This window comes from Mycobacterium sp. SMC-13 (assembly GCF_045311035.1).
Classification (GTDB): domain Bacteria; phylum Actinomycetota; class Actinomycetes; order Mycobacteriales; family Mycobacteriaceae; genus Mycobacterium.
Genome location: NZ_JBJIAI010000002.1, coordinates 1 through 113,198, shown reverse-complemented (window position 1 = coordinate 113,198; position 113,198 = coordinate 1). Strand labels below are relative to the sequence as shown.

General features: G+C 65.7%; 108 protein-coding genes and 4 pseudogenes (1 of these 112 running past the window's edge). 64 read left to right on the top strand and 48 right to left on the bottom strand.

Translation table 11 applies throughout. From position 1 onward, the window contains the following. From ACJH6I_RS03550 to ACJH6I_RS03540, 3 genes are all read left to right on the top strand, one after another. Positions 1 to 1,411, top strand: the 3' portion of a protein-coding gene (locus ACJH6I_RS03550) for a hypothetical protein (RefSeq protein WP_406783745.1). Its footprint begins 314 nt before the window's first position; 1,411 of the gene's 1,725 nt are visible here — the last part of the coding sequence; its start codon lies off the left edge, out of view; it ends in the stop codon at positions 1,409 to 1,411. 56 nt (positions 1,412 to 1,467) lie between these two features. Further along, positions 1,468 to 3,135 (top strand): hypothetical protein, encoded by a 1,668-nt coding sequence (locus ACJH6I_RS03545; protein ID WP_406783744.1) that lies wholly within the window; start codon positions 1,468 to 1,470, stop codon positions 3,133 to 3,135. Between the two features lie 135 nt (positions 3,136 to 3,270). Beyond that, positions 3,271 to 4,131: a hypothetical protein gene (locus ACJH6I_RS03540; RefSeq protein WP_406783743.1), complete on the top strand. Its 861-nt coding sequence runs from the start codon at positions 3,271 to 3,273 to the stop codon at positions 4,129 to 4,131. A 97-nt stretch (positions 4,132 to 4,228) separates the two neighbouring features. Here ACJH6I_RS03540 and ACJH6I_RS03535 read toward each other — a convergent pair whose 3' ends face one another. Beyond that, a complete protein-coding gene (locus ACJH6I_RS03535) occupies positions 4,229 to 5,335 on the bottom strand; it encodes an RNA-guided endonuclease InsQ/TnpB family protein (protein ID WP_406783742.1) in 1,107 nt (368 codons plus the stop codon). A gap of 92 nt (positions 5,336 to 5,427) precedes the next feature. On the opposite strand from ACJH6I_RS03535, the gene ACJH6I_RS03530 reads away from it, so the two are divergent. From ACJH6I_RS03530 to ACJH6I_RS03465, 14 genes are all read left to right on the top strand, one after another. Continuing rightward, positions 5,428 to 7,068, top strand: a complete 1,641-nt coding sequence (locus ACJH6I_RS03530) for a hypothetical protein (RefSeq protein ID WP_406783741.1) — start codon at positions 5,428 to 5,430, stop codon at positions 7,066 to 7,068. Then, positions 7,065 to 7,253 (top strand): hypothetical protein, encoded by a 189-nt coding sequence (locus ACJH6I_RS03525; RefSeq protein WP_406783740.1) that lies wholly within the window; start codon positions 7,065 to 7,067, stop codon positions 7,251 to 7,253. Before ACJH6I_RS03530 ends, ACJH6I_RS03525 begins: the two co-directional genes overlap by 4 nt. A gap of 38 nt (positions 7,254 to 7,291) precedes the next feature. Next, on the top strand, positions 7,292 to 7,642 hold the full coding sequence (locus tag ACJH6I_RS03520; RefSeq protein ID WP_406783739.1) for a hypothetical protein: 351 nt from the start codon (positions 7,292 to 7,294) through the stop codon (positions 7,640 to 7,642). Between the two features lie 250 nt (positions 7,643 to 7,892). Further along, positions 7,893 to 8,789, top strand: a complete 897-nt coding sequence (locus tag ACJH6I_RS03515) for a hypothetical protein (RefSeq protein WP_406783738.1) — start codon at positions 7,893 to 7,895, stop codon at positions 8,787 to 8,789. Between the two features lie 9 nt (positions 8,790 to 8,798). Beyond that, positions 8,799 to 10,418: a hypothetical protein gene (locus ACJH6I_RS03510; RefSeq protein WP_406783737.1), complete on the top strand. Its 1,620-nt coding sequence runs from the start codon at positions 8,799 to 8,801 to the stop codon at positions 10,416 to 10,418. Next, positions 10,415 to 10,582, top strand: a complete 168-nt coding sequence (locus tag ACJH6I_RS03505; RefSeq protein WP_406783736.1) for a hypothetical protein — start codon at positions 10,415 to 10,417, stop codon at positions 10,580 to 10,582. Before ACJH6I_RS03510 ends, ACJH6I_RS03505 begins: the two co-directional genes overlap by 4 nt. Next, positions 10,583 to 11,983 (top strand): N-acetylmuramoyl-L-alanine amidase, encoded by a 1,401-nt coding sequence (locus ACJH6I_RS03500; protein ID WP_406783735.1) that lies wholly within the window; start codon positions 10,583 to 10,585, stop codon positions 11,981 to 11,983. A gap of 211 nt (positions 11,984 to 12,194) precedes the next feature. Then, positions 12,195 to 13,268, top strand: a complete 1,074-nt coding sequence (locus tag ACJH6I_RS03495) for a hypothetical protein (RefSeq protein WP_406783734.1) — start codon at positions 12,195 to 12,197, stop codon at positions 13,266 to 13,268. Positions 13,269 to 13,372: 104 nt separating this feature from the next. Further along, positions 13,373 to 13,891: an NUMOD4 motif-containing HNH endonuclease gene (locus tag ACJH6I_RS03490; RefSeq protein ID WP_406783733.1), complete on the top strand. Its 519-nt coding sequence runs from the start codon at positions 13,373 to 13,375 to the stop codon at positions 13,889 to 13,891. Continuing rightward, the gene (locus ACJH6I_RS03485; protein WP_406783732.1) at positions 13,888 to 14,097 is read left to right on the top strand and encodes a hypothetical protein; all 210 of its coding nucleotides are present in this window, start codon (positions 13,888 to 13,890) and stop codon (positions 14,095 to 14,097) included. The genes ACJH6I_RS03490 and ACJH6I_RS03485 overlap by 4 nt, the downstream gene beginning before the upstream one ends. After that, a complete protein-coding gene (locus ACJH6I_RS03480; protein ID WP_406783731.1) occupies positions 14,094 to 14,492 on the top strand; it encodes a DUF2746 domain-containing protein in 399 nt (132 codons plus the stop codon). The genes ACJH6I_RS03485 and ACJH6I_RS03480 overlap by 4 nt, the downstream gene beginning before the upstream one ends. Before the next feature lie 670 nt (positions 14,493 to 15,162). Further along, positions 15,163 to 15,618, top strand: coding sequence for a cyanase (gene cynS, locus ACJH6I_RS03475; protein ID WP_318986051.1), 456 nt, complete (start codon positions 15,163 to 15,165; stop codon positions 15,616 to 15,618). 82 nt (positions 15,619 to 15,700) lie between these two features. Next, positions 15,701 to 16,576 carry an alpha/beta hydrolase gene (locus ACJH6I_RS03470; protein WP_318986052.1) on the top strand — a complete coding sequence of 292 codons (876 nt, stop codon included), beginning with the start codon at positions 15,701 to 15,703 and terminating at the stop codon, positions 16,574 to 16,576. Positions 16,577 to 16,646: 70 nt separating this feature from the next. Further along, a complete protein-coding gene (locus tag ACJH6I_RS03465) occupies positions 16,647 to 18,332 on the top strand; it encodes a patatin-like phospholipase family protein (protein ID WP_406783730.1) in 1,686 nt (561 codons plus the stop codon). Here ACJH6I_RS03465 and ACJH6I_RS03460 read toward each other — a convergent pair. Both ACJH6I_RS03460 and ACJH6I_RS03455 read right to left on the bottom strand, forming a co-directional pair. Further along, positions 18,274 to 19,005, bottom strand: a complete 732-nt coding sequence (locus ACJH6I_RS03460; protein WP_318986054.1) for a DUF998 domain-containing protein — start codon at positions 19,003 to 19,005, stop codon at positions 18,274 to 18,276. The genes ACJH6I_RS03465 and ACJH6I_RS03460 overlap by 59 nt on opposite strands. Positions 19,006 to 19,071: 66 nt before the next feature. Then, positions 19,072 to 19,770 carry a lycopene cyclase domain-containing protein gene (locus tag ACJH6I_RS03455; RefSeq protein WP_318986055.1) on the bottom strand — a complete coding sequence of 233 codons (699 nt, stop codon included), beginning with the start codon at positions 19,768 to 19,770 and terminating at the stop codon, positions 19,072 to 19,074. Between the two features lie 131 nt (positions 19,771 to 19,901). On the opposite strand from ACJH6I_RS03455, the gene ACJH6I_RS03450 reads away from it, so the two are divergent. Next, positions 19,902 to 20,204, top strand: a complete 303-nt coding sequence (locus ACJH6I_RS03450) for a DUF4333 domain-containing protein (protein WP_318986056.1) — start codon at positions 19,902 to 19,904, stop codon at positions 20,202 to 20,204. A 58-nt stretch (positions 20,205 to 20,262) separates the two neighbouring features. On the opposite strand, the gene ACJH6I_RS03445 is transcribed toward ACJH6I_RS03450, so the two are convergent. Together ACJH6I_RS03445 and ACJH6I_RS03440 are read right to left on the bottom strand one after the other, a co-directional pair. After that, complete coding sequence (locus tag ACJH6I_RS03445) at positions 20,263 to 20,997, bottom strand: TetR/AcrR family transcriptional regulator C-terminal domain-containing protein (RefSeq protein WP_318986057.1); 735 nt, start codon at positions 20,995 to 20,997, stop codon at positions 20,263 to 20,265. 40 nt (positions 20,998 to 21,037) lie between these two features. After that, positions 21,038 to 21,691 carry a TetR/AcrR family transcriptional regulator gene (locus ACJH6I_RS03440; protein ID WP_318986179.1) on the bottom strand — a complete coding sequence of 218 codons (654 nt, stop codon included), beginning with the start codon at positions 21,689 to 21,691 and terminating at the stop codon, positions 21,038 to 21,040. Between the two features lie 164 nt (positions 21,692 to 21,855). On the opposite strand from ACJH6I_RS03440, the gene ACJH6I_RS03435 reads away from it, so the two are divergent. Continuing rightward, positions 21,856 to 22,446, top strand: coding sequence for a helix-turn-helix domain-containing protein (locus tag ACJH6I_RS03435; protein ID WP_318986058.1), 591 nt, complete (start codon positions 21,856 to 21,858; stop codon positions 22,444 to 22,446). A 13-nt stretch (positions 22,447 to 22,459) separates the two neighbouring features. Here ACJH6I_RS03435 and ACJH6I_RS03430 read toward each other — a convergent pair whose 3' ends face one another. From ACJH6I_RS03430 to ACJH6I_RS03420, 3 genes are all read right to left on the bottom strand, one after another. Next, positions 22,460 to 23,935 (bottom strand): mechanosensitive ion channel family protein, encoded by a 1,476-nt coding sequence (locus ACJH6I_RS03430; RefSeq protein WP_318986059.1) that lies wholly within the window; start codon positions 23,933 to 23,935, stop codon positions 22,460 to 22,462. A 3-nt stretch (positions 23,936 to 23,938) separates the two neighbouring features. After that, positions 23,939 to 26,137: an adenylate/guanylate cyclase domain-containing protein gene (locus ACJH6I_RS03425; protein ID WP_318986060.1), complete on the bottom strand. Its 2,199-nt coding sequence runs from the start codon at positions 26,135 to 26,137 to the stop codon at positions 23,939 to 23,941. A gap of 126 nt (positions 26,138 to 26,263) precedes the next feature. Further along, entirely contained in the window at positions 26,264 to 26,848 is a 585-nt protein-coding gene (locus ACJH6I_RS03420; RefSeq protein ID WP_318986061.1) for a TetR/AcrR family transcriptional regulator, read from the bottom strand. Positions 26,849 to 26,972: 124 nt separating this feature from the next. Between ACJH6I_RS03420 and ACJH6I_RS03415 the strand changes: the two genes are divergently transcribed. Continuing rightward, on the top strand, positions 26,973 to 28,736 hold the full coding sequence (locus tag ACJH6I_RS03415) for an acyl-CoA dehydrogenase (protein WP_406783841.1): 1,764 nt from the start codon (positions 26,973 to 26,975) through the stop codon (positions 28,734 to 28,736). Between the two features lie 67 nt (positions 28,737 to 28,803). On the opposite strand, the gene ACJH6I_RS03410 is transcribed toward ACJH6I_RS03415, so the two are convergent. From ACJH6I_RS03410 to ACJH6I_RS03390, 5 genes are all read right to left on the bottom strand, one after another. Further along, on the bottom strand, positions 28,804 to 31,104 hold the full coding sequence (locus ACJH6I_RS03410) for an alkaline phosphatase family protein (RefSeq protein WP_318986063.1): 2,301 nt from the start codon (positions 31,102 to 31,104) through the stop codon (positions 28,804 to 28,806). 199 nt (positions 31,105 to 31,303) lie between these two features. Beyond that, positions 31,304 to 31,717 carry a hypothetical protein gene (locus ACJH6I_RS03405; protein WP_318986064.1) on the bottom strand — a complete coding sequence of 138 codons (414 nt, stop codon included), beginning with the start codon at positions 31,715 to 31,717 and terminating at the stop codon, positions 31,304 to 31,306. A gap of 136 nt (positions 31,718 to 31,853) precedes the next feature. Next, the gene (locus ACJH6I_RS03400; RefSeq protein ID WP_318986065.1) at positions 31,854 to 32,216 is read right to left on the bottom strand and encodes a GerW family sporulation protein; all 363 of its coding nucleotides are present in this window, start codon (positions 32,214 to 32,216) and stop codon (positions 31,854 to 31,856) included. Positions 32,217 to 32,272: 56 nt separating this feature from the next. Then, a complete protein-coding gene (locus ACJH6I_RS03395; RefSeq protein WP_318986066.1) occupies positions 32,273 to 32,770 on the bottom strand; it encodes a TspO/MBR family protein in 498 nt (165 codons plus the stop codon). 89 nt (positions 32,771 to 32,859) lie between these two features. After that, positions 32,860 to 34,230, bottom strand: a complete 1,371-nt coding sequence (locus ACJH6I_RS03390; RefSeq protein WP_346416814.1) for a deoxyribodipyrimidine photo-lyase — start codon at positions 34,228 to 34,230, stop codon at positions 32,860 to 32,862. 82 nt (positions 34,231 to 34,312) lie between these two features. On the opposite strand from ACJH6I_RS03390, the gene ACJH6I_RS03385 reads away from it, so the two are divergent. Then, complete coding sequence (locus tag ACJH6I_RS03385) at positions 34,313 to 35,080, top strand: DUF2127 domain-containing protein (RefSeq protein ID WP_406783729.1); 768 nt, start codon at positions 34,313 to 34,315, stop codon at positions 35,078 to 35,080. 11 nt (positions 35,081 to 35,091) lie between these two features. On the opposite strand, the gene ACJH6I_RS03380 is transcribed toward ACJH6I_RS03385, so the two are convergent. Both ACJH6I_RS03380 and ACJH6I_RS03375 read right to left on the bottom strand, forming a co-directional pair. Beyond that, positions 35,092 to 36,564, bottom strand: a complete 1,473-nt coding sequence (locus ACJH6I_RS03380; protein WP_318986069.1) for an AMP-binding protein — start codon at positions 36,562 to 36,564, stop codon at positions 35,092 to 35,094. A gap of 93 nt (positions 36,565 to 36,657) precedes the next feature. Beyond that, positions 36,658 to 37,674: an NADP-dependent oxidoreductase gene (locus ACJH6I_RS03375; protein ID WP_318986070.1), complete on the bottom strand. Its 1,017-nt coding sequence runs from the start codon at positions 37,672 to 37,674 to the stop codon at positions 36,658 to 36,660. Positions 37,675 to 37,818: 144 nt separating this feature from the next. Between ACJH6I_RS03375 and ACJH6I_RS03370 the strand changes: the two genes are divergently transcribed. The 5 genes and pseudogenes from ACJH6I_RS03370 (at position 37,819) to ACJH6I_RS03350 (ending at position 42,799) form a co-directional block, all read left to right on the top strand. After that, a complete protein-coding gene (locus ACJH6I_RS03370; RefSeq protein WP_318986071.1) occupies positions 37,819 to 38,334 on the top strand; it encodes a WXG100 family type VII secretion target in 516 nt (171 codons plus the stop codon). Beyond that, positions 38,331 to 39,512 carry a type VII secretion target gene (locus ACJH6I_RS03365; RefSeq protein WP_318986072.1) on the top strand — a complete coding sequence of 394 codons (1,182 nt, stop codon included), beginning with the start codon at positions 38,331 to 38,333 and terminating at the stop codon, positions 39,510 to 39,512. Before ACJH6I_RS03370 ends, ACJH6I_RS03365 begins: the two co-directional genes overlap by 4 nt. Further along, positions 39,509 to 40,516, top strand: coding sequence for a hypothetical protein (locus ACJH6I_RS03360; protein WP_318986073.1), 1,008 nt, complete (start codon positions 39,509 to 39,511; stop codon positions 40,514 to 40,516). Before ACJH6I_RS03365 ends, ACJH6I_RS03360 begins: the two co-directional genes overlap by 4 nt. A gap of 64 nt (positions 40,517 to 40,580) precedes the next feature. Further along, positions 40,581 to 41,231 carry a nucleoside/nucleotide kinase family protein gene (locus ACJH6I_RS03355; RefSeq protein ID WP_318986074.1) on the top strand — a complete coding sequence of 217 codons (651 nt, stop codon included), beginning with the start codon at positions 40,581 to 40,583 and terminating at the stop codon, positions 41,229 to 41,231. A gap of 153 nt (positions 41,232 to 41,384) precedes the next feature. Continuing rightward, positions 41,385 to 42,799: pseudogene (locus ACJH6I_RS03350) on the top strand (DUF222 domain-containing protein). Positions 42,800 to 42,855: 56 nt separating this feature from the next. Here ACJH6I_RS03350 and ACJH6I_RS03345 read toward each other — a convergent pair. The 3 genes from ACJH6I_RS03345 to ACJH6I_RS03335 all read right to left on the bottom strand — a co-directional run bounded on the left by ACJH6I_RS03345 (position 42,856) and on the right by ACJH6I_RS03335 (position 45,953). Then, the gene (locus tag ACJH6I_RS03345) at positions 42,856 to 43,980 is read right to left on the bottom strand and encodes an acyl-CoA dehydrogenase family protein (RefSeq protein ID WP_318986076.1); all 1,125 of its coding nucleotides are present in this window, start codon (positions 43,978 to 43,980) and stop codon (positions 42,856 to 42,858) included. After that, positions 43,981 to 45,213 (bottom strand): acyl-CoA dehydrogenase family protein, encoded by a 1,233-nt coding sequence (locus ACJH6I_RS03340; RefSeq protein ID WP_406783728.1) that lies wholly within the window; start codon positions 45,211 to 45,213, stop codon positions 43,981 to 43,983. 71 nt (positions 45,214 to 45,284) lie between these two features. Then, complete coding sequence (locus ACJH6I_RS03335) at positions 45,285 to 45,953, bottom strand: ScbR family autoregulator-binding transcription factor (RefSeq protein WP_406783727.1); 669 nt, start codon at positions 45,951 to 45,953, stop codon at positions 45,285 to 45,287. A 185-nt stretch (positions 45,954 to 46,138) separates the two neighbouring features. Between ACJH6I_RS03335 and ACJH6I_RS03330 the strand changes: the two genes are divergently transcribed. Continuing rightward, a complete protein-coding gene (locus ACJH6I_RS03330; protein WP_406783726.1) occupies positions 46,139 to 47,044 on the top strand; it encodes a hypothetical protein in 906 nt (301 codons plus the stop codon). Positions 47,045 to 47,055: 11 nt separating this feature from the next. On the opposite strand, the gene ACJH6I_RS03325 is transcribed toward ACJH6I_RS03330, so the two are convergent. Together ACJH6I_RS03325 and ACJH6I_RS03320 are read right to left on the bottom strand one after the other, a co-directional pair. Next, positions 47,056 to 48,942 (bottom strand): putative bifunctional diguanylate cyclase/phosphodiesterase, encoded by a 1,887-nt coding sequence (locus tag ACJH6I_RS03325; RefSeq protein WP_406783725.1) that lies wholly within the window; start codon positions 48,940 to 48,942, stop codon positions 47,056 to 47,058. Between the two features lie 311 nt (positions 48,943 to 49,253). Next, positions 49,254 to 49,970: a hypothetical protein gene (locus ACJH6I_RS03320; protein WP_406783724.1), complete on the bottom strand. Its 717-nt coding sequence runs from the start codon at positions 49,968 to 49,970 to the stop codon at positions 49,254 to 49,256. A gap of 380 nt (positions 49,971 to 50,350) precedes the next feature. Between ACJH6I_RS03320 and ACJH6I_RS03315 the strand changes: the two genes are divergently transcribed. Then, a complete protein-coding gene (locus ACJH6I_RS03315) occupies positions 50,351 to 50,803 on the top strand; it encodes a MaoC family dehydratase (protein ID WP_226518844.1) in 453 nt (150 codons plus the stop codon). Between the two features lie 51 nt (positions 50,804 to 50,854). Here the strand turns inward: ACJH6I_RS03315 and ACJH6I_RS03310 are convergent, their stop codons facing one another. Next, positions 50,855 to 52,051, bottom strand: coding sequence for an acyl-CoA dehydrogenase family protein (locus ACJH6I_RS03310; RefSeq protein ID WP_226518843.1), 1,197 nt, complete (start codon positions 52,049 to 52,051; stop codon positions 50,855 to 50,857). Positions 52,052 to 52,181: 130 nt separating this feature from the next. On the opposite strand from ACJH6I_RS03310, the gene fabG reads away from it, so the two are divergent. The 5 genes from fabG to ACJH6I_RS03285 all read left to right on the top strand — a co-directional run bounded on the left by fabG (position 52,182) and on the right by ACJH6I_RS03285 (position 57,529). Beyond that, entirely contained in the window at positions 52,182 to 52,919 is a 738-nt protein-coding gene (fabG, locus tag ACJH6I_RS03305; protein WP_226518842.1) for a 3-oxoacyl-ACP reductase FabG, read from the top strand. Further along, a complete protein-coding gene (locus ACJH6I_RS03300; protein WP_226518841.1) occupies positions 52,920 to 54,140 on the top strand; it encodes an acetyl-CoA C-acetyltransferase in 1,221 nt (406 codons plus the stop codon). A 30-nt stretch (positions 54,141 to 54,170) separates the two neighbouring features. Next, a complete protein-coding gene (locus tag ACJH6I_RS03295) occupies positions 54,171 to 55,364 on the top strand; it encodes an acyl-CoA dehydrogenase family protein (protein ID WP_226518840.1) in 1,194 nt (397 codons plus the stop codon). Then, positions 55,348 to 56,031, top strand: a complete 684-nt coding sequence (locus ACJH6I_RS03290) for a GntR family transcriptional regulator (protein WP_226518839.1) — start codon at positions 55,348 to 55,350, stop codon at positions 56,029 to 56,031. Before ACJH6I_RS03295 ends, ACJH6I_RS03290 begins: the two co-directional genes overlap by 17 nt. Before the next feature lie 154 nt (positions 56,032 to 56,185). Further along, on the top strand, positions 56,186 to 57,529 hold the full coding sequence (locus ACJH6I_RS03285; protein WP_226518838.1) for an MFS transporter: 1,344 nt from the start codon (positions 56,186 to 56,188) through the stop codon (positions 57,527 to 57,529). A gap of 26 nt (positions 57,530 to 57,555) precedes the next feature. Here the strand turns inward: ACJH6I_RS03285 and ACJH6I_RS03280 are convergent, their stop codons facing one another. Both ACJH6I_RS03280 and ACJH6I_RS03275 read right to left on the bottom strand, forming a co-directional pair. Next, positions 57,556 to 58,014, bottom strand: a complete 459-nt coding sequence (locus tag ACJH6I_RS03280; RefSeq protein ID WP_226518837.1) for a nitroreductase/quinone reductase family protein — start codon at positions 58,012 to 58,014, stop codon at positions 57,556 to 57,558. Continuing rightward, complete coding sequence (locus tag ACJH6I_RS03275; RefSeq protein ID WP_293020701.1) at positions 58,007 to 58,870, bottom strand: NAD(P)H-binding protein; 864 nt, start codon at positions 58,868 to 58,870, stop codon at positions 58,007 to 58,009. Before ACJH6I_RS03275 ends, ACJH6I_RS03280 begins: the two co-directional genes overlap by 8 nt. A 91-nt stretch (positions 58,871 to 58,961) precedes the next feature. On the opposite strand from ACJH6I_RS03275, the gene sigI reads away from it, so the two are divergent. Beyond that, complete coding sequence (gene sigI / locus ACJH6I_RS03270; RefSeq protein WP_226518835.1) at positions 58,962 to 59,819, top strand: RNA polymerase sigma factor SigI; 858 nt, start codon at positions 58,962 to 58,964, stop codon at positions 59,817 to 59,819. A 27-nt stretch (positions 59,820 to 59,846) separates the two neighbouring features. Continuing rightward, entirely contained in the window at positions 59,847 to 60,215 is a 369-nt protein-coding gene (locus ACJH6I_RS03265; protein ID WP_293020704.1) for an STAS/SEC14 domain-containing protein, read from the top strand. Between the two features lie 95 nt (positions 60,216 to 60,310). Here the strand turns inward: ACJH6I_RS03265 and ACJH6I_RS03260 are convergent, their stop codons facing one another. The 6 genes from ACJH6I_RS03260 to ACJH6I_RS03235 all read right to left on the bottom strand — a co-directional run bounded on the left by ACJH6I_RS03260 (position 60,311) and on the right by ACJH6I_RS03235 (position 68,118). Beyond that, entirely contained in the window at positions 60,311 to 61,993 is a 1,683-nt protein-coding gene (locus ACJH6I_RS03260) for an acyl-CoA synthetase (protein WP_406783723.1), read from the bottom strand. 154 nt (positions 61,994 to 62,147) lie between these two features. Beyond that, positions 62,148 to 62,285 carry a YbdD/YjiX family protein gene (locus ACJH6I_RS03255; RefSeq protein WP_406783722.1) on the bottom strand — a complete coding sequence of 46 codons (138 nt, stop codon included), beginning with the start codon at positions 62,283 to 62,285 and terminating at the stop codon, positions 62,148 to 62,150. Next, positions 62,285 to 64,567 carry a carbon starvation CstA family protein gene (locus ACJH6I_RS03250; RefSeq protein WP_293020710.1) on the bottom strand — a complete coding sequence of 761 codons (2,283 nt, stop codon included), beginning with the start codon at positions 64,565 to 64,567 and terminating at the stop codon, positions 62,285 to 62,287. The genes ACJH6I_RS03255 and ACJH6I_RS03250 overlap by 1 nt, the downstream gene beginning before the upstream one ends. A 44-nt stretch (positions 64,568 to 64,611) precedes the next feature. Beyond that, positions 64,612 to 66,138 (bottom strand): ATP-dependent DNA ligase, encoded by a 1,527-nt coding sequence (locus ACJH6I_RS03245; RefSeq protein WP_293020712.1) that lies wholly within the window; start codon positions 66,136 to 66,138, stop codon positions 64,612 to 64,614. Positions 66,139 to 66,173: 35 nt separating this feature from the next. Then, complete coding sequence (locus tag ACJH6I_RS03240; RefSeq protein WP_406783721.1) at positions 66,174 to 66,536, bottom strand: GatB/YqeY; 363 nt, start codon at positions 66,534 to 66,536, stop codon at positions 66,174 to 66,176. 55 nt (positions 66,537 to 66,591) lie between these two features. After that, complete coding sequence (locus ACJH6I_RS03235) at positions 66,592 to 68,118, bottom strand: molybdopterin-dependent oxidoreductase (protein ID WP_406783720.1); 1,527 nt, start codon at positions 68,116 to 68,118, stop codon at positions 66,592 to 66,594. A gap of 101 nt (positions 68,119 to 68,219) precedes the next feature. On the opposite strand from ACJH6I_RS03235, the gene ACJH6I_RS03230 reads away from it, so the two are divergent. Further along, complete coding sequence (locus ACJH6I_RS03230; protein WP_406783719.1) at positions 68,220 to 69,272, top strand: phosphotransferase family protein; 1,053 nt, start codon at positions 68,220 to 68,222, stop codon at positions 69,270 to 69,272. Here the strand turns inward: ACJH6I_RS03230 and ACJH6I_RS03225 are convergent. Further along, entirely contained in the window at positions 69,263 to 70,012 is a 750-nt protein-coding gene (locus ACJH6I_RS03225) for a sulfite exporter TauE/SafE family protein (protein ID WP_061001664.1), read from the bottom strand. The two genes, ACJH6I_RS03230 and ACJH6I_RS03225, sit on opposite strands and share 10 nt — an antisense overlap. A gap of 106 nt (positions 70,013 to 70,118) precedes the next feature. On the opposite strand from ACJH6I_RS03225, the gene ACJH6I_RS03220 reads away from it, so the two are divergent. From ACJH6I_RS03220 to ACJH6I_RS03210, 3 genes are all read left to right on the top strand, one after another. After that, positions 70,119 to 71,123, top strand: a complete 1,005-nt coding sequence (locus ACJH6I_RS03220) for a putative nucleotidyltransferase substrate binding domain-containing protein (protein WP_267323512.1) — start codon at positions 70,119 to 70,121, stop codon at positions 71,121 to 71,123. 17 nt (positions 71,124 to 71,140) lie between these two features. Then, the gene (locus ACJH6I_RS03215) at positions 71,141 to 71,926 is read left to right on the top strand and encodes a Fic family protein (protein ID WP_406783718.1); all 786 of its coding nucleotides are present in this window, start codon (positions 71,141 to 71,143) and stop codon (positions 71,924 to 71,926) included. Between the two features lie 154 nt (positions 71,927 to 72,080). Continuing rightward, entirely contained in the window at positions 72,081 to 72,560 is a 480-nt protein-coding gene (locus ACJH6I_RS03210) for a homocitrate synthase (protein WP_267323510.1), read from the top strand. A gap of 18 nt (positions 72,561 to 72,578) precedes the next feature. On the opposite strand, the gene ACJH6I_RS03205 is transcribed toward ACJH6I_RS03210, so the two are convergent. Next, entirely contained in the window at positions 72,579 to 74,060 is a 1,482-nt protein-coding gene (locus ACJH6I_RS03205; RefSeq protein ID WP_267323509.1) for a cytochrome P450, read from the bottom strand. A gap of 126 nt (positions 74,061 to 74,186) precedes the next feature. Between ACJH6I_RS03205 and ACJH6I_RS03200 the strand changes: the two genes are divergently transcribed. Further along, positions 74,187 to 74,819 carry a TetR/AcrR family transcriptional regulator gene (locus ACJH6I_RS03200; RefSeq protein ID WP_267323508.1) on the top strand — a complete coding sequence of 211 codons (633 nt, stop codon included), beginning with the start codon at positions 74,187 to 74,189 and terminating at the stop codon, positions 74,817 to 74,819. 27 nt (positions 74,820 to 74,846) lie between these two features. Further along, positions 74,847 to 75,704 carry an SDR family oxidoreductase gene (locus ACJH6I_RS03195; RefSeq protein ID WP_267323507.1) on the top strand — a complete coding sequence of 286 codons (858 nt, stop codon included), beginning with the start codon at positions 74,847 to 74,849 and terminating at the stop codon, positions 75,702 to 75,704. Positions 75,705 to 75,723: 19 nt separating this feature from the next. Here ACJH6I_RS03195 and ACJH6I_RS03190 read toward each other — a convergent pair. Continuing rightward, positions 75,724 to 76,713, bottom strand: a pseudogene (locus ACJH6I_RS03190) (AAA family ATPase); the annotation flags it as partial. Positions 76,714 to 76,904: 191 nt separating this feature from the next. Between ACJH6I_RS03190 and xerC the strand changes: the two are divergent. From xerC to ACJH6I_RS03155, 7 genes are all read left to right on the top strand, one after another. Further along, positions 76,905 to 78,236 carry a tyrosine recombinase XerC gene (gene xerC, locus ACJH6I_RS03185; RefSeq protein WP_406774234.1) on the top strand — a complete coding sequence of 444 codons (1,332 nt, stop codon included), beginning with the start codon at positions 76,905 to 76,907 and terminating at the stop codon, positions 78,234 to 78,236. Positions 78,237 to 78,449: 213 nt separating this feature from the next. Beyond that, on the top strand, positions 78,450 to 80,060 hold the full coding sequence (locus tag ACJH6I_RS03180; RefSeq protein WP_406783717.1) for a hypothetical protein: 1,611 nt from the start codon (positions 78,450 to 78,452) through the stop codon (positions 80,058 to 80,060). Then, positions 80,057 to 82,195: a hypothetical protein gene (locus ACJH6I_RS03175; protein ID WP_406774236.1), complete on the top strand. Its 2,139-nt coding sequence runs from the start codon at positions 80,057 to 80,059 to the stop codon at positions 82,193 to 82,195. Before ACJH6I_RS03180 ends, ACJH6I_RS03175 begins: the two co-directional genes overlap by 4 nt. Then, positions 82,192 to 82,608, top strand: coding sequence for a hypothetical protein (locus ACJH6I_RS03170; protein ID WP_406783716.1), 417 nt, complete (start codon positions 82,192 to 82,194; stop codon positions 82,606 to 82,608). The genes ACJH6I_RS03175 and ACJH6I_RS03170 overlap by 4 nt, the downstream gene beginning before the upstream one ends. Positions 82,609 to 82,724: 116 nt before the next feature. Continuing rightward, complete coding sequence (locus tag ACJH6I_RS03165) at positions 82,725 to 83,900, top strand: adenine-specific methyltransferase EcoRI family protein (protein ID WP_406774238.1); 1,176 nt, start codon at positions 82,725 to 82,727, stop codon at positions 83,898 to 83,900. Next, the gene (locus tag ACJH6I_RS03160) at positions 83,897 to 85,063 is read left to right on the top strand and encodes an HNH endonuclease family protein (protein WP_406774239.1); all 1,167 of its coding nucleotides are present in this window, start codon (positions 83,897 to 83,899) and stop codon (positions 85,061 to 85,063) included. Before ACJH6I_RS03165 ends, ACJH6I_RS03160 begins: the two co-directional genes overlap by 4 nt. A gap of 28 nt (positions 85,064 to 85,091) precedes the next feature. Continuing rightward, complete coding sequence (locus ACJH6I_RS03155; RefSeq protein WP_406774240.1) at positions 85,092 to 86,207, top strand: three-Cys-motif partner protein TcmP; 1,116 nt, start codon at positions 85,092 to 85,094, stop codon at positions 86,205 to 86,207. 6 nt (positions 86,208 to 86,213) lie between these two features. Here ACJH6I_RS03155 and ACJH6I_RS03150 read toward each other — a convergent pair whose 3' ends face one another. From ACJH6I_RS03150 to ACJH6I_RS03135, 4 genes are all read right to left on the bottom strand, one after another. After that, the gene (locus ACJH6I_RS03150) at positions 86,214 to 86,960 is read right to left on the bottom strand and encodes a DUF5131 family protein (protein ID WP_406774241.1); all 747 of its coding nucleotides are present in this window, start codon (positions 86,958 to 86,960) and stop codon (positions 86,214 to 86,216) included. A 393-nt stretch (positions 86,961 to 87,353) separates the two neighbouring features. Next, entirely contained in the window at positions 87,354 to 88,610 is a 1,257-nt protein-coding gene (locus ACJH6I_RS03145) for a ThiF family adenylyltransferase (RefSeq protein ID WP_406783715.1), read from the bottom strand. Positions 88,611 to 88,675: 65 nt separating this feature from the next. After that, positions 88,676 to 89,065 (bottom strand): hypothetical protein, encoded by a 390-nt coding sequence (locus ACJH6I_RS03140; protein ID WP_406774243.1) that lies wholly within the window; start codon positions 89,063 to 89,065, stop codon positions 88,676 to 88,678. Beyond that, positions 89,062 to 89,337, bottom strand: coding sequence for a hypothetical protein (locus ACJH6I_RS03135; RefSeq protein ID WP_406774244.1), 276 nt, complete (start codon positions 89,335 to 89,337; stop codon positions 89,062 to 89,064). The genes ACJH6I_RS03140 and ACJH6I_RS03135 overlap by 4 nt, the downstream gene beginning before the upstream one ends. 104 nt (positions 89,338 to 89,441) lie before the next feature. Between ACJH6I_RS03135 and ACJH6I_RS03130 the strand changes: the two genes are divergently transcribed. Next, on the top strand, positions 89,442 to 89,819 hold the full coding sequence (locus ACJH6I_RS03130) for a helix-turn-helix domain-containing protein (protein ID WP_406774245.1): 378 nt from the start codon (positions 89,442 to 89,444) through the stop codon (positions 89,817 to 89,819). Beyond that, the gene (locus ACJH6I_RS03125) at positions 89,816 to 90,406 is read left to right on the top strand and encodes an ImmA/IrrE family metallo-endopeptidase (protein WP_406774246.1); all 591 of its coding nucleotides are present in this window, start codon (positions 89,816 to 89,818) and stop codon (positions 90,404 to 90,406) included. Before ACJH6I_RS03130 ends, ACJH6I_RS03125 begins: the two co-directional genes overlap by 4 nt. A gap of 503 nt (positions 90,407 to 90,909) precedes the next feature. On the opposite strand, the gene ACJH6I_RS03120 is transcribed toward ACJH6I_RS03125, so the two are convergent. Beyond that, a complete protein-coding gene (locus ACJH6I_RS03120) occupies positions 90,910 to 91,590 on the bottom strand; it encodes a PAS and ANTAR domain-containing protein (RefSeq protein WP_406783840.1) in 681 nt (226 codons plus the stop codon). A gap of 319 nt (positions 91,591 to 91,909) precedes the next feature. On the opposite strand from ACJH6I_RS03120, the gene ACJH6I_RS03115 reads away from it, so the two are divergent. Continuing rightward, the gene (locus ACJH6I_RS03115; RefSeq protein WP_406774247.1) at positions 91,910 to 92,125 is read left to right on the top strand and encodes a hypothetical protein; all 216 of its coding nucleotides are present in this window, start codon (positions 91,910 to 91,912) and stop codon (positions 92,123 to 92,125) included. Between the two features lie 396 nt (positions 92,126 to 92,521). On the opposite strand, the pseudogene ACJH6I_RS03110 reads toward ACJH6I_RS03115, so the two are convergent. The 3 genes and pseudogenes from ACJH6I_RS03110 to ACJH6I_RS03100 all read right to left on the bottom strand — a co-directional run. Continuing rightward, positions 92,522 to 92,704, bottom strand: a pseudogene (locus tag ACJH6I_RS03110) (AAA family ATPase); the annotation flags it as partial. Continuing rightward, positions 92,704 to 93,732, bottom strand: coding sequence for a DNA polymerase IV (locus tag ACJH6I_RS03105; RefSeq protein WP_064860711.1), 1,029 nt, complete (start codon positions 93,730 to 93,732; stop codon positions 92,704 to 92,706). The pseudogene ACJH6I_RS03110 and the gene ACJH6I_RS03105, both read right to left, overlap by 1 nt. 1 nt (position 93,733) lies before the next feature. After that, positions 93,734 to 94,324, bottom strand: coding sequence for a TetR/AcrR family transcriptional regulator (locus ACJH6I_RS03100; RefSeq protein ID WP_406783839.1), 591 nt, complete (start codon positions 94,322 to 94,324; stop codon positions 93,734 to 93,736). A gap of 148 nt (positions 94,325 to 94,472) precedes the next feature. Between ACJH6I_RS03100 and ACJH6I_RS03095 the strand changes: the two genes are divergently transcribed. The 7 genes and pseudogenes from ACJH6I_RS03095 to ACJH6I_RS03065 all read left to right on the top strand — a co-directional run bounded on the left by ACJH6I_RS03095 (position 94,473) and on the right by ACJH6I_RS03065 (position 99,647). Continuing rightward, positions 94,473 to 95,012 (top strand): NADPH-dependent FMN reductase, encoded by a 540-nt coding sequence (locus ACJH6I_RS03095; RefSeq protein WP_064860710.1) that lies wholly within the window; start codon positions 94,473 to 94,475, stop codon positions 95,010 to 95,012. Positions 95,013 to 95,191: 179 nt separating this feature from the next. Next, positions 95,192 to 96,475, top strand: coding sequence for a CdaR family transcriptional regulator (locus tag ACJH6I_RS03090; protein ID WP_082934901.1), 1,284 nt, complete (start codon positions 95,192 to 95,194; stop codon positions 96,473 to 96,475). Positions 96,476 to 96,573: 98 nt separating this feature from the next. After that, positions 96,574 to 97,119: an RNA polymerase sigma factor gene (locus tag ACJH6I_RS03085; RefSeq protein ID WP_212813713.1), complete on the top strand. Its 546-nt coding sequence runs from the start codon at positions 96,574 to 96,576 to the stop codon at positions 97,117 to 97,119. Beyond that, the gene (locus ACJH6I_RS03080; protein ID WP_212813716.1) at positions 97,116 to 97,823 is read left to right on the top strand and encodes a Rieske (2Fe-2S) protein; all 708 of its coding nucleotides are present in this window, start codon (positions 97,116 to 97,118) and stop codon (positions 97,821 to 97,823) included. Before ACJH6I_RS03085 ends, ACJH6I_RS03080 begins: the two co-directional genes overlap by 4 nt. A gap of 199 nt (positions 97,824 to 98,022) precedes the next feature. Beyond that, a complete protein-coding gene (locus ACJH6I_RS03075) occupies positions 98,023 to 98,355 on the top strand; it encodes a cupredoxin family copper-binding protein (protein WP_374704303.1) in 333 nt (110 codons plus the stop codon). Beyond that, complete coding sequence (locus ACJH6I_RS03070) at positions 98,352 to 99,284, top strand: metallophosphoesterase (RefSeq protein WP_064860709.1); 933 nt, start codon at positions 98,352 to 98,354, stop codon at positions 99,282 to 99,284. Before ACJH6I_RS03075 ends, ACJH6I_RS03070 begins: the two co-directional genes overlap by 4 nt. Then, positions 99,281 to 99,647, top strand: a pseudogene (locus ACJH6I_RS03065) (hypothetical protein). The gene ACJH6I_RS03070 and the pseudogene ACJH6I_RS03065 overlap by 4 nt, the downstream one beginning before the upstream one ends. Before the next feature lie 151 nt (positions 99,648 to 99,798). Here the strand turns inward: ACJH6I_RS03065 and ACJH6I_RS03060 are convergent. Beyond that, positions 99,799 to 101,016 (bottom strand): IS110 family transposase, encoded by a 1,218-nt coding sequence (locus ACJH6I_RS03060; protein ID WP_406783714.1) that lies wholly within the window; start codon positions 101,014 to 101,016, stop codon positions 99,799 to 99,801. Positions 101,017 to 101,685: 669 nt separating this feature from the next. On the opposite strand from ACJH6I_RS03060, the gene nrdH reads away from it, so the two are divergent. The 4 genes from nrdH to ACJH6I_RS03040 all read left to right on the top strand — a co-directional run bounded on the left by nrdH (position 101,686) and on the right by ACJH6I_RS03040 (position 105,852). After that, on the top strand, positions 101,686 to 101,925 hold the full coding sequence (gene nrdH / locus ACJH6I_RS03055; RefSeq protein WP_020104016.1) for a glutaredoxin-like protein NrdH: 240 nt from the start codon (positions 101,686 to 101,688) through the stop codon (positions 101,923 to 101,925). Positions 101,926 to 101,957: 32 nt separating this feature from the next. After that, on the top strand, positions 101,958 to 102,401 hold the full coding sequence (gene nrdI / locus ACJH6I_RS03050) for a class Ib ribonucleoside-diphosphate reductase assembly flavoprotein NrdI (protein ID WP_061000407.1): 444 nt from the start codon (positions 101,958 to 101,960) through the stop codon (positions 102,399 to 102,401). Further along, a complete protein-coding gene (gene nrdE, locus ACJH6I_RS03045) occupies positions 102,368 to 104,536 on the top strand; it encodes a class 1b ribonucleoside-diphosphate reductase subunit alpha (RefSeq protein ID WP_082762311.1) in 2,169 nt (722 codons plus the stop codon). The genes nrdI and nrdE overlap by 34 nt, the downstream gene beginning before the upstream one ends. A gap of 134 nt (positions 104,537 to 104,670) precedes the next feature. Continuing rightward, positions 104,671 to 105,852 carry a threonine synthase gene (locus tag ACJH6I_RS03040; protein ID WP_135357879.1) on the top strand — a complete coding sequence of 394 codons (1,182 nt, stop codon included), beginning with the start codon at positions 104,671 to 104,673 and terminating at the stop codon, positions 105,850 to 105,852. Here ACJH6I_RS03040 and ACJH6I_RS03035 read toward each other — a convergent pair. The 6 genes from ACJH6I_RS03035 to ACJH6I_RS03010 all read right to left on the bottom strand — a co-directional run bounded on the left by ACJH6I_RS03035 (position 105,791) and on the right by ACJH6I_RS03010 (position 110,504). After that, the gene (locus tag ACJH6I_RS03035) at positions 105,791 to 106,465 is read right to left on the bottom strand and encodes a response regulator (RefSeq protein ID WP_064858005.1); all 675 of its coding nucleotides are present in this window, start codon (positions 106,463 to 106,465) and stop codon (positions 105,791 to 105,793) included. The two genes, ACJH6I_RS03040 and ACJH6I_RS03035, sit on opposite strands and share 62 nt — an antisense overlap. Beyond that, positions 106,455 to 106,805, bottom strand: a complete 351-nt coding sequence (locus ACJH6I_RS03030; protein WP_234789576.1) for a sensor histidine kinase — start codon at positions 106,803 to 106,805, stop codon at positions 106,455 to 106,457. The genes ACJH6I_RS03035 and ACJH6I_RS03030 overlap by 11 nt, the downstream gene beginning before the upstream one ends. After that, positions 106,699 to 108,099 (bottom strand): hypothetical protein, encoded by a 1,401-nt coding sequence (locus ACJH6I_RS03025; protein WP_244602420.1) that lies wholly within the window; start codon positions 108,097 to 108,099, stop codon positions 106,699 to 106,701. The genes ACJH6I_RS03030 and ACJH6I_RS03025 overlap by 107 nt, the downstream gene beginning before the upstream one ends. A gap of 50 nt (positions 108,100 to 108,149) precedes the next feature. Next, positions 108,150 to 109,502 (bottom strand): CitMHS family transporter, encoded by a 1,353-nt coding sequence (locus ACJH6I_RS03020; RefSeq protein WP_406783713.1) that lies wholly within the window; start codon positions 109,500 to 109,502, stop codon positions 108,150 to 108,152. 135 nt (positions 109,503 to 109,637) lie between these two features. Then, the gene (locus ACJH6I_RS03015; protein ID WP_061000393.1) at positions 109,638 to 110,060 is read right to left on the bottom strand and encodes a cupin domain-containing protein; all 423 of its coding nucleotides are present in this window, start codon (positions 110,058 to 110,060) and stop codon (positions 109,638 to 109,640) included. Positions 110,061 to 110,108: 48 nt separating this feature from the next. Beyond that, positions 110,109 to 110,504, bottom strand: coding sequence for a VOC family protein (locus ACJH6I_RS03010; RefSeq protein WP_061000391.1), 396 nt, complete (start codon positions 110,502 to 110,504; stop codon positions 110,109 to 110,111). 99 nt (positions 110,505 to 110,603) lie between these two features. On the opposite strand from ACJH6I_RS03010, the gene ACJH6I_RS03005 reads away from it, so the two are divergent. Then, positions 110,604 to 110,768, top strand: coding sequence for a hypothetical protein (locus ACJH6I_RS03005; protein ID WP_165605526.1), 165 nt, complete (start codon positions 110,604 to 110,606; stop codon positions 110,766 to 110,768). 49 nt (positions 110,769 to 110,817) lie between these two features. Here the strand turns inward: ACJH6I_RS03005 and ACJH6I_RS03000 are convergent, their stop codons facing one another. Continuing rightward, positions 110,818 to 111,699, bottom strand: coding sequence for an exodeoxyribonuclease III (locus ACJH6I_RS03000; protein ID WP_061000385.1), 882 nt, complete (start codon positions 111,697 to 111,699; stop codon positions 110,818 to 110,820). Positions 111,700 to 111,883: 184 nt separating this feature from the next. On the opposite strand from ACJH6I_RS03000, the gene ACJH6I_RS02995 reads away from it, so the two are divergent. Further along, positions 111,884 to 113,125, top strand: a complete 1,242-nt coding sequence (locus tag ACJH6I_RS02995) for a Fic family protein (protein WP_135357878.1) — start codon at positions 111,884 to 111,886, stop codon at positions 113,123 to 113,125. The last annotated feature ends 73 nt before the right edge of the window (positions 113,126 to 113,198 follow it).

The following is a 113,198-nucleotide window of genomic DNA, read 5'->3' as shown; positions in this document are numbered from 1 at the left end:
GAATCCGGCGTACCTGTGCAGGCTGCGTGACACGCTGGTCGGGTCGGTCGACAAGACAAAGCTGTCTCGGTTGTCGTGGTGGACGCAGGAATTGGGCTACTGGTTCGCTGATGTCCGTCATGCGCGGCCGTCGATCGAGGGCTACGACATCGGCAAGCGGCGCTCCACCAAGTACGACCTGCATCTGCGGGTCGATGGCGGTTCATGGCGCACCTTTGACCATGTCGACGAGTTCCGCCTGCCGTACGACTCGATGAAGGACACGTTCGATGTGGACTACGTCGAGGACAAGAACTGCGGCCCGAATTGGCCGTTGTACTTCACTGGTCCGGGTGGTGGTTACCCGTACACGTTGCGTGGTGCGATGCGGTGGCGTGATGATCCGTCGCGGACGTTCTTCACTGAGCCGCGTTCGTTCGTCGCCGGCCCGTTCAAGGACTTCTCGACGGCGTCGGATAACCAGGTCATCAGCATCGTGTTCGACTCCATTCAGGAGTGGGGCGCGTCGAATGACATCTGGGGGCGCAAAGGGCGCGGTCCGACGGGCCAGTGGAACGGCTATGGCGTCCGGGCGCGCATCACCGGTCCGTGGATTGAAGTCGCGGCGTACAACAACTTCCACAAGACGATCATCGCGCAGGGTTTCGCGTCGATTCCGTGGCCTCCTGGACCGGGGGAGCGGTTCCGGTTGGAGTGCGGCGGCCTGGATAAGGATGGCAACTTCAACCCGCGCATCTTCCGTGTCCGTCGCGGTGGGGCCACGGTATTCACCTGCAAGGACAAGGCCGGTGTGTCGTCGCTTGGGGCGTCGTTCCGTGGTGTCGGCACCGGTGGCCAAGCTGCCGGCGCGTTGGTCACGCAGGGCACTCCCGCGTCGTTGCGGGAGGTGTCGGCCGGCGACCTGACTTCATCGGCGCCGACGGGATACCTGACGCGGATCAACGTGGGAGACCAGGACGCGCCCGACCGGTACACCATCTATGGGCCTGGGACGTTCGAGATCGCATCCGGGCCTGGCGCTAAGCAGACGGTGAAGATCGGGCCGCTGTTGCCGAACCAGGTGGTGCAGTTGCGCACCGATGGTACGAAGCGGCGCATCATCGACCTGACTTCTGTGCCGCCGACCGCTGCCGAGCTGCTGGAGTACAAGAAGGCACTGGACGAGCTCGATTCGTATGCGCCGATCAAGAACATCGGCCCGACGCGCGCATCGAACGCGAGCGAGTTCGGTGTTGTTCCGCCGCAGGGCAATCTGCATCGGATCATCGATGGCTGGTTCACGCATCCGATCCCGGCGAAGTCTCCTGGTCGTAAGGCGCAGGAGTACCGGGTGTCGGTGAAGATCACCGGCGGTAACCCTGATTCGCGGGTCATCGCCGCGCTGACACCGTTGCGGAAGCTGCCCTACTAGATGGCCACCACGAGAGCCGCCCAGTTCGCTGGAGCGGCGAGTTCAGGCTGCCCGCGATGAAGCTCACCGACACTGAGGTCGAGCAGTGGAAGCGCGACCTGGATTCGGGCGACAAGTGGCGTGAGGCTGAAGCGGCTGAGGTGTTGTCGCAGTCGTTCGCGTCGGACGACACCGGCATCACGCTCACGGTGTGTGACTACCTGTGGCGCGACGTCGACCGTATCGGCGACTTCATCGAGTTCACGTGGACGACGCCGAGAAACCTTGCTCCACAAGCGACGTTGACGTTGAAGGGCGATCACCATCTGGTGCCGTTGTTCCGTACGTGCACGCAGACGATGGTCGGTATCACCATCGAGACGGCGGGTATCTCGGAGGCGTTCTATGTCAAGCGGCATCGGGAGAAGCTGGGCCCGGATGGTGTGTGGACGCACGTTCTGGAGCTTGTCGGCATCTACGACATTTTGAACTACCTGGTGATCTGGCCGTCGTGGTATCTGCCGATTCAGTCACAGCCGTTTTCGCACGCGATCTACGCGGCGCCGATTTGCACGGCGATCGAGTCGATGGCGGCGGAGCAGGCGTTGCGTATCCAGTCGGGCATGTGGGAGTTCGTCAACAACTTCCTGTCGGGCAACCCGGATGTGCGTTCCTACTTCGGCACCGTCCTGCAGGGGCTGAAGCGTGACGGTAAGCCGTCGACGATCCTGAAAACGCCTCTCTACGTTGTGCGTACGGGCCTGCTGCGGGATAGCTCGCAGGTCTATGTGAAGACCGTCCGGATGCAGACGGTCGGGCAGATCATCACGGAGATCACCGCGGCCTACGGTGTGGATGTTCGGGTGCATCTGTGGCGGCCGGGTGATCCGCAGCCGGACCAGTGGGCGAACCTCGAGGTACCCACCTATGTGATGACGGTTCGGGACCGCACGCAGATCGAGGGCCCGACGAAGAGCATCCTAGATTCTGCGCTGCGCCTGGTTGTCGATGTGCAGGGTTCGCTGTTGGGCAATACCCTTTCGCCGCTACTGAATCCGGATGGCAAGTACGCGCCTGAGGGTCTGTATATCGCGCCTCGGTTGGGCATCAATTTCGTGATGCCGTACGCGATGATCGTCACGCCGGACAATGTGATCACCGAGGATGGTGATGTTGTTCGGGAGCGGTCGCCGCTGGTGTCGTGCGAGATCGCGCACAACACACCCCTTGGGTGGCAACACATTATCGGCGGAAAGAGCCCGAAATGGTTGGTCTGCGCCCCCCGGGCAACCGGGGGGCGCAGGCTAACCAGCCACCTTGAACGATCTCATCAACGCATTCTTCGCCTACGTCATCGACGTGGCGATGATCGTCATCGGATTTACCGGTGTCCCAAGCAATCTGCTCGACGGCTTCATGAACGACAGCTTCCTTGCGTTCCAGTTGATCGAGCACTACACGCGGCGCAACAGTGTCGGCCCGTACCACCCGGCGATCGAGGTTTTCACCTCCACAAACAGCGCGCCGTACAACGTCGAGGCCTTGTTCCAGTTCATCCAAGTGCTTTGGAACAGCAGGGGTTACACGACGGCGATTGCGACGTTCCGTGGTCAAAACGGACCCTACAAGTTGGGCCGGGACATCTTCCCGGGCGCGCTGTTCATCTTGGTCTACGCGTCCCGGACGAAGCTCTACACCGACTACATCGAGTTGGTCAGCGGCAAGGTCAACCGCAACACGCGTGAGTTGACGGTGCAGATGGGTGACGGGAAGCCGCTGGAGCACCCGATTGCCCAACTTCGACGAAACATCAGCGAGGCCATGGCGGCAGTGAACGTCGTCAGCCTGGCTCCGAGTTCTGGTTAATCCGAGGAGGTTTCGTGGCTGAGATTCTGTGGCGCACCGAATACCGCGATGGTGTGCGGTGGCTGTTCTGCAATCTCGCCGAGTTGGGTTTCCGGCTCGATGACGATGGCCAGGCGTCGGGCATGTTCCTGGCTATCGCGGCCCCGCTCGGTGGTGTTGCGTCGCTGGGGAACATTCTCGCGAAGGGTGATCAGGGTTTCTCGCCGACGATCGAGATGTCGAGTTTCGTCGAGTTGGATGCTGACGATCCGACACCGGGGTCGGTGTCGCTGAACTTGCTGGCTGAAGCGACGGACGTTTCAGGCCCGGTGTACGGCCTGGATGTGGTGCTGCATCGCGGCGCTACTGGCGAAACCGGAACGGTAATCATCACTCCCGGCGACTATTCCGAGGATCCGCAGCTCGGTTGGGTGCCCGCTGTCGCTGCCGGTTTGGCGACGTTCGAGCTTGTGCCTCAGCGTGTTCCGCAGATGTACTGGCCCGCCACGGTGACCGACGTACCCACCGGTACAACCTCCGGGTACACGATGACGACCATTCCTATCGCTGCCGCGCCGTTCGACCGATACGTGATCCCGACGGGTGAGGTGCAGGTAGTCGCGGCGTCCGGCACCAACCTGCGTTGCGACCTTGTTGCGCATCTGGACGACGAGACGGGCACGAAGATCGTCGGGCGCTCATACGGTGTCGCTGGAGCCAAGGACAAGCTGTCGCTGATCGGGTATCCGCCGGCGGGCACCACGTCGTCGGCGACGAAGATTCTCGCGAATAACCCTGCGAACGTGTACTTCCGGACCGAGAAGCAAGCGGGTTCGTCGGCGTACTCGTCGGTGGCTGGAACCGCGCTCTTTGGCTGCATGACGGTGCCCGCTTGACAACTCCCCACGGCCGAAGCCGGGGGATTCCTGATTCATCGCCAGCCGCCCGAAAGGAGAAACTCCTTTGAGGTCTTACGCCGACTCCACAGGCGTTTTAACTCTCTGCCAGCCCGGCAGCGAGAATATTCCTGGCCGCGTTGACATCCCGGTCGTGGACGGCGCCACACCGGCATGTCCAACTGCGGATGTTCAGCGGCAACCGCTCGTGCAGTGCACCACATTCGGAGCACAGTTTGGTCGACGGGAACCAGCGATCCACAACCAGCAGATCGCGGCCGTACCAATCGGCCTTATATTCCAGCATGGTCCGCAACTGCCGCCAGCTCGCGTCCGAGATACCTCGGGCCAGCGAGTGGTTGGCGACCATGTTGCGCACCGTCAGGTCCTCGATGGCTATCGCTTGGTTCTCGCGGACCAGCCTCGTGGACAGTTTGTGCAGGAAGTCGGTGCGCCGATCGGTGATCCGCGCATGGACGCGGGCCACCTTGCGGCGAGCTTTCTCCCGGTTCATCGAACCCTTTTCCTTGCGGGACAGGGTGCGTTGAGCTTTCGCCAGCTTGCGACGATCGCGGCGCTCGTGACGTGGGTTTGTGATCTTCTCGCCCGTGGACAGGGTGACCAGCGACGTCAAACCGACATCGATACCGACCCGCGCCCGCTCCTTGCGGGGAGTCTTGATGGTTTCCTCGACCAGCATCGACACGAACCAACGGCCCATAGCGTCGCGGGACACGGTGACCGTGGACGGTTCTGCACTCTCGGGCAGCGGCCGGGACCAGCGGATGTCGAGCGGCGCAGCCATCTTGGCGAGCGTCAGCTGGCCGTCGCGGTAGCGGAACGCCGATCGGGTGTACTCGGCCGAGGCGCGGGACTTCTTGCGCGACTTGAATCGCGGGTATCGGGCATGTTTGGCGAAGAAGTTCGAAAACGCCGCCTGCTGGTGCCGCAAGGTCTGTTGCAGCGGCACGCTCGACACCTCATTGAGAAAGTCAAGCTCCTCAGTCTTCTTCCACGCAGTCAGGGCTGCCGACGCCTGCACGTAGGTGGTCTTGCGCTGCTCGGTGGCGTACGCCCGGGTGCGCTCGTCGAGAGCCTTGTTCCAAACCAGGCGAACGCACCCGAACGTCCGGGACAGTTCCGCGGCCTGTTCCGGGGTCGGATAGAAGCGGTACTTGTACGCCCGCTGCACAACCTTCGCCATATTTCACATAATACCACTTCAATATGTAAGCAGAATTGTGGCGATCCCCTACCTCCGCCTTCGGGTAGAGGCCTCCGCGCTGCGAGCACCGCATGACCGATGGTCCTGACTGGGCTGACACTTTCGCCGCGATCAAGCGGCCACCCGGGAAATCGAATGTCGGCAACACGCGTCCTGGCATGGACCAGGTGCAGGTGTGGCAGGAGTTCCAGCAGCAGCGTACGGGCGCGGATGTCGCGGTGGCTGTCGGTGCCGTGGATACCGGCGACGACTTCGATGGCTGGGGAGCTGTCACTGAGTGGGCGCAGGATGTCGGCGACGGCATCGGTAACGCGGTCAATCAGGTCACCACACTTGCGGGCAATCTGCTGACCTCCGCGGAAACGGTCATCGGCAACATCGGCCATGTCATCGCCGACGGCCTGGGGCATGGGCTGCAGGACATCTGGGATGCGATCGGTTCCGGCCTGGGCGGCGCGATCAGTGGCAACAACGCCAGCACTCTGAACGCGTTGGCCGACAAGAATGCTCAGGATACGCAGGATGCCCTGGCGGCGTCATATGCGGCTCAGTGGGCGCTGCAGCAGCAGGCCACTGGCGGTGGCTCCAGCGGTGTCACCTTCGAAATGGACATGGCCGGTGCTGACGGCGATCCGCTACCGTCCGCCGATTGGGTGTCCGTGTCCAACATGGCTATCCGTGTCGTGGGCAGTGTCGATTCGATGGGCATGTCAGCAGGCGCATCGGTGGGAACTGTCGCGGTGGCGAACTGCGCCCACTTGTACAGCACCGACAGCCAGTCCCTCGGCGTGGTACTGGGGCCGAAAGGTGACTCGGTCGCTGAGACAATCCTGCACTTCCATAGCAACACGGGGTTCACCACGGGCCTGTACCTGTCGATCAAGACGACTGGGCTGGTACTCGGCTACTACTCGGGCGCTCTCGGGTCACGCACCTACACCCCGCTTTCGGGCGGTACGGTCAGTAAGACGCTGACGTCGGCGACCCGCATTGAGGTGCGTAACGCCGCGACGGCGAATAACTACGACGTCTTTATCAACAGCAGCACCGCCGCCATCGCCACGGTGTCTGACCCTGGGGCGCACGCCGTTTCAGGGAACCGGTCGACGCAGGTCACAATGACCTCCCGCACCGTCCCACCGTTCCTGTTCCAGGGTGCGTACACGGCGTACAGCTTCTGGTTGTCGGCGGTCCTGGTGTCGGACTACATCATCCCGACATACGTGGGTTCGACAGCGCGCCTATACCGGACGTCCACGTCGACCGTGAGCCTCGGTTCGTCGGGATCGAACACGGTAATGGGCAGCTTCTTCGGGGTTACCGACTACGCCACCGCTGACCTGACCGTCGACCTCACAACGTCGAAAGTCACTGTCTCCGTCGAAGACACGTACCTGGTCAAGATCCGAGCCAAGATCAACATGGGTACCAACAGCTCGACCGCGAATCAGCTCATCACGCCACTGCTGTACAAGAACGGTTCGATCCGGGAATACGGCCAGCCGGCACTGCGGTGGATCACCGTCGCCAACGCGGCCACCGATCAGGGCGGCATGAACGCCATGAGCAGCGTATTCATCGTCTATCTCAAGCCCGGCGACTACATCCAACCGGGCTGGAACAACCTCAATGTCTCCGGCGGCACCCTGACCGGCGAGGCGACGGGCACCCAGACCTACCTGGAAATCACGAGGATTGGAACGACGAAATGACGTATCCCGTCAATGCGGCGAAGCAGGACCCCCAGACCGGGATCGTGGCGGTGAAGACCGGCAAGACCGACCCGGATCAGTCGTGGCAGATCGTGATGACTTCTGATGGCACATGCCATTACGCGGCCGATGCGGATGTCGAGTCATGGGATGACCTGGCTTCAACCACCAATGGAGGTAACTGATCATGGCTCTTGGACCTTCAGTTTGGCTCATCAATTCGATGTGGGACGCAGCCTTGACGGGCATCCCGTTTGTGATCAGCCAGCCGTACGTGCAGTTCCACTCCGGCGATCCCGGTAGCGGTGGTACGGCGAATGTCATTGCCCTGGACCGGCAACCGGCATTGTTCGAGCGGGACACTGACGGGCATTGGCGGACCACTGGCGCGCCGATGGAAGTGCCAATCGACGTCGCCGACGTGACTGTCACGCACATCAGCCTGTGGGATGCGCCGACGTCCGGGAACTGGGCAATCAACATGATCGCGAACCAGCCGATCCCGGTCGTTGAGGGTGACCTGCTGATCCTGTCCGACAAGATTCAGTGGACCGTCACCGATTGGGTCGCCTGACATGCCGGTGACGCGGATCGCGACGGCGCAGACCTCGGCGCTGCTGGCGGGGAACCTCACCTCGCACACCATCGACCGCGCGGTGAATGTGAACCCCAGCGCGGGACCGTACGTCTACGGGATTGTGCTCTACGGCTTCACGTCCGACGTGTCACTGACGGGCGACACCGTTACATGCACCTGGACCGGCGGCACACCCGTGGACCTACTGGCGTCTCCGCTGCTGTTCGGGTCGAGCATGAACATGCTGATGGGCTGGATCGTCGAGAACCCAGTGAGTGGCACGGTTCAGGTGTCGCACACGGGGATCGGCACTAGCACGTGGGCGAAGGCTCGGTTCCTGACGGTTGGTGTGTGGTCGCAGGCTCAGCAGTTGGACCTGGTGAACATTCAGGCCGCCGTGGTGAGCGCGGTGGGTTCGACGAATGTCACGTCGCATACGGTGACTGTGCCGTCGATTCTGCCGGCATCCCGCGTGATCGCCGCGCACCTCGTTGGGCGCGGCAAGAAGATCACCGCCTACAACGGGACCAAGGTGGCTGCCGCGAACTCGGCCGGTACACCGAACTCGCCCAGCGGTAACGGGCAGATGATCCTCGGGGAGTGCCGGGGTGCTGCGTCGGTGGATTCGACTGTGACACAGTCACCGTCGACTGGGTTGTGGGCGACGTTCGGCCTGAACATTGACCCCGCGCCGGTTGTGTTCGGCGCGAAGGGAACTCACAAGGCGGGTAAGGGTTCGTTCGGTGCGTCGGTGTACCGGTTCGCTGAGCCGCACCCGGACCGCCTGTATGTGGTGCCTCCAGTTGGTGCCGCGAACGACACGGTGTTGGCGGGGAACTTCATTCGGTCACTCGATGGTGTGCCGATGCCGGTCTATGTGAAAGACCCGGATGACACAAGCGATTACACGCTGGACTGGTCGAACCATCTGGCGGACGACGACAAGATCATCCATGTCGAGTGCACGACGTCGGGTTCGTTGCGCATGATCTCGCAACCGGCTCTCGACGATGCGGGTGTTCTGACTCAGGTGTGGATCACCGGCAGCACCGTGAATGTCACTCGCTCCGTGCGCATCCGGTGCTCGACGGCGAAGGGTCGCCGGTTTGATCGCACGTTCTGGATTGCTGGGTCTCAGGGATAGGTGGATGGCGTGGCGACTGTGACTGTGTCCGGCGTGGTGAAGGACGAGACGGGCCGGAAGGATTCGCGCGACTGGAAAGCGTTCTCGCCCGTGTATCGGGAGGGGTCTGGCGGCGAAGTTGTGACGATGCGCCAGCAGCAGGTCCGCGTGGTCGCGGGCATGTTCTCGGCCAAGCTCGATCCGGGTGTGTGCGTCCTCGAGAACCCGGATGGCCAGCGGTACACCGTCACAGTCCCGGACGAAGACGCCGACCTGTGGGGCATCATCGCCACTGCCGTCGCATTTCCCCCGAACACCGAGGCGCAGGCGCTGGCATCGGCCGTCAACGCCTACCTGGACGACAACCCGCCGGCTGCGGACTGGAACGGCCTGATCAACATCCCTGCCGCTATCGGGGCGGGTGCGACGCAGGCTGCCGCTCGTGCGGCGATCGGCGCTGGGGAACAGCCGTTGGTCGATACTGCCGCGAATTTGGCTGCGTCGAATCCGATCCCGGCTGTTGCTCGTCGTGTCCGTGAGACGGATACGGGCCGGGAGAAGACCGGTGATGGCACCACCCACTACAACGACTTGCCGTATGACCCCAGTTACCGGAAGGTGATTGCGGGTATCGGGCCGGTCGGCCGAATCACGGGCTTCGGGCATTCGTATATGGCGTGGCCCAACATTGCCCTGGACGACCAGTCCGACACGTACATGGCGCGGGTAGCCAAGGAACTTGGCGTCGTGAATGACAACCGAGCAGTGCCGGGCGCTTCACTCATGTCGGCGGAAAACACCGGCGGGTGGAAACATGTCTTCACTGAGCTTCCCCGCACGTCCGGACGCGAGCAGATCGTTCTGTTCCACTACGGCCTGAATGACATTGCGGCAGCAGGTCTTCTGGGAGCCCCGTTCGAGGAGGCGTTTCAGTCTGCGTTGACGGCTGTGGTGAGCCGCGTCCGTGCAGCCCCCGGGTCCATCAAGGCCGCCAATGATGCGTCGATCGCCTGGAGCGCTGGGTGGACCTACGATTCGGGGGCGATCTTCGGCGTCCCGGTGAAGTACTCCTTCACCTCTGGGAACACGTACACGATCACGACCCCGGCGAATTTCCCGGGCGGAACCGTCTGCATTGACCTCCTTACCGCGGTGGATGACGGGGCAGTCCACACTTTCACCCTTGATGGTGTTGCCGTGGGCTCGATCGACACAAAGGGCAATTCGGGCGGCGTCCAGATCACGCCGTCTGTTTTCCGCATCCCCGGTGTCGACATGGGCAGCCACACGATTGTCGGAACCATCAGCGGGCTGACGGCAAGCGTCACACGAACAGAGGTCCTCGGCTGGCATTACGAGGATGCTCCGAGCCCATTGGTCGTTTTGATCAAGCAACCGAAAGCGATCAAATACACCGCGTATTCCAACCCAGGCCGCCCCACCGACGCTGCTGTGGATTCGATCAATTCGATCATCGACACCGTCGCCGCGTCTTTCGGCGCGAACGTGGTCACCGTCGACCTAGACGGCGCGTTCACCAAGCAGCAGGCGCTGTTCATGTACTACGACGGATTGACGTCGGATTGGATTCACCCCGGACCATTGGGACATGAGGTGATCGCGGAGTCGATTCTTGCAAAACTGCGGTGAGTGATTGCCTGATGCACGTCCTCACCCATCGCGGCGTCCAGATCGCAGCCGCCGTGAGATTCCAACGGTTGTGCATGGAACTCGCCGGAAAACCAGCCGACGAGCAAGACGACATGCACATCGAAGCCGGGACACCACACAAGAACGTGAAGGTGCTCAAGTAGATGGACGCCGCAACACTCCGGGCCGCGATGCAGGAAACCTACGTCGCCGACAACGTTCTCGCGGGCTACCTGCCGTACTTCATCGACGCGATGAAAGCCGCGCAGATCAACACCATTCGCCGCGCAGCCGCATGGTGCAGCCAGATCGGACACGAATCAGCCGGCCTCAAGTACATGGCTGAGATTCAAACCTCAGACCCGTCATGGTCGGCAGACCGGACGCGGTATCGCGGACGCGGACCAATCCAACTCACCTGGTCCTCGAACTACCGGAAGTTCGGCCAGTGGTGCAAAGCCAATGGCTACGTGGACGATTCAGAACTGTTCGTCAACCAACCCGAACTCGTCGAGCAACCAAAGTGGGGCTTCCTCGCCGCGTCCTGGTACTGGCTCAATGGCGGTCCGCGCCCTGGCCAGATCAACGGGTTCGCCGACGCTGGCGACATCCTCGCCGTCTCCCGGTGCGTCAACGGGTGGGTTGAAGGCCAGATGCCCAATGGGTGGGCCGATCGGCAAGCCAGATGGAACCGATGCCTCGAGCTCGGTGACGCACTTCTCGATGAAACCCCAACTGACACTGGAGGAACCGTGGGCGTATCAGGCGACCCTGCTTGGCTCGAAGACGTACTTCGGCCCGCACTCGGTGACCGGCTCAAGACACTCGACGGTTGGAAGACCGATGGCGTCGGCGGCACCATGGGCAACATCTGGGGTGTCATCTGGCACCACACCGGTAACGCCGCAGAGACTCCACAGTCGATCAGCCAGGGCCGCCCGGACCTCGCGGGACCGTTGGCTCAGATTCACATCGCGCCCGACGGCATCGTGACAATCGTCGCGGTCGGCCCCTGCAACCACGCTGGAGCCGGTTCATGGCCGGGACTGCCGACCGACGGCGCCAACGCCTACACCATCGGCATCGAATGCGCATGGCCCCGCAACACCGCACTCACCGAGGACACCGCCAACCAGGAACGTTGGCCCGACGCGCAGATCATCTCCATGCGCGACGTCGGCGCCGCACTCACCAAACACCTCGGCGTCCCGGTGTCGCACAACATCTCCCACCGTGAATGGGCGCGCTTCGGACCCGCCGGTCAGCGCCAGTACAAGTGGGACCCCGGCAATCTCGACATGGACTGGTTCCGTGGCGAGATTCAGAAGGACATCGACGGCGCGTTCGACGGACCTGGCACGCCGCCCGTTGTCACACCGCCGGCGGCCAAGCGCTTCCCTGACGACTGGACGGACCGCGAACTGATGGTCGAGGTTCTGCGGCAGTTGCGTGGGCCGACTCTCGAGGGCTGGAACCAGCTCGGTGGCCGATCTTTGGTTGACGCGTTAGGTGCGGTTGGGGAGAAGTTTGGGATTGAAGGCTGCGACGACCGAGGCGTGAAGTGAACGGCCGGCGCTTCGTACTGGAGCGCGCCGAGGACATCAGCGGTGTATCTGGCGTAGGCACGGTGGCCGAAGGAATCGTGTTCTCGGATGGTCGCGTAGCGCTGCGGTGGGTCGTCGGCGAGCATCGCTCGACTGTCACATGGGATTCGATTGAGTCCGTCGAGAAAGTCCACGGCCACAACGGCGCAACGGCGGTCAGGTGGGTTGACCAGTGAGGATCGGCGGTCAGTACGTCGGCCTCGGCGAAGGTGATCGCAGCCCCGAAGTGGTGAAGCTGAAGGCGCTGCTTAAGCGCAAGTTCACCCCGGCGCGCAACACGCTCGATGACAGTGACCTGTTCACCCCAGCGCTGACCGCTGAAGTCCGTCGCGTCCAAGGCATCTACATCAGCGAGGGCAGGCAGGGCGCGCCCCGGTACATCCTCGGCGTGGTCAACGTCGAATTCAAGTACGACGTCGGACTGATCCAACGACCCACCCCGACCCGGCCCATCATCTTCACGGTCGAGGGTCACATGAGCAACATGTTCTTCGGCCCGTGTGCGCAGACCGCCAGCACCCTTGAACAACAGGGTGTATGCCACTGGAAGCCGGTGGGCGACTGGGACACCACCTCACTCCCGTTCAACAACAAGAGTGGGGTGGAAGCGCTCTACCGGCAGCTCAGTTCCAATGTGATTGAAGGCCCACCGGTAGACCCGAACAACCCGGACGGCCCGAAGATCATGTGGCCGTTCCCCGCTGGAACCCCATGGGGTGGCGTCGCTTTCAGCCAAGGCGCGATGATCTTCTGCGAGTTCATGTGGAAGTACGTCCTGCCGCCGTCGGCACCACTGCACTACCGGCTGAAGGACTTCCGCCGCGGTCTGATGTTCGGAAACCCGCGCAGGGCCACGGATGCCATCTGCTCGTGGGCTCAGTCGCCGCCGGATGCTGGCACGCACGGGATCATGGACAAGCGGTTCGATGCCGTCGCCGAGGGGATTGGCGACAGGTGGGCTGAGAACGCCAACAACGAGGACATGTTCGCCGAGGTGGGCGATGATTCCGCCGGCAAGGATCAGACCGCGATAGCCAAGATCGTCACCGAAAACTCTTGGGCCGGTGGACCTCTGTCGCTGTTCTCCCGTGTGCTGGCGATCTTCCAGAACCCGGTCGGTGAGGTGTTCGCAGCGATCAAAGCGACGTTCTACGCGGTGATGTTCCTAGCTTCAAATCCGAACCCGCACTACTCGACATTCGCTACACCGGGTGACGTGGAGTGGATGCGCGCCGTGGCTGCATGAAGTCGCAACCGGTCGCTAGAATGTTCGAGACGGGACCGGCGGTGCTACCAACACCAACCGGCCCCTAACCCGCCCATCTGGTATCAGCAGAAAGGGGGCTAGCAGTGAATGCTACCCATGAAGAATGGCGCCCAGTAGTCGGCTATGAGGGACGCTATGAGGTGTCCGATCAAGGGCGCGTCCGATCTCTTGATCGCGTAACCGTTCGCAGCGATGGCCGCGCAACGCGATACAAGGGCACGATGCTTAAGCCAAGCACGGCCCGGACGCCGGACTATCCCGTCGTCGCGCTCGGCGGTGGCGCATCAGCTCGCGTGCACAACCTGGTCCTGGAGGCCTTTGTCGGCCCGCGGCCGCCTGGAATGGCGGCCTGCCACGGCGACGGAAATCACCACAACAACACCCTGGGCAACCTTCGGTGGGATACCTACTCGTCCAACAATCGTGACTTGGTTCGGCATAACACCCACTGGCAGTCGCGGAAGACGCATTGCAAGCACGGGCACGAGTTCACGCCCGAGAACACCATCAGCCGACCTGAGGGCGGCAGGAAGTGCCATGCGTGCTCGCTCATTAATGCCGAGCGGCAACGCGAACGAATGAAGACGAAAGGTGCCCAATGAAGCTACCCACCATCACCGCCAAGCAACGCATGTACGCCTACGGTGTCATCGCCGCAGGGCTCGGCGTGCTCACGTTCTACAAGCTCATCGACCCGGCCGCCGTGCCCGTGTGGCTCGGGTTCGCGGGCATCGTGCTCGGGATCGCCAGTAACGCAACTGCTGCCGTCAAGCTCAACGGGCAGATCAAGACCGGCACAGTCGAGTGACCGTCACCCCGTTCAACCCCGACTCATGGATGGATGTCGTGGCGCTACTCGGTCTCGGCCTGATAGGTCTCGTCACCGCTGGTCTGCCGCTGTGGCATAAGGCCAAGGAAGCCGCCGACACTGCGAAGACGACCGAGCACAAGGTCACCGAGATTCATGAGCAGACGGTCAACGATCACGGGCAGGAAGCGAACATGCGCGACCAGCTCGACCGGATCGAGCAGAACCAGGCACGCATGGAGCGGCGGCAGGACGAGTTGGCCGACGACATGAAGGGCGTCAAGAAAGACGTCGGCCGTCTGGCTGATTCGGTGATCGATGACCGGGCGATGCACCACAAGGATGTCGAGCGCCTAGACGACGACATCGACGAACTGCGCCGCAAGATGGCCTGACTTGTCGCCCGTCGGCGCTAAGCTGACACCTGCTGACTGACCCGGTCTCGTGACCGGTGTTCTGCCAGCCGTCAAGCCGCCCCTGACCTCGCGTAACGAGGTCAGGGGCGGCCTTTTTGTCGTTTTAGGACGGTTTAGGCAGATTCCCAAAACTTTCAGAGGGCACAGGGCGCGGAACCATAAGTTTTAAAACGTATGGAACCGTTCGCCCGTCGTGAACGTCTGAATAGGTAGATCGACCGCATGACCGTCCGCAAGTGGCTCGGCAAGCGATAACTCAGCCGATCTCCCGGTACACGTCCTCCACCCGCAACCCCGCCGCCAGATTCCCCAGCAGGTTCGCCACCAAGTGTCACCTTGGTTGTGAAGCGGGTGATACCCATGGCGCGGACAGTACAGGCGGGGGACGACACGCGATGACGACGTCATCCTCGCCACACTTTTTGGCCGGTTTTGGCACCCCGAGAGAGGTCGTCAGAAGTCGCGAATCCGCAGGATACGAGCCAAACGGCCAGCACTTTCAGGGGTTCGAGTCCCCTTAGCTCCACAAGTAAAACCCGTTCTGACTTCGGTCAGGGCGGGTTTTCTCGTTTCCGGAGGCGGGCATTGCTGGTGCGGCAGCGCCGAACTCGTAATTCCTCAGTAACACCGGTCCACGAAGCTGTACCGCATGACACGAGATCAAGTAACCGAAGCGATCGTCGCCGCGCGCCTGGCGAAAGGCCTGACGTGGCAACAGTTGGCGGATGCGGTCGAGCGTCCGCTGGTGTGGACGATCGCGGCACTGCTCGGCCAGCACCCGGTGCCGGCCGAACTGGGCGCCAAGGTCGTGGCACTGCTCGGTCTCGACGAGTCCGTCGTTCCCGTGCTGGCCGCCGTTCCGATGCGCGGCGGGTTGCCGACCGCGGTGCCCACCGACCCGACCATCTACCGGCTCTACGAAGCGCTCTCGGTGTACGGTCCAGCGCTCAAGGAGGTCATCCACGAGCAGTTCGGTGACGGCATCATGAGCGCCATCAACTTCAGCCTCGACCTGCAACGCAAGCCCCACCCGGGCGGTGACCGCGTGGTGATCACGTTCGACGGGAAGTTCCTGCCCTATGAGTGGAACGCGGCGACGAACTGATCGCTGCGGACCGCGTCAGCGTCCCGATCGAAGAATCCGCCACCTCTCGATCATCGAACTTACCGCGCGGTAAGATGCGCGCATGACTCAGCGCAGCATGCCGACCGTCGATGGCGTGACCCATGAATACGTGCAGGCCGGCGACGTGAAGATTCACGTCGCCGTGGCCGGGCCGGAGGCGGGGCGCCCGGTCGTCCTGCTGCACGGTTGGCCGGAGAACTGGTTCATGTGGCACAAGGTCATCCCGGCGCTGGCCGATGCCGGCTACCGGGTGCACGCCATGGACCTGCGCGGCGCCGGCTGGAGCGAGGTCACGCCGAAGGGCTACGAGAAGGAGCAGTTCGCCTCCGACGTGCTCGCCGCGGCGACGGCGCTGGGGCTGGACACCTTCGACCTGGTGGGTCATGACTGGGGCGGCTGGACCGCGCAGCTGGTGGCGTTGAAGGCGCCGACGCGCGTCACGCGGCTGGCGATCCTGAACATCCCGCCGGTGTGGCAGGAGCCGGGCCGGGTCGCACGGCATGCCCACAAACTCGCGTACCAACTTGTCGTGGGCGCTCCGGTGGTCGGGCCGCTGTCGCACCTGTCGCCGACGCTGTGGTGGTTCATCCGCCGCAGTGGCATGCCCCAGGAGTCGGTGGACTTCTTCCGCAGCTGCTTCCGTGATCGGGACCGTCGTGTCGCGGGCTCCAAGATCTACCGCGCCATGGTCGGCAAGGAGTTCGCGAAACTGGCGCGTGGTCCCTACGACGATCAGAAGCTCGCGATGCCGGTGCGGGTGCTGTTCGGTCTCGACGATGTGGCGGTGCATCCGTCGCTGCTGGAGGGCTTCAAGGACCACGCCGACGATCTGAACATCACCGAGGTGCCCAACTGCGGTCACTTCATCATCGACGAGCAGCCCGATCTGGTGATCAAGTGGCTCTCGGACGTGCTGGCCGAGTCGCGGCAGAGTTGACGTTGTCGGGCAGTTCTGGCAATCCGACCCAACCGCCGCGGCCGGATGCCCGGTGGCGAACAATGATCTGATGGTGAATCCCGAGCTCGTACCGTTCGGCGACGTGTCCACCGAGCTGGCGGTGATAGAAGCCGCGGAACCCCCTGGCCTTCCGGGCAGCAATCCGACTCTCGCACTGCAGCACATGGAAGCCGCGCTGGTTCGGGCCGACCTCGAATGCCCCGACGTGCTCAGCCCCGAGCAGTTCCGGCGCCTGCGCTACCTCTTGAGCTTCGCGCGGTTGACGGTGTTCGAACCGGGTGCCGCCGGGCCGGGCGGCACCCGCGGCCGTGGCGATGTGACGGTCGGTGACGAGATCGCCGGCTTCCGTGCCCGGGTGATTGACGCGCTCTACCACGCACTGCGCGGGCGAACCACCGCACAGGAACGGCTGGATGCCGCGAAGGCGATCCTCGAGACTTTCGCCGAAGACGTCGACTACGAGCGGTCGGTGCTGCTGGAGCGTCACGGCAATGACTTCTCCGCGGCCGAACTCGACGCCGAACTCGGTTACAAGACCTACGTCGCGGTGCTGGGCGGCGGGGGCGGCGCCGGCTACGTCTACCTCGGCGGCATGCAGCGCATGCTCGCGGCGGGGCTGCCGCCCGCGTACATGTTGACCAACTCGTTCGGCGCCATCGTCGGCAGCGTCATGGCGCGCGTGCTGCCGGTGCCCATCGAGGACTACGTCGCCTGGGCGAAGACCGTCACCTACCGCGGCGTCCTGGCCCCGGCCCGGACCCGTCGTCGCCACGGACTCAACGGACTGTTCTCGTTGCAGTTCAACGAGTTCGCCAAGGAGATGTTCACGCGCGAGGACGGTGAACCGATGCGGATGACCGATCTCTCGATCCCGTACGAGACCGTCGTCGCCGGGGTCCGGAAGCAGTCTTTCGACCGGCTGCCCGGCCAGTTCCATCCGTCGCATTTCACGATGATGGGGGTGCGCGCGCTCGAGCACCTCAAGCTTGGCTACGCGCCCGGCGTCGTCAACCGGCTGTGGCAGGTCGCTGCGTTCATCGATTCGCGCGTCGTCAAGCCGATCGTGCTCGGCGGCGACGATCTGACGGCCGACTTCAATGTCGTTGACGCCGCGAGCTTTTCGTCGGCGATCCCGGGGATTCTGCATCATGAGTCGAGTGATCCGCGGATGTGGGGCCTGCTCGATCAGCTGCTCGTGGAGAAGGATGTCGCCGCATTGGTCGACGGGGGAGCGGCGAGTAACGTCCCGATCGAGCTGGCGTGGAAGCGAATTCAGGACGGTCGGCTCGGCACCCGCAACGCGTGCTACATCGGCTGGGACTGCTTCCACCCGCAATGGAACCCGAGACACCTTTGGCTGCAACCGATCACCCAGGCGCTGCAGTTGCAGATGGTCCGCAACGCGCCGTTCGCCGACCGCGTCATCCGGTTCAGTCCCACGCTGTCTCCCGTCACGTTGGCCGCCGCGCCGGAAGCCATCGATCGCGCGATCGAGTGGGGCAACGCCTCGGTGGAGAGTTCGGTGCCGTTCGTGCAGCGGCTCACCGAACCGGTGTGGTGGCAGGGAAATCAGCGGCCGCAGGTCGATCGGACGCCGATTCGCGTCTCCGCACCGCTGCAGCCGATGACCACGATTCTGGACGGTGCCCGGCGCGCGGCCGAGTACGTACCACGGGTCACTCGGGTACGGCGCCGGGTTGCGGCAGTGGGGGACCGCATCCGTCGATCGCAGTGACGCCGTCACGTGCCGCGCGGATTACCAGAGCAGCCAGCCACACAGATATGACGCAGATCTGTAGCCGCTCCACCAGCCCGGCCCAGGTTGTCGAGGACGTCAGGCACATGGCGACGTCGACACCGCCGAGGAGGGCAGCCGCGGCTGCGGCAGCGAGTCCGGCGGCGCCGAGCCTGCCGTAGCCCGGGTGACGTGTCAGCACTGCCCCGTAGAGGCCGATGGCACAGACGAGTGCGGTGAACCCGATGAGGCTGGAAGCGGTATGGGGTTGGACGACCTGCGTGGTGTGAATCGCCTCTTCCTTTGCGCGGCAGCTCATGTCGATCGATGGCGCGCACGGCATGGGCCACAGGCCATCGGCCATCGACGAGATTCCGGCGACCATCGCGCACAGATGCGCGACCGACGCCTGCGTTGTCGGCGGCCAACGCATCAGCAGATTGGCAACGGCGATCAAGCCGACTCCGGCCACGATGTCGCTCACCCGGAAGAACGAACGCGCCGGTTGGCCTGCGACGGCCAGCTCGCTGATGTACGAGCGCAGGGGGCTGAGCTGGGAGTTGACCAGCCACTCCACCGGGAAGTCGCAGTAAGCCAAGACGCCCACGAGCGCGGTGAGCGCGACGACGAACGACAGCGACGCGCGGCGACCTTGGATCATCTCGGCATTCATGTCTTGGCTGATACCCACTTCTGCCGGTGCCCACCGCAAACGCGAGTCCGCGCCGCCGTCGTGCCGTCACGTCGATGGGTCGACCGTCGCCCAGACGACGTACTCGGCGACGCTGGACCACATCAGGCCGAAGGCGAAGCCGAACGACAACTCCTCGACAGGTACGCCCGCGATGACGGCCCCGGACAGTGCCGGCAGATTCCAGACGCTGTCGATGTAGCCGGGAAATGCGATGTTGAACAGCGCGAAGAAGACGAAGTAGAGGCCGAAGAACAGCAAACCGCACGTCAACATCCGCGCGATCAGATCCGGCCGGCAGGCCGCGCTGACTGCCACGCCCGCGCTCAGCGCCGCGATGGTCGTGATGATCGGGTTGAGGCTCGTCAGGAGGGTGAGCAGGACGAGCACCGGTATCGGGACCGCGATGGCGACGGCGTGGAGGATCTGCCGAGGCCCACGCGGTGCGGCTGCGCTGCGGCGCAGCTGTCGGTTCGTACGCAAGGCGCCGTACACCGCGGTGGCGATTCCCCCGATGGCGAACGAGAACAACACGCTCTCGATATCGAAACCCGTCTTGAGATTCAGGTCGAAAAGCGTTGGTGGGTGCCAGTATTCGGGAACGTAGAGCGGTTCGGTGAGTCCCAGCAGCGCGGTTGCCGCGCTGACCCGCAGCATCAGCATGCGTCGCAGCCGGCTCGAACGCCACCACAGCGCCAGCCAGATGAGGAGGAACGCCAAGCTTCCGGCCAGATATGCAAACCTCATCGTCGCGATTACCTCGGCAGGTGAAAGGGCAACTGTCGTGATACCCGCTGACCGCGCGGCTAATCGCCCGCGGCCGGACGCTGCGGCCGTTTTCCAACGCGTTTCCAACTGGCTGCCACTACGTTCCCGTCATGACCCGATCCACCGGCTTCATCGGCACGACCGTCATCGTCGGGGTGCTCACGCTGCAGTTGGGCGCGTGTACCTCGACCATCAAACCGGAAGGCGCCGCGCAGTCGGTGACCGATATGGTGACCAGCAAGACCGGATTCCACCCGACCGATGTCAAGTGCCCGTCGGGCATCGACGCCAAGGTCGGCGGCGAATTCGACTGCACCTTCACGGGACCGGAAGGGCCATATAAGGCGCACCTGAAGATCACCAGCGTCGATGGCGAGAAGGTCGGCTTCGACATCAGGACGAACCGGAGCTAGATCCCACGCGAGCGGTGTTCTCCGTGCGGCAGCATCGGCCGGCGTGGTGTCCGCTGGCTCACGGGCGCACCGGTCTGCGCACTCGTGCCGGCTTCGTGTTGACCGTGATCAGGCGCTCAGCATGGTCGAGAATGCACTCGAGACCGAAGTCGAAATTCGCCTCGTCCAGAGTGTGGAGTTGCTGACCGTCCTGAAGCGCCTGCGCGAGCAGTGGTGTGGTAGCGGGATCGGCATGGAGAGTGTCGCGGCGCCCACCTCGCCCCTCGTTGAGCGCCGCCTTGTCCCGAAGTCGTTGCAGCACAACCGATCCGCGCACGTGGACTGATACCGCCGCATAGACATCCAACGCGGCCTCCGGCGTCAGCCCGGCTTCGACCAAGCTGGAGATGGCTTGCTCGACGGCTTGTAGGCCCAAGCGATCGGCGTGTTGGGCATGTGGGGAGCGAATGAGGATCAGGTCGCACATGACTGTGTTGTCCAGGAACAGTTGTCGCATCGTGCGGGCGTGGCTGCGTAGTGCAGACCGCCAGTTTTCGCCAACGGCATAGGGCGTGGAAAGCGCATACCGCTGTACGGCGAGGTTGGTCATGGCGTCCAGCAGGTCGTCTTTCTTGCGGAAGTACCAGTAGATGCTCGTGACACCGACGTCGAGATGCTTTCCCAGCATCGGCATGCTGAGATGGTCGATCGAAACCCGTTCGGCGAGTTCGAATGCACCGCTGACGATGTCGTCGGGATTGATGGAACCGCGTTCGCGCCGCCGGCGCTTATCTGCTGCCGCCACTTTTGTCACTGCGGGCAACCTCCTCTCGGAAATCGGTATCCAATTCTCATTACGGCGCGACGAAGCCGTTGGCCAAGAAATCCCAGAGTTCCTCGGTGGTGATGGGATCCGTGTCTGAGTCGCCGGTGATTCCGGTGGGTTCGGCGACGGACATCACCGTCTGCATGGTTATGACTGCCATCCGTGCCGGGTTGACGTTTGAGCGCAATTCCCCAGCCGCACTGGCATTTTCCATCAATTCGGTAAGCAATGACAGTAGCGGCGCATGGGCAATTTTCACCTCAGCTGGGTGAGTGGCCATGAGAAGTGGAGCGAAGTCGGTGAACAGCGGTCGCCCGGGTGCCGGGCCGGGACGACACAATTCGAGCAGTAGCGCGATGGCGTTCTTGAGCTGCTTCAGTGGGTCGATCTCGGCGTCGATCGCGGACCGGATCTGGTCGGCCAGGCGGGCCAGCGCATCTTCGAACAGCGCCAGCAGTAGTTCATGCTTGCCATCGAACTGCAGGTAGAAGCTGCGCAGCGACTGGCCGGAGCGGTCGACGACCTCCTGGACCGTGAAATCCGTGCTGCCCTTCTCGGCGATGATCGACTGAGCGGCGTCCATGAATCGTTGTACTCGTTGGGCTGCCCGTAGTTTCGCCGTCTTGAGGGAGCGCTCGACCGCGCGTTGTTTCCAGATCGGATCGTCTGTCGGGCCGGTCACCACACGCCCATGTCATCGGCGGAAAACACTCATGAACTGTACCCGAGGGCAGGCTGGTGGCCGCTTGTGCCGAGCACATGCTTAGCATCGTGGCGTCGCCACGCTTCCGTGGTGTGCATCGAGATCGACGCGGCGCGCCGCGACCGAGATTGGACGGTGACGCTATGGCATCGGAACGCAGGATCGCTGGTCCCGAGTCCAAGAACCGCGGCGCCCTGCTCGATGCTGCTGAGGCGCTGATGCTCGAGGAGGGTTACGCCGCGGTGACCTCGCGGCGGCTGGCTGAAAGAGCTGGACTGAAGCCGCAGCTGGTCCACTACTACTTCCGCACCATGGACGATCTGTTCTTGGCTGCTATCCGGCGCAAGACCGAGCTCGGATTGGCCGCGCAGGCGCATATCCTGCTGGCGCCGAACCCGTTGCGGGCGTTGTGGAATTACCTCATCGACAACCGTGAGTCTCGACTGCTCACAGAGTACGTCGCACTCGCCAATCATCGTAAAGCGCTGCAATCTGAGGTCGCGGGCGCGGCGCAGCAGATTCTGGACGCGCAGGTCGAGACCATCAGGTCCGTCCTCGTGCGGCATGGCATCGCCGCCGAGGACCTATCGCCGGCGGTAGCGACGTTCTTGATCGTCGGGACGTCGCAACTGCTGTCCATGCATGCGTCGCTTGGGGTGTCAGGCGGTCGTGACGACATCATCGAGTTCTTCGAGCGACACATCAGCAAGCTCGACGGGATGGCTGAAACGTGATGCCTGTGATGAGCTAAGGGGTATCCAACGCCTTGGCTCCACCGGCAGTGCCGAGCTGTGCTGCCGCATCTCGAATCACCTTGGCACGGTCCGCTTTCCCCGCGGATCGGATGGTGGCCCTGGCCTCGCTGCGTCGTTCGTCGATGACGCGACCGAACTCCCGGGACAGCTGCGGGCGGTCGGCCAGCAGGCGCTGGATTTCGTCGTGTTCGATCTGCAGCAGGGTGACCTCGTCGATGGCGTGGACGTAAGCGAGGTTCGCCTGGTGGGTGAAGGCCGCAACGCCGAGGAGAGCCCCCTTGTCGAGGCTGCGCACGCCGGCGACCGAACCGTCGGCCGTCGGCACGGTCAATCGGACCCGCCCGGACACCACCACCGTGATCGTTTTCGGGACCTCGCCGGGTGCCTGGATGAGCTCGCCGGTGCCGTACCGGATCAGGCGTGCGTACGGCGCGAGAGCCTGCTGGTCGGCTTTGTTCAGCCGGAGTGCGGGTGCCGCCGCCTCCTCGAGCGCCTCGTCGACACGTTTGGGGGTGGAGTAGTCGTCGGCCACACCGTCGAGATGCAGCTTGTCGCGCCGGGCCGCATACCAGGCCCAGCGTAGGAAGGTGGCCTGCACGGCGTCGTCGTCCCCGGGCGATTTCAGCCCGATGGTGGTGCGGTACTTGTGATCGCCGATCGGCACGGCGGTGGGCTCGACGTCGTCGCCGCGGTTCGGCAGGGCGGCCGCGATCCGGGTGAGCATCGCGCACACCTGGTCGGGTGGGTCGGTGGCGGCGAACGTCGTGGTGATGGTGGTGTGCGAGGTGGCCAGCCGGCTCAGGTTGGTGAAGGACGTGCCGGCCAGCACCGAGTTGGGCGTGATCTGTACGCCGGTGCTGGACTCGATGTGGACGGCGCGCCAGTTGACTTCGACGACGCGGCCACGCGCGGCGGCGGTGTCCAGCCAGTCGCCCATCCGGAACGGCTGCTCGAACAGCATGAACAACCCGGACACGATCTGCCCGACGGAGTGCTGCAGCATGAGGCCGAGGACCACGGAGCTGACACCGACCGCGGTGAAGACGCCCTTGACGTTGCTGCCCCAGATGTACCGGGAGATCACCGCCAAGCCCAGGATGATGAGCACCATCCGGGCGACGTCGAGGAAGATGCGGGGGATGCGGCTGCGCCACGAGGTCTCCGGGGCGTTCGCGAACATCGTGTTGCTCAAACCAGACAGCACCAGCAGCAGCACCAGGAACACCAGGACGGTCGCCACGATGCGGATGGGAACGTCGCGGGCGGGGACGACCGCCACCTTGAGCATCAGCAGCAGGACGGCGATCACGGGGAGCACATACGTGCGCAGGAGCCCGACGGGCGCGGCGAGCGGGCTGCGCCGGCGGATCAGGGCGCGCCGCCACTCGGTCAGGACGATCAGGCCGACAGGTAGCCCGATGGCGATCGCTGCGACCCACAGGAACCATGACGAACCGGAGGAGTACACGGCCTACCGCCGCCCCGCCAGCCGCCAGATGGGCTCTTCGACATCGTCGACGATGTGCTGCCCGGCCGGCGTGAATCGGTGGGTGTCGTGCACGGCGTCGTACACCCGCCCGGTGATGTAGATCCCGGGCTCGGCGCCGCCGGCCTGAATCTGATAGGCCAAATCGACTGCGCTGCCCCACATGTCGTACATCATGGTGGCGCCGCCCACCAGGCCGCTGGTGACGGTGCCGGTGTCGATGCCGGCCCGGAAACCGAGCTGCAGATTGTCCTCGTCGTTGAGGCGGGCGACGATGCGCTGCAACTCGATGGCGAAGTTGACGATGCGCTCGACGTTGTCCAGCCGGGGCACGTTCAAACCGCAGCTCGCCGTGTATCCGTTGCGCAGGATGCGCACCGGTTCGACTCCGCTGCGTTCGGCGGCGTCGTCGAACTGGCGCACCAATTCGTTGACCACCGTGAGGAATTGGTCGGCCGGTAGCGCGCTGGAGAGGGCGTCGAGACCGTCGATGTCGGCGAAGAGCACCGCGACGTCCTGATGGTTCTCGCTGATCGTCTCCTCGCCGCTGCGATAGCGCTCGATGACCGATTCGGGCATCAGCGAGCGCAGCAACTGGGCGTTCTCGCGGCGTTCGCGCCGCAGCAGATCGTCCTTGATGCCGAGCAGCCGGCTCATGTCGTTGAATGTCTTGGTCAGATCCCCGAATTCGTCGCGCGTCCGCACCGGGATCATCGCGTCGTAGTCGCCCCGGCTGACCTTCTGGGCGCCGGCCTCGAGCCGTCGGATGGGCCGCACGAACAGCTGCGCGAGTGCCATGGCGGCCAGGCAGTCCAGGATGACGATCGCGGTCACCGCGACGCCCATGGTCCTGGTGAAGACGCGTTCGGGCGCAAAGGCTTCCGCGGTGTCGATCTTCGCGACGATCGACCAGTTGACGTCGGGGCCGACGGTCACGGGTGCATACGACTGCAGCGTTTCCTGACCGAGGTAGTCGGTGGCGATCAGCACCCCCGACTGGCCGCGCTGCGCGGCGCGGGTGGCGGGGCCGCCGACGGGCTGTATCAGCGTGGTACCGCCGAGCCGGACGGCGCGCTCAGCCAACTCGGCGGGTGTCCCGGCCGCGACGACATCGTGTTGATAGGTCTGCCGATTCTCCTCGAAGAGGCGGGAATTCGACCGCATGAGATCGTCGGTGCCGGCGAGGTAGGTCTCGCCGGTCGAGCCCAGACCGTTCGCCTGCCACTTGCCGCTGAACGTCATCAGCGCGTTCAGCCCGGAGATGGGGAACTGCAGCGCCACCACTCCCACGGTGCGGCCGCCCGTCACGACCGGCGCGGCCATCCAGGCGATCGGGTGGTCGGCGGCCGGGTGATAGGTCTGGTAGTCGGTGACGGCGACGTACCCGACGCGGTCGGCGCCCATGGCTTTGGCGTAGGCCTCGTGCAGGTTGCCCTGCTGGTATGGACCCGACAGGACGTTCGTGCCGAGGTCCGCACGCTTCTTGGCCGAGTACACGACGTTGCCGGTGGCGTCGATCAACAGGGCGTCGCCGTAGCCGAACAGCCGCACGATCTCCTGGAAGAACGGGTTGTAGCGGGCCGAGGCGGCGCCCCAGGCGGTGGGGTCGGGCGGTGGCGGTGGGCCGTTGGGCCGTGCCGCGGCGACGGTGTACCGGGCCTGCAGGTACTTGGCCGCGTTGGACGACGGCAACAGCACGTCGAGGTTCAGCTTGGCCCCCGTCGCCCGCTCGACGGGGTTGATCAGTTCCTGGTTGTAGTAGTCGACGATCGCCTGCTGCTCGGCGGGATCGATTGTGGCATTGGCCAATTCGTTGAACCCGGTGCTGAAGGCCTGCACGGCTTCGGCCATCGCCGGCCCGCTGGTATAGATGAGCAGGGCGTTCTTCAGGTTGGTGACCTGGGCGGCGAACTGCCGGGACTGTGTCTCACGGACCTGCGTCAGCCGATCGAAGGCGGCGTTGCGCAACGAGGCCTGGCCGGTCTGGTACCCGATGAAACCCACGATGGCGGCCGAGACGATGCTCGCGCCCAGCAGCATCGTGATGAGCTTCGACTGGATGCTGAATCTGCCGCGCACCCGGCGCAACCGGACCTCGGCCGTTGGCGCGTCGCCCGTGATGGACGGGCTGTCGTCGGCCGCCGTCGCGACCTGTTCGCGATCCTCCGGTGGAGGGTTGACCATCGGGCCTCCTGTCGTCGGCAGCAAGTACATCACGACCGCCGACGGTTCACTGGCCGGTTATGGCAGGTAGAGCCCGAAAAATCGGGGGCGCGACCGGGCCGCCGAAGGAACTGCCGCAGAGTGCGGTCAGCGCACCAGGCGGGCGGCGACCTGGGCGTAGATCTCGCCCAATTTGTGGGGATCGCGGTGCGTCCGCGAGGGGAACCAGCGGCAGACGTCGACGCACAGCGACGAGATGGCCATCACGACGTCGTCGAGGTTGTCGACGTGGAATTCGCCTGTCGCCATGCCGGATTCGATGATGTTGGCGATCACGGCGGTGACCTGGTGCCGCAGCGGGGCGATGGTGCGGTAGTGGGCCGGGGTCAGGCCGTGGAGCTCGTACTGCACGACCCTGGCCTGCTTGCTGTTCTCCGCGTGCCAGGTGGCGAAGGCCGCGACGACCGTGTGGAAGCGTTCCGCGCTCGGCGCGCCGGCATCGTCGGTGGCCCGCAGCGTCGCCAGCAGGCTGCCGTGCCCTTCCAGGGCGATGGCGTAGAGCAGTTCTTCCTTCGACCGGTAATGCGGGTACATGGCCGTCGCGCTCATGTTGAGGCGTTTGGCGATCTGACGGGTCGAGGTGCCGCCGTAGCCGGATTCCGCGAACGCCTCGATGGCCGCCCGCCGGATGCGCTCGGCGGCGGCCGAGTCGGTGGTCCGGTCGGTCTTCATGTGCTGGTGATCGTACACACAGTTGACACAGACCCGGCCGATAGGCGATATTAGCAATCGCTTAGGAAATGAGCGACTGCTAATGTCTGGCTGCATTGGAAGGTAGAACCCAGTGACTGATTTCATGTCTCGGCGCGACCTGGACTTCTTGCTGTACGAGTGGCTTGACGTCGTCGAGCTCACCAAGCACGAGCACTTCGCGGAGCACTCGCGGGACACCTTCGATGCCGTCCTCGATCTGAGCGCCGACATCGCCACCAAGCGCTTCGCGCCGCACAACAAGAAGGCCGACCACAACCCGCCGTTCGTGGACGAGACCGGCAAGGTCGTGCTGATCGACGAGATCAAGCAGGCGCTGGACGACTTCAACGGCGCGGGCCTGATGGCCAGCTCGTTCGACGAGCGTGTCGGCGGCATGCAGTTGCCCAATGTCGTCGCGCAGTCGTCGGCCGCGTTCTTCCGTGCCGCGAACCCCGCCACCTTCTCGTACGCGTTCCTCACCGTCGGCAACGCCAACCTGCTGACCGAGTACGGCACCGAAGAGCAGATCGACACCTGGGTCCGCCCGATGCTCGAGGGCCGCTACTTCGGCACCATGTGCCTCTCCGAGCCCGACGCCGGCTCGTCGCTCGCCGACATCAGCACCAAGGCCACCAAGGCCGCCGACGGCACCTACCGGGTCACCGGCACCAAGATGTGGATCACCGGCGGTGACCACGAGCTGTCCGAGAACATCGTGCACCTGGTCCTGGCCAAGGTCCCGGGCGGCGGCCCCGGCGTGAAGGGCATCTCGCTTTTCATCGTGCCGAAGTACCTCACCGACGGCACCCGCAACGACGTCGCGCTCGTCAGCCTCAACCACAAGATGGGCAATCACGGCACCACCAACGCCCTGCTGAACTTCGGTGACGGTAGCCACCAGCCCACCGACGAGCCCGGCGCCGTCGGCTACCTCGTGGGCGAGGAGCACCGCGGCCTGGCCTACATGTTCCACATGATGAACGAGGCCCGCGTGGCCGTCGGCTCCATGGCCACCGCCATCGGCTACGCCGGTTACCTCACGTCGCTGGAGTACGCCAAGGTGCGCACCCAGGGCCGTCCGGTCGGCGACAAGGATCCGTCGCGCGCGCAGGTCGCGATCATCGAGCACGCCGACGTCAAGCGCATGCTGCTGGCCCAGAAGTCTTACGTGGAAGGTGCTTTGGCGCTCGGCCTGTACTGCGCCCGGCTGGTCGACCAGATCAAGATCTTCACCGGCGCCGAACGCGACGAGGCCGAGCTGATGCTCGAGGTCCTCACCCCGATCGCCAAGAGCTGGCCGTCGCAGTGGTGCCTGGAAGCCAACAACCTCGGCATCCAGATTCACGGCGGCTACGGCTACACCACCGAGTACGACGTCGAGCAGCAGTACCGCGACAACCGCCTCAACGCCATTCACGAAGGCACGCATGGCATTCACGGCATCGACCTGCTCGGCCGCAAGGTCGTCATGCAGGGCGGCGCCGGCCTGAAGCTACTGCAGCGCCGGATCGGGGAGACCGTCCAGACCGCACTGCAGTCGGAGGCGACGGCCGGCTACGCGCGGGAGCTGCAGGCGCAGATCGACCGGCTCGCCGAGGTCACCGCGACGCTGTGGGCCGCAGGCGATCCCGAGACCACCCTGGCCAACTCGACCGCATACCTGGAAGCTGCGGGCCACATCGTGATGGCCTGGATCTGGCTGGAGCAGCTGGTTGCCGCCGGCGGCAACACCGGCAACTTCTACGACGGGAAACGTGCTGCCGCGCAGTACTTCTTCCGTTACGAGCTGCCGAAGGTGACGACCCAGCTGGACCTGCTGGCCAGCCTGGACCGCACCACCGTCGAAGCGCAGGTCGACTGGTTCTGATCCACCGACCCAACCGGAAGTAGACGTCGGACCCGAGGTTTTCCTCGGGTCCGACTCTCGTTTTGGGCTACGGCATGACCGGCGGCGTGCCCCAGAAGTCGTTGAGCGGCACGGCGTAGGCATCGTTGTTGGTCAGCGGCGCCAATTGCAGTGAATCCTCGATGGTGCGCAGCAGGCTGTAGTGGTTGGCGTAGCTGGTGCTGGTGAAGTTACCCGAACGCATCCCGGCGTCGACGGCTGCCGGAGATGGGATCACCACGGTGACAACGCGATTGCCGCCGTTGCCGAAACCGAGCGACAGGTTGTCGCTGTCTTCGTCGAACGTGACGACGATGGCCGACCGCTGTGTCGGGTCGTTCCAGACGGCCGAATTCAGAATGGTCGGGATGGTCTGCTGAGCGAACTGATCAGCCGCCTTGACGTTGTACTGGTGGTTGGTGAGCAGCGCCCCGATGTAGTTGAGGACGCCCTGGACGGAGTCGATGGGACCTTCGCCGTTGTTGGCTTCATTGGCCGCGAACCAGGCGAAGTTGGGCGTCGTGGCCGACGATGAGAGGTCGGTCGCCAGCTGGGTCAATGGATGGAGATGCGCAGTGGCGCGGGCCTGATTGTTGTAGATGTCGCTGTACGCCAGGAACGGCAACTGGTCGGGCGCATAATCGCTTGTCGACACGTAAGGCCCGGCGGCGGACATGCCCTGCGCGTACCCGGCCCAGGTCTTGCCCACCGATTCGATTCGGTCGGCGAGGTTGGTGGCATCGATGCAGTTGGTCGCGCAGTTGTAGCTGAGGCCGAAGTCGGAGCCGCCGAGGATCGGGTAGTAGTTCGGGTCGCTCGGATGCGTCAGCGCGTAGTAGTCGGTCGCGACGCCGTAGGTGTCGATCAGGCTGTTGAGGTACGGCGCGTTGGCGCTGCCGACGATGTCCTTGTAGCCCTTGTTCTCCAGGTAGACCATGAAGATGTGGTCGAGCGCGCCGACCGTCGACTTCGGCGGGGTGGGCGGCGGCGGTGCCGGCAGCGACGCCCCGACGGTGAACGAGAGATCGTCGGCGAACGCGTTGTTGTAGCCGCCGGTCAGCGGGTTCGAGTCCTTGAGCGTGACGACCACCTGCGCGGTGCGGGTGTTGACGGGGATGGTGCCTTCGGTGCTGCGTTCGAGCAATCCGGTCTGGAACCAGCGCTCGAGGGGACCGACCGGTGCCACTTTGCCGACGCCGAGCTGCGTCCCGCCGGCGTCGAAGAACGTGACCTTGATCGACGCGGCCGAAGGATCGATCATGGCGCCGCCCAGGAATCCGCTCAGCTTGAACGGTGTCGTGCCGGCGTCGATGCCCGCCGCGGCGCCACTGAGATCGACCGTCTGGGTCAACGTGGAGGTTGCGACGTTGCCGCCGCCGAAGAACTGGGTGTCGCCCGGGGTGGGTCGATCGCTCGGAAAATTGAAGATGGGCGGAAGCGTCGGCCCCGGTGTCGGCAGACCCAACGGGATCTGGCGCACGGTGCCGTACTTGATGACGGTCGGCGTGCCGGTGACGGTCCAGCCGGGGATGGACACCGTGCTGCCGCCGGACAGTGACGGATCACCGAGCTCTGCGCCGGGGTTGGTCAGGAGGTTCGGGCTGGTCACATTCCAGGCCGAAACCACATGGGGTGGAAGGAGATTCGTCTCGATCTGCCTGCGCACCCACGCGAGTACCGTCCACAACGCCGCTGAATTGGCGGGTACGTTCGACGGCAGGACCGACACGAGCGGTTTCAGTGCGATGCTGAGGAGTTGCTTTGCCGCGGTGACGATCTGGTTGATCGGGTTGGGGACGATCGGAGCCGGCACGGTGGGCGTGACGAGCGCTGCCAGTGGTGCCGCGGTGCGGGCAGTTGATGCGGTGGCCGGCACGGCCGCGGTCGCGACGATCGACGGTGCGGGGGAGCGTTTGACCGTGGCGGCGGGCTGCGGCCGACTGATTTTTGTTGTGGTGCTGGTGGATTCGCTCGAGGTCGAGGTCGGCGCTGCCTTGATGGCGCTGTGCGCGTGCCGATTGGGGTCCGCGTCACGGTGCTTGTCGGCCGCGTCCGCGCTTCTGCCTTCGCCGCCCTTGTTTTTGGGCTGTCGCTTGGGTTTGTGGGCCGACGGCGCCGGCACGTCTGACCTGGACGCCGGCGCGGAGTCCGGTTGTGCCGCTGTCGCCGGGGCGGGCGCGCGCTTGGGCGCCGGTTTGCCTGAGGCTGCCGCGTCCGCGGCATGCGCGGTATCCGGCGTCGTTGATGACGGCTCGGCGTAGGCGATCGCCTGCCCGGTCGTGAGCGATATGCCGACCCCGAAAAACACTGCCAGGGCACCGACCCGGCCGATGTACCGTGAGCAACCCATGGTCGTTCCCTCCGCCCGTGCGCTGTTGGCTGTCAGCGGTAACGGTAGAAAGAATTGACGCCCGAGTTAGCATTTCTGCCCGGGATGCGGCTGGGAGTATCCGTAGAGGTTCCTGGGATTTGAGCGATGACGGCCGTCGCCGGTGCCGAACGTGGGCCGCCACCCCGTCGGAATGACGGAGTGGCGGCCACGTCTTCGGTTAGAGGCGGATGAACGCGCTTCCCTGCGCGTCCCACACGCCCCAGGCGCCGAGGTCAGGGTTCCAGACCACCTGCAGGCCGGTTGCCCAGTCAGGCAGCGGCGGTGCCGGCGGCGTGCCCATCGGCGGCACCACCGGGACCAGGACCCACGACGGCGTCGCGGTGAACGGAATGCGGTCCTGCGGCATCGGGCCGCCGTGTCCAGGAGGCGGCAGGAAGCCGTGTCCCGGCGGGAGCGGATTGCCGGGTGTCCCGGCGTTTACGCCGGGACCGGGGACGGTCGGCGACGGAAATGGCGGTGTCGGCTTCGGGCCGACCGGGTCTGCCTGCGCGAGACCGGCCCCGACGCCGAGGCCTGCCAGGCCAAGCATGCTGGTCGCGACTGCACGCGCTGCGGTCTTCTTCAAGGTCATGGGTTGATCTCCTTGCGTGTGCTCGTGATGAAAGAGGAATCGCTCTTCCGCGCTGTCCCGCGGTCGAACAACTCCACGACCCCCGCAACACCAGATACCCGGGTGCGGCGTGACGAAACCACGCAATGTGGAGAAGCTATGAATGGAATCGGCGCCGATGCGGCGCCAGATGACCCTGATTGGACAGGTCAGGCCACGGTGGGCGCCGCAGCAGCGTGAGGCAGCCGATCGTCGCGGCCACCAGGCCTGTCACCACGCCGATCAACGCAATCCGGTCGGCGTCCACGGCAGGCACCCAGGTCGTTCCGTCGTCACGGATCACGAAGACGCCCAGCGGTTTCGCTGTCGTTCCGCTGCCGGAGTGGCTGACCTTGGCGACGGGAATCACAGTCGAACCGTCGGGTGTGTGGTAGGGCTCGGCGAACACCCGCCCGGCCGCGTCATCGGCGAACTGGTCGAGAAAAGCTTCCGGATTCTGCAACCTGGCCTCCACGTGCATCGAGCGATGGTCGCCAGCGTAGGTCGATTGCCCCGTGATGTGCCAGACTTCGGCCGCTATGCCGGGCCGACTCGGCGGTTCAGCTGCCGGATGTGCCCGCACAACACGGTGGCGAAAGCGCACCACAGGGGGTACAGCGCCAGCGGGGCGGCCCGTCCGCCGATCGCCTCGACAGCCCGCCGCGTCAGATCGGCGCTGCTCACCGTGAGCGCGGCGCTGACCGCCGTCGCGGTGCCGAAACGGCGGCGGTTGAAGAACAGCCAGGACCACGCGGCGTTGAGTGCGAGGTTGAGCGCGAGTCCGTTCCGGTAGGCGCGTCGTTCGGTGTCGCAGCCCGTTGCCCCCAGTTCGTCGATCGCGGCTGCCGACACCACGGCGATATCGGCGTAGAGCGCCGGCCAGACGATCGGAAACACCTGCCGTGGCGGCTGGTAGGCCGGCTTGCGCAGCTGCGCGTACCAGGGCGACCGGACCGCCGGCGCCGTGGCCGCTCCGCCGATCGCCGCGGTGGCGGCGGTCGCAACTCCCGTTATCAGCAAGGTGGTGACACGCATGGAAATCCTTCCCCCGGTACAGAAAATCGAGACGGCCCTGGGCAATTGGCAGTGACTCACTTTCGATGCTGCCATACGCCGCGATGCGGCTATCTTTTCCGTGCAGCGGCGCTGTGGGCGCCGAGCGCTTGATACCGGCGAAGGGCCTCGGCGCGTTCCTCGCCATGGTCGACGACGGCTGCCGGGTAGCTCGACGGACGCGATCCCGATTTGAGGTGCGGATCAGTCACGTCGGCCAACTCGGGAACCCAGCGGCGGATGTAGTCGCCGGTGGGGTCGAACTTCTGCCCTTGCGCTGTCGGATTGAACACGCGGAAGTACGGCGCGGCATCGGTGCCGCTGCCCGCGCACCATTGCCAGCCATGCTGATTGTTGGCGATGTCGCCGTCCACCAACTGCTCCAGGAACCAGCGGGCGCCCCATTGCCACGGCAGGTGCAGGTCTTTGACCAGAAATGATGCGGTGATCATCCGCACCCGGTTGGGCATGAAACCGGTCTGGCTCAATTGCCGCATACCGGCGTCGACGAACGGAAACCCGGTCTGACCGGCCTTCCAGGCTTCGAACAGCCGCTCCGCCTCATCGTCGGTATCGGTTTCGATGGCGTCGAAATCGCGATTCCAGTTGTGCCACGCGCTGTCCGGCCAGTGGTGCAGCACCGCGGCATAGAAATCACGAAAAGCGAGCTGGCGCAAGTACGCAACGTGGCTGCTGTCATTCAGGTCGAGACCGGCGGCCATGGTGCGCGGGTGGATGGTGCCGAACTTCAGGTGCACCGACATCTGACTGGTGCCGTCGATGCCGGGCAGATCGCGATGTTCGGCATAGTTGCCGAGGCCCGCGTCGACGAATCGTCGCCACTGGCGTAGTGCGGCCTCCTCGCCGGCGGCGAAGCCGGACGACGTACCGGTGTCCGGGATGTCCACTGGTTCGGCGACCCCGGCGGCCAGACTGCCCGGATCGATCCACTGTGCCGAGTCCGCACCGGTGCCCGCCGGCTGCCGCCAACCGTGGTCACGCCAGCGCCGGAAGAACGGCGTGAAGACCCGGTACGGGCTGTCGTCGTCTTTGGTGACCCGCCCGGGCGAGACCAGGTAGGGCGAGCCGGTGGGAATCAACGGAATGCCATCGAGAGCGTCCCGGACCCGGTCATCGCGACGACGGCCGAACGGCGAGAAGTCCGCGGAGATGTGCACGGCACTGGCACCGATGTCCTTGGCGATCAGCGGAATTCGCTCCTCAGGGTGCCCGCGGGTGATGAGCAGCCGGCCGTCCAGCTCGGTGCGAAGGTGCCTCAGGCAGTCGCCCAGGAACGCCAGGCGGCGCGCACCCGACGCCGCCTCGAGGCGCGGGTCGAGCACAAAGCATCCGAGGACGTCACGGTCCTGATCTATCGCAGCTGCCAGGGCCGGCAGGTCTTGGAGCCGCAGATCGCGACGGAACCACAGTAAGGACGGCATCGGTCCATCTTCGTATGAACCGGCCGAACCGCGACGCCCGGATTCGGGTGCTCCGCTCAGCTCATCTCGATACGGTACGGGCATGGTGGATTTCGCCCTCCGGTCCTGTGGCCTACGCGGTCATGCAACATTCGCACCGGATGAACCGGAGCTGGCCGCCCGATTGCACGTACAGACGCCGGTCGGTGAGGCATGGCGCTGCCTGCGGTGTGAGACGTTCGTCGTCGGCCCGCCGCGCGGGAAGGGGCCGGCGGAGTCAGCACCCGAAGTTCCGCGCGGCCGTCTGCTGCGCGACCGGGTGCTGATGCGAGTGCTGGCCGTCGAGCGGGTCTTCCGATTCCTGCTACTGGCGGCGATGTCCTATGGCGTTTTCCGGGTACGGGCGGCACGCGTGCATCTGCGGGACATGTTCGAGAAGGACCTGCCCCTGCTGCGCCCGCTGGCCGACCAGATCGGCTGGAACATCGACGGCTCCAAGATCATTCGGCACATCAACGACGCGTTCACCATGTCGGGCACGACGCTGTTGTGGATCGGCATCGGCATCGCGGTATATGCGTTGCTCGAATTGGTGGAGGCCGTTGGGCTGTGGGGGATGTGGCGCTGGGGAGAGTACTTCGCGGTGGTGGCCACCGGCATCTTCCTGCCGCTGGAAATATACGAGCTGACCGAGAAGGTCACGACGCTACGGGTGGCGATGCTGCTGGTGAACATCATCGCGGTGCTGTGGTTGTTGTGGAGCAAGCGGCTTTTCGGCCTCAACGGCGGCGGCGCGGCGTACCGGCGGGAGCACGAGACCGAGAGCTTGATGAGCGTCGAGCGGGCGGGCCTCGCGACGGCCACGCCCTGAGCCGGCCTGACCTATCCTGTGAACTGGGCGCGGAGTTGTTGGCGCAGTAGCTGTTTCGCGATCTTGCCAGTTGTCGTGAGAGGTAGGGCGTCGACGAACACGACGTGCCGGGGGCGCTTGAAGGCCGCGATGCGTTCGCGAACATACGCGGTGAGGGCATCCGCGTCAGGGTGAGCCCCGCCGCTGGGCACGACCACCGCGCAGATGGCCTCGCCCCAATACGGATCGGGGACCCCCACGACCGCAACCTGATCCACGTCGGGGTGTGATGACAGCGCGTCCTCGACTTCCCGCGACGACACGTTCTCGCCGCCGGTGATGATGATGTCCTTCAGCCGGTCGGACACCACGAGACGGCCCTGGTCGTCGAGGTATCCGACGTCGCCGGTGGGTAACCAGCCGTCGTCGTCGGTCGTGGGTGTGTCGGGCCAGTACCGCACCGCTACCTGGTCGCCGCGAACCAGGATTTCGCCGTTCGGCGCGATGCGGATCTGCACGTCGGCGTGGGGGCGGCCGGCGGTGGCGAGCACGGCGGTGTCGCCGGCGGCGCCGGCGCGATGGTCCTCGGGGCCGAGAAACGTGACGTTGCCGCCGGTTTCGGTCATGCCGTAGCCCTGGTGGAAGCCCACGTCGAGGCGGTCGAGGGCACGCCGCAGCAGGTCGGCCGGGATGGCCGACGAGCCATAGGCGATGTCGCGCAACGACGGCAGGTCGGTGCCGGTTTGGTCGAGATGGGCCAGCAGGCTGTGCAGCATGGTCGGGGCCAGTGAACACGAGGTGACCCGGTACCGGTTCACCGCGGTGGCGAAGGCTTCGGGCCGGAACGCCGCGACCGGCAGCACCGTCGATTGCGCGGCGTGGTGCACCAGCATGTTGTACCCGGCGATGTGGCACATGGGAAAGGGCAGCAGATACACGCCGCCGGGACGCACCGACCTGCCGGCGATGCTGCCCCGGACCGCCGTGGTGATCGAACGATGGGTGTGGACAACACCTTTCGGCGTTCCCGTCGACCCGCTGGTGAACAGCAGCCAGACGGGGTCGTCGGTATCCGGCTCATCGGCCTCGGGCCACTGCACCGATTGCGTTGCCGCAGTCCATTGTTCGCTGTCGAAAGGGATCGCGTCCGGCCGGCCCAGAGGCTCCAGATACCGGCCGTCGCCGAGGACCAGGACGGGAGTTGCGGTCGCCAGTTGCGCGACATGCTCGTCGGCGCTGAGCCGCTGATTGATCAGGACGAGGATGCGTCCGGCGCGCGGCACGGCGTAGTAGAGCGTGGCGTAGTGCGGGCTGTTGTCGGCGATCACGGCGACGCGGTCGCCGCGGGTGGTCCGGGATGCGATCCAGCCGGCGACCGCCGCGATGGACCGGTCGAATTGCGCGAACGTCGTGACGGTGCCGTCTTCGGCGATGAGGGCAGGACGATCGGGTACCACGGCCGCGGCGTCGGACACCAGGTGATGGAGCAATTCGCCGTGCCCCACAACGCCTCCCGTGCCTCGGCCTGAACGTCCGCATCACGCTACCAGTCCCGTGGTCGGATACATCTCCGTCCCAAGGGCTTTGGCCGGGCGAGCTCAGTCGGTGTGCGCGGCGAGGATGACCTTCCCGCGGACATGGCCGGCCTCGACGAGGCGGTGCGCGTCGGCGACCTGTGCCAGCGGCACTACCTCGGTCTCCGGCGGCCGGATCGCGCCCTTGGCGCAGAGTGCGGCCAACTCCGCCAGGTGCTGCGGCTGGCGCTGCACCGCGATCATGTTGGAGACGATCCGCACCCCGCGCTCGGCGGCACGCGCCACCCGCTCCTCGTCGGCGCGCGAAATGAGGGTCTCGATCTCGACGTAGCTGCCGCCCGGTGCCACCAGCTCCTCGGCGTGCGGCAGCAGGGTGTCCAGACCGACGGCATCGAGCACCTGATCGACGCCCGACGGGGCCCAGGCCCGCAGCTGCGCCACGACGTCGCCGCCCCGGTAGTCGATGGCCAGGTCGGCGCCGAGTTCGGTGACGTAGTCGAAGTTCCTCGGGCTGCAGGTCACCGCGACCTGCGCACCCAGCGCGCGGGCGATCTGGATCGCGATGCTGCCGACACCGCCGGCACCGCCGTTGATCAGCACGGTCTGGCCGCTCTGCAGCTCGCCGGCGTCGACCATGCCCCCGTAGGCCGTGCTGCCGGCGACCGGCAGACCGGCGGCGTCGGCGTAGCTCCAGCCCTCGGGCAGCGGCGCGAGCAGTTCGGAAGAGGCCAGGCAGTACTCGGCGTAGGTGCCGTCTGCGCCGTTGCGCTGATTGGACATCCCGAAGACCTGGTCACCCACCCGCCAGCGCGTCATGTCGGGCCCGACGGCAGCGATGACGCCGGCCAGATCGAAGCCCAGCACGAACGGGAAGTGGTAGTCGATGTAGGCGGACAGCTTGCCCTCGCGGGTTTTCCAGTCCGCCGGGTTGACACTGGCGCAGGCGATCTCGACCAGCACCTCGTCTGCTCGGGGTACCGGGGTGGGCAGCTCGGCGGCATGCAGGACGTCGGGGCCGCCGAATTCGGTCAGCACCATCGCCTGCATCGTGTTCGGCGGGGCAGCGATGTGGAAGGTCATCATTCGGTCTTAGTCGGCCCGCAGAGTCTGTGGAAGGCAGGTTCCCACTCGGTGACACCCTCGCTTCGGGATTCGATTTTGGCGACCGGCGGCCTGCGGCCCGTGGGGGACAATGGAGGGACCGATGGGAACGGGGGACGGTCCATGCCGTACACGGTGTCGCAGGTGCTGAATTCCGATCCGGAAGCCCTGCTGACCGCATCCCTCGACGCGCGCGCCGCGGCGCAGCGCGTCGACGCTCAGATCGACCGGGCACGAACGCAATTCGCCCACCTTGCCGAGGGCTGGACCGGCGCCGCCGCCGATGCCGCGCAGAAGCAGGGCCGCGAATCACTCGACGAGCAGACCGCATACCGGAACCACCTCGATGCCGTGGCCGGACCGTTGGCGACAGGTGGCGCGCAGCTCACCGAGCTCCGCGCCGGCCTGAAGAAGGCGGTCGACGCCGCCGAGGCACAGTGGGACGTCGCCGACGACGGTGGGGTCACCCCGGGTTTCTGGCTCCGCTGGTACGCGCGGGTGTCGCCGGTCCAGGCGCTGCAGATCGCGGCCAAGCGAATCGAGGTCGAGAACGAGATCAAACTCCTGCTCGCGAAATTCGAGGCGGCCGACCGGGACACCGGCCATCAGATCCGCAAGGTCGGCTGGGAACTGGCATGACCGCGCCGCTGACCGTCGTCGTGGCCGCGCTGCGGGAAACCGCGGCAGCGTTGGCGGAGGTGGCCGGCGGGCTGTGCAACGACGGCGGCGGTCCCGAGCTCTCGGCCGCCGCGGGTCCGGTCGCCGGACTCGACAGCGGCCAGGCGTGCCGCGAGGCGGGGGACGCGTTCCGCCGTCGTGCGCAGGTGCTCGGACAGGGCATGTCCGCTTTCGCGGGGAAGCTCGAATCGGCGGCGCTCCGCTACGAGCACGGCGACCGCGCGGCCGCCGAACGTATTCCGTTCGACGTGCCGGAAGCCAAAGACGCCCGCATCGGCGACGATCCCGGGGAACCGGGATACGACCCCGTCAACAAATACGAGGACGCGCTGCGCGACGCGGGCCTGCTGAGCGGACCGAGTGACGGGTACTACCGCGAGTGGCTGCAGAATGCGGCGAAAAAGGGGGCGCCGCCGCAGGTCATCGTCGACATCGCGCGGCAGCAGCACATCACGCCGGCGAGTTTCGACATCTTCAACGGTATGGAGCGCGTCGTCGACAACAACCGGACGAGCGTCGATCCCGGCGACGACAACACCTACTTCCTGATCCCCGCGGGGACCAGTGCCGCCGACGCCCGTCGGGCCGTGCTGATGACGTACATCCTGAACGCCGGCACCGGATACAAGAAGGGAAACCCGAACACCGATTTCGCCGAGACGCCCTACACCGCGAACGAGGTGCAGCGCATAGTCGACCGGCAGGCAGCGAATTCCTGGAGTTACGAACAGGTTCCGCGACTGGCGGGCAGCGGCGGACGGTTCGCGACGACGCCCAACGGCATGCTGATGGGCCTGGGCGGTGGCTTCATCCAGAACCAGCTGAGCCAGCAGGCCGGATCGACCTACGGTGACGTGTTCCTGATCAACATCGACCACCCGGCCGATGCGCGCGACCAACTCCGGATGATCATCGGGTCGGGGCAGATGTGGTACGACGGACCCGGCGGCGCCCGCCAACGCGACGTGGACATCGATCCCATCCTGCATCACGAGGAGCGGCATTCGGCGCAGTGGGCCGCCTTGGGGCCGGTCGAATTCGTCAAGCAGTACGCGATCAGTCTGGGCGCCGAAAGACTGACCGGCCGCCGGAATCCGTTCGAGACCAACGCCGGTGCTTCCGACGGGGGCTATTCGTGATTCGCCGAATCCTCTGCCTGGGTGCGGCTCTGGTGACGCTGATCGCCTTGGTCGGCTGTGATCCGCTGGGTAAGCCTTCGCTGCCGGTTCACTTCGGCGTCCGGGTGACGGACGGACACCTGCGGCTGTGGACCGGCTCGCCGTGCCGCGGCACGACGGCGGTCGACGTCACCTTCAACATGGATGGCCGCGACAAGGCGGAGTTGAAGCTCGAGGCGACCCCACTGCCGGAAGCTGTTGGCGCACAGAAGGCCCCGCCGAATCCCGGTTCCGAAGTCGAGTACGTCACGGTCGGCGGACCCTATCCGGGGTTCGACGTGGTGACGCCGCTGCCCGCCGGATTCGATTGGCGCACCGCGGACACCGTGTACGTCTTCCCGCAGTCGCCGGGCGCATTCGGGTCCGTCAGCAAGCTGGGCCGGGCGATCGAGGAATCGAACCGGCATCCGCCCGATACCTACTGGTTCGAGGGAATCGGTTGGCTCAACCCGCAGGATCTCGCCGCGCAGGACGGCACGAAGTTCCTGGCGCTGTGTTCACGTGATCCTGCTCGAGGCTCGCAGCTACCAAGGGTTTTCGGAGTTCGCGTCACCGACGGGACATTGCGGGTCTGGCCCGGCCGGTACTGCGGTCCGGTGGACGACGTGATTCTGACGTTCCAGCCCGGTCAGGCGGATTTGGTGCTGGCCGCCGACCCCCGCAGTGCGTCTCCGTTCGATTCCTTGACCGCCACCGGACCGTATCCGGGCTTCGCCGTGGTGCGGCCGCTGCCCGGCGGATTCGACTGGCGGACCCAGAAAACGGTGGTATTGCGGGTCTACCGCACAGCAGGGGAGCCGTGGACCACGACCACCGACCTCGGTCCGGCCGTGAACGAGTCGGGCCGACATGCTCCAGATACCTACTGGTTTCAGGGATTCGGCTGGTTGGGTCCCGCTGATGTCGCCGGCAAGGACGGTAAGGAGCTGTTGACCGCGTGTGCGCCCGAGCCTCAGCGTCGGTGACACCGTTGACGTCGTGTGCTGCACGTCTTCGACTTGGACGCGCTGAGCGGCTAGTGTCCGCGCCATGGCCCCGTTGACCGCCGATGTCGCCCGACTGCTCGAGGAGCGGTCGGGCCGCGTGGTCGTCGGTCTGACGGGGCCGCCGGGTGTCGGCAAGTCGACGGCAGCCGAGCGCCTGGTCGACGAATTCAATTCCACTCAGCGCGATTTCGCGGCCCTGGTGCCGATGGATGGGTTTCATCTCTCCAACCGGCAGCTGGTGCGGCTGGGGCGGAAAGGCCGTAAGGGCGCCCCGGACACCTTCGATGCCGCCGGCTTCCTGGTGTCGCTGGCTCGGGTGCGGGAGGCCTACCAGTCCGCGGATGTCTATGTGCCACAGTTCGATCGGGCACTCGAGGAGTCTGTCGCGGCCGGTCTGGTCGTGCCGGCGGCGGCCCGGCTTGTGGTCACGGAGGGCAATTACCTGGCCCTGCCGTCCCACGGTTTCTCCGGTGCGCGGCAGCTGATCGACCGGCTCTACTATCTGGGGTGCGCTGACGATGTGCGGCGGAAGCGACTGCTTGCGCGCCACATCGCCGGCGGGCGGAGCCTGATCGCCGCCGAGCATTGGGTGCGTGCGGTCGACGAGCCGAATGCGCGGTTGATCGCCGAGACCGAGGGCTTCTGTGACGTGACGTGGGATGTCGACGAAGGTGCGGCCAGCTGGCCGACCTAGCGGCCGCGTCGTACATTCGGTCCAATTGCCTTGCTAGGCATGCCCATTGCCGCTGTCGAGAAACTTTGGTCACTTTGTTTTCGCTGGTCACGGTAGGCAACTAGCGTCACATCGCCACGGTTTCTTGTCGGTACTTCGAACTAGTGTTCGAGTATGAGATTGACCGATCCGGCCGCTGTCGAGGAGGCGTACGCCGCCTACGAGGCTGCGCAGGCTCGGCTCGCTGCCGTGGATTACACCGGGCTCAGTGTGCCTGAACTGCTGGCGTTACAGTCGCGCCGGGAAACCCTGAAATGTGCGGCCGAGGCGGTCGATCACCAGATCCTGGTTGCCGCGCAGTCTCAGGTGACGGCCCGGGAGTTGGGGGCGAAGAATTGGGCCGAGGTGCTGCGTATCCGGTTGCGCGTGGATACCACCGAAGCCAACCGCCGGGTCCGCGATGCCCAGCATTTGGCGCGGCGCACCGGGCTGACCGGCGAGCTGTTGGCGCCGTTGTTCGAGTTCGTCGCCGCAGCCCAGGCCGAAGGGGCGATCAACGCCGAGCACGTCAAAGTGATCACCGGGTTCATCAACAAACTCCCCGGCTGGATCGACCTCGGCACCCGCGGGCAGTTCGAACAGTCGCTGGTTGCCGGGGCGCGGCACCAAACCCCGAGGAACTGCGCGCCGCCGCCGAGGCGCTGCTCTACCTACTCGATCAGGACGGACCGCTGCCTGATGATGCCGAACGCGCCCGCAAGCGCGGCCTGACCGTGTCCAAACAACGGCCTGACGGGATGTCGGATCTGCAGGGCACCTTGACCCCGGAAGCGCGGGCCTACCTCGACGCCCTGTTGGACAAATACGCCGCCCCGGGCATGTGCAACCCCGCCGATCCGCAGCCCTGCCTGTCGGGTACTCCGTCGGCCGAGCAGATCGCCGCCGACACCCGCACCCCGGCCCAGCGCCGCCATGACGCCTGCACCGCGGTGTTCCGGATGCTGCTGGCCTCCGGGACGCTGGGGGAGCACAACGGCGTGCCGGTTGGTGTCGTGGCCACCTGCACCGTGACCGATTTGGAGCAGCGCACCGGGGTCGCGCTCACCCACACCGGCAGCACGCTGCCCATCAAGGATCTGCTGCAGATGGCCGCCACCAACGGAGCCGACCACTACCTCGCTGTGTTCGACCGGCACAGTGAACAGCTGCTGTATATGGGTCGAGCGCGGCGCACGGCCACCGTCGCTCAACGTTTCGCGCTGTTCGCCCGGGACCGCGGCTGCACCAAACCCAACTGCACCGCCCCCGCCTCACGCTGCCAAGCCCACCATGTCGACACCGACTGGCGCGACGGCGGCCTCACCAACATCACCACCCTTGCCCTCGCGTGCGGCTGCGACAATCGCCTCGCCGACACCGGCGGCTGGCACACCACCATGGGGCCCAGCGGCCGCGCCCACTGGACCCCACCACCACTACTGGACGTCGGCCAACCACGCACCAACCACTACTGGCACCCCACGCTCTACCCGCCCGAGGGCGGAGACGACGAGGGTGGCGACGGTGAAAGTGACAGTCCACCAAAGTAATAGAGCAATCGTGCATCCGCGTGACCGCGTGACCGCGGCCGACCGGCGGCGCGAGCTCAGCCGCGGGTCAGTTCGGCGTAGCGGGTCACGTGGTGGTCGGTGGAGCCGTATTCGTATTGCACGGCGGTCAGCCTCTTGAAGTAGTGGCCGATGGCGAGCTCTTCGGTCATGCCCATGCCGCCGTGCAGCTGGACGGCGTTCTGGCCGATGAAGCGCGCGGCGCGGCCGACGGTGGCCTTGGCCGCGGAAACCGCGCGTGCTCGGGTCTGCGCGTCAGCGCCCAGGTTCAGCACGGCCAGGTAGACCGCCGACACGGACTGTTCGAGCTCCATGTGCATGTCCACCATGCGATGCTGCAGTGCCTGGAAGCTGCCGATCGGCTGGCCGAACTGCTGGCGCTGCTTGGCGTATTCGACGGTGTCGGCCAACACCTTTCGCATGTTGCCGACGGCTTCGGCGCACACGGCGGCGGCGCCCTCGTCGCGCGCCTGGGCGATGGACGGCCAGGCGTCGCCTTCGGTGCCGAGGAGTGCGTCGCCCGGCAGTCGTAGTTCGCGCAGTTCCAGGTCGGCCGCGCGCCGGTCGTCGACGGTGCGGTAGCTGTGCATCGTCAGCCCGGCGCGGGGCTCGGACACGTCGACCAGGAACAGCGAGATGCCGCCGGCGGTCTGCGCGGTGACGAGCAGATGCGTGGCCAACGGCGCGTTGACCACCACGATCTTGTCGCCGCTCAGTACCCAGGCGTCGCCGTCGCGGGTGGCGGTGGTCTGGACGTCCTGCCAGCGGTCGCCACTGTGCGCCTCGGCTGCAGCGAGTGCGACAACCGCTGTGCCGGAGGCGATTTCCTCCAACACCGGGCCTGCCACCGGGCTACCGGATCGCAGCAGCAGGCCGCCGGCGACCACCGCGGTGTCCACGTACGGTTCGATGACCAGGGCGTGACCCAGCGCTTCGGCGATCAACATGACCTCGACGGGCCCGCCGCCGATGCCGCCGACGTCCTCGGGCAGCGCGGCGCCGAGGATGCCGAGTTCCTCGGCGAACGACCGCCAGATGTCGGGCTGCCAGCCCGGCCCGGATTTCGCTGCCGCACGGCTGGATTCGAGGTCGTACCGGCCGGCCAGGAACTTGGACAGGCCGTCCCGGAGAAGTTCCTGTTCCGCGGAGAAGGTGAAGTCCATTTACAGCCCCAATTCTGCTTTGGCGAGGATGTTGCGCTGAATTTCGTTGCTGCCGGCGTAGATCGACCCGGCGCGGTCGTTGAAGTAGCGCAGTGGCGCCACGGCCTGCCATGCCTCACCACTGACGTAACCGTCTGCGGGAGGGGTGAATTCGGCCACCGGACCACCGGGACGGGTGGCATGCGGCTGGTACGCCCGACCTCTGGGCCCGGCGGCCTCCATGGCCAGTTCGGTCAGGGTCTGGCTCAACTCCGTGGAGAGGACCTTGAGCATCGACGACGCTGCGCCCGGATGGCCGCCGCCGGCCAGCGCGGCCAGCACGCGGTATTCGAGTATCTCGAGCACTTCGGTACGAATCCGTGCATCGGCGAGCTTGCGCGAGAACGCGGCATCGTCGAGCAGCCGGCCGCCGTCGGGGCCCGCCGCCTTCGCCGCCGCCGCGGCGATGTCGGCGGCCAGCACCTGCAGGCCCGGGGCGGCGGCGCCGCCGCCGCGCTCGAACTCGAGCAGGTACTTCGCGACGGTCCAGCCGTCGTCGATCTGTCCGATGACATTGCTCTTGGGCACCCGGACCGCGTCGAAGAACACCTGGTTCTGGACCTCTTCGCCGGACGTCATCACCAGCGGCCGGATCTCGATGCCCGGTGTGCTCATGTCCATGAGCACGAAGGTGATGCCGTGTTGCTTCTTGGCGCTGCGGGTGGTGCGCACGAGCGCGAACATCCAGTTGGCCTCGGTGGCGTGGGTGGTCCAGATCTTGCTGCCGGTGCACACCAGGTCGTCGCCGTCGGAAACGGCGGCCATGGTCAGGGCGGCCAGGTCGGATCCGGCTTCGGGCTCGGAGTAGCCCTGGCAGAAGAAGACCTCGCCGGTCAGGATGCGGGGCAGAAAGTAGTCCTTCTGTTCCGGGGTGCCGAAGCGGATGATCGCGTGCGCCACCATGCGGATACCCATGGGGGACAGGGACGGCGCCCCGGCCAGGGTCGACTCCCGGCTGAAGATGTAGTGCTGCGTCAAGCTCCAATCGCAGCCGCCGTATTCGACGGGCCAGGCCGGTGCTGCCCAACCGCGCTCGTGGAGGATGCGCTGCCAGGCGAGACTCGCGTCGTGATCGCTGTACACGCTCGTCATCAGCCGCCCGGCTTCTCGGATGTCCGGTGTCAGATTTTCCTGCAGAAACGTGCGTACTTCATCGCGGAATGCCAGATCGCTGGCCGACCATTTGAGGTCCATGCAGACTCCTCTGTCGCTTGGGCTGATGGCAGCCTAGCAACAAAGAAGTGAACTTAGTTAGCGATGTGGACTCAGGGTGTGGCGGTGTGCTCCGTGATGTCGGTCTGTCGCGCGGATGCGGCCACCATGAAGTCGAGATGACGGTCGAGCGATTCCGCCGTCACGATCGCGGGCATCAGAACGCGCCACTGCTTGGTGAACCGGTCGCGGAGGTCGTCACCGTCGGAGGCGGCGCTGGACATCAACTCCGCGCCGAGGATCCACGCCACCAGCGTGTTGGCAACATCGGCTGGGTCCGCGCCGGGGCGCAGGTCGCCGTCCGTTTCGGCGCGTTTGATGTCCGAGGTGAACTGGTCGACGAAGTTGACGTAGCTGTGTCGCGCGGTCGGGTTGAACCCCGCGAACGTCCGCAGCAGTTTGGTTCCGGCCTGGGCCGTGCGGTTGGTCGCCAGCAGATCGCTGGTGGTGAAGGTGCCGACGATCAGTGACTTCATCGCGCTGTGCTCCGAATCCCGTGCGGACTGGAACACGTTGTGCAGCAGAACCATTGCCTCTTCGATGATGACAGTGGCCAGTGCCTCTTTGGAATCGAAGTGGTAGTACAGCGCACCCTTGGTCAGCTCGGCGCGTTCGATGATGTCAGCCAATCCAGCGGCGGGATAACCGATCTCGTTGATCAAATCGACAGCAGAGTCAATGATCTTGCGTCGGGTCACTTCGGATCGCGGCTGGCGCCCCATTCGTCGATCACCTTCCGTCAGCGCGCGTTCTGTGGCTAGCCCCCCGAATCATCCTAAGGGTGCCATAACGTAGGCCGTTGTTGGTGTCGTTCATTCCGAGAGTATGTAAAGTAGCCGAACGGCGAAATCGATCCCTGGCTGTCGGATTGTTGCAATTCGCTGCCGCTTAACTCAGGGATTTCAGGTTGGATTGGGACGCAGAAGTTGACGTGCTGTGTGTCGGCGCCGGTATCGGTGGCCTGGCGACAGCCATTGCCGCGGTCGACGCCGCCGCAGATGTGATGGTTGCCGGAGTGCTCCACGCCGATGACGGGCGTTGGCTGCGCGGCAACGATGTGCACTGCGTCACTCTGGGCGCCGCGCTCGACGCGCGGATCGACGAGTTCGGCGTACCGCGAGGGTTTCCCGACGACGAGCCCGAGCCGGAAGCCGATGGGCCCGGCGAGGCCGAACCGGCCGAGCCGGACACCGACGAGCAACTCGATGCCACCGCCGTCTATTTCGCCGCGGTCACCGCCGAAGTCGATGTCGACGCGAGCGCACCGCCGCCGCACGGCAGGTCGGTGCCCGCCCGTGCCGTACGCGAGCTGACGGAGTCCGAAACGCACACTCGCACCATCGAGACGTTCGTCGGCGCGGAACTGCTCGACTGGGCGCGGGTCTGCCTGGATTCGGCCACCGGCGCGCTCTACAGCACGGTTCGCGGCTGGTCCTCGGAAACCCTGCGCGATTCGGCGGGCAAGACGCTTCGAGTGGCTTCCCTCGGCGGCATCGAATGGCGCGCGGGCGACGGGCCGGACGAACTGTTCGACTGGCTGGCCGCGGCTGCTGCCGAACGCGACATCGCGGTGAGTGCGGCGAGCACGCTGCAGACGCTGCTCTTCGAAGACCGCCGAATCGTGGGAGCGGAACTGAACACGCCCGACGGACCGTACTTCGTCCGTGCGCGCCACGGCGTCGTGATCTCTCCCGACTTCACCGGCGGGGGCATACCCGCGGAGACCGATGCCCTGCCGGCCGGCGCCCTCGAGGTCTGTATCGTGGCGCGGCCCGCCAGCAGATTCGCCCGCGTGGAACTGGTTGCGCGCTAGCGCTGTTCGCGTCACATCTCGCTGGTGAACCGGACCGGCACTCGTCCCTTGCGGTACAGCGTCGCCATCTGGTCGCTCGGCAGTGGCCGCGACAGCAGGAACCCCTGCGCCCGGTGGCAGCCATGGCGCAGCAACGTGGTTGCGGCAGCTTTGGTTTCGACGCCCTCGGCGACGATCTGGAGGCCGAAGGAGTCGGCCAGCGCGATGATCGCCCGCACGATCGCCAGATCACCCGGGTTGGAGCCGAGGTCGGTCACGAAGCTGCGATCGATCTTGAGGATATCGACCGGCAGCGACTTGAGGTGGGACAGCACGCTGTACCCGGTACCGAAGTCGTCGATCGCCAACCGAACCCCGGTTCTGCGGAGGTCGGCCAAAGTGGCGCGGGAGGATTCGCTGTCCTGCACGACGACGTTCTCGGTGATCTCCAGGCACACCGAGCCGCGGTCGAGCCCGAACTCGTCGAGGATGTCGGCCACCGACTCGGCGAAGCCGTCGGTGACCAGCTGGACCGGAGACACGTTGACGCGCAACTCGAAATCGTCGCGATCATCGGAATCGTCGCCGGATTTCGAGGCTCGGAAGTCCTCGCGCCACCGGGCGAACTCGCGACATGCCGTCCGCAGTACCCACCGGCCCAATTCGCCTGCCAGGTTGATCGATTCGGCGATACCGATGAATGCCGCCGGCGGCAGCAGCCCGCGGGTGGGGTGGTCCCAGCGCACGAGGGCTTCGGTGGCGAGCAGCTTGCCGGTGCGCATGTCGATTTCCGGTAGGTAGTTGAGCAGCAGCGCGCCGTTCTCGATGACGTCCTGCAGATGCAGCTCGATATCGTTGCGGTAGGCCGTTTCCAGCGACATCGCGGTGGTGAACACCGCAACGCGGTCCCCGCCGGCGGACTTCGCGCTCAAGACGGCCTGGTCGGCCCGGCGCAACAGGTCGGACGAGGTGTCGGAGCCCGGAATGCCCGAAGCGACGCCGACACTCACTGCTCGCGTGAGCCGTTCACCGTCGATCCAGACGCGGCGCCGCAAGGAGTCCTGCAGCTGGTAGGCGAGTGCTTCGGCCTTGTCCGCGGATATCGGGTCTGCCGGGACGACGACGAACTCGTCACCGCCGAGCCGGGCGATCACGGTCTTGGCGTCGACCCCCTCGGTGAGGCGCTGGGCGAAGACGCGGATGAACGAATCACCCGCACTGTGCCCCAGGTAGTCGTTGATGGCCTTGAGCCGGTCGAGGTCGAAGAAGAGCGCGGTCACCGGGCCGGGTTGCCCCGGCTGCAACCGGGCATCGAGGTGGGCGATGAGAGCGCGCCGGTTGTTCAGGCCGGTCAGGTCGTCGTGTTCGGCCAGATAACGGAGCTGCTCCTCGGCGAGTACCCGGGATTGGGCCTGGGTCAACAGCGAGGCGATGGCCTGCAGCGCGTTGATCTCCTCGGTGACCCATTCGCGGTTGCCGTACTTGACGAAGCCCAGTGCGCCGGTGGTGCGGTCGCCGGACACCAAAGGCGTTGCCGCGAGTGATATCTGGGGGACGTTGCGGTCCGCCGCGATGCGACGCTGGTAGTCGTCCGAGTCCGGGTCGGGGCGCACGATGAGCGGTGTCTTGCGATGCTCGGTTTCGGCGAAGACCGGGTCGGCGTCGGCGAAGTACACCACGCGCAGGGGATCGGGGTCCGGAATCTCCGGCCGCAGTGGCCATTCCGCGACGAGTATCGAGGCACCGATCTCATGATCATTGCGGCGCAGGAAGCTGACGTCGACCCCGAAATGGTCGACGAGGATCTCCAGAACGTCCGTGTACACCTTGATGGAGTTGCTGGAGTCCGCCGCCATCAGCCGCGTCGCAACCTCTGTGACCACACGATCCAGTGAAGGGGGAGACTCGTCGATGGACATGAGACGATCAGCTTAACCTGCACTGACCTCAAGGCGGTGCTCCTGCGGTTCGGTACCGAAGCCGGTGGCGCGTCCGATATTCGGTGCACCAGGACCACCGTCTCGTCGGGGACTTTGCTGGTCGACGCGGGGAAGGTGTCCTGTAGTCGGCGGAGTTCGTCGGCGTACTTGCGAAAGAGTTCGCCGGGTGCGATCCGGCGGATGGCTGCCAAAACGGTTGCCGCTCCGACGGTTACGTTGCCGCCACGGCGAGCGAATGGGCGCTCAGGTGGCCCGGGTCGCGTCCGACGGTGCCGATGCGACGGCGGCCGTCAACCGGCGACCAGCCTGGTTGATATCGCGTCGATCTCGTGCAGCGCCTTCGTAATCTGCTCCGGCTGAGAGTGATTGACCATGGTCCTGCGGTCCCACCACATCATCTTGGTGCGGTAGCGCTCGTCGGGGTATGGCGTGGCCGGAATGGGCGCCACCACGCCGCCACCGGATTTCCACAATTCCAGGACGTGCTGGGCTGCCGTGGCCATCACGAACTGCACGCCCATGACGCTGGTGGCGTGGTACGCGGTGCGGGCCAGGAGGTTGGTGATGGCGTGCTGGCCGGCGCGACTGTCGGACACCCACGCGGTTTTCATCTCCATGACGCCGAACGGCACCCGGTCGTTGATCATCTTGCGCACCATGGCCAGCCCGGGCCGGCCGGCCCACTCGACCACGGCATGAGAGTCATCGGCACAGCTGAGCGGGGCTTTGGCACGCAGGCCGCCGACCATGTTGCCCCCGCGGTCCAGGACCGTCCAGAACAGTGCGGTGTCCGCGCCGCCGCGGATCGCGGCAGCGTCGACGACCGCTTCGACGCCGTGCCGGCGATAGCTCTGCTCCGCCGCATCCACGTAGCGGTTCCAGAGTTCTGGGTCGGTGTCGGGTTGCGACAGCACCACGCTGCAATCGGTATCGGCGTCGGACCAGGCGATGTTTTCGGGAAATCGAATATCGGCATTGGATTCGTATTCGACATACTCCACCGACATCGTTGCCCCATTCGTGTTCAGCAGTCACTGCAACGTCAGTTGGCAGTCGGTTGCGGTAAACGCATCTCGCGCGGACTGCATTCCCTAATTCAGTATCGGGGTTGTTGGGGTCCTGCAGCCAGCTAGTGGTGAAACGTTGTCTGTCGACCTTCGGCGTACCGAAGAATTGACCGAAACGAGTGTGCTGGCGTGAAGGACGTCGGCAATCCCGGATATCGCTATTTCTGCAGGTTAGCCTAGACGATGCTCGAAGGTGGCGAACTTTGAGTGGCTAAGTAGGTGACATTGGCCCGAAATCTGCGCATTGTGCTGCCCTGACGGACGCGTTAGAAGTATTACCGGTGCGGGCCGGGAAGCGGCCGCGCCCGAGAGGAGTAAGCGTGAAGGTCTTCGACAATCTGTCCGAGTTCGTCGCAGCAGCAGGTAGCCAGCTTGGGCCGACGGAGTGGCTCGAAATCACCCAGGATCGGGTGAATCTCTTCGCCGAGGCCACCGACGATCACCAGTGGATTCACGTCGATCCGGAGCGCGCCGCCGGGGGCCCGTTCGGCGGCACAATTGCTCACGGTTTGCTGACACTTTCACTGCTACCGCATTTCATGCATCAGCTCTATCGCGTGGACAACGTCGCATTGGCCGTCAATTACGGTTATAACAAGGTGCGATTCATCACACCGGTCAAGGTCGGAGCAAACGTTCGCGCGGGTGCGGTCATTTCGAAAGTCGACGAGCTGGACGGGGCCGTTCAGGCGACCATGACAGTGACCGTCGAAATCGAGGGATCGGATAAGCCGGCGGCCGTCGCCGAGTCGATCGTGCGAATCATCGGATGATTGCTGGAGGCAACCCGGTGAAAGCGTGAGCCGCGCGGCCGCGCGGTTGCGTCAGCGACCCGCGGCCGCGCGCTGTGCCGCCTTCACCAGGCCGCCGCCGATGATCAGACGCTGAATCTCGCTAGTGCCCTCGTACAGCCGCAGCAGCCGCACGTCGCGATAGATCCGTTCGACGGGCACGTCGCGCATGTACCCGCTACCGCCGTGCACCTGCACCGCCAGGTCGGCAACCTTGCCGACCATCTCGGTGCAGAAAAGCTTCGCGGCAGACGGCGCGATGCGTCGGTCCGCGCCGCTGACCCACAATTGCGCGGCGTCCCGAACCAGTGCCCGCCCGGCCATGACGCCGGTCTGCATGTCGGCGAGCATCGCCTGCACCAATTGGAATTCGCCGATGGCGGTGCCGCCCTGGGTGGCGGTCGCGGCGTAGGCGACCGACTCGTCGAGGGCACGTTGTGCCGCACCCACCGATACGGCGGCGATGTGCACCCGTCCCCGCGCCAATGACGTCAGCGCGGCGCGGTAGCCGATGTCCTCGTTGCCGCCGATCAGGGCATCCGGACCGACGCGCACGTCGTCGAAGGTGACGTCGGAGGTCCAGGCCCCTTCCTGGCCCATCTTCGCGTCCTTCGGCCCGACCACGACGCCGGGAGCGTCGGCAGGGACCAGGAACACCGCGATGCCGGGCCCGTCGGCGTCGGCCGGCCGGGTCCGGGCGAACACCACGAACAGATTCGCGGTGGGCGCATTGGTGATGAATCGCTTGTGGCCGGTGATGATCCAGTCGTCCCCGTCGGCCACCGCCTTGGTGCGCAGGCCCGCGGGGTTGGAACCGGCGCCGGATTCGGTCAGCGCGAACGACGCCACGCAGTCGCCGCTCGCAATCGGCGCCAGCCAGCGCTGCTTCTGGGTGTCGGTGCCGAACCCCACCAGCACCTGCCCGGCGATGCCGTTGTTGGTGCCGAACATCGAGCGCACGGCCAGCGTGGTGTAGCCCAACTCCATCGCCATCTCGACGTCCTGGACCAGATCGAGCCCCAGGCCGCCCCACTCCTGGGGGATGGCATAGCCGAACAGGCCCATGTTCTTGGCCTGATCCCGGATGTCGTCGGGCACCCGGTTCTCGGTCATGATCTCCAGCTCGCGCGGCACCACCGCGGTACGGACGAACTGGCGGGTGGCGTCGAGAATGTCGCGGAAATCCTGATCGCTGACTTCTGCGGCGGGGGAACCGGTGGGTTCGGCCATGTCGGGGGTCTCCTTGCGCAACACGAGGGTGCTTCTGGTTTGATGCAAGAAATATCATATTTTATGTATGAACCCGGTCGCGGGGTCTGACACCCCGACCGGTCCAGTCGATCAGGAGGAGTGCACGACCATGCCGCTGCTGGACGGACGTATCGCGGTGATCACCGGCGGTGCCCAGGGAATCGGATACGCGATCGCGGAACGATTCATCGCCGAGGGTGCCCGGGTGGTGATCGGCGATCTGAATCTCGAGGCGACCGAGGCGGCCGTCGCCAAGCTCGGTGGCGCCGACGTGGCCAAGGCGGTCCGGTGCGACGTGACGTCCGCCGCCGACGTCCAGGCGCTGATCGACGCCGCGGTCGCGTGGGGTGGTCTCGACATCATGGTGAACAACGCCGGCATCACCCGCGACGCCACCATGCGGAAGATGACGGAGGAACAGTTCGACCAGGTCATCGATGTGCACCTGAAAGGCTGCTGGAACGGCACCCGCCTCGCGGCCAATGTCATGCGGGAGGCGAAAAGCGGTGCCATCATCAATATTTCGTCGATCTCCGGCAAGGTCGGCCTCATCGGCCAGACCAACTACTCGGCCGCGAAGGCGGGCATCGTCGGTCTGACCAAGGCGGCGGCCAAGGAGGTTGCCCACCTCGGTGTGCGGGTCAACGCCGTGCAGCCGGGTCTGATCCGGTCCGCGATGACCGAGGCCATGCCGCAACGGATCTGGGACCAGAAATTGGCGGAGATACCGATGGGACGGGCTGCCGAGCCCAGTGAAGTGGCGTCGGTGGTCACGTTCCTGGCGTCGGACATGTCGTCGTACATGACCGGCTGCGTCCTGGAGATCACCGGGGGACGGCACATCTAGATGACCGTGACCAGTCCCGTCATCTGCGCACCGGTACGTACCCCCATCGGGCGCTACGGCGGCATGTTCAAGTCGCTGACCGCGGTCGAGCTGGGCGTCGCGGCGCTGCAGGGCCTGTTGCAGCGCACCGGAATTCCGGCCGACGCAGTGCAGGACGTCATTCTCGGGCACTGCTACCCGTCGAGTGAGGCGCCGGCCATCGGCCGCGTGGTGGCGCTCGACACCGGGTTGCCGGTAACGGTTCCGGGCATGCAGGTCGACCGGCGCTGCGGGTCGGGACTGCAGGCCGTCATCCAGGCGTGCCTGCAGGTGGCCAGTGGCGCAAACGATCTCGTGATCGCCGGTGGTGCCGAGTCGATGAGCAACGTCGCGTTCCACTCCACCGATATGCGCTGGGGTGGCGCGCGTGGCGGCATCACGGTGCATGACGGTTTGGCGCGCGGCCGGACCACCGCGGGCGGCAAGAATCATCCCGTGCCCGGCGGCATGCTCGAGACCGCCGAGAACCTGCGCCGGCAGTACGCGATCTCCCGCGTCGAACAGGACGCCCTCGCGGTGCGGTCGCACCAGAAAGCCGTTGCGGCGCAGCGCAGTGGGGTACTGGCCGACGAGATCGTCCCCGTCACGGTGTCGTCCCGCGCGGGCGACCAGGTGATCGACACCGACGAACACCCGCGCGCCGATACCACCGTCGAAGCGCTGGGCAAGCTCAAACCCGTTCTGGGCAAGAGTGATCCGGATGCCACCGTGACGGCGGGAAACTCCAGTGGGCAGAACGACGCGGCGTCGATGTGCGTGGTGACCACCGCGGGGCGCGCGGCCGAACTGGGGCTGGAGCCGCTGGTGCGGCTGGTGTCCTGGGGCGTGGCCGGGGTGCCGCCGAACGTCATGGGCATCGGCCCGGTGCCGGCCACCGAGGTCGCGCTGGCCAAAGCCGGCCTGGCCCTGACCGATATCGATCTGATCGAACTCAACGAGGCCTTCGCCGCGCAGGCACTGGCCTGCACGCGGGAATGGAAGTTCACCGACAGGGACTGGGAGCGCACGAACGTGCGTGGCTCGGGTATCTCGCTCGGTCATCCCGTCGGTGCGACCGGCGGCCGGATGCTCGCGACGCTGGCACGCGAACTGCACCTGCGCGACGGCCGGTATGGACTGGAAACCATGTGCATCGGAGGCGGCCAGGGATTGGCCGCCGTGTTCGAAAGGGTGGCGTCGTGACTGGCAGCGAGAAGCGGAGCGGGATCGCACATGACTAAGCTGGCCCAGACCGCCGGCCTCACCGAGGTGCAGCGCGAAATCGTCGCCACCGTACGGCAATTCGTCGACCGGGAGATCATTCCCGCGGCTCAGGACCTGGAGCACTCGGACTCCTACCCACAGGCCATCGTCGACAAGATGAAGGACATGGGCCTGTTCGGCCTGATGATCCCGCAGGAGTACGGCGGGCTCGGGGAGTCACTGCTGACGTACGCACTGTGTGTCGAGGAACTGGCCCGCGGCTGGATGAGCATCTCGGGCGTCATCAACACGCATTTCATCGTCGCCTACATGATCCGTCAGCACGGCACCGACGAGCAGAAGCAGCGGTACCTGCCGCGGATGGCGACCGGTGAGGTACGTGGCGCGTTCTCGATGTCCGAGCCGGAGCTGGGATCGGATGTCGCCGCGATCCGCACCCGGGGCGTGCGGGATGCTGACGGGGGTTACACCATCACCGGCCAGAAGATGTGGCTGACCAACGGCGGCAGCTCGACTCTGGTTGCGACGCTGGTGAAAACCGATGAGGGCGCGGACAAGCCGCACCGCAACCTGACGGCGTTCCTGGTCGAGAAGCCCACCGGCTTCGGCGAGGTCAAACCCGGTCTGACGATCCCGGGCAAGATCGACAAGCTGGGCTACAAAGGCATCGACACCACCGAGCTCATCTTCGACGGTTACCACGCCAGTGCCGACGACGTGCTGGGCGGCAAGCCCGGCGCGGGCTTCTTCCAGATGATGGACGGTATCGAGGTCGGCCGGGTCAATGTGTCGGCGCGGGCGTGTGGTGTCGGTATCCGCGCCTTCGAGCTGGCGGTGCGGTACGCACAGCAGCGGGAGACGTTCGGCAAGCCGATCGCCGACCACCAGGCCATCGCCTTCCAGCTCGCCGAGATGGCCACGAAAGTCGAAGCGGCACATCTGATGATGGTCAACGCGGCGCGGCTCAAGGACTCGGGGGAGCGCAACGATGTCGCCGCCGGGATGGCGAAATACCTTGCCAGCGAGTTCTGTTCGGAGGTCACCCAGCAGAGCTTCCGGATCCATGGTGGCTACGGCTACTCGAAGGAGTATGAGATCGAACGCCTGATGCGGGACGCGCCGTTCCTGCTGATCGGCGAGGGCACCAGCGAAATCCAGAAGACCATCATCAGCAAGAGCCTGCTCAATGAATACCGCATCTGAACCCGAATTCGCCGCGCCCGCACAGCTTTCTCATGACGTGGCGCGTTACGTCCGCCGCCGGATCTTCAACGGCACATATCCGGCGGGGGAGTATCTGCGGCTGGACCAGCTGGCCACCGAGCTGGGCGTCAGCGTCACCCCGGTCCGGGAGGCGCTGCTGAACCTGCGGGCCGAGGGGCTGTTGGTGCAGCACCCGCGACGTGGCTTCATGGTCCTGGAGGTCACCGCCCGCGATGTCTCCGACGTGGCGATGGTGCAGGCGTTCGTCGGTGGGGAACTCGCGGCCCGCGCCGCCGAGAACATCACCGCGGCCCAGGTTTCGGAGCTCACCCGGATTCAGGACGCGCTGGAGCAGGCCTACCAGCACACCGATGTCGACCGCATGGTGCAGCTCAACCACGAGTTCCATCGGCTGATCAACGTCGTCGCCGATTCGCCCAAGCTGACCCAATTCATGTCGGGCATAACCCGTTACGCGCCTGAAGCCGTGTTCCCGACGCTGGAGGGCTGGCCGGATCTGTCGATCCGGGACCACCGCCGTGTGATCGCCGCGCTGCAGGCCGGCGACGGCGAAGCGGCCCGAACGGCGATGGCCGAACACTTCGAGGTCGGGGTGGCCCCGCTGACCGAGCATCTCTGCGCACGCGGGGTCATCCGCGAGGGCTGAAGTCCACTGAGCCGGCGTCGCCCGGAGGTACGGTCTGTGTGAATCTGTGAATCGTGCAAGGAAAACGGCGCTGTGGCCAGATCCCGTTCCTCGGCGTCGGTTCGCCGCAATGATGTGCCCACACCCGATTCGTTGCCGATCGTTGGAGAGCAGCATGACCGCACTGACCGAGGACACGCCGACGCCGTCGGGCCGCGCAGCGACCCGACGCGCGATCTGGAACACCATCCGGGGGTCGTCGGGCAACCTCGTCGAGTGGTACGACGTCTACGTCTACACCGTCTTCGCCACATACTTCGAAAACCAGTTCTTCGACAAGGCCGACCAGAATTCGACGATCTACGTGTACGCGATCTTCGCGGTCACGTTCGTCACCCGGCCCATCGGATCGTGGTTCTTCGGCCGCTTCGCCGACCGCCGGGGCCGCCGCGCCGCGCTGATGGTCAGCGTTTCGCTGATGGCCGCCTGCTCGATGGTGATCGCCCTGGTTCCGTCGCGGGCGAGCATCGGCGTCGCCGCGCCGATCATCCTGATCATCTGCCGGCTGGTGCAGGGGTTCGCCACCGGCGGCGAGTACGGCACGTCGGCGACCTACATGTCGGAGGCGGCGACCAGGGAACGCCGTGGCTTCTTCTCCTCGTTCCAGTACGTCACCCTGGTCGGTGGGCATGTGCTGGCCCAATTCACCTTGCTCATCATCCTCACGGCCTTCAGCGCCGCGCAGGTGAGCGAATTCGGTTGGCGCATAGGCTTTGCGGTCGGCGGTGTTGCGGCGGTCGTGGTGTTCTGGCTGCGCCGCAGCATGGACGAGTCGCTGTCCAAGGAGACCCTCGAGGCGATTCAGGAGGGCAAGGAGCCCCATGCCGGTTCGATATGGGTACTCTTCTCGCGCTATTGGAAGCCGTTGCTGCTGTGCTTCCTGATCACGCTCGGTGGCACCGTCGCGTTCTACACGTACAGCGTCAACGCGCCGGCGATCGTGAAGTCGACCTACAAGACCCAACCCATGACCGCGACCTGGATCAACCTGCTCGGGCTGATCTTCCTGATGCTGATCCAGCCGATCGGCGGAATGATCAGCGACCGAATAGGCCGCAAGCCCCTACTGCTGTGGTTCGGATTCGGCGGGCTGGTCTACACGTACGTTCTCATCACCTATCTGCCACAGACGCACTCGCCGATCATGTCGTTCGTGCTGGTTGCCGTCGCATACGTCATCCTCACGGGATACACCTCGATCAATGCGCTGGTGAAGTCCGAACTGTTCCCCGCCCACGTGCGCGCCCTGGGTGTCGGCGTCGGCTACGCACTGGCCAATTCGATTTTCGGCGGTACCGCGCCGCTGATCTACCAGGCTCTCAAGGCCCGAGGTGACGTGCTGCTGTTCATCGTCTACGTCACCGTCTGCATCGCGGTGTCGCTGCTGGTGTATCTGTTCTTCCTGAAGAACAAGTCCGACACCTACCTCGACCGCGAGCAGGGCAGCGCATACCGCTGAGTTCGACGGGTTCCGTGGTCTCCGGATCAGCCCAACGGGTCGAACCGGAAGACCGCGAGTGTGCCTGCCAGCGACTCGAATTCGTCGGGCGTGCCCTCGGTGACCATGCCCGAACTCTTGGCGAATTTCACGCCGACGGGTACCTGCACCGGGAACTCGCGCAGCACCGGCCGTGCTTCGTCGACCGTCAGCTCGATGATCCGCACGGACCGCGACCTGCGGCCCCGCGTCAAGGTGCCGGTGCCGGCCGCACGGGCGTTGAGGGCCCAGTGCGCGCCCGGATAGCCGGCGACGGCGTACATCTCGCCGTGCACGACGAACGGCGTCATCGGGGTGCTTCGCGGCTCGCCGGTCTTGCGGCCGGGCACGGTGAGCACCATGGCCGGGCCGACCGGGATGCCGAGTTTGCCCACGGCGACAACAACTTTGTTCATCTGCTTGAGGTAGCGGGGCGGTCGCGGATTCGATGTACGCGGCTCAGACATGGCTGGTCTCCAATCGGGGGGTGAAGGCGCCGCGGTGCCGGCCCACCCAGTCGGCGAACGTCTGGGCCGGGCGGCCGAGGATGCGCTCGACCTCGTCGGTCACCGGCGCTGGGGTGTCGACCGTTTCGGCCAGCAGCGCGGTATAGGCGGTGCCGAATTCGGCGGGGAAGCCGATGGCGACGAAGCGTTCGCGGACCTGTGCCACCGGGATTTCCCGGTAGTGCAGCGTGCGCCCCAGAACCTCGCCGACGATGGCGAGCAACTCGGCGTTGGTGAGCGACTCCGGCCCCGTCAGCGGAATCTTGCGACCGTCGAGGTCATCGGTGAGCAGGGCGCGCGCGGCGACTGCCGCGATGTCCGCCTCGACGATCGGTGCACTGGACGCAGCCGCGTACGGCCCGGCCACCACGTCACCGGCCTGCAGCTGCCCGGCCCACATGCCGATGAAGTTGGTGGCGAACAACGCCGGACGCAGGCTCACCCAGGGCAGTCCCGATTCTTGTCCAGCCGCGATGGCCAGTTGTTCGACCTCCTTGTTGCGGTCGCCGCGCAGACGCGAGGGCTGCCGGGCGAAGTCTTCGTCGACGTTCATCGCGGACAGCGCGACCAGCTTGGCGCCGGAGTCTTTCGCGGCCTCGACGGTCCATGTCAGGTCCGGTCCGAGGGCACGGGAGTTGAGGAACACCGCGGCGGCTCCGGCGAAGCCGTCGCGGACGGACGCGACGGTCTCGACCCCGGCCGGGAAATGCGGGGACGGATTACGCGTGACGGCACGGACTTTCATGCCTGCGGCGTGCAACTGTTCGACGAGTGGGCGACCGACGTTGCCGGTGGCCCCGGTGATGAGAATGGTCATGCATCAAGGACGGGGTACCCCTCGGGAAAGTTACGGCCCGAAGGGGGAAGCGGTGCGGTAACTTTTCAGCACCCTGAATCGTCTTCAACTGATGACAGAAACCACCGAATTCACCGCGGCCTGGCGCCACCACCATCCGTATCTGGTCAACCTCGCGTACCAGATGCTCGGTGACGTCGGCGACGCCGAAGATGTTGCGCAGGAAGCGTTTCTGCGACTGTCCCGCACGGCGCCCGGCGAGATCGAGGACGTCCGCGCGTGGCTGACCACGGTCGCCGGACGCCTGTGCCTGGACCTGGTGCGGTCGGCGCGGGCACGGCGGGAACAACCGACCGAGCAGGACGCGATGCCGCCACTGGCATCGAGCGAGCCGGACCCCGCGGACCGCGTCACCCTCGACGACGAGGTGTCGAGCGCCCTGCTGCGGGTGCTGCGGCAGTTGAGTCCCGGTGAGCGCGTGGCGTTCATCCTGCACGACGTGTTCGGCGTCCCGTTCGAGTCCATCGCGGAGACCGTCGGCCGTCCGGTCGGCACGTGCCGGCAACTGGCCCGCCGGGCCCGGGCGAAGGTGGCGGGTACCGACGTGCGCGCCGACGACATCGAGGCGACCGACCATCAACGGGTCACCGAGAAGTTCATCACCGCCTGCGCCGGCGGCGATGTGCAGGCACTGGCCGCGGTGCTGGACCCGACGGTGTGGGGCGTCGGCACGGTGCTCAGCGATCCGCCGATCCCGCCCATCGTCAACCACGGCCCGCAGCGCGTCGCCGAGAACCTCATGCTGTACCTCGGACCGGGTACCACCGTGGTCGCCGGTCCGCTCGGCCAACCCGTTCTGTTGGCATTCGCGCACCGTCAGCTCTTCGCGGTGGTGGTCCTGACGATCCGCGACGGACTCGTCGCCAAGATCGAGGCGACCGCCGATCCATTGGCCCGGTTCGGGGCCTGAGGTAGGTCGGCGCCGTAGGCTGGCGGCATGATCGAAGTGCTGTCAGACATGCCTCAAGGCGTGACCGGCATTCGCGTTTCGGGGCGGGTGAGCGGTGACGATATCCGTGAATTCGAGCCCACCATGGACGATCTCGTGGTCGGCGGCGAGATCAGGATCGTCGAGGTCATCGACTCCGACTACGAGGGATTCGGGCCGGGCGGACTGGTCGAGGACCTGAAGGTCGGATTCGGTGCGCTGTTCAAACACCATTCGGCGTTCAAGCGCATCGCGGTGGTATCCGACAAGCCGTGGGTGGCACACACCCTGCACGCCGTCGCCTGGATGATTCCGGGTGAACTGCAGATCTTCGGGCTCGACGAACTCGACCGCGCCAAGGAGTGGGCCGCGGGCTGAGTGTCTTCCGCGTCCAGTTTCTTCCGCGAGCAGACGTAAAACTGTCGAATTCGCTTTGAAAACGACAGTTTTGCGTCTGCTCGCGAGAGAAACACTCAGTCCTGGAGCGCCTGCTCCTTGGCCCAGCGGTAGTCGGCCTTGCCGGCGGGGCTGCGCACGATGGTCGGCCGGAAGACGACCGCCTTGGGCAGCTTGTAGCGCGCGATGGATTCCGCGGCGTGCTTGATCAGTTCGGCGGCGTCGGCCTCGGCGCCGTCGGCCAGCGCCACGACCGCGACGACCTCGTTGCCCCAGCGCTCGCTCGGGCGTCCGGCGACGACGACGTCGACCACGGCCGGGTGCGAGGCGATGGCGGACTCGACCTCTTCGGCGAAGATCTTCTCGCCGCCGGAGTTGATGGTCACCGAGTCGCGGCCGAGCAGCTCGACGGTGCCACCCTCCAGCAGCCGGGCACGGTCGCCCGGCACCGCATAGCGGATGCCGTCGATCACCGGGAACGTCTTGGCCGTCTTGGCCGCGTCGCCCTTGTAGCCGAGCGGCACGTAACCCTCCTGGGCCAGCCAGCCGTTGCCCTCGTGGCCCGGAGCCAGCAGTGCGGAGAAGTCCTCCGAGACGATCCGGGTGGCCGGGCCGGCGGTGAAGGTGCCGCTGGACACGTTGGCCTTGGTCGACACGTGTGACATCTGCGCGCCGGTCTCCGAGGAACCCACGCCGTCGATCACCATCGCGTTGGGCAGGGCGGCGACGAGCCGGCCCTTCACGGCCGGCGTGAACAGTGCGCCGCCGTTGGCGACGATGACCAGCGAGGTCGGATCGTGGCTGCCGTCGGCCATCGCCTCTTCGATCGCGGTGACCAGGGGCCGGGCCATGGCGTCACCGACGACCGTCGCGATGGCGATCTTCTCGCGCGCGATGGTCTCGACGATCTCCTTGGCGTTGAAGCCCTCGACTTCCTGGGCGAACACGATGGTCTGGCCGTTGTTGATGCCGGTCATCACGCCCCACTGCGCGGCGCCGTGCATGAGCGGCGGCAGGATCATCATGCGCATCTCGCCGGCGGCAGAGGCCCGGTCGACGATTTCCTGGGCCGACTGCGCCGGCTCGCCCGTCATCGCGTTGCGGCCACCGAACGAGGCCATGAAGATGTCGTGCTGGCGCCACAGGACGCCCTTGGGCATACCGGTGGTGCCCCCGGTGTACAGCACGTAGAGGTCGTCGGGCGACGGCGTCACCGGCGGCGGCGGGACGTCGGTGGTCACGATGGTCTCGTAGTCGACGGCACCGGGCAGCAGTTCGTGGCCCGAGCCGTCGGCGATCTGGATCAGCACCTTGAGGTTCGGCAGGTCCGGCAGCACTTCCGCCAGCGTCGGCGCGAACGCGGCGTGGTAGATCAGGGCGGAGGCCCCCGCGTCGTTCAGCAGGTACTGCAGCTCGGCCTTGACGTAGCGGTAGTTGACGTTGAACGGCGCCACGCGGGCCCGGAACGCGCCGAGCAGCGATTCGACGAACTCGGGTCCGTTGTAGGCGTAGATGCCGACCAGGTCCTGCCCGACTTCGTGGCCGGCCAGCTGATCGCGCTCGGTGTGCACGCCCAGGCCCTGCGCGTGCAGGTAGGCGGCCAGCCGGTTGGCGCGGGTGACGACCTCGGCGTAGGTGAAGCGGCGATCGCCCTGAATGATCAGGGTCCGGTCCGGGATGGCTGCAGCGACGGCGTCGGTGACGTCGGAAACCGTGAACAGCACGTTTCTCCTAAAGCTGGTCGGGCAACAACTGGACATCTGTCCATACACTCATTTAGTACCACGGAGTGAGGATCGTCTCTTTTGGTACCACCCTGTGAGGTGCCGACAGCGGTGTGCGTCCACTGTGCGGGCGGTTGTGTAGACGGTCGTCGCCCGCCGGCCCGAGGATCAGCTGTTCACCCGGGCGGGCTCAGCAGCAGCGGCCCTGCGGGTTGCGGTCCGCGGCGTGGTGCCGCGCCTTCCAGTACTCGCGCTCGGTCAGCACCGGCTCGCCGGGATGCGTGCGGCCGTGGTGCTCCAGGTATCGCGCGTAGTGGTTGTCGCCCATCAATGATGACCAGTACCAACGGGCCTGGCGGGCGAGCTCGGCAGCGCGTCCCATTGCTTCTGCACCTCCTTCTCGACGTCGGTCGCGAAGAGGCCGCGCGGCGCGAACCGCCGCGACGGCACCGGCTCGTCATCGGTGAGTGACCGGCCGCCGCCGCGGATGGCCTGGATCGCGACGATGATGCCGACGACCACGACGATGACGACCAGCAGCGCGAACACGATGGACAGCGTGCCCTGGATGAAGGTGTTCCGGATGACGGCGTCGATCTGGTCGGGGTTCTTCGCGGAGCCGAAGCTCGTCTTGCCGGCGGCCTTGGCCGCCACATACTGCGAATGCTGTTGCCAGTAGCCGATTTTGGGGTCGTGGGAGAAGATTTTCTGCCACGACGCGGTGAGGGTGACCAGGGCGTCCCAGAACAATGGCAGCCCGGGAATCCAGGCCCATTTCAGCAGGCCCTTCTTGATCACCACGACGGTGACGACCGTCAGCGCGATGGCCGCGAGCAATTGGTTGGCGATACCGAACAACGGGAACAGCGTGTTGATGCCGCCGAGGGGATCGGTGACACCCATCAGCAGAATGCTGCCCCAGCCCGCGACGACCAGGAGACTGCAGCTCCATGCGCCGATACGCCAGCTGGGATCGCGCAGTTTCCGCAGCGGCCCACCGAGATTGCCCAGGGCGTCGGACAGCATGAAGCGCGCGACGCGGGTGCCCGCATCGACGGTGGTGAGGATGAACAGGGCCTCGAACATGATCGCGAAGTGGTACCAGAAGGCCTTCATGCTCGACCCGCCGAACACCTGGTGCAGTACTTCCGACATGCCCAGCGCCAGCGTCGGCGCGCCGCCGGTACGCGAAACCACCGAGTGCTCACCGACATCGGTGGCGGCGGCGGTGACTTCTGCCGCGGTGATCGGGGTGCCCGACAGGCCGAGTCCGTTGGCGTAGGTGGCCGCGGTTGCCGCGGTGGGGCCGGTCGCCGCGCCGGGGGAGTTGATGACGAAGTACAGGTGCTGGTTGATGATCGCCGCGGTGATCAGCGCCATGATCGCGACGAACGACTCGGTCAGCATGCCGCCGTAGCCGATGAGCCGCGTCTGCCCTTCCTTCTCCAGGAGCTTCGGCGTCGTACCTGAGGAAATCAGGGAGTGGAAACCGGACAACGCGCCACACGCGATGGTGATGAACAGGAACGGGAACAGGGCGCCGGCGAACACCGGACCGTCGGCCCGGGTGGCGAACTGCGACACCGCGGGGGCCGACATGACCGGGTGGGCGATCAGAATGCCGACGGCCAGCAGCGAGATGGTGCCGACCTTCATGAACGTCGACAGGTAGTCGCGCGGCGCGAGCAGCAGCCACACCGGCAGCACCGATGCGGCCAGGCCGTAGACGATGATGCACCACGACAACGTCACCTTGGACAGCGTGAACCAGTCTGCACCCCAGGATGTTTCGGCGACCCAGCCGCCCGAGACCACCGCCAACAGCAGCAGCGCGACGCCGATGAGCGTCACCTCGGACACTCGGCCGGGCCGCAGGTACCGCAGATACAGCCCCATGAAGATCGCGATGGGAATCGTCATCGCGATGGAGAACACGCCCCACGGGCTCTCGGCGAGCGCGTTGACCACGACGAGGGCCAGCACGGCGAGCAGGATCACCATGATCACCAGCACCGCGACGATCGCCGCGATGCCGCCGACGGGCCCGAGCTCGTCGCGCGCCATCTGGCCGAGCGACCGGCCGCGCCGCCGCGTCGAGATCACCAGCACCAGGTAGTCCTGCACGCACCCGGCGACGACCGCGCCGATGATGATCCAGATGGTGCCCGGCAGGTAGCCCATCTGCATGGCCAGCACCGGGCCGACCAGCGGGCCGGCGCCGGCGATGGCGGCGAAGTGGTGACCGAACAGCACGCGACGGTCGGTCGGCATGTAGTCGGTGTCGTTCTCGAGGAGCTCGGCCGGGGTCGCGTGGTCGTCGCGGGGTTTGACGATCTTCATCTCGATCAGCCGCGCGTAGAACCGGTATCCGATGACGTACGTACAGATCGCGGCGATGACGAACCACACCGCGTTGACCGTCTCGCCACGGGCGAAGGCGATGACGGCCCACGCCACGGCGGCGAGCACGGCGATGACGCCGAAGATCACTCGATGTCGGGTGGTGATGGGCGAGCGGTCGATGATCGCGACCGGTGGCAGATCCGGGTCGGTACGCACATAGGTGACGTCCCCGACGGATTCGCCGGGGTGCGCGGTGGCTTGCGACATGCCCCACATCCTGTCATCGGCCGCTCCGAAAAGCGGGGTAACACTCAGCGTTCGTACAGCGACCGGACGGAGTCGATGGTGTCGGCTTCTTCCGGCCGCTTGTCGTCGCGGTAGCGCAGCACCCGGGCGAACCGCAGCGCCATCTTGCCGGGATAGCGGCTCGACCCCTGCACGCCGTCGAACGCGATCTCGACGACCTGCTCCGGGCGCAGCCGCACGACGTAACCGTCCAGCGGGCCGTCGGCCAGTTCGGTGAATCGCGCGGTCTGCCAGTCCAGCATCGCGTCGGTCATTCCCTTGAAGGTCTTGCCCAGCATGACGTGGCCACCGGTGGCCGGATCACGCGCTCCCAGATGGATGTTCGACAGCTTGCCCGTGCGCCGTCCGGAACCCCACTCGACCGCGAGCACCACCAGATCGAGCGTGTGCACCGGCTTGACCTTCAGCCAACCGGCGCCGCGCCGGCCGGCCTCGTACGGCGAGGCCGGGTGCTTGGCCATGACGCCTTCGTGGCCCGCGGCCAGCGTGTCGTCGAGGAACTGCTGGGCGACAGCCGAATCGGAGGTGACACAGCGCCGGACCCGCAGTGGTTCGGGAACGACGTCGTCGAGCGCGTGGCGGCGGCGCTCGGCCGGCTGGTCCAGCAGGTCCGTGCCGTCGCGGTGCAGGATGTCGAAGAAGTACACCGAAAGGGGTTGCGCCCCATCATCGGCGCGTTTGCCGATGCGCGAGGACGTGACCTGGAACCGGTGCGGGCGGCCGTCGGGGCGCATGGCCAGGGCCTCGGCATCGGCGATCAGGTCCGTCACGGGCAGGGCCAGCACCGCGGTCACCACTTCGGGTACGCGCGCGGTGATGTCGTCGAGGCTGCGGGTGTAGACCGACACGTCGGTGCCGGACCGGTGTATCTGCAGCCGGACGCCGTCGAGCTTCGTCTCGAATATCGCCGTGCCACCGAGCTTTTCGAGGGCATCGCCGACATCGGTGGCGGTCTGGGCCAGCATCGGACTCACCGGGCGGCCCACGGTGAGCGTGAAGCGCTGCAGGCCCGCGGCGCCGTCGGACAGCACGGCGGCGGCGACCGTGGCCAGGTCGCCGCCGAGCATCGCGGCACGGCGCACATCGGCGGCGGCGATGCCGGCGGCCTTCGCCACGGCGTCGGCCATGACCCCGGCGAGCGCGCCCTGACGCAGCCCGCCGCTGAGCAGCCCACGCAGAAAGGTCTGCTCGACCTCGGTGGCCGCCCCGAACAAGCCGTGGAGCAGCGCGGTGCGCGCCGCCCCCGAACCCCGGCCGGCGACGGCCTTGATGGCCGTCAGCGCGGCGTCGACCTCGATGACCGTCAGCGTCGAATCGTCTGCGGCCGGCGGCGGCAGCGCGCGCAGCGCCGCCCAGCCGACCCCGATCTGCCGCTGCGGCAGCTCACCGGACAGCCAATGCACCACGATGGCGACGGTCGCCGGATCATCGGCCGCGCTCCCGAGGAGAGCCGCGATGCGGGCGATCTTCGCGGACCGGGCAGACACCGCACCGACTTCGGCCGAGGCCGTCGCGACGTCGGAGAGCAGCATGACCCCAGCTTGGCATGGGGTACCGACAATGTTGTTCAGTCGGCGCCGAGGAGCTCACGCAGTACGTCGGCCTCGGCCTCGACCTGCGCGGCGCGGTCGTCGTGGCCGACCGACCGTAGCTGTTCAGCCGCGGCGCGGCGTTCGTCGGCCTCGGTTTCGATCAGAGCCCGAATCTGGCCATCGGTGAGGCGCCGGCGGGCGACTTCCGCGGCGCCGAGACCGTGGGCGCTGTCGGCGATCGCGCCGGCGCGTGGCAACGGCACGTCCGGGGTCTCGGCGTTGTCGATGGCACTGAGAGCGCTGCGGAGCGCCGCGGTCGAGGCGGTGTCCTTCGCCTTGCGTGCCGCGACCAGTCGGGCCCGCAGGCCGGTGCGCCATTGTTGGGCGGGTTCGGTCATCCGGTCACCGTAGTGAAGCGGATCCGGCTCGCCAACCGAATATTTCGGGAGCCGGTCAGGCGACGGTGAACGACACCGAGTGCCAGCCCGTCGCGCCATCGGGAACGACGTCGGCGACCTCCGAGGTCTGCAGCGCGCCGGTGCCATCGGTGGCGCGGACGGTGATGGTGTGCCGTCCGGGCTGGTCTGCCTGCCAGGTGTAACTCCAGAGCCGCCAGGTGTCGTTCGAGTACGCGGCGCCCAGCGTGGCCGGTCGCCACGGGCCGTCGTCGATCCGGACCTCCACCGCGCGGACCCCGCGGTTCTGCGCCCACGCGACGCCGCCGAACGTCGCCGTACCCATCGGCACGCCGGACCCGGCGCGGGGTACGTCGATGCGCGACTCGGTCTTGATGGGCCCGTGCGCGGACCAGCCCAACTTCGTCCAATAGGCCTCGGCCCGATCGAATCTGGTGAGCTCCAGGTCGACGAGCCACTTGGTCGCCGAGACGTAGCCGTACAGACCCGGGACCACCAGCCGCGCCGGGTAGCCGTGTTCGGTCGGCAGCGGTTCGCCGTTCATGGCGACGGCGAGCAACGCGTCGCGGTTGTCGGTCAGTGCCTCGACGGGAGTGCCCGCGGTGAACCCGTCGATGGACTTGGACAGCACCATGTCGGCGTCGGGGTGCACGCCGGCCCGGGCCAGTAGGTCGCGCACCCGGTAGCCCGTCCACGTGGCGTTCGATATCAGGTTGCCGCCCACCGGGTTCGACACGCAGGTGAGTGTGACGACCTTGTCGATGGCCTCGAACTGGGCCAGCTCATCGAAACGGAAGGTGACTTCGCGATCGACCATCCCGTGGATCCGCAGCCGCCAGTCCTGGCGCTGCACCTGCGGGACGGACAGCGCGGTGTCGATGCGGTAGAAGTCGGCCGTCGGAGTGATGAACGGCGCCAGGTCCACGCCGGCGGGCTGCACCTCGGGCGGTATCGGCGGGCCGGGGACCTTGGGCGCCGGCGGGGTGTAGGCGTTGCGGTCACCCGCGGCCGACGACGCGGCGCGGCCCAGCACCGTCCCGATGACGCCGGCGAGGGTGCCGGCGGCGAGGAAGCCCAGCGCCGCCAGCGATCGGCGCCGGCCGGGATCGGTATCTGCTCCCGGTTCCGGCGCCGGGGGACTCACGCGATCGGCGACCAGCAGCCGCAGGACCGCGATGCCCGCCGCAGCGCCCACGAGCGACGGGATGACGTCGACCGGGCGGGCGCCGGTGCGTGACAGCACCGCGGCGCCGCCCAGTACCCCGGCCAGCCCCAAGGCGATACTGCCGAGCTTCCGGTCCTCGAATTGTGCTGTCACCATGGCGATCACCGCGATGACCACGAGCACCGCCACGGTCAGGAACAGCTTGTCGTTGGTGCCGAAGGTCTGGATCGCCCACTCCTTGACCGGCCCGGGCGTCAGGTCGATGACCACCGATCCGACCGCGGTGCGGGAATCGGCGTGTGGCCCAAGCGGAATCGCCAGCAGCGCCGCCACCCCGAGCGCAACGGCGGCGGCCGCGAGGCCGGCCAGCGAGCGGTGCGGATCCAGTCGATGTGCCACACCGTCACAGTACGGCGCGCTCCGATGGCGAGCCCCGAATGAAAACGGATCGTAAGAATTGGCTGCCCGTTCGGCTGGTCCCGGGCCAGAATCACTGCATCATGCAGCCGACTCTGACCGACCGTGACCGAGACATCGTCCAGAACTGGATTCGCGCCGAGGGGTTGGGTGAGCACGTCACCGCCGTCGAGCCGCTGACCGGAGGCACCCAGAACATCGTGGTGCGGTTGCACATCGACGGCCGCCCGGTGGTGCTGCGCCGCCCGCCCCTGTATCCCAGGCCGACCAGTGACAAGACCATGCAGCGCGAGATCGCGGTACTGCGGACCCTGGCCGGCACCTCGGTGCCGCATCCCGCCTTCATCGCCGGCTGCGAGGACCCGTCGGTGCTCGGCGTCGTCTACTACCTGATGGCCGAGGTCGACGGCTTCAACCCCGGCGAGGAACTCTCGCCGGCCTACGCCGCCGACGCCGGGCTACGGCATGACGTCGGCCTGTCCTATGCGGCGAGCCTGGCGCAGCTGGGCAACGTCGCCTGGGATGGCAGCCCGTTGGCTGCCATCCGCAAGCCGGGATCCTTTGTGGCACGCCAGGTTCCGCAGTTCGTCGGGCTGCTCGAGAGTTACCGGCACGAGCACTACGACCCCGAATCGCTCGACGGTGTCGCGCAGTTGGCGACCTGGCTGACCGACAACCGGCCGCCCGATGGCGAACCCGGCATCATGCACGGCGACTGCCACCTCAACAACGTCATGCTGCGCCACGACCGGCCGGAGCTGGCGGCGTTCGTCGACTGGGAGATGTGCACCATCGGCGACCCGCTGCTGGATGTGGGCTGGATGCTGGTGTGCTGGCCGACCGCGCCCAACGCGATCGTCGTCGGCGCCGCGCTGGCGGAGGCCGGTGGCCTGGCCGGGCGGGATGAACTGCTGGACGCCTACCTCGCCGCGGGCGGCCGCCGCACCGAGCATCTGGACTGGTACATCGCGATGGCCTGCTTCAAATTGGGCATCGTGATCGAGGGCACCTGGTCGCGGTTCCTGGCGGGGCTGGCCGACCGCGAGGCGGGGGAGAAGCTGCACGCGTCGGCCACCGAGCTGATCCACCTGGGTGTGCGAGTGGCCAAGGGCGACAACCCGTTCCCCTACCGGTAGGCGTCGTAGCCCAGCTTGACCGCCAGCGCCAGGCCGGCGACCGCGATGGCCAGTCGCAGTGGTGTCGCGGGAGCGTGGCGGACCACGATCGGGCCGAGCCGGGCACCGATCAGGCAACCCAGGCCGAGTGGCCAGACGGCAATCCAGTGCACCGGCGCCAGCGCGATGAAGCCGATGGCGGCAACAAAATTGGCGGCGCCGAGCACGACATTTTTGGCGGCGTTGGCATGCGCGAGCGATTCACTACCGCCGTGCAGGAAGAGTGCCAGCAGCATCACGCCCGCCGCGGCGCCGAAATATCCGCCGTACAGACAAATTGCGAAGATCGCGACGGAGATCAGCACCGAACGCCAGCGGCCGGGCTCGTCGTCCGCGCCGCGCCGCTGCGGTATCGCGATGGTGAGGCTCGACAGCGCCAGCAGGATCGGCACCACCTGCTCGAAACCTTCTGCGGGCAGCGACAGCAGCAGTGCGGCGCCGGCCGCGCCGCCGAGGACGGCCATCGGCATGACCCGCCGGAGCCACTGGCCCATGCCCTCGAGTTCGGGGAGCGAACCCCACACCGATCCGATGGTGTTGAACGTCAGCGCGACGGTGTTGGTCACGTTGGCCGCCACCGGCGGCAGCCCCGCCATCAGCAGGGCCGGGTACGTCGCGACGGAGGCCAGTCCGGCGATACTCCCGGTCAGGCCGCCCGCGACACCGGCGGCGAGCAGAAGTAACGCATGCTGCCAGCTCATCGCGGCAAACCCTACAACCTCGCGATTTGTGCACGAAAATCCGCGCTGACCGCGGAAAACCGTGCACGAAACGCGGAGGTAACTGTCGTCCGATAGAAACATCTGCATGTCCTCCGCTGATCTCGGTGTCGACGCCGCCCTCGCCGCGATCCGTGCGGCGGACGGCGAGGACGCGCTGCGGTCGGGAATCGAGCAGGCCCTGCAGGCGGTGCGGGCGGCGGCGCGGGCGTCGGCCCCGGCCGGTGAGGTCGCGGCGGCGTGGTCGCAGGCGCTCCGCTCCGGTGTCGCCGCGGCCGTGCGGCTGACGCCGGGCCCGTCCTGGTCGTGGTTCGTGTCCGGCAGCGTCGCGCGGGGCGAGGCGGTGGCGGGGTCAGACGTCGAGACCCTGGTCGTGCTGGCGGACGACGCCGCGCGCGACGAAGCGCTGGCGGCGGCAGCGCACGTGCATGGCGTCCTGGAACGGTGTGGTGTGCGGTCGGACGCCAACGGGGTGCTGGCCAGCCGGCCGCGGTTCTGCCGCTCGGCGAGCGCATGGGCCGACGGCATCGCGCACTGGACGTCCGATCCGCGCGTGGACCGCGGCGTCGTGATGACCGGTGTGCTGGCCGATTCCCGCGCCGTCCACCTGGCTGACGACGAGGTGGCCGAGGACCTCCTACGGGCGCAGGTGGTGCGTGCGGCGGTTGCCAACTACCCGGCCCGTCAGTACCTGCTGCAGGACGCCACCACATTGCGTGCGACGTTTCCCTCCCGGCTGCGCATGCTGGCCAACCAGTCCGACACCGTCGACCTCAAACCGGCGGCGATCGATCCGCTGGTGAAGATCGCCCGGTGGGCGGGGGTGTCGGCGGGTGCCACGGCGCTGTCGACGCCGAGCCGGCTCGACGCCGCCGGTGCGGCGAATGTCCTTGATGCCGATGATGTTTCGACGCTACGGGACTGTTTTGCTGCCTTGGTGAGATTCCGGTGGACGTCGCGCGCGGCCGGCGATCAGGTGGTGCTGTCGGAACTGCCGCCACAGGAGCGGGCCATGCTGCGCAGTGTGGCCCGCGAGGTGGCGGGCGTCAGCCGCAAGCTGGCCTATCTCGCGTCGACGTCGGCGTTCCGCTGATGCCAACAGAGTCCACCGTGACCGCTCGCGCGGCACAGCACGCGGTGCACCAGACCCTGGCCGCGCAGCGCATCGAAGGTTGGGAGCCGCAGCCCGCTCACATCGTCGAGCTGGGTGCACTGGCCTCCGGCGCACTGGATTTCGGCGACTACCTCGCACGGTGCCGGGCGCAGTATCCCCCGGCGCCGGTGCGGCGCCGGTTGCTGCGGCGCCGGGCGCCGTATCTGATTCCGGGAACATCGGTGCTGCGCAACAACTTCGGTATCCAGCACGGGCCGGACCTGGCAGCAGTGGAATTTCAGGTGACGGCGGGGCGAATGGTGCGGTGGCACGGCCGGCAAGCTGCGACGGAGGCGGAGATCGACGTCCGGGCCCTGCACCGGGAGCTGTTCGGTGACGTCTACGAGTGGGCGGGGGAGTTGCGTACCGTCGACATCCGTCGCGGTGACTCGGCGTTCGCCTGGCAGGTGGACGTCGCTGCCGGGCTGGCGGAAATCCAGCTTGCCGCAACGGCATTGGTGGAAGTCGGGGCTGAATTCAACAACCCGAGGCTGGCCTGGGAACTGGCCCGGCTGTACGCCCGCTACAACCAGATTCACCCGTTCCGGGAAGGCAACGGGCGCACCGGGATGCTGCTGTTGCACGCGCTCGCCGGCCGGTGCGGGCGGGAACTGGACTTCACCGGTGTCAGCCGGGCCGCCTGGTATTCCGCGTCGCGGGACAGCATGCCGCTGCACCGGGACGGGCGCCTCAGCCACCGGCCGTTCCTGTGGCTGCTCAATCCGGCGGTGAAATCGCCTTGACCCGGGGCGCGGTCGCGGACTAACCTCGGCGACCATGCTTCACATGCTCGTAGTAGCCAGTACCCACAGCGGGGTCTGATCCTGACCGACCCCTCGCTGTGGGTCGGACGCTACTACCTGTCGGTCACTCCTTTCGAGCAGAAAAGACCGACGCATGTTCACCTCCACCGCCATTTCCACCACGCGTTTCGCGGATCTGTTCGACCGTCCCGTGCCTCGTGACCTGCGCGAACACGCCGAAACGATGTGTCACGACACGTTCGTCGACCGCTACGGCCATCAGGGTGGTCCGATCCGTCTGGGCAGTTGGGGCGCCGCGGGAGACGACGACCGTCGTCGCGGCATCACCGCACCGCGCCGGTACCGCGCCAGCATCGCCGTCGGCGACCGCATCGCAACCTCGACGGCCGCCGCGACCGGCCCCGTCGCGGCCCTGACCGCGATGCTGCACGAGCGCGGCATGGCCGTCGAGATGATCAAGTTCCATCAACTGCCCGCCGTCGGCGGCGGCATCGCCACCTTCATCCACGGCAGCGACGGCGTGCGCGCGGAGTGGGCCATGGGCTGGGCGCGCGACCCGGTCCAGTCGGCGCTGCGGGCGATGATCGCGTGCGCCAACCGGCTGCACGCCTAGTCCCGTTCGGCAGAAGTATCAGCGCAACGGCCGCAACACGATCGGCATGCCGTCCACCGGCACGGCCATGCCGCCGTAGTCGTACCACGGCTCGTAGCCGGGGTGGGTCAGCTCCAGGCGGTACTGGCGCAGCAGCCGGTGCATCACGGTCTTGATCTCCAGCTGCCCGAAGACCATGCCGATGCACTTGTGTGCGCCACCGCCGAACGGGGCGAAGGCGTAGCGATGCGCCTTGTGCTCGCTGCGCGGCTCGGCGAACCGTTCGGGGTCGAACCGCATGGGGTCGGTCCACAGCTCGGACAGGCGGTGGTTCATGCCGGGCCACGTGACGACGTCGGTTCCCGCCGGGATGTAGTAGCCGAGCAGTTCGGTGTCCCGGACGGCACGGCGGAAGTTGAAGCCCAGCGGCGTCTGCAACCGCAGCGACTCGTTGATCACCAGGTCGTAGGTTTCCAGCTTCTCCAGTGACTCGATGTCGAGCGGCGCGTCACCGATGCGCTCGGATTCCTCGCGGAGTTTGTCCTGCCACTGCGGGTTGGCCGCCAGGTGGTAGGCCATGGTCGTCAGCGTCGAGGTCGTGGTGTCGTGCGCGGCCATCATCAGGAAGATCATGTGCGCGACGATCTGGTCGTCGGTGAAGGTCTGACCGTCTTCGTCCTGCGCATGACACAGCACGCTGAACATGTCGGTGCCCTCGGAGCGGCGCTTCTCGGCGATGGAGCTCGAGAAGTAGTCCTCGAGCGTCTTGCGGGCCTGCACGCCGCGCCACCAGGCGAAGGGGCGCACCGGCTTCCGGATGATGGCGTTGCCGGCGCGGGTCGTGGTGGTGAAGGCCTGGTTGATGGTGGTGACGAGCTTGTGGTCGGTCCCCGCGGGGTGTCCCATGAACACCTCGGACGCGATGTCGAGCGTCAGCTCCTTGACCGCCGGGTGGAACAGGAATCGGGGATCGTTGGCCACCCAGTCGTTGGCCAGCACTTTGGTCGCCACGGAATCGATGTGCGAGACGTAGCCCGTCAGCCGTGAGCGGGTGAACGCCTCCTGCATGATCCGGCGGTGGAACATGTGCTCGTCGAAGTCGAGCAGCATGAGGCCGCCCTCGAAGAACGGACCGATCACCGGATCCCACGCGCGCTGCGAGAAGTCCTTGTTGCGGTTGGAGAACACGGCCTGCGTCGCGTCCGGCCCCAGCGCCATGACGGCCGGCAGCGCCGGCGTCTGCGCGTAGTACAGCGGCCCGTGCTTGCGGTAGATGTCCAGGACGTAGTCGGGCCCGCCCCGGAACACCTCGATCAGGTGTCCGATGACCGGCAGCCCGGAGTCGCCCATGATCGGCTTCAGGCCGCTGCCTGCGGGCGGCTCGGCGAGCTTGAACTGATCCCAGTCGGTGGCCAGCAGCCGCTTCTCGATGACGCCCATGCCCGGCACCGTGACGGGTGTCGGCTTGAGGCGCCGCATGGCCTGATCGAGGAGGTAGTTCGGGGTGCTGATGGTCGCCATCCAGGGATTCCTGTCTGCTCTTGATGCTCTTTTGTGGTGAAAGTCACCACCTGTTGTCATCTTGGCTGCCATACTTGACGCGTGTCAAGTTTGAATTGGCGTGTCGGCGATGACATCGTGAGCGCCATGAGTGCTGAAGTCGAGACGGCCGACAAGGGCCGTAGTCGCGGCGACAAGCAACGCGACGCCATCATCGAGGCGGTTCGCGAACTGCTGGAGGAGCGGCCGTTCGCCGATCTGTCGGTCAGCACCATCAGTGCCCGCGCCGGTGTGGCGCGGTCCGGCTTCTACTTCTACTTCGACTCGAAGTACTCCGTGCTGGCCCGGATCGTGTCCGAGGCGATGGAGGAACTGGACGAGCTCACCCACAACTTCGCGCCGCGCGAACCGGACGAGACGCCGGCATCCTTCGCCAAGCGCATGGTCGGTAGCGCGGCGGCGGTCTACGCCATCAACGACCCGATCATGGCGGCGTGCACCGCAGCCCAGAACACCGACGCCGAAATCCGCGACCTGATGGCCGACTTCGAGGACGGCGTCATCGACAAGATCGTCGGACTCATCGAGCAGGACGCCGGTCGGCGCCCGATTTCCGACGACTTGCCGGCGTTGGTTCGCACCTTGGTCTCGACCACGGCCTACACGCTGTCGCGAGACAGCGCGTTCATCGGACGGGGCGGCGACCCGCAGCGCGCCGTCGACATCGTGGAACGACTGTGGCTCAGCGCCTTGTGGGGTGGCGGCCAGGTCTCTGTCTGAAAGACGGGGCCTGTGTAGGGTCGGGCCATGACGCGGTGGAGCGGCTACGCAGGCAAGCGGTGTTTCGTGACGGGGGCGGCCAGCGGCATCGGCCGGGCGACCGCGCTCAAGCTGGCCCAGCAGGGCGCGGTCCTCTATCTGACCGATCGTGACGCCGCCGGGCTGGAACAGACCGTCGCCGACGCCAGGGCACTCGGCGGGGAGGTGGCCGAACACCGCGCGCTGGACATCTCCGACTACGACGCCGTCGCGGCTTTCGCCACCGACATCCACAGCCGGCACGAGGCCATGGATGTGGTGCTCAACATCGCCGGGATCTCGGCCTGGGGCACCGTCAGCACCCTGACCCATCAGCACTGGCGCTCGATGGTCGACGTCAACCTGATGGGGCCCATCCACGTCATCGAGACCATGGTCCCGCCCATGGTGGCCGCCGGCCGCGGTGGTCGGCTGGCCAATGTCTCGTCGGCCGCGGGCATCGTCGCGCTGCCGTGGCATGCCGCCTACAGTGCCAGCAAGTACGGCCTGCGCGGGGTCAGCGAGGTGCTGCGCTTCGACCTGGCACGGCATCGCATCGGGGTGTCGGTCGTGGTGCCGGGCGCGGTGAAAACGCCTCTGGTGCAGACGGTTCAGATCGCGGGCGTGGATCGCGACGATCCGCAGGTGCAGCGCTGGGTGGCCAGGTTCGCCGGACACGCGGTGTCGCCCGAACAGGCTGCGGACAAGCTGCTGTCCGGGGTGGCCAAGAACCGGTTCATGATCTACACGTCACCCGACATCCGGGCCCTGTACCTGTTCAAGCGGCTGGCGTGGTGGCCCTACAGCGTGTCGATGCGTCAGGTGAACGTGTTGTTCACGCGCGCCTTGCGGCCGAAGCGAGGCTGAACCCCAAAACTGCTGAGCTTCAGCGCTTTCCCCAGTCCCACGGCGGCGCGGTGAGCATGGTCTGGCCGTCGATCTGGGTTTCGCCCCACTGCTTGACCAGTTCGACTTCGCTCGCGTCGCACGCGGCCAGCCGCTCGCGCAGCCGTGCCGAGTGCGTGACGACGACGACCTGCGTCTTGCGTGCGGCAGCGGCGATCATGTCCGCGAGCGGGCCCACCAGGTCGGGATGCAGGGACGTCTCCGGCTCGTTGAGCACCATGAGCGCGGGCGGTTGCGGCGTCAGCAGGGCGGCGCCCCAGAGCAGGAATCGCAGTGTGCCGTCGGACAATTCGGCCGAGCGTAGCGGCCGGAGCATGCCGCGTTGGTGCAGCTGCAGTTCGAACAACCCGCCGTCGGCGCTCACCGATATCTCGGCGCCGTCGAATGCATCGGCGACCGCGCGCGGCAGATCGTCGAACCCGGCTTCGAGGATGGTCTGCACGGCGGCGGCCAGGTCGTTGCCGTCGTTGCTCAGCACCGGGGTGCGGGTGCCCACCTGGCGGCGGCGGGCCGGGGCGTCCCGGTCGACGCGGAAGCCGTCGTAGAAACGCCAGTCGCGCAATCGGTCCCGGACCGCGGCCAGTTCGGGCAGCGCTTCGGGGTTCGCGTACTCCGCGAGGACGCTGCGGTAGCTGGGCAGGGCGCGGGTCAGTTCGTCGAAACCGCGGCCCGAGTCGGATGCCACCTCGGCGTAGGTCCGGGTGCGACGGACCAGGGCGCTGCTGGGCCGGGGAGTAGGCCCGGCGAACACGGTCTCGCGTTTGATCTCGGGGTCCTGGCCGAACATCGAGTTGTGTCCGGGGTCCTGCGGCAGGCCGAGGTCGATGAAATAGCCGAAATCGGTTGCCGCGAAGCCGAGTTCGAGCGATACGGGCCGGGTCCGGCTGGTGCCCTCGGTGGTACCCGTCCGGCGCGCGCCGCTGGTGTTCTCCGGCCCGGCCCACAGCACCGACTGCAACCCGTCGTTCCGTAAATTGTCGGTGTGTTGTGGCAGGTTGTGTTGCTGTGAGGCGACACGACGACAGTCCGCGTTGGAGGTTCTGTTGGGCGCACCCGCCTAAACGATCTGGCCCGCTTCGCTCCGAGCTGCTGGCTGACTACCCGGACATAGCCGAGCGAGAGGCCAAACTCGGCATCCACCCGTACCAGCCGTTCCTTCTCATGGCCGATGGTCGGCCGGACATAGATGTCTTGGAATTCTTCAGGTCGGCCGCGTTCCAATCACTGTCAGCGGGATCGCAGGAGTCATATGCCCAAGACATCCAACTGTTTCTGTCGTTCCTCTCGGTCCAGGGCATCGACTGGCGAACGGCGACGTTCGAGCATCTGGCTGACTACGAGTACTGGCGCCGGCGTGACCAGCAAAACCCGGATCGTATTGGTGCAGCCAAGTTTTCACGTGAGCTGGCAGCGTTAAAGAAATTCTACGACTGGCAGCAGTGGCGCGGCACCGTGACGAGTTCGCTTGTGGCCCTGCGTAAATCGAGCTCAACCAGCGACTCGACTGAAGTGACCTTGCGGCCGAAAGCGGTCCGCTCAGTCCAGTTGAAGTGGCTCACACCCCGCGCGTACAGACGTTGGCGCGATGTCGGACTCGGCGGCTATCGCGGTGACGGGCGACGCGACCCGACCTGGCGAGGACGAAACGACGGTCGCAACCTGGCATTCGCCGAAGCGCTATGGTCAAGCGGGCTCCGCCTGCGCGAAGGTGGAACCCTGGTCCTCGGCGAGCTTCCCAGCGTCGACCAGCCGGTGCGCTACGCCAAAGCCAGGGTAGGCCAGGCGGTCGCCAAAGGCCGCGGCCGCGACTTCTGGATCAGTGCTACAGCGCTGAAAAGCATTGATAACTATGTGATTTCAACCCGAGCGGCGGCAGTTCACCGAGCCCAGACGGAAGGCCGCTACGACGCACTGACCGACATCAAGATCGTCGACCGGGTGGACAAGAACCGCCGCGTCCACTTCACCACCCGGACCGGAACCACAGGATCGGTCCCGCTGGACAGCCTCGACTGGCGGGATCGACTCAACTTCTACACCAACGCCGATCGCGGGCTCGAGCCCTGGATGCTCTGGCTCTCTGAAGCCGGGCTGCCACTGCCGTACCGCACATGGGAGGCCATCTTCGCCATGGCGAACGAGCGGTGTCGGACCCTTGGGGTAGACATCCATTGTCACCCGCACATGCTGCGCCATTCGTTCGCCTTGAGGATGTTGGTCACGCTGATCTACGCACACGAACGCAAGATGGGAATCACTCCTGCCGAGCGGCGCGAATATCGCCTAATCTTTGGTGACCCTTGGGTTTTGGTGCAGACATTACTCGGCCACGCAAATCTTGAAACAACCCGCGACTGCTATCTCGAACCGGTGTCCGGCCTGCAAGTGGACCTATTCCTCAACGACGAAACGGCCGAGGACGCCTCGATCACCGACTTCATCACCCACATCGCAGCGACGGCTTCCGGCATCGTCGACGCCGAGGAGCTCTGACAAGTGGCGCCACGCAGACCGGCAACACTACCTGCCAGCAGCTACTCCCGGCCCGCCCTGACCGACCCCGAGCTTCGGCAATTCAGCTTCACCGACGAGGCGGGCCGCACCAGGACATTCTCGTTCGAGAACGTCGACGGACCCGAGGGACTGATCGGCGATCTCGTCACCGCTCTGGCTGGCGGTGCTCAGCCGGGTGGGCGCTGGCGCACGATGGCGACCGTCGATGCGGCGGTGCGTGCCGCACGGCAGCTGGTGGCGTATCTGCAGACCGAGTTCCCCGAGGTTGGCTCGACGGCCGATATCGGCCCGGAGGTGTGGTGGGCGTGGCGCACCGCGAAAGAAAGCCAGGCACGGTGGCCGGGGCAGGTGAATGTTGTGCGCGCCCTGCTGTCGGAGTCGCCGCGACTTCCGGAGACCACGCGGAAGGCGATGCGGGCCAAAGCGGCCAAGCCTCGGAATCGCCTGCCGGAGAACGATTCTTACAGCCGTGACGAGTTCGACCGGATCCGCAGTGCCGCCAAACGCGAAGTGCGCCACGCCTTGCGCCGAATCCAGACCAACACCGAGAGTCTCCAACGGTTCCGCGAGGTTGGCGACGCCGGCGACGGCATCGTATTCAACGTCGCTGGGGTCCAGTGGGGCACCGGATCGCTGCTGGAGTACCTGTCGCTCAACGGAGAACTTCCATCCCCGTATCTTGCGTATCGGGCAGCGCACAAGGGGTGCTTCGACCTGACCGGTGTGCAGACTCCAGCACAGGCGCTGTTTCCCTCGATTCGGGAAATCTATTGCCTGATGATCCTTCTCGTATGTGAACGCGGCTTCAACATCTCGGTCATGAACAACCTGACAGCCACCTCGTTCAGAGCGTCGGACTCGGCCGACGAATCGCCGGTCTATACCGTCAACACCGACAAACCACGCAGAGGCGCGAAGCGCTACAGCGCCGAAATCCTCGCCGGCGAGGCCGGGAAGCTGTGGGAGACCGCCGTCGCCTTGACCGAGCCCTGCCGCGCAACACTCGCCGCACTGGGGACCCCGTCGGAAAAGTTACTCATCGCCCGCCGGTACAAGAACTTCCCCACCGTCGGACTATTCCGGCAGGAATGGTTAACGTCTGGCTTCGGCGATGACAACGTGCGCGTTGGCGACCTCCTCGCCGAAGACGGAACGCCGCAGCGGGTGAGCCTTCGACGGCTGCGGCTCTCCGAACAAGTGCTCAACCAACACGCACGGCAAAACAGCGAAGCCGTCAGCGAAGACACCTACCGGACCCCAGACCCGGTCACCGCAGAACGAGCGGCCGAAACGATCACCGACGGGCAGAGCGACGCCGTCGCCCACGCCAAGGCCACAGTCACGATCCGCTCGTTGACTATCGCCGAAGTGACCGCAGCCTGCACCGACCCCGATACAACCGCAATGAAACTCGGTATCCCCGTGCCGACACTGAAGTTGCTGCTGGCCGGAACCCTCGACACCGCCGCGACGGCGTGCACCGACTTTCTGAACAGCCCGTACGCCACCACAGCGGGCGAGCCTTGCCCGGCCTCATTCTTCGCCTGCTTTACCTGTACAAACGCCGTCGTCACCCCCGAGCATCTCCCGCGACTCGTGACGCTCCTCGATGCGCTGGACAATGTCGCCACTCTCGTTGCGCCAGCTCGATGGGAGGCCGACTACCAGGACCACTACGTGCGGCTGCAAGCGATCCTCGACGGGCACGCAACCACAGCCGAGATCGACGATGCTCGTCGCCACGTCACTGACAGTGACCGCGAAATCGTCACTGCGCTCATCGGAAGGAACCTGGACGCGTGAGCACCGCCGCACCCAACCTCTGGACACAGCTGGCGGGCATCATCGAACTCGCCGACGGCGATCCTGTCATCGCCGACCTCGACCGCGTTCCCGAAGCGCAGCGAGGAAGCCTTTGCACCGTTGGCGACAACCGCTGGGAACTCTCATCTCTGGTGCAGAAGCCCACGGTGACGGGACCCTCGAGCATCGTCTTTGACACCTTCCCACCACGTTATGTTGCGACAGCGAAGCGGTTGATCTGGGCGAGCATCAACAATCCGACACCGCTGGAGGACCTGAATCGCGCTGCCGCGGCACGCAGCCAGCTCGCACCCTCAACGGTATGCACCTTCGCGCAGATGCTGCGGAGATGGATGACATGGCTGGCAGACAACGACATTCACGAATTCTCGGCAGTCACCGAAGACACCTTCACCACATACGTCGACCACGTCAAACGATACGTTGGCTCACGAGACAACGTGGCGAACCTGCTGTTCGCCGTCACCCGCGCCTGGCTCTACGCCCCCTACCTTCCGGAGGCCGACCGGCTACCGCGCCCACCCTGGGAGAACGGCGAAATCGGGCGGACATCAATTATCGGCCCGGCGAGCAGTTCCGGTGAGAATAAAACAACCCCTGTACATCCCCAGACGATGGCCAGCCTCCTCGTCTGGGCACTGCGCTTCGTCATTGACTTCAGCGATGACATCCTCGCGGCGAAGGCACTCAAAGCAACACCTCCCGATGTCCCACCGAGTCTCCAGGCCCTGACGCCTTCCCAACGGTTCCGCGCGTATGCCGACAAGCGGCGTCAGGAGTCACAAACGGCGCCCGGGTGGGTCGCGCCCAGCCGGCCCCGCAAGCGTTCTTTGGCAAACGGATTTATCGGCTGGCAGCTCGGACTGTCACCCGAAGAAATCAAGTCGATCGGCTCCCAGTGCCTATCAGGCCTGAGCCCGACCGATGAGACGCACATGCCTATGCCCATTACAGGCTCCGTCGATGGAAAAGGCTGGACACCGGCGATCAACTTCTACGAGGTCGAGGAGCTGTGCCGCCACCTAGCGACCTCTGCGTTGGTTATTGTGGCCTACCTGACTGGGATGCGCGGCGAGGAGTGCCGAGCGTTGGAACACGGCTGCTGCCGAATCCTCACCGACCCCATAACAGGTCAACTTCAGTACCGCATTCACGGCAGAACCTTCAAAGGCGCACTGGATAAGTCGGGCAACACCATTCCCGCCGGCCTCGAGCGGGAACAGCCCTGGCTGGCAATCGCGCCCGTGGCGAAAGCCATCGCTGTGATGGAAGAGCTGAACCCCACGACCCAACTCCTGTTCCCGATCGACGCCTTTTCGCAATGGCCCTGCGGTGTCAACGAAGGCAAGGCCGTCCACACCAGCATGCTCAGCGACCGCATCCAAAACTTGATCGACTGGTGCAACCACGCTGCCGTGCGCCTCGACCGTCCCCACGAAGTGATCCCCGCCGACCCCGAGGACGCCGTGACCGTCAAGCGATTCAGACGAACCCTGGCATGGTTCATCTACCGCAAACCCGGCGGCCGCGTCGCCCTCGGGGTGCAATACGGACACCTACGCGGATACACCACCGACGGCTACGGATCACGCGTCGCCAGCGGCCTCAGGGACGTCTTCCCCATGGAAGAAGCACTCGCCCGAGCCGACTACCTCGAAGACGCCCACCAACGCCTCGAAGACGGTGAGCACGTCAGTGGCCCCGCCGCAGGCCGATACACCCAAGCCATCCATCTATTCGACCGGCAGTTCCGCGGCCGATACATGAGCAACAAACAGGCAGCCGCCCTACGCGCCAACCCCCAGCTGCGCATCTACGACAACCCGCAGCAGTTCGTCACCTGCTGCTACGACCAATCCAAAGCCCTGTGCCACCCAGACAGAGGAACCACGACCAAATACCTGCAATCACCCGACGTCTCACACTGCCAACCCGGCTGCGGCAACATCGCCCGCACCGACCAGAACATCGCCAACATCACCGAATCTATCGCTCGGTATCAGGACGAGATCGCCTCTCCCACAACGCCAATGCCGCTGCGGAACCGGCTCGAACAACGCGTGTCCGCGCTCCAAGCCATCGTCGATCAGCACGCGGGCACCGGGAAACCATGACGACCAGCCAAACCGATGAACATGTACGTCGCACGATCCGCGACGCCATGGACCGACTCATCGACGGCAAACCGCTGCACTCCGACGGCAAGCTCACCATCAAATCCCTCGCAGAGGAGGCCCGCGTCAAACGCTGGCTGCTCACCCACCGGCACACCGACCTGCAAGACGAATTCCGCGGCCGAATCGATGGCACAGACACGGAGCCGCCGATCCTGATGGCACTCCGCGACGAGAATGCCGATGCCAAGGAGCGCATCAAGAAGCTCACCGCCGACGTCACCGCACTCACCGCCACAATTCATCAACTCGAACGCATCATCCAGGTGTTGGCTCTGGAAAACGAGCAACTCCGGTCGGGCGCATCCGACGTCCGTAACGTCGTGCCGATGCGAATGGGCGACGGCCCGTAAGCACAGTCGCGTACGTCGGCCATGCTTACCGGCCTGGGTCGGAGCCCGCCGATAGGATTCCTCCCACAGACATGCCCCGCTGCCAGCGGTGCACGCCGGACTGAGCAGGGGAGAGTATGACGACGGCCGCGCATCGGACTTCGAGCCTCAACGCAGCCAAGGCAGGGAAGAACGACGAGTTCTATACCCAGTGGGTCGACATCGAGCGTGAGATGAACGCCTACCTTGAGTTCGACCCCGACGTCTTCAGAGACAAGATCGTCCTGTTGCCGTGCGACGACCCGGAATGGAGCAACTTCACCAAATTCTTCGCCCTCCACTTCGTCGATTTCGGCCTCAAGAAGCTGATCTCCACGTCCTATGCTCCTGACTGCAACCCGGCGCTGTTCTCGTACGAGCCCACACTCTTCGAGCTGGGCGACCCGAAGTTCGACGCGGCGAAGACTCACACCAACGGCAAGAAGTTCGTCCTCGAGCCCAAGGACATCAACGGCGACGGAAAGGTCGACATCGACGACCTCCAGTGGGAGTACCTCGATGGCGACGGAGACTTCCGCAGCGCCGAGGTGACGGCTCTGCGCGACGAGGCCGACATCGTCATCACCAACCCACCGTTCAGCCTGTTCCGCGAGTTCATGTCCTGGCTACACGATGGGGGCGTGAAGTTCTCGGTGATTGGCAACATGAACGCCGTCACGTACAACCAGGTGTTCCGCTCGGTCCAGGCGAACGAGATGTGGTACGGCTCAAGCATCAACAGCGGCGACCGCGAGTTCGGCATCCCGGACGACTACCCCATGACGGCCGTGGGCACCCGAGTCGATGAGAACGGCAAGAAGTACGTGCGCATCAAGGGCGTGCGCTGGTTCACGAACCTCGACCACGGACGCCGGCACGAGCCGCTGCAGTTGATGACGATGGATGACAACATCAGGTACTCCAAGCACAAGGACGTGCGCGGAACCGAGTACCAGAAGTACGACACCTTCGATGCCATCGAGGTTCCGTACACCGACGCGATCCCGAGCGACTACGACGGATTGATGGGTGTGCCGATCACCTTCCTCGACAAGTACAACCCCGACCAGTTCGAGATCCTCTTCAACGCCGAAGATATGGAGAAGACGGAGGAGTTCGGTGTCGAGCCGCTCGGGCAGAAGCGCGTCGATGACTACTACGCGGCAGGCGGCACGGCCAGCAACAGCAAGGGACGCCGGAAGCTGTTCCTCTACCACCCCAAGCCTCATGTGCCCTTCAAGCGCATCATCATCCGGCGGAAACACGCCCTATGAAGACCGAGCTGAAGCACTACACGGTCGAGGACATCCTTGAGGGCTTCGTCTACAACGAGCTCGAAGGCAAGGGCCTGTTCGGGCTCGACGGCAAGCTCGTCATCCAGCCGGAGTACCAGCGCAACTACATCTACAACGACGGCAAGCGCGACGTCGCGGTCATCGACTCGCTGCTCAAGGGGTACCCGCTCGGACTCATCTACTTCAACGTGGAGGGGGCCACGCTTGAGGTCCTCGACGGCCAGCAGCGAATCACCAGCGTCGGCCGATTCGTCACCGGCAAGTTCGCCATCAAGGTCGACGGCAAGGAGCAGACGTTCTCGTCGCTGCCGGTCAACCTCCAGCGCACGATCCTCGACACGAAGCTCGACATCTACGAGTGCGACGGCACCGAGGACGAGATCAAGGCCTGGTTCCAGACGATCAACATCGCCGGCGTTCCGCTGAACAAGCAGGAGCTGCTCAACTCGATCTACTCCGGCCCGTTCATCACCAAGGCCAAGGCGGAGTACAGCAACTCGAACAACGCGAACATGCAGAAGTGGCAGTCGTACGTCAATGGCGACCCGAAGCGGCAACAGGTGCTCGCGGAGGCACTGGACTGGGTCGCCTCCTCGCAGGATCTGAGCATCGACGCCTATCTCGCCCAGCATCGTCAGGACACCGACATCGCCCAGCTGAAAACCTACTTCACCTCGGTCATCGACTGGGTCGCCGGCGTCTTCATCCGGCCTCCGGACAAGGAGATGCGCGGTCTTGAGTGGGGGCGGCTCTACGAGGCGCATCACGGGACGTCCTACAGCGCGGCGAAGATCGAGGCCCGCGTCAATGAGCTGCGCGGTGACCCGGCGGTGCACAGCAGCAAGGGGATATACGAGTACCTGCTCGGTGGTGAGAAGAAGCCGCAACTGCTTGACATTCGCCTGTTCGAGGCCAAGGACAAGCGTGTGGCCTACGAGCAGCAGACGACGAAGGCCAAGGCCGACGGCGCGTCGAACTGCCCGCTGTGTGCGATCGGCGGGGACAGCAACAAGGACCGGATCTACAAGCTGAACGAGATGGACGCCGACCACGTGACCGCCTGGTCCAAGGGCGGCTCGACGAACCTGTCGAACCTGACCATGCTCTGCGTGCCCCACAACCGCGCCAAGGGCAACAGGTAGCGCTCACCAAAAGGACCAGGAGGCAACGATGCCGAGGGGTGACAGCCTGCCGACCGTGTGGAAACGGCCCCCGCACACCCAGGCGAAGCACGACATCCTGACGCGATACCTCGGCGCGTGGTTCGGCATCTTCGGGACGAGCAGGTACCACCAACGGGTCAACGTGCTGGACGGCTTCGCAGGCCCGGGCCGCTACGACGACAACGAGCCCGGCTCGCCGGTCCTGACCCTCAACACCCTGCTGGACCACCGGTCGTTCGCCGCTTTCGGTGACACCACGTTCAACTTCATCTTCAACGAATGGGACGACGAGAGGTTCGCGTCGCTGCAGGAGGTTCTGGCCGGCGTCAAGGCGAGCCGCACCCCGTGGCCGACGAACGTGCGCATCCACGAGCGCCACCTGAATTTCCAGGAATTGGCCCGTGAGCTGCTGGACTCCATCCCCGCGGGGAAGCAACTGGCACCGACGTTCGCGTTCGTAGACCCGTTCGGCTACAAGGACGTCCCGATGGCCCTGATCCGGGATCTGGTCAGCCACCAGTCGTGCGAGCTGTTCATCTACTTCGACTTCAACAGCGTCAACCGGTTCGCGAACGCCGGCATCGTCGACCCGCACTTCACGGCGCTCTTCGGCTGCGACGACTACAAGGACGCTCCCACCGACGCCGGCCGCGGGCAATTCATCCACGACCTGTACGAGCGGCAGCTGCGCCAGGAGTGCGACTTCGCCCACATCTGCAGCTTCGAGATGGTCAACAAGAGCGGTCACACCGGCAGCTACCTCTTCTTCTGCACGCGCGACGACCAGGCCTACGACAGGATGAAGGAGGCGATGTGGAAGCTCGCCCCCGGAGGCAACTACAAGTTCGACGACCGTCTCGCCGGCCAACCGGTTCTCTTCGAGGATGAGGCCAACACCGGACCGCTCCAGGACGAACTCGCGCAGCACTTCGGTGGCCGCACCGTTTCCGTGCAGGAAGTGATCCAGTACGTCGTCACGAAGACGCCGTTCCACAGCGGTCAGGTGAAGGTCAAGACCCTCAAGCCGATGCAGGCCGCCGGGCGCATCTCGTCGCCCAACCAGAAGAGGAAAGGCACCTTCCCGGACGGGACCCTCATCGAGTTCCCGGCCGCGCCCGAGTGAGCGCACCTAACCCGTTGCGGCAGTAGGCATTTCGTCCCACAGCTGGCCGTCAAGCTCGCGGCCGGCTGCCTTCGGGGTGCGGCCGCCCCACTGTTTGAAGAAGAACGGCACACCCTCGTCGCGGCAAGCGTCACGGATCCCGCGAGCCCACGATAGTTCCATCGGCCGGTATCGGGGGCCGGACTCGCCGCCGGCGATCACCCAGCCGATGCCGGTGAGGTCGATGCTGTCGAGCGGCCCAAGCAGCGGCTCGCAGGAGAGGAAACGCACTGCGGCGGGCACCTCACGGAGGTGGTCTACTCGGCTGAGAACGTCGGCGTTCTCGACCGATACGCCCATCCACAGGTTCTCGGGCCAGTCCAGTTTGTCCGCCACGCGGCGCAGGCGCAGACTCCGCTTGGTCAACACTTGGTACGTGTGTTGCGGGGTATCGCGGCACACTTCGAACACGTCACGGATGAAGGCGAGCGGCACCTTCGCGTGGAACAGGTCGCTCATCGAGTTCACGAACACGATCCGCGAGTTCTTCCACCGCAGCGGTTCCCCGAGCGCCTGCGGGTGCACCGCCACGCCGAAGCCGGGGCCGGAGGTTCGGGGGTCGCCATCCTGCTGGTACTTCTCCGAGCCCATCGCCTTGAGGCGCTTGGCCAGCGTCATCGCGTAGCAGTGGTCACAACCGGCGGAGACGCGATCACAACCGGTAACAGGGTTCCAGGTGACCTCGGTCCATTCGATCGCACTGTTAGTGGCCAACGACATCACCCCCGGGTTCTTCGAAGAGCGTATCGGCCGTCGCACAGCGACGAGCCTGAAACGCCGCTCGCCTCGCGAGCCACACTCGAAGTAGCGGCTGCAGGGAAATCGCATTGCTTGGCATGCTAAGGGTTAGGGGCGAGCGCCGAAGGATAACTCGAACCACGCGTCGCGCTGCCGATGTCCGGCGGAACGGCGCAGGGACGATCGTCCTACTGCAAGCGAAAGATGTTTCGCACCTGGTGTTTTCATCAACTGCGAAGACCGTCGGCCTGACGAAGCGTCGGCTTGGTGAACGGGTGCTGTCCCGCCCCGGGACAACTTCAGTGCTTGACCGCGATTCGCGGAGGTTCTCTGCGCCCGGACTGGAACTCCAGGCGTCGCAGGTACTGACTAACACCTCACGTCTCCGCAGTATCCGCACGCCGGATCACGACGGGGTGTATGTAGTTGGCGGTCACCCTCGCGAGGGAACAGCACCGTATAGGCGGGGTCACCTTCCTCGTCGAGCAGCCCGGTCATTCCCATCATGAATCCATTGACTGCTTCGGCCACCGCGAGTGCGTTCAATGCGATGACACTCGGTGCAGGTAGCTCGTCGACGTACCGTGCGGCAGGGCGGGCCGTCTCCGGCGCAAGGTCGAGCGCGAGCTTGGTCGGATCGATCAGCTGGTTGCACCACAGACAGCCGTTCCCCGGGATGAGCGGACGGTTAGCGACGTGGATGCGACCGACTGTCCCGTCATCGCTGACTGGAACTTTGACACCGACTTGAACACCCGGGATGAGACGCTGCTCAATGACCTGGTTCACGAAATGGCGTGCAGAGTGCGAGTCAGCAGCAAGGAATATGAAGTCGCACCCTTGCAGTGCGGCTTGCGCGTCCGGTCGTTGCACTTCCCTGACGAATTCATCAACGGTGACACCGGGATTGGCGCGACGAGCGCTGTGCGCTGCAATGGTCGTCTTTGCCACGCCGACGTCGTTGGGCTCGGCGCCGACGAGACGCGGAAGATTGTCGTCACTGGCCAGGTCGCCGTCGATGAGGACCAGGTGCCCGACACCGAGGCGGGAAATGAATTCATTGATCATGCTTCCGGCTCCGCCGAGACCGACGATCCCAACCCTGAGCGCACTGAGCACCTGTTGGCCGATATCGCCGAACACGCGCACTTGACGGTCCCAACGGCCGCCAGCAGACGATGCCAGAGCTGGCGTCGGACGCAGCCTTAGTACGGTTCGTCCGGCGACGATGAGTTCCGCCAAGTCCGCACGGCCACCGTCAGGGAGCCAGATGTCACCAGCTGCTGCACCGTCGGCCAGTACGAGCCCGATCACCGGGCGGTCGATTAGCTGAACCAGTGCCGGGTAACCACGCTCGTGGCTGGCTAGGTCGATGCTGGAGAATCGGACTCGTCCGAAACCTCCGTGGTTGTGGACCGCGACGTAGGCCCATCCGTTTGCGTGCGCACGCATCGCACAGTCGCGGACGAATTCAGGTCTCAGCGCATGGAATCCGGTCGTTCCACGGACGTAGTCGACCCCGTCAATCGCTGGAATGACCTGCCGGACCAGTAGGCGTGCCCCGCGTGGCCCTTCGGTTGGTTCGGCGAGCAGAACGGCTCCGTGCGCGCCGTCATCGGGAAGCAAATGTGTTGTCAGTACTGCCCAATCTCTGGAGCGGAATGTGAGGCTCCACCCGTCACTGGGTGGGTTTATTGGCACCGCAGCCACGCCATCACCTTCATCGCTTTCAGCGCGGCCGTGTCCACGGACGCGCTCCATTGACTTGATCGGCGCGACAACTGCAACGCCGGCCGATCCCGCCAGCTGACTTCCTGGATCGCTTCACCGTGCGAGTGCCCGTCACGGCGACGCAGACGTCCCACGTAGTGGGGGTATACATCGCTGGCTGGGTACGCCGAGTTGATGTGGAAGCCCAGCCAGGTGACATCTTCAACGAACGGTGCGCCTACCGGTACGTCATCGACGACGACGAACCCGCCACCGTCGCCGTCTGGCGTGACTGTGACGGTGTGGCCCGGAAACTGGTGACGAACTCCAGCCACACCGACGGCAGTCGCCTCCGACAACTCGAAGTTCACGAGTTGTCGTCCCCCGCAACGGCGGTGAACTCCATGTTCGGGTGGACGTTCACTACGTCGGCGTCGCCGATGTTGACGTATCGGTTCCCCTGCTTGACCGCGAGCGGGAAGTCCTGCTGGATGACGACTCCCGCGCGGATCGCGTCGGCCTTGATCTGGGCTCCGGTGCGGGGGCCGCGCGGGAGCTGGATGCTCTGGTTGTTGAACAGTACGGGGACCAAGCGGTCCTTGCTGTGTGCTTCCTCAGCAGCTTGTGCGGCGACGCTGGTCATGGCGACCTCCAAGTGGTATACGTACGACACGGCGTTTGAATTTTCGAACGCTACAGTTCGAGACTAGCAACACTGTTCGATTTGTCAAACACACCTGGAGACCGATGGCGTCCACCTCCGTCGACGTAGCGAGCCTGCACGCCGCCCTCGACGCAGCACGAAACAGCAAACAGTTGTCGTGGAGGCAGCTCGCCGGAGTCCTCGACCTCAGTCCGTCGACGCTGTCTCGTCTGGCTAACGGCCACACTCCAGACACCGCTGCATTTGCCAGCATGGTGACCTGGCTCAATATCCCCGCCGAGCGGTTTATTCAGGCTGAACAATCCGAGGTCGATCGCGAGGAACCCGACTTGGTTGCGACTCTCGCGCCACTTCTCCGCGCACGAAAAGATCTGCAGCCGGAGGACGTTGAACACCTCGAGCAGCTCATCGGTTCCGCAGTCCGCCGCTTCCATAACGAGAGGTCAAGCAGGCAAGGATGACCTTTCGCTGGACCCAGAAGGCGATGGCCGAGCTTGCCCGTGAAGAACGTACTGCGCTCGGCCTCGGCTTGATGGATCCGCTTGACCCCTACAAGCTCGCGGAAACGTACGGCATCCAGATCTATTCGATCTCCGAGCTCGCAGCGAACGATTGCCCTATCGCCACCATCGAACACTTCCGAACCAACGGTTCGAAGAGGTGGTCCGCTGCGCTCATAGCGGTCGGCACCGGGCGTCTCATTATCGAGAATGACAGCCATCAGGTGGTTCGACGACGGTCCAGCATCGCGCACGAGATGAGTCACCACCTTCTCGAACACGCATTCCCGGAGGGACTACTCGGTGACGACCATGCCCGCCTCTATAGCGAAAAAGTCGAGAGGGAAGCCCTCTACCTGTCTGGCGAACTCCTAGCCCCCACCGAAGCGTGCAAGAGGCTCGCGTTCCGAGAGCTCGACAACGCCGCCGTCGCCGAACTGTTCAACGTGAGCGCACAGTTCGCGCAGATGCAAATGAAGGGCCCGCGCAGCTACGCCAAGCGGGCGCTCGCGAAGCAGGCGAGAGAACGGCAAAACGGCGGCCGCTGATGCGGAGCGGGGCACCCGTACCGGAAAGAATCGATCCTGAAGTTTCCGTGCTCCCTTGACTGGGCCGCCCGCGGGGGTGGGCACGCTCAGCCCGCTTATCGGTAGCTAATCCATTTTTGCGCTGCGTATATGTGCGCTGATCAGCTCTTATTGTGTGGAGTACATGTGCTCCATGAGCATGTCGCTTGCGCCGACTGCTTTGGTGGGCGAATTTCGCCGCATGAACCTACAAACAGCAGTTGTGCAGTCGAAATTTGGTCGAAATCGGTTGGCTACCAAATCTTCTCCGACGCCACCACCGTGCCGTAACGTAACTCATGCCGGTGGATTGGGAAGGGTTGCTTCCGCGCCTCCATCGTCAGGCGACTGACGGCCGCAACCACGGTGCTAAGCAGCAGCATCGGCTCGAAAGTCGCCGCTCCAACCGCGCCGGCCTGGCACTGCTGCTGCACCCACGTGCTGCTGCGCAGAACGCATGCCGATAGCTCTGCCCTCTGGGCCAGTCAGGGCAAGGACTTCATGTCATCGTCTGGCTCATTGACCAACAACAGGTGATCAATCAGCGCCAGCAGGTCGGTGGGAAACTCCGCATCGGCCAACGCTTCCAACAAGTGCGCCGCCACCTTTTTGAGCTTGACGCCCGTCGTCTGCGAGCGCCACCGCAAAAACTCGAACGCCCGATCAGCATCGACACCGTAGGCCGCCATCAGCACGCCCTTGGCCTGATCGATCACCGCACGCGACTCGGCCACCGATTGCACCTCCGCCGAAACATCAGCCTGCACAGCGGCGGTCACATCGATGTAGTAGCCCTGGGTCCCGATGATCTGACCGCCCTGGTCAACCAGGTGATCGCTGACCACCACAACCCAATGTGTCTTGCCACGGGTGTCGATGATCCGGTGCCGACTACTGAACAAGCCACCCTGCTGCACGCGGCCCAGCAAGTCCGCCACAGAAGCCCGATCATCGGGATGCTTATGGCTCAGCAACAACTCGGTGGAAGGCTGCACCTGCCCCGGCTTATAGCCGTGCATGCGCGCCAAATCATCGGACCACACCCACCGCTGATCGGCCAGGAAAAACTTGAACCGACCGGTGACCTGGATATCGCCGCCGGCGGTAACCGCAGCGACCGCCCACAGCCCGACATCGGCGCCGCCACCCGAAGAACCCACAGGCATCTCAGACACAGCACACCACCGTCATCGGTGCCGGACCATGGAGGCCGCGGCTGCCCGACAACACACTCAGCGCATCACATTTGGGCTTCACGGCGTACATATCGTCACACGAAAGTCAGCTCGGCGCGTTCCAACAAACCCTTCCTACCACCGTGGACGCACCGCTGCGCCTGCTTAACCAAATCCCATGCTGTTAGCTGACATTGACCCTTGACCCACCCCTCACCCGGCGAAATCGCCAATCGGTCCCGTCGGCGCAGATAACCAACAATGCGATCGTCTGGCCAGTGCGCAAGGGGGGCTGCTGAGCGTTGGCGTCGTGACGTTACGAGGCGCTGTCGAGCTGTTCGACTTCAGCCGCCCGACGCCGGTCATCGGCCGCCGCGGCGCGGTCAACGACAGCAGCACGACGGTGATCATCGGCGGCAACGTGATGCGCCACTTCGCGAGGGCCGCCGCAGTGAGCATTCTCGTGAGCCCACGCGGCACGCTCGTGGGCACGGGCGGCCGCTTCATGGCGTTCAGCCGAACGTAGATACGCCTCCAGCGCCCACTGCCGCGACTGCAACGCTCGCCGCTGGCCAAGCTCAAGGTCCTCGGCGGTGAGCACACCACCAGTGACCAGCCGCCGACGTAAACCGGCGAGCTCGTCGGCCCGATCAGCGGCTCGGGCAGCCCGCGACGACGGCATGAAGCTGACACTAGGCCGACACAGCGATACCGCAAGGGGGGACTCAGACACCATCGAGTACAGCCCTACAGATAACACTGGCCTTCACGACCCTGACCGCAAGAAACCCAACCATCAGCGACAGTCGAGTACACCCCTCACCGACCTACAGATAACCGCGATGGGCTCAGCAACATGCCGAGTGCACCGGATTCGGGTGGGTCACAACGCTGGCTGCAACACGCCGAAACCATGTACGGAACCGCCCTCGCGGGCCAGGGACCCGATGACCTCGCCGCGTCCGCAGTCGGCCAGCAGCCCCAGTGCCCGGTACACCGAGGACTTGCCGGTGCCGTTGGCTCCGGTCACGACGGTCAGCTCCGACAGCGGCAGGACGATCTCGCGCAGCGACCGGTAGCCCCGGATGGCGATGGTGGTGAGCACTACTGCGGCATCTCCAGTTCCAGCCGCACCCCGAGCAGCCGCACCGGCCGGTCCAGTTCGAAGTCGTGCAGCAGATCGATCGCGGTTCGGGTGATGGTCTCCAGATCCGTACCGGCCATCGGCAACTTGCGAATCTTGGTGCGGGTGAAGAACGTTTTGGTGCGCAGGGTCACGGCCACTCGGGTGACGACACGGCCCTGCTCGACGATCTCGTCGAGAGTCTGGCGGGCCAGCTCGCTGACGGCGGCGTCCATCTCGGCGACGTCGGTGAGGTCTGCCGGGAACGTCACCACGTGGCTGCGTGACCGCGGCACCCACAGTTCAGCCGTGACGTTGCTGTCGCCGCCGCCTTTGGCGAGCAACAGGATCCACAAGCCTGTGGTCGGACCGAAGGTTGACGTGAGCAGCTCAGCGTCGGTGCGGGCCAGCTCCGCGACGGTGGTGATGTCCAGCTCGGCCAGCTTTTTCGCGGTCTTGGGACCCACGCCCCAGAGCGCGTCGACAGGCCGGTCGCCCATGACCGTCATCCAGTTCTCGGCGGTGAGCGCGAAAACCCCGGCCGGCTTGCCGAATCCGGTGGCGACCTTGGCGCGCTGCTTGTTGTCGCTGATGCCGACGCTGCACGACAGGCCGGTCTCGGCAGCGATCACGGCCCGAATCTTCTCGGCCAGCTCGAACGGATCAGCCACGGCCGCACCGACATACGCCTCATCCCAGCCCCACACCTCGACCGGATGGCCGAGGTCGCGCAGCAGGCCCATCACCTGTTCGGAGGCTTCGTCATAAGCGGGTGCGTCCGAGGGCAGGAAGACGGCCTCCGGGCATTTGCGGGCGGCGGTGCGCAGCGGCATCCCGGCGTGGACGCCGAATTCCCTTGCCTCATAGGAAGCGCACGTGACCACCTTGCGGGGCTCGGTGGGGTCACCGCTGCCGCCGACGATGACGGGCAGACCGACCAGCTCAGGGTGCCGGCGCAATTCGACGGACGCCAGGAACTGATCGAGGTCGACGTGCAGTACCCAGGTCATCTCAGGTCCCGCAAAGCTTGCGCGCCACGCTTTCCCACGCATCGCCCTGCGCCTGCAGGTTGTGACCCAGATCGTCGAGCTGGTGGCTGATGTAGTCGGCGTCGAGAAGAGCCAGCAGGGCATCGGTCTGGGCGTCGAGGTCTCCCGTGGTGCCGGCGGTGTGCAGCAGCATCCGGACGTGGGTGCGGTGGACGGCGGCCGCGGCCCCGAAGCGGCTCTGCGGATCACGCCCGGCGTCGGACAGCAGGGCGCGGTGCTGCCAGGCGAACTGAAGCCGGTCGCGACCGTAGGCGAGCAGTCGTTCCAGCGGCGGTGAGCCGGGACCCAGCGGAGGTGGGCCGAACATCATGGCGTTCTGCTCGACCTGCTCGTCCTCGTCGAGGAGTACGAGCATGAGGCCGGCGCGGCTGCCGAACCGGCGGAACAGGGTGCCCTTGCCGACGCCGGCCTCGGCCGCGATGTCGTCCATGGTGACGGCGTCGGAGCCGCGCGCGGCGATGAGCCGGCGGGCCGCGTCGAGAAGCAGGAGCCGGTTGCGCGCAGCATCGCCGCGCTCGACCGGCGCAGCCGGACTCATCGGCAGACCCGCCATGGGCAGGTTCGTGGGCCGCAGTTGCGCCACCCCGTCGCTCATGAAAAAACTTTAACTCAGGCGGAATGAATCGGACCGCAGTCCGGTTGACTCATGCGAGGATCGGTTCGCCGGAACCGTCCACAGAGACAAAGCTAGGGGAAAGAAAATGGCAGATACCAAGGTCCTGGTCCTGGTCGGCAGCCTCCGCGCGGCCTCGCTCAATCGCCAGCTCGCCGAGGTGGCGGTCGAATCTGCGCCTGATGGCGTGACGGTACGTGTCGCGGACGGGCTGGCCGACCTGCCGTTCTACAACGAAGACATCGACAACGACTCGGTTGCCGAGGCGGTCGTCGCGCTGCGCCAGATCGCGGGCGACGCGGACGCGATCCTGGCTGTGACCCCGGAGTACAACGGCACCATTCCCGCCGTCTTGAAGAACGCGATCGACTGGCTGTCGCGCCCTTACGGCTCCGGCGCCGTCGCCGGCAAGCCGCTGGCGGTCATCGGGACCGCGCTCGGCCAGTACGGCGGGGTGTGGGCACATGACGAGAGCCGCAAGTCGTTCGGCATCGCCGGTGCGGATGTCGTCGACGTCAAGCTGTCCCTGCCGGCGTCGGCGTTCGACGGCAAGCATCCCCGCGAGGCGGCCGAGGTCGTCGAGGGCGTGCGTGGCGTGGTCGCCAAGCTGGCCGCCGAGGTCGGCTGAACACAGCTCGGGTGAGCATCAGGGCCGCCGGTATCCGCGAACGGATATCGGCGGCCCCGTTGCTGTGTGGCCGCTGAGCGAACACCGCGACGAAAATTCCGGTAGCTGCCGTTCTTCGGGGACAAACGGACTGACGACGAACTACGGTTTGGGGGTGGCCGGGAAAACAGGCAGTTAACGTGGCCGGTGGCGCAGACCGCACCGGCGCGGGTGACGCGTTGACGCAGGCGGTGGCCGGAATCGGCACGCGACTGGACGCTCGGCTCACCGACATCACGCGCTCCATCTCCGAGCTGCTGGTGTCCGACATCGCCGAGCTGCGCGACGAAGAGCAACTTCAGCAGATCCTGGCAGACTCGGTCGCCGCGAACATCGATGCGTTCTTCGCCGCGGCGCGACACGGTATCTCGATCGACCTCCTGCATGCCCCCGCGGCCGCGATCGAACACGCGCGGCGGCTGGCGCAGCGCGACATCTCCGCCAATGTGCTCGTCCGGTCGTACCGGCTCGGCCATCAGGCGGTACTGAAAGAGGTCCTGGAGGAGGTCCGGACCGCGGACTTCGACCCGCAGCTGGCGTTGGACGTCTTCGACGTGATGTCGACGATCTCGTTCAACTACATCGACAGGATCTCCCAAGAGGTCGTCGAGGTGTACCAACAGGCTCGCGAGAGTTGGCTGGAGAACCGGAACAGCGTGCGCATCACGGAGATTCGTGAACTGCTGGCCGGCGGCGACGTCGACATCGACGCCGCGACGGTGGCGATCCGTTATCCACTGCAGCGCACCCATCTCGCGGTGGTGCTGTGGTGCGACGACTCCGAGGACCGGTTGGCCGAGATGGAACGGCTGATCCAGCAGTTCGCCGCGTCGATCGGCGCGGCAGATTCGCCGCTTTTCGTCTCGGTCGACCGCGCCACGGCATGGGCCTGGGTCGCAGTGCCCGCGGCAGTGATCGCGGAGGCGGTGACGTGGCTGGGGAGCCTGGTGCCGGCCGACGGGCCGTACGTCGCCGCCGGCACTCCGCAGTCCGGCGTCGCCGGCTTCCGGCTGTCGCACCGGCAGGCCGAAGACGCCCGCGCCGTCGCGGTGGCGTCGGGCCCGCAGCGGCGCCGGTTCACCGCGTTCGGCCACCGTGGCATCGCACTCGCGGCACTGCTGGGGTCGAATGTCGATGCGCTGTCGGCGTGGGCCACGGAAGTGCTTGGCCCGCTGGCCTGTTCGACCGACGGCGACCAGCGCCTCCGGGAGACGCTGCAGGCCTTCCTCAAGGCGGGCGGCAGCAACAAGGCCGCGGCCGAGGAACTGCACCTGCACACGAACTCGGTGAAATACCGGGTGCAGCGGGCGATCGAACGCCGGGGCCGGCCCATCGAGGACGACCGGCTCGACGTCGAGGTGGCGCTGCTGCTGTGCAGTCTGTTCGGTGACCGGCTGCTGGACCCGGTGGACGACGGCGGGTGACGGTGTTGCCCGCGGCAGCCCGATGTAACCCCGGCGGCTATCTACTTGTCGAAGTGGTCCCGGGGTGTGCCGGGCCGCACCGATGAGACGGGGCCAATGTGTCTGCACAGCGTGATCCTGTGCACCGACCCCCGCTCCGCGTGGTGTCGTCGGATTCCCGGTATCCCGACTGGGAATCCGTCTACCAGGACAACGCGACGTGGGTGTACCGCACGATCTACGCGCGGGTCGGCAATCAGGCCGACGCCGAGGACCTCACCGCCGAGGTGTTTCTCGCCGCGCTGCGGCCGTTGCGGCTGACGGCAAGTGCTGCCGAGGTGCGGGCCTATCTGCGCAGTACCGCGCGCACGGTGCTCGCCGCGCACTGGCGCGAGACGATGGGGCGGGAGATCACGGTGATCGACCTGGACATCGAGGCGCCGCCGGAAGCCGAGGAGTCCATCAGTACCGCGCCGGACCGTGTCGCTGCGGTGTTGGACGCCCTGCCGGACAACTATCGACGCATACTGGAGCTGCGATTTCTCCAGACCAAGTCGATCAAGGAGTCCGCAGCGGAGCTCGGCGTCAGCGTCGCCAACGCAAAGGTGTTGCAACACCGGGCATTACGGCTGGCGGCACAGATCAACGAGAAGGGCGAGCCATGAACGCGCGGGGGTTGCGCCGGTACCTCGACGATCTGCTGCGCGGCCGCAAGCCGTCGCGGTTCACGCCCGACGACTTCGACGCGGCGCAGATGCGGACGGCGATCGACCTACAGGCGGCCCGGCCCGGCGCCGACGAGCCGCGTCCGGAGTTCCTCGCCGATCTGCACGCCAGACTCGCCGCACAGTTCGACGGCGACGACGCGGCGGCGCCGAAGCCGGGTTGGCTGCGCGCCAACCGACGGCAGGTGATCGTCGGGACATCGGCGGCCGCCAGTGCCGCGGTGGCCGCGGTCGCCGTCGACCGGGCTTTGGTGGGCCGCAGTGGGTCTGGCAAGCAGGACACCGCGAGCCAGGAGTTGGTTCCGTCGGCGGGGACGTGGCAGAAGGTCGCCGACAGCGCCGAGGTGTCGGAGGGTGCGGTGCATCCGTTCGACCTGGGCTCGGTCGTGGGGTTCGTGCGCAGGGTCGACGGGAACGTGCAGGGCATCTCGGGTGTCTGCACGCATCAGGGCTGCCGGCTCTGGTTCGACGGGCCGGACGACAGGTTGCGCTGCCCGTGCCATTCCACGTCGTTCGCCACGGACGGTCACGTCCTGACCCATCAGTTGCCGATTGCGCCAAAACCCTTGCCGAAGTTCGAGGTTCGGGAGGTGGGCGGCGTGATCGAGGTTTTCGCGCCGACGCCGCCGAGCCAGCCGGCCTGAGGCGGTGTAACCCGCCGCCGTATCTGTTGGTGAGGGTGCGCAGGCGCGCCCGTACCCGACGACTACGGAGGTTCCCGTCGTGTCGCGACGATCCCTGGTGGCGCTCTCCGGCGCAGTCCTGTTCCTGTCCGCATGCACCTCGACCGTTCCACAAAGCTCAACTGCAACCGCGGTTTTCAGTTCCGGCGTCACGCCTGGCATGTCGGGCTCCGGGTCCGGACCCGCGATGGGCTCGATGACGATGGCCCCGCCCGAACCGGGCCACCAGGCGCCGATGCCGGCCGGCCCGAACGCCGTCAACATCGACAACTTCGCGTTCGCGCCCGACACGCTGACGGTGCCGGCCGGAACGACCGTGACGTGGACCAACCACGACGAAGACCCACACAACGTCGTCGCCGAAGGCGGTCAGTTCCGCTCTCCGACAATGGGTTCCGGCGCCACCTTCAGCTACGTGTTCGCAGCGCCCGGCACCTACACGTACGTCTGCGGCATTCACCCCTTCATGCACGGGACGGTGGTCGTCAAATGAGTGACTCGCAAGGCGACCCGCAGCAGATGAACCGCCGCCAACTGCTCCGGCACACGGCGTGGTTCGGCGCGGCCGTGGGGCTGTCGGTGGTCGGCGGGGAAGTGCTGTCGCACGTCGCAGGTAGCTCTTCCGGGCCGGCCGCGCAGCCCACGCTGCGCTTCGCCCAGGTCAGTGACAGTCACATCGGCTTCACCGGTGCCGCCAACACCGACGTCGCCGGCTCGTTCACCCATGCCATCGACACCATCAACAACCTCGGCTACACGCCGGATTTCGTCATCCACACGGGCGATCTGACGCATCTGGCCACGCCGGAACAATTCGACCAGGTCCGGCAGATGATGACCGGACTGCGCACCCCGCACGTGTTCACCGTTCCGGGAGAACATGATTCGGCCGACGACGCCGGCGCCAAGTACCGCCAGGCTTTCGGCGCGGGCACCCGCGGCGACGGCTGGTACAGCTTCGATATCGCCGGCGTACATGTCATCGCATTGGTGAACACACTGAACCTGAAGAAACTCGGCCACCTCGGCGTCGATCAACTCGAGTTCGTGGAGAAGGACGTCGCCGCGCTGTCGAGCGATACCCCGATCGTGGTGTTCAGCCACATCCCGCTGTTCGCGATGTATCCCGACTGGGGCTGGGGGACCGACGACTCCGCCCAGGCCCTGAGCTACCTGAAGCGGTTCGCCTCGGTGACCTGCCTCAACGGGCATGTGCACCAGGTATTTTCGAAGACCGAGGGCAACATCACTTTCCACAGCGGCACCACCACCGCTTACCCGTTGCCGCATCCCGGCGACGGTCCGGCACCGAAACCGCTGACGTTGCCGGCCGGCAAGCTGCACGACGCGCTCGGTATCCGTGAGGTCAGTTACCAGACCGGTCAGCACACGCTCGCGCTCAAGGAACGGACCCTGCTGTGACTCTTGTCTACCGTTTGGTGATCGCGGCGGCCATGGTTGTCAGCGGCGGTGTGCACGCCTACCTCTATGTGCACGGGTACCGACACATCCCGACGATCGGCACCGGCTTCCTGGTGCAGGCAGCGGTGTTCTGTGCCGTCGGCGCGCTGCTGGCGGTGGGTGCGCCGCGGTGGTTCGGATGGGCCTCGGGAGTGCTGTCGGCGGGGGCATTGGCGGCGTTCGCGCTGTCGCGAACCGTCGGCCTGTTCGGATTCGTGGGAGACGGGCGCCGAGCCGGTACCGTATGCAGTCCTCAGTGTGGTCGCCGAAGCGGTGGCCGTACTGGCGGCGGGGGTGTGGGCGGTACGCGCCACGCGGGGGTGATGGTCGCATGTGTCACGTCCGTCACGCCTGTACCACCGCAGTGATGCCCGTCGCGTGGAAATCGGCGTAGCTGGCCACTTCCGCCGGGCCGAGCCCGGCGCGTCGCGAGCGGCGCGTCGCCGCAACTTGATGCTCCTATTTCTGTTAATAGTCAAGCGGCGTGGTTGAGCTGGGTGTTTAACCATTGGCGGTAGGTAGCGGCGAGGGTGTCGTCGCGTTTGAGGCCGCGTTCGAGGCGGGAGATGTCGTTGGGCCATACGCCGAAGTGGTCGGCGACGGCGGTGAGAGTGATGTTTGTGGCTCGACGAGCCGGGCGGAGGTCGCTGTAGTCGTCGATCGGGCTGGGTGCGGTGAGGTGTTTGAACATCTCGCGGGCGATAGCGCGTTTGAGCATCCGCAGGATCTCTTTTTTGGACCGGCCGGCGGCGGTCTGGCGGGTGACGTAGTCGCGGGTGCGTTGGTCGTGGGCCATGCGGACCAGGGCGATGCGGTACAGGGCGTTGTTGGCGGCGCGGTCGCCGCCGCGGGAGAGTCGGTGGCGGCTGGTTTTCCCGGACGAGGCCGGGATGGGAGCGACTCCGGTGAGCATCGCAAAGGAGGCTTCGCTGCGGAGTCGTTGGGGGTTGGTGCCGGCGGTGATGATCAGTTGAGCGGCGGTGTCCGGGCCGACGCCGTGGGCGGCCCGGAGTGCAGGATTGAATGCAGCAGTGAGGGTGTCGAGCTCAGCAGTGATTTCGTCGGCCTGATCTTGCAGGAAGGTGACGCGGCGGGCCAGTGTTTTGCAGGCCGTCAGTACTGAGACCGTGACGGGATCGTTGTGTGTAGCGGGTCGGCATCTGGACAGCGCGGCCACGAGCGTCAGCGTGGTGGTGTAGCCGCGGTAGCGCTCGCGTATCTCGGCGGGAGCGGTGACGAGGAGGTCCTTGATCTGCTGGATGGCTGCGGTGCGGGCTTTGACGGCGCCGCGACGGGCGGTCAGCAGGGCTTTGAGTGCATTGGTGTGGGGGTCTTTGGGGACGGCTGGGCTGTTGCTGGCCAGCGCGGCGCGGGCGGCACTGTAGGCATCGAGCGGGTCGGATTTTCCTTGCCTGCGCCTGGCTGCCCGGTCGGGTCGGTTGACTTCAACGACGTGAATAGCGTTGGCCTGCAATGCTTGTGTGAGTCCGGCGCCGTAGCTGCTGGTGCCCTCGACTCCTGCGGTCACGATGTCACCAAAGCTGCGGGCCCAGCAGATCGCGGCCCAGTAGCCGGTGGGGTTGGTGCGGAATTCGGCGTCGCCGAGCGGTTGGCCGGTGTCGGTGATGGCGGCGACGTGGATGGTGTCCAGATGGGTGTCGGCGCCGATGACGACTCGGCGTGGGGATGTCACGATGGTGGTGTCCTCTCCGTAGTAATGAACCGTGCGGGTGGGTGACAACCCTGCGGGGCGGGCAGACAAGACATTGATGAGGAACGGCCAGGCTCCTGATTAGGTCATGTCCGCCCCGCTGGGCTCTCGGGGCAACGCTTGCTCGCGCGTCGCTGGTGAGACAGATCAAGTCGAAGACAACCCAGCAGGGCGTCAGTCGGTGGGAGGGTCATCACCAGCGGCGAACGAGCAAGGTCATCCTCGCCCGAACGGGTTGAACACAATCAATGTCGGTGGCTGGTGATAAACCGGTAGTCGGAGCGCGACACGCCCCCGGGTGTGATGTGCGACACGCCGAGAGAGTGTCTCGGATTCGGCCTTACGACCTGGGAATTTCACGAATGTTGTTCAGAACATCTTGTATCTGTTCGGTTTGTCGCCCACTAGGTGTAGTGTTTGACGGACCGACAGGCCCCCACAATTTGAGGGTCGGCCGGGGCCGCAAAGTCGGTCGGACGGGGATTCCCGGACGTGCTGACAGCAGTGGCTCGGGACGACCGGAGATGCGGGAATTTCAGGGGTTGCCGGGCCGCTGATCCGGATGGGGATATCAGCGGAAAGCGCTACCCCGTCAGTTGCCAGCCATGTTCAGTTCAGCTTCCAGGCCTTTCGAAGAGGAGTCGTACCGAGATGACCGTCACCGTGTACACCAAGCCGGCATGTGTGCAGTGCAACGCCACCTACAAGGCGCTGGACAAGGCGGGCATCGCTTACGAGAAGGTCGACATCAGCATCGATGACGAAGCTCGCGAGTACGTGCTGGCGCTCGGTTACCTGCAGGCCCCGGTCGTCGTGACCGACAGCGAGCACTGGTCAGGCTTCCGTCCCGACCGGATCAAGGCGCTCAGCACCGTGGCGGTCACCGCCTAGAAGACAACCAACCGGGGGAGGAGAAGGAAACAGTGAGCAATCTCGTCTACTTCTCCAGCGTGTCGGAGAACACCCACCGCTTCGTCCAGAAGCTGGGTATCCCGGCCACTCGCATCCCCCTGCACGGCCGCATCGAGGTCGACGAGCCCTATGTGTTGGTGCTCCCGACCTATGGCGGCGGACGTGCCACCCCGGACATCAACGACGGTGGCTACGTGCCGAAGCAGGTCATCGCCTTTCTCAACAACGAACACAACCGGTCGTTGATCCGCGGCGTTATTGCCGCGGGCAACAACAACTTTGGTGCTGAATTCGCGTACGCGGGCAATGTGGTCTCTCGTAAGTGTGGTGTTCCGTACCTCTACCGCCTCGAACTCATGGGAACCCCGGACGACGTCATCGCCGTTCGTGAGGGTCTGGAAGATTTCTGGAAGGAACTCTCGTGCCACCAACCGTCACAGCTGCAGAACCGGTAGCCGCCACCACGCACGCGCTGCCCGGTGAGAGCGACTACCACGCTCTCAACGCGATGCTCAACCTGTACGACGCGGACGGCAAGATCCAGTTCGACAAGGATGTGCTCGCGGCGCGGGAGTACTTCCTGCAGCACGTGAACCAGAACACGGTGTTCTTCCACTCGCAGGACGAGAAGCTCGATTACCTGATCGAGAAGGAGTACTACGAGCGCGAGGTGCTCGACCAGTACAGCCGCAACTTCGTCAAGCAGTTGCTCGACCGGGCGTTCGCCAAGAAGTTCCGCTTCCCGACGTTCCTGGGCGCGTTCAAGTACTACACCAGCTACACGCTGAAGACGTTCGACGGCAAGCGCTACCTCGAGCGCTTCGAGGACCGCGTCGTGATGGTCGCCCTCACCCTGGCCGCCGGTGACACCGAGTTGGCCGAGAAGCTCGTCGACGAGATCATCGACGGTCGGTTCCAGCCGGCCACCCCGACGTTCCTCAACTCGGGCAAGAAGCAGCGCGGCGAGCCCGTGTCGTGCTTCCTGCTCCGCATCGAGGACAACATGGAGTCCATCGGCCGCTCCATCAACTCGGCGCTGCAGCTGTCCAAGCGCGGCGGTGGAGTTGCGTTGCTGCTCAGCAACATTCGTGAGCACGGCGCGCCGATCAAGAACATCGAGAACCAGTCCTCGGGCGTCATCCCGATCATGAAGCTGCTGGAGGACTCGTTCTCCTACGCCAACCAGCTCGGTGCCCGCCAGGGCGCGGGTGCGGTCTACCTGCACGCGCACCACCCCGACATCTACCGCTTCCTCGACACCAAGCGTGAGAACGCCGACGAGAAGATCCGGATCAAGACGCTCTCGCTGGGCGTCGTCATCCCGGACATCACGTTCGAGCTGGCGAAGAAGAACGAGGACATGTACCTCTTCTCGCCGTACGACGTCGAGAAGGTCTACGGCCTGCCGTTCGCCGACGTCAACGTCACCGAGAAGTACTACGAGATGGTCGACAACGGCGCCATCCGCAAGACGAAGATCAAGGCGCGCGAGTTCTTCCAGACCCTGGCCGAGCTGCAGTTCGAGTCGGGCTACCCGTACATCATGTTCGAGGACACGGTGAACCGGGCCAACCCGATCGACGGCAAGATCACGCACTCGAACCTGTGCTCGGAGATCCTGCAGGTGTCGACGCCGTCGCTGTTCAACGAGGACCTGTCCTACGCCAAGGTCGGCAAGGACATCTCGTGCAACCTGGGCTCACTGAACATCGCCAAGGCCATGGACTCGCCGGACTTCGCCCAGACCATCGAGGTGTCGATCCGGGCCCTGACCGCGGTGTCGGACCAGACGCACATCTGGTCGGTCCCGTCGATCGAGCAGGGCAACAACGATTCTCACGCCATCGGCCTGGGGCAGATGAACCTGCACGGCTACCTGGCCCGCGAGCAGATTCACTACGGCTCCGAAGAGGGCATCGACTTCACCAACATCTACTTCTACACGGTGCTGTTCCACGCGCTGCGCGCCTCGAATCGCATTGCGATCGAACGCGGTACGAAGTTCGGCGGGTTCGAGAAGTCGAAGTATGCCTCGGGTGAGTTCTTCGACAAGTACACCGACCAGGAGTGGGCGCCGAAGACCGACAAGGTGCGCCAGATCTTCGCCGATGCCGGCATTCACATTCCGACGCAGGATGATTGGCGTTCGCTGAAGGAATCGGTGCAGGCGCACGGCATCTACAACCAGAACCTGCAGGCCGTTCCGCCGACGGGCTCGATCTCGTATATCAACCATTCGACCAGCTCGATCCACCCGGTCGCCTCGAAGATCGAGATCCGCAAGGAAGGCAAGATCGGCCGCGTTTACTACCCGGCGCCGTACCTCACCAACGACAACCTGGAGTACTACCAGGACGCGTACGAGATCGGCTACGAGAAGATCATCGACACCTACGCCGCCGCGACTCAGCATGTGGACCAAGGGCTTTCGCTGACGCTGTTCTTCAAGGACACCGCCACGACGCGTGACGTCAATAAGGCGCAGATCTACGCCTGGCGCAAGGGCATCAAGACGCTGTACTACATCCGGCTGCGCCAGATGGCTCTGGAGGGCACCGAGGTGGAGAATTGCGTCAGCTGCATGTTGTAAGCGTAGCTAACTAAAATGCGGGCTAGGGAATCCCCTGGCCCGCATTTTTGCGGCGACCACCTTGGAAGCTTGGCGTGTCTGCGGCCCGCGGTCCGCGGAAGGCCCGGCATGCTTCATGTGGGAGGGGAGTGTCGATGACTGCGCAGGAAGCAAGCCTTGTCGACCGAAGCGGGCGGCGATATCCCGCTGACCAACCCCGCTGGCGCGGTGACGACGGCAGCCCACTGGCCTTCGAACCGCTACCGGGCATCGGCCGCGAGCAGATCGCCACTGCGATCAACTCCCAGTGGCGTTACCGCTCGGCATTGCCAAATGATCCCTTGGCGCACATCGATCCGGTGACCCTCGGCGAGGGGCGGACGCCGTTGATCACCCGGACCTTCGACGGCGTCGACGTCGGCCTGAAGGTCGAGTCGATGAACCCCACCGGCAGTTTCAAGGATCGTGGCGTCGCGGTGATGGTGACTGCCTTGCGCCACCAGGGGATCGACCGAGTTCTCGAGGACTCCAGCGGCAACGGCGGATCCTCGGTCGCGGCGTACTGCGCGGCAGCGGGTATCGAAGCCCACATCCTGGTGCCGGCGGCTACGTCGCCGAACAAGATCGTGCAGAGCCGGCTGCACGGTGCCGACATCGAATTGGTCTCCGGCGCCCGACAGGACGTGGCCGACGAGGCGGTGCGCCGAGCCGACACAACGTTCTACGCCAGCCACAACTGGCATCCGTACTTCCTGCAAGGCATCAAACTGATCGCCTACGAGATTTGGGAAGACCTCGGATTCCGTGCCCCCACAGCGGTTCTTGTGCCCGCCGGTGCCGGCAGTCTGGTCCTCGGCTGCGCCATCGGATTCGGCGAACTGCATCGAGCCGGCGCGATAGAGCTGATGCCGCGAATCCTCGTCAGCCAGCCGCAGAATTGCTGTCCGCTCGTCACGGCCATCGAACAGGGGTGGGACGAGGTCGCCGAACACGAGTGGTCGACGACCGTCGCCGAGGGGACGGCCATCGCCAAACCCGTGCGGGATCGCGAAGTGCTGCAAGCGATCCGGGACACCGGTGGGACAGCCGTCGCGGTCCCGGAGGACGAGTTGGTTCCCGCCGTGGGCGAGCTTGCCAGGACCGGGCTGTTCGTCGAACCCACCAGCGCCCAGGTCGTGCCCGCGTTGCGCCGGCTGCATGCGGCTGGCGAGATCAGTGCCGCGGACACCGTCGTCGCCGTCCTCACCGGATCCGGGCTGAAGGCCAATCACCTTCTCACGCCAGGGCATAACGCTGGCGAGGGCGGCCTGCAGAGCCATACTGCAGGCCCATCGTGAGGGTGCCGGCCCGCACCAGATCCGCGAGGTAGCGCCGCGCGGTAGCCGGGGCGATGCCCACCAGTTGCGCTATCTCGTCTGCCAACAACGGTTCCCCTGCCTCGCGCAGCGCGTCCACGATCAGGCGCTCGGTCAGCGGGGCGCCGTCGTCCTTCTTGGCTGCCGGCCGCTCGGACCGCAGCGCCGAGACCGCCGAGTCCACCTGTTCCTGCGTCAGGTGTGGGCCGTCGAGAATCCGCCGATACGCCGTGTAGGCAGCCAGGCGCCGCGCCAACTCGGTGTTCGGGAACGGCTTGATGAGGTAGTGCAGGGCGCCTGCGGCCAACCCGGCCCGGATGCTCGCCGCATCGTCGGCGGCACCGAGAATGAATGCGTCGCAGCGCAGGTTGCGCACCAGGTCGATGCCGGAGCCGTCCGGCAGGTAGACGTCGACCAGCGCCAGATCCACCGGTGCCTGCGCGGCGTCGGCATCGGCCAACATCGTCCTGGCTTCCGTGATGGTTCGCGCCGAGCCGACCGTGACCAATCCGAGCATCGAGTCCACCACCGAGGCGTGCAGCGCGGCGACCCGAAAGTCGTCGTCCACCACCAGGATTCGCAGCTCACGCGTCATCGTCCAGAACACCTCCCGGAATCGTCGCCAGCACCGTCGTCGGCTCGCCGTCCGTGCCGCCGCGTGCGGCGATGGTGACGTCCCCACCATGTCCGCGTGCCACCTGCCGTGCGATGGCCAGGCCCATACCGCGCCCGCCCGGCACCGTCGGATCAGATCGCGTGGTCACGCCCTCCAAGAAGGGGTCGTCGACGGCGAACCCCGGCCCGGTATCGGTCACCACGATCACCAGATCATGTCCGTCGCGCAGCAGATCCAGCTCGACTGCCGGGACGTGCGCGTCCGGCGCTGAGTTCTCGGCCGCCGCGTCGATCGCGTTGTCGAGGAGATTCCCGACCACCGTCGTGGTGTCCACCGGGTGCGCGAGCGTACCGACCAGCGCCGTCTCGTCGCCCACTCGCAGCACGACGCCGCGCTCGTGTGCACGGGCCGCCTTCGCCCCGACGAATGCCCGTAGATGCGGCTCGTCGAGGCGTTCCAGACCCGGCACGGGGGCGACGCCGGCTCGCCCGGTGATCTCGTCCAGGTAGCTCAGCGCCTCGGCGGTCCGGTCGTCGCGGAGCAGGCCGGCCACCACGTGCAGACGGTTCGCCGACTCGTGGCGCTGTGCCCGCAACGCCGAGCTCATTGCCTGCACCGAGTCCAGTTCCCGGGGTGAGTGCCTCGATGTCGGTGCGGTCCACGGCCGTCAGCACCGTGCCCAGATCGGTGCCGTCGCGGTGTACCCGCCGGGACGACACCAACACCACGCGTTCGTTGACGGCCGCGGCCACCGGCACCGTCGTCGGCTCCGCCGCGACCGCGGCCACGCGGGGAGTCAGGCCCAGATCGCCGAGCGGTGTCCCTGGTTCGGCGGTGATGCCGAGCAACTCCCGCGCCCGCTCGTTGATCACCCGGGCGATGCCGTCCGCATCGATCGCGATGACGCCCTCGGCGCCCGAATGCAATACCGCGTCCTGCTCGCGGATCAGCTCGGCCATCTCCTCGGGCTCCAGGCTCAGGGTGAGGCGGCGCCACCGCCGGGTCAGCAGCGCCGAGCCAATGCCGCCCACCGTCAGTGCAATCGCCACCAACGTCACCATGAGGACCAGGGTGCGGTGGGTGGCCTGATTGACGGTGTCCATCGCCACGCCGACGCTGACCAGGCCGACGACGGTGCCGTCCGGACCGCGGATCGGTGCCTTCGCGCGGACCGAATCGCCGAGGGTGCCCTGCTGCACCGTCAGTTCGGACTTGCCACCGCGGACGGCGGACGGATCGGTGCTCAGCGGCCGGTCCAGCTGCGTCGCGTCGGGATGTGCGATGCGATAGCCGGCGTTGTCGGCGATCACGACGAACAACACCCCGGTGCGGGCGGTGATGGCCGCGGCCTGCCGCTGCAGCGGGGCGGCGGCCAGCTCCGCGGCGGAGGCCGGGTGGCCGGCCCGGCGCGCCGCCGATTGGGCGGCCGCGCCGGCCTGGACCTCCTGATCCGAGGCCACCGTCTCTGCGATGGCCTGGGCGCGGCGCGCGAATTCGGTTCGGGTCTGGGTGTCGGTGCGGTGGATGATGATGCCGAAACCGGCGGCCAGGCTGGCGGTCACGATCACCATCTGCAGGATCAGGATCTGCGTGCGTAATCGGATCCTCGGCATGATGGTCGAGGCTATCGCCGTCGACGACGGATCGGCCGCGGATCGGCGCGTCAGAGCGGTATCTGGCCGAGGACGACGCCCACCACCAGTATGGTCAGCGAGACCACCGCCGCGCGCCACAACACCTTCTTGTGATGATCGGCGAGGCCGACGCCGGCCAGCGCGACCAGCAGCAGGATCGCCGGGACCAGCGGGCTCTGCATGTGGAACGGCTGTCCGGTGATCGAGGCCCGCGCCATCTCGGCCGCGCTGATCCCGTAGTGGCCCGCGGTCTCCGAGAGCACCGGCAGGACGCCGAAGTAGAAGGCGTCGTTGGACATCAGGAACGTGAACGGGATGGACAGAATGCCGGTGATCACGCCGAGGTGCGGGCCCATCGACTCGGGGATGATGCCGGTGACCCAGGTGGCCACCGCCTCCACCATGCCGGTGCCCTTGAACACTCCGGTCAGCACCGCGGCAGCGAGCACCATGCCCACCACCGACACGATCGATGACGAGTGCCGAGTAATCGCGGCTTGCTGCTCGGCCACCTGGGGGAAGTTCACCATGAGGGCTACTGCAGCGGCGATCATGAAGAGCACCGGGATGGGCAGGATGTCCATGGTGAGCACCGCCAGCAGCGTGATGGTGACAAATGCGTTGAACCACAGCAGTTTTGGTCGGGCGACCTCACCGGAGATCGCGCCCGAGTTGTCGGCGGCACCTTCGAATGCGTCACCGCCGCCGAGGCCCGACGGTTCCGGCCCGCCTCCGACACCGGCCAGGACCCGCTCGCGAACCACGATCGAGCCGATCCGTTTGCGCTCCAGCACTCCCAGGTGCCACGCGAACGCCAGCACGATGAACATTCCGGCGATCAGCGACGGGATCATCGGGACGAACACCTCGGACGGCGAGATCTTCAGTGCGGCCGCCGCGCGCGCCGTCGGGCCGCCCCACGGCAGGATGTTCATGGTGCCGTTCGCCAACCCGGCGACCACGGTGAGCACCACCGGGCTGACACCCAGCTTCAGATACAGGGGTAGCAGCGCCGAGACGGTGACGATGAACGTCGTCGAACCGTCACCGTCGAGGGAGACAACCGCCGCGAGCACCGCGGTGCCGACCACCAGCCGCGCCGGATCGTGATCCACCATGCGGATCACGGTGCGGATGACCGGATCGAAAAGCCCGACATCGATCATGATTCCGAAGAACACGATCGCGAAGAACAGCATCGCGGCGGTGGGCGCCAGGTCCTTGATGCCGTCGGTGATCATCTTTCCGATACCGCTGCCCGCCCCGGCCAGCAGGCCGAAGACCACGGGGACGGCGATCAACGCCACGATGGGCGTGGCGCGCTTGGTCATGATGACGACCATGAATGCGGCGACCATGGTGAGGCCGAGGGCTACCAACATCAGCTATCTCCTGAGGGGGTGACTGGAGCAATCTCAGAAGGGTCGCTGTAACCGGCATCACAACGCGAGCTTGTACGTATTAGTCGGGCTTTTGCGTGTTTTGCTCGGTGGTGCGTTGCCCCACGCTGACGGTGACTAGTGCGTCATGCGCCCGCTGCCGGCGGCGAGGCGACGGCCCACCCGCGTCGCGAAACGGCCGGCCCGGATCAGCATCCGCGGGAGCGGGCTACGCAGGGTGGCGTGCTTCCGGACGTAATCCGGGACGTGCCACCGGTGGGTGGTGCCCGCCGCGAATACCGCGGAATCGCCTGGCCTCAGCCAGATTCCGGTCTGCGGATCACCAATCCGGACCTCGCCGGCGACGATATGCACCGCCTCCTCGGAGGAGAACGTCCAGTCGAACGTTCCGGCCGAACAGTCCCAGATATAGAACTCGACCGCCGAGTCGCCACTGGTGTGCCAGCGCCGCGACCGGGCCCGGGGTTGGCCCTCGATGACCCAGGACGGATCGATCGGGCTGTCCATCAGGTCGTCATCCTGTGCGAATGCTGACTGCATGCTGGGAATCGTAGTGGTGGGCAAGGCTCGCCGAGGCCGGTTCTCGGACTATGCGGCAGCGGACACCATCGTGAAGATCTGCCACGAGTGGCCGTCGAGGTCGTGGTAGCTGCGGCCGTACATGAAGTCTTCGTCATCGGTGTCGCCCACCGTCGCGCCTGCGGCCAGGGCGCCGTCCACCAGCCTGTCCACGCATTCGCGGCTGTCGACCGCCAGGCAGATGACGCACTCCTTGGTCTTCGAGGCGTCGGCGGTCTCGGCCGGGTGCAGGGAGTCGAAGACGTCGCGCTGCGTCAGCATCGCGTACTGGTTCTCGCCCAGCACCAACGTCACCGCGTTGTCGCTGCTGAAGGTCTCGTTGAACGAATAGCCGAGACCGGCGAAGAACTTCCGCGAGCGCGCGACGTCGGCGACTGGCAGATGGACGAAGATCATGGCGTGCATCGGGCTGCTCCTGTGGTCCGCGGCGCCCGGAAGCGGGTGCCGTCACAGAGGTAGACAGCCGGCCCGCCCACAACTCATCGCGTGCGTGAAGATGATCCGATGTCGACGACCGTTCAAGTCATCCTGGTCACCGCTCTCGTCTTCGGGATTGTGATCGCGATCTTCGGCGCGGTCTACGCGTGGGAGAAATGGGGCAAGGGCACGCGCCTGGAGCAGAAGGCGGACCGATTCTTCGATCGCCTGAGTGACATGTTCGACCGTTAGCGACACCGTCACGGCGCCGATACCCGTTGTACTCCAAGTTATTTGGCTATCAGGGGAAGGCGTACTGCACGACCACGGGTGCGTGGTCGGACAGCCGCGCGTCAGGTGTCGCTTCCTTGTCGACCGTCACCGATACGGCGGTCCGCGCGAGCCTCGGCGTGGCCAGGTGGTGATCGATCCGCCAGCCCACGTCCCTGACGAACGATTCGCCCGCCCAACTCCACCAGGACAGCGGCCCGGGCCGCTCGCCGTGCAGCGTCCGGACCACGTCGACGAGCGTGCGCGGGCCGATCTGCGCGTCCAGCCAGGCGCGTTCCTCGGGGAGGAAACCCTCCATCTTCTGTGCCGGCCGCCAATTGGTGACGTCGTGCGGAAGGTGCGCCAGGTTCAGGTCGCCGAGCAGCAGGAACTCGCGGCCCGTCGCGAGCGCCATCCGACGGCTGCGGTTCAGTTCGCGCGCGAACGCCGCGAGGAAGCGCATCTTCCGGTCGTACTTGGCGCCGCCGTCCGGAATGTCGCGGATGTTGCCGGGCCGCTGCAGGTGTGCGGGCAGGCCGCCCTTCGGCAGGTAGAGGCACGCCACCGTGAGGGGAGCGTCCGCGAGGTCGACCTCGAGATACCGGCCCTCGAGCGCTTGCGCCGCAAGTCCCCGGCTGCGCGGCGGATGCGAGACCCAGGTCCGCACGTCGGAAGGCGCCTCCCGCGTCAGGATCGCGACGCCGTTGCGGCCCGGGACGGAGCCACTGTCGATCGCCGCGTGATAGCCGTCGAACGCACCGACCTCCGCGGGCGGGCAGCGCAGCTCTTGCAGGGCCACCACGTCGAGTCCCCGCCCGGCGAGCCAGGCGTCGAAGCCACGGCGGCGTGCCGCCCGGATTCCGTTGACGTTGAACGTGGCGATGCCCAGCGGCGGGTTCGGTGTGTCAGCCATCGGGTCTACCCAAGCAGATAGGCAGGGAGACGTTGTCGCGCCCCGAGTAGTGGAGACCGTCGATAAGCGATGTCGAATCGCTATCTATTTTATATAGATGGCGTTCCGTATAAAATAGCGATGATTAGTGGTCGCGACAGGAACGCGTTTCGTGGTTCCAGATCAGTTGGGGAGGGTGCGCAGGATGTCGTATCGCACGCTGAAGTCGATATTCCATCAGCGTGACGCCGCGGGTGCCGATGCGGAGGAGCGCGTGCGTCGAGGGTCGCCGTCGGCTATGACCTGGGACTTTAATCTCGGAGGGCACCAAATGTTCTGCGTTGCGACACCGCAGATGTCTGTGCTGACTGAGCGGGCGATGATGCTCGACGCGCGTGCGCAGAGCACCTGGGCATCGCTGCCGCCGATCGCACAGTCTCACTACCTGCACTCGATGATCGTCGAAGAGATTCAGGCTACCAACGACATCGAGAACGTCAGATCTACGAGGCGAGAGATCGCCGATGCCTTGACATCATGGCAGGACGGCTCGACACAGAAGCGTCGGTTCCGTGAGATGGTCCGCTTGTACGAAGCCCTTGGCGATCGCACCGTGAACCCGCCGAAGACTCTCGACGACATCCGGGCGCTGTATGACGCGGTGACCGCTGGCGAAGTGGTGCCCGACGATGCTCCGGACGGCACCCGGTTTCGCGCCGGCCCGGTGTCGATCACCTCGGGTCAGAAGATCGTTCATGTCGGGCTGACGCCGGAGAGTGCAATCAATGACGCGCTGACGGTGATGCTCGCTCAACGCCGTGATGAGGATGTTCCCAGGCTGATCCGGGCCGCCGTTGCACATCTGATTTTCGAAGTTGCCCACCCGTTCTACGACGGCAACGGCCGGACCGGGCGTTATTTCATGGCCCTCGACATCGGCGAACTGCTGTCACCGATCTCTTGGTTCTCGTTGTCGGCGACGATCTTCGACAACAAAGATGCCTACTATCGTGCGTTTACGGAGGTCGAGCACCCGCTGAACCGTGGGGATGCGACGCCGTTCGTCGAGGTGATGCTCGGGATCTTCAGCGAGGCGCAGCACCGCCTTGCTACTGATCTCGATGAGCGTCGGGAAGCGCTCTCTGTGCTGCGCCAGTGCATCCACGACGTCGGGCGCCACGTCGACGCCCCCGTTGACATCGACGACGACGGCCGCGCGATCCTTTTTCCGCTCGGGCAGGCAGTTCTTTTTGGTCCTCGCGGTGTGCTGACGCTCGATGAGCTCACCGATTCAGGGAAGCGGTCTAAACAGTTCGTCCGGTCCAGGGTGCAAAGTTTCGTCGACGCCGGGCTCGTCGATGTGACATCCAGAAAGCCTCTTCGATTTCGGCTCAGTTCCGCGGGGCGTGCTCTCTGCGGCGTCGCGGTCCCCACGCCGACCGCCTAGTGTCCTGCGCCGTAAATTAGTTGATTAATTGTAGAATTGGCGGGTGGGAACCAGGGGTAGGCCGGTAGTCGAG

Bases quoted from the DNA above. Each gene is read 5' to 3' on its own strand.
- xerC (WP_406774234.1), top strand. From the start codon at position 76,905: ATGGCCGATGGTCGGCCGGACATAGATGTCTTGGAATTCTTCAGGTCG.
- ACJH6I_RS03120 (WP_406783840.1), bottom strand. From the start codon at position 91,590: ATGCCTGTGGGTTCTTCGGGTGGCGGCGCCGATGTCGGGCTGTGGGCG.
- ACJH6I_RS03520 (WP_406783739.1), top strand. From the start codon at position 7,292: ATGTGGGACGCAGCCTTGACGGGCATCCCGTTTGTGATCAGCCAGCCG.
- ACJH6I_RS03320 (WP_406783724.1), bottom strand. From the start codon at position 49,970: ATGTCGGTGGAGTATGTCGAATACGAATCCAATGCCGATATTCGATTT.
- ACJH6I_RS03205 (WP_267323509.1), bottom strand. From the start codon at position 74,060: ATGGCGACCATCAGCACCCCGAACTACCTCCTCGATCAGGCCATGCGG.
- cynS (WP_318986051.1), top strand. From the start codon at position 15,163: ATGACACGAGATCAAGTAACCGAAGCGATCGTCGCCGCGCGCCTGGCG.
- ACJH6I_RS03160 (WP_406774239.1), top strand. From the start codon at position 83,897: ATGAAGACCGAGCTGAAGCACTACACGGTCGAGGACATCCTTGAGGGC.
- ACJH6I_RS03130 (WP_406774245.1), top strand. From the start codon at position 89,442: ATGGCGTCCACCTCCGTCGACGTAGCGAGCCTGCACGCCGCCCTCGAC.
- nrdH (WP_020104016.1), top strand. From the start codon at position 101,686: ATGACCGTCACCGTGTACACCAAGCCGGCATGTGTGCAGTGCAACGCC.
- ACJH6I_RS03250 (WP_293020710.1), bottom strand. From the start codon at position 64,567: ATGTCGCAAGCCACCGCGCACCCCGGCGAATCCGTCGGGGACGTCACC.
- ACJH6I_RS03375 (WP_318986070.1), bottom strand. From the start codon at position 37,674: ATGACCTTCCACATCGCTGCCCCGCCGAACACGATGCAGGCGATGGTG.
- ACJH6I_RS03075 (WP_374704303.1), top strand. From the start codon at position 98,023: ATGTCGGGCTCCGGGTCCGGACCCGCGATGGGCTCGATGACGATGGCC.
- ACJH6I_RS03100 (WP_406783839.1), bottom strand. From the start codon at position 94,324: ATGGCGGGTCTGCCGATGAGTCCGGCTGCGCCGGTCGAGCGCGGCGAT.
- ACJH6I_RS03435 (WP_318986058.1), top strand. From the start codon at position 21,856: ATGGCATCGGAACGCAGGATCGCTGGTCCCGAGTCCAAGAACCGCGGC.
- ACJH6I_RS03340 (WP_406783728.1), bottom strand. From the start codon at position 45,213: ATGGACCTCAAATGGTCGGCCAGCGATCTGGCATTCCGCGATGAAGTA.
- ACJH6I_RS03265 (WP_293020704.1), top strand. From the start codon at position 59,847: ATGATCGAAGTGCTGTCAGACATGCCTCAAGGCGTGACCGGCATTCGC.
- ACJH6I_RS03415 (WP_406783841.1), top strand. From the start codon at position 26,973: ATGTCTCGGCGCGACCTGGACTTCTTGCTGTACGAGTGGCTTGACGTC.
- ACJH6I_RS03040 (WP_135357879.1), top strand. From the start codon at position 104,671: ATGACTGCGCAGGAAGCAAGCCTTGTCGACCGAAGCGGGCGGCGATAT.
- ACJH6I_RS03070 (WP_064860709.1), top strand. From the start codon at position 98,352: ATGAGTGACTCGCAAGGCGACCCGCAGCAGATGAACCGCCGCCAACTG.
- ACJH6I_RS03025 (WP_244602420.1), bottom strand. From the start codon at position 108,099: ATGCCGAGGATCCGATTACGCACGCAGATCCTGATCCTGCAGATGGTG.
- ACJH6I_RS03105 (WP_064860711.1), bottom strand. From the start codon at position 93,732: ATGACCTGGGTACTGCACGTCGACCTCGATCAGTTCCTGGCGTCCGTC.
- ACJH6I_RS03180 (WP_406783717.1), top strand. From the start codon at position 78,450: ATGGCGACCGTCGATGCGGCGGTGCGTGCCGCACGGCAGCTGGTGGCG.
- fabG (WP_226518842.1), top strand. From the start codon at position 52,182: ATGCCGCTGCTGGACGGACGTATCGCGGTGATCACCGGCGGTGCCCAG.
- ACJH6I_RS03460 (WP_318986054.1), bottom strand. From the start codon at position 19,005: ATGAATGCCGAGATGATCCAAGGTCGCCGCGCGTCGCTGTCGTTCGTC.
- ACJH6I_RS03225 (WP_061001664.1), bottom strand. From the start codon at position 70,012: ATGAGCTGGCAGCATGCGTTACTTCTGCTCGCCGCCGGTGTCGCGGGC.
- ACJH6I_RS03515 (WP_406783738.1), top strand. From the start codon at position 7,893: ATGGGCTGGATCGTCGAGAACCCAGTGAGTGGCACGGTTCAGGTGTCG.
- ACJH6I_RS03035 (WP_064858005.1), bottom strand. From the start codon at position 106,465: ATGACGCGTGAGCTGCGAATCCTGGTGGTGGACGACGACTTTCGGGTC.
- ACJH6I_RS03285 (WP_226518838.1), top strand. From the start codon at position 56,186: ATGACCGCACTGACCGAGGACACGCCGACGCCGTCGGGCCGCGCAGCG.
- ACJH6I_RS03525 (WP_406783740.1), top strand. From the start codon at position 7,065: ATGACGTATCCCGTCAATGCGGCGAAGCAGGACCCCCAGACCGGGATC.
- ACJH6I_RS03465 (WP_406783730.1), top strand. From the start codon at position 16,647: ATGGTGAATCCCGAGCTCGTACCGTTCGGCGACGTGTCCACCGAGCTG.
- ACJH6I_RS03345 (WP_318986076.1), bottom strand. From the start codon at position 43,980: ATGGACTTCACCTTCTCCGCGGAACAGGAACTTCTCCGGGACGGCCTG.
- ACJH6I_RS03010 (WP_061000391.1), bottom strand. From the start codon at position 110,504: ATGCACGCCATGATCTTCGTCCATCTGCCAGTCGCCGACGTCGCGCGC.
- sigI (WP_226518835.1), top strand. From the start codon at position 58,962: ATGACAGAAACCACCGAATTCACCGCGGCCTGGCGCCACCACCATCCG.
- ACJH6I_RS03405 (WP_318986064.1), bottom strand. From the start codon at position 31,717: ATGACCTTGAAGAAGACCGCAGCGCGTGCAGTCGCGACCAGCATGCTT.
- ACJH6I_RS03165 (WP_406774238.1), top strand. From the start codon at position 82,725: ATGACGACGGCCGCGCATCGGACTTCGAGCCTCAACGCAGCCAAGGCA.
- ACJH6I_RS03220 (WP_267323512.1), top strand. From the start codon at position 70,119: ATGTCCTCCGCTGATCTCGGTGTCGACGCCGCCCTCGCCGCGATCCGT.
- ACJH6I_RS03000 (WP_061000385.1), bottom strand. From the start codon at position 111,699: ATGGCTGACACACCGAACCCGCCGCTGGGCATCGCCACGTTCAACGTC.
- ACJH6I_RS03385 (WP_406783729.1), top strand. From the start codon at position 34,313: ATGGTGGATTTCGCCCTCCGGTCCTGTGGCCTACGCGGTCATGCAACA.
- ACJH6I_RS03095 (WP_064860710.1), top strand. From the start codon at position 94,473: ATGGCAGATACCAAGGTCCTGGTCCTGGTCGGCAGCCTCCGCGCGGCC.
- ACJH6I_RS03365 (WP_318986072.1), top strand. From the start codon at position 38,331: ATGACCGCGCCGCTGACCGTCGTCGTGGCCGCGCTGCGGGAAACCGCG.
- ACJH6I_RS03395 (WP_318986066.1), bottom strand. From the start codon at position 32,770: ATGCGTGTCACCACCTTGCTGATAACGGGAGTTGCGACCGCCGCCACC.
- ACJH6I_RS03370 (WP_318986071.1), top strand. From the start codon at position 37,819: ATGCCGTACACGGTGTCGCAGGTGCTGAATTCCGATCCGGAAGCCCTG.
- ACJH6I_RS03325 (WP_406783725.1), bottom strand. From the start codon at position 48,942: ATGTCCATCGACGAGTCTCCCCCTTCACTGGATCGTGTGGTCACAGAG.
- ACJH6I_RS03335 (WP_406783727.1), bottom strand. From the start codon at position 45,953: ATGGGGCGCCAGCCGCGATCCGAAGTGACCCGACGCAAGATCATTGAC.
- ACJH6I_RS03535 (WP_406783742.1), bottom strand. From the start codon at position 5,335: ATGGCGAAGGTTGTGCAGCGGGCGTACAAGTACCGCTTCTATCCGACC.
- ACJH6I_RS03545 (WP_406783744.1), top strand. From the start codon at position 1,468: ATGAAGCTCACCGACACTGAGGTCGAGCAGTGGAAGCGCGACCTGGAT.
- ACJH6I_RS03295 (WP_226518840.1), top strand. From the start codon at position 54,171: ATGACTAAGCTGGCCCAGACCGCCGGCCTCACCGAGGTGCAGCGCGAA.
- ACJH6I_RS03500 (WP_406783735.1), top strand. From the start codon at position 10,583: ATGGACGCCGCAACACTCCGGGCCGCGATGCAGGAAACCTACGTCGCC.
- ACJH6I_RS03530 (WP_406783741.1), top strand. From the start codon at position 5,428: ATGACCGATGGTCCTGACTGGGCTGACACTTTCGCCGCGATCAAGCGG.
- ACJH6I_RS03125 (WP_406774246.1), top strand. From the start codon at position 89,816: ATGACCTTTCGCTGGACCCAGAAGGCGATGGCCGAGCTTGCCCGTGAA.
- ACJH6I_RS03195 (WP_267323507.1), top strand. From the start codon at position 74,847: ATGACGCGGTGGAGCGGCTACGCAGGCAAGCGGTGTTTCGTGACGGGG.
- ACJH6I_RS03390 (WP_346416814.1), bottom strand. From the start codon at position 34,230: ATGCCGTCCTTACTGTGGTTCCGTCGCGATCTGCGGCTCCAAGACCTG.
- ACJH6I_RS03420 (WP_318986061.1), bottom strand. From the start codon at position 26,848: ATGAAGACCGACCGGACCACCGACTCGGCCGCCGCCGAGCGCATCCGG.
- ACJH6I_RS03400 (WP_318986065.1), bottom strand. From the start codon at position 32,216: ATGCACGTGGAGGCCAGGTTGCAGAATCCGGAAGCTTTTCTCGACCAG.
- ACJH6I_RS03170 (WP_406783716.1), top strand. From the start codon at position 82,192: ATGACGACCAGCCAAACCGATGAACATGTACGTCGCACGATCCGCGAC.
- ACJH6I_RS03155 (WP_406774240.1), top strand. From the start codon at position 85,092: ATGCCGAGGGGTGACAGCCTGCCGACCGTGTGGAAACGGCCCCCGCAC.
- ACJH6I_RS03240 (WP_406783721.1), bottom strand. From the start codon at position 66,536: ATGACCGAACCCGCCCAACAATGGCGCACCGGCCTGCGGGCCCGACTG.
- ACJH6I_RS03280 (WP_226518837.1), bottom strand. From the start codon at position 58,014: ATGTCTGAGCCGCGTACATCGAATCCGCGACCGCCCCGCTACCTCAAG.
- ACJH6I_RS03260 (WP_406783723.1), bottom strand. From the start codon at position 61,993: ATGTCCAGTTGTTGCCCGACCAGCTTTAGGAGAAACGTGCTGTTCACG.
- ACJH6I_RS03015 (WP_061000393.1), bottom strand. From the start codon at position 110,060: ATGCAGTCAGCATTCGCACAGGATGACGACCTGATGGACAGCCCGATC.
- ACJH6I_RS03200 (WP_267323508.1), top strand. From the start codon at position 74,187: ATGAGTGCTGAAGTCGAGACGGCCGACAAGGGCCGTAGTCGCGGCGAC.
- ACJH6I_RS03450 (WP_318986056.1), top strand. From the start codon at position 19,902: ATGACCCGATCCACCGGCTTCATCGGCACGACCGTCATCGTCGGGGTG.
- ACJH6I_RS03425 (WP_318986060.1), bottom strand. From the start codon at position 26,137: ATGGTCAACCCTCCACCGGAGGATCGCGAACAGGTCGCGACGGCGGCC.
- ACJH6I_RS03290 (WP_226518839.1), top strand. From the start codon at position 55,348: ATGAATACCGCATCTGAACCCGAATTCGCCGCGCCCGCACAGCTTTCT.
- ACJH6I_RS03005 (WP_165605526.1), top strand. From the start codon at position 110,604: ATGTCGACGACCGTTCAAGTCATCCTGGTCACCGCTCTCGTCTTCGGG.
- ACJH6I_RS02995 (WP_135357878.1), top strand. From the start codon at position 111,884: ATGTCGTATCGCACGCTGAAGTCGATATTCCATCAGCGTGACGCCGCG.
- ACJH6I_RS03135 (WP_406774244.1), bottom strand. From the start codon at position 89,337: ATGACCAGCGTCGCCGCACAAGCTGCTGAGGAAGCACACAGCAAGGAC.
- ACJH6I_RS03470 (WP_318986052.1), top strand. From the start codon at position 15,701: ATGACTCAGCGCAGCATGCCGACCGTCGATGGCGTGACCCATGAATAC.
- ACJH6I_RS03355 (WP_318986074.1), top strand. From the start codon at position 40,581: ATGGCCCCGTTGACCGCCGATGTCGCCCGACTGCTCGAGGAGCGGTCG.
- ACJH6I_RS03410 (WP_318986063.1), bottom strand. From the start codon at position 31,104: ATGGGTTGCTCACGGTACATCGGCCGGGTCGGTGCCCTGGCAGTGTTT.
- ACJH6I_RS03255 (WP_406783722.1), bottom strand. From the start codon at position 62,285: ATGGGCGACAACCACTACGCGCGATACCTGGAGCACCACGGCCGCACG.
- ACJH6I_RS03455 (WP_318986055.1), bottom strand. From the start codon at position 19,770: ATGAGGTTTGCATATCTGGCCGGAAGCTTGGCGTTCCTCCTCATCTGG.
- ACJH6I_RS03485 (WP_406783732.1), top strand. From the start codon at position 13,888: ATGAAGCTACCCACCATCACCGCCAAGCAACGCATGTACGCCTACGGT.
- ACJH6I_RS03080 (WP_212813716.1), top strand. From the start codon at position 97,116: ATGAACGCGCGGGGGTTGCGCCGGTACCTCGACGATCTGCTGCGCGGC.
- ACJH6I_RS03245 (WP_293020712.1), bottom strand. From the start codon at position 66,138: ATGCTGCTCTCCGACGTCGCGACGGCCTCGGCCGAAGTCGGTGCGGTG.
- ACJH6I_RS03020 (WP_406783713.1), bottom strand. From the start codon at position 109,502: ATGTTGGTAGCCCTCGGCCTCACCATGGTCGCCGCATTCATGGTCGTC.
- ACJH6I_RS03210 (WP_267323510.1), top strand. From the start codon at position 72,081: ATGTTCACCTCCACCGCCATTTCCACCACGCGTTTCGCGGATCTGTTC.
- ACJH6I_RS03300 (WP_226518841.1), top strand. From the start codon at position 52,920: ATGACCGTGACCAGTCCCGTCATCTGCGCACCGGTACGTACCCCCATC.
- ACJH6I_RS03230 (WP_406783719.1), top strand. From the start codon at position 68,220: ATGCAGCCGACTCTGACCGACCGTGACCGAGACATCGTCCAGAACTGG.
- ACJH6I_RS03310 (WP_226518843.1), bottom strand. From the start codon at position 52,051: ATGGCCGAACCCACCGGTTCCCCCGCCGCAGAAGTCAGCGATCAGGAT.
- ACJH6I_RS03275 (WP_293020701.1), bottom strand. From the start codon at position 58,870: ATGACCATTCTCATCACCGGGGCCACCGGCAACGTCGGTCGCCCACTC.